At 39.5% G+C, this 86,710-nt stretch carries 71 protein-coding genes, 1 tRNA gene and 1 pseudogene; 26 read left to right on the forward strand and 47 right to left on the reverse strand.

What is annotated here, in order from left to right:
• Positions 1-486: 486 nt before the first annotated feature.
• The 17 genes from galU to LMH66_RS10560 form a co-directional block, all read right to left on the reverse strand.
• Positions 487-1,368, reverse strand: a complete 882-nt coding sequence (gene galU, locus LMH66_RS10480; protein WP_102527052.1) for a UTP--glucose-1-phosphate uridylyltransferase GalU — start codon at positions 1,366-1,368, stop codon at positions 487-489.
• Positions 1,369-1,459: 91 nt separating this feature from the next.
• Positions 1,460-2,809, reverse strand: coding sequence for an O-antigen ligase family protein (locus LMH66_RS10485; RefSeq protein ID WP_229369887.1), 1,350 nt, complete (start codon positions 2,807-2,809; stop codon positions 1,460-1,462).
• A gap of 7 nt (positions 2,810-2,816) precedes the next feature.
• Positions 2,817-3,494, reverse strand: a complete 678-nt coding sequence (locus LMH66_RS10490; protein ID WP_229369889.1) for a hypothetical protein — start codon at positions 3,492-3,494, stop codon at positions 2,817-2,819.
• A gap of 52 nt (positions 3,495-3,546) precedes the next feature.
• Positions 3,547-4,272 carry a tyrosine-protein phosphatase gene (locus tag LMH66_RS10495; protein ID WP_229369891.1) on the reverse strand — a complete coding sequence of 242 codons (726 nt, stop codon included), beginning with the start codon at positions 4,270-4,272 and terminating at the stop codon, positions 3,547-3,549.
• Complete coding sequence (locus LMH66_RS10500; RefSeq protein WP_102527056.1) at positions 4,269-6,479, reverse strand: GumC family protein; 2,211 nt, start codon at positions 6,477-6,479, stop codon at positions 4,269-4,271. The genes LMH66_RS10495 and LMH66_RS10500 overlap by 4 nt, the downstream gene beginning before the upstream one ends.
• Positions 6,479-7,003, reverse strand: a complete 525-nt coding sequence (locus tag LMH66_RS10505) for a polysaccharide biosynthesis/export family protein (protein WP_102527057.1) — start codon at positions 7,001-7,003, stop codon at positions 6,479-6,481. Before LMH66_RS10505 ends, LMH66_RS10500 begins: the two co-directional genes overlap by 1 nt.
• A 9-nt stretch (positions 7,004-7,012) precedes the next feature.
• Positions 7,013-8,227 (reverse strand): outer membrane beta-barrel protein, encoded by a 1,215-nt coding sequence (locus tag LMH66_RS10510; protein WP_157936193.1) that lies wholly within the window; start codon positions 8,225-8,227, stop codon positions 7,013-7,015.
• Positions 8,228-8,240: 13 nt separating this feature from the next.
• Positions 8,241-9,641, reverse strand: coding sequence for an undecaprenyl-phosphate glucose phosphotransferase (locus LMH66_RS10515; protein WP_229369894.1), 1,401 nt, complete (start codon positions 9,639-9,641; stop codon positions 8,241-8,243).
• A gap of 149 nt (positions 9,642-9,790) precedes the next feature.
• Positions 9,791-10,513: a WecB/TagA/CpsF family glycosyltransferase gene (locus tag LMH66_RS10520; RefSeq protein ID WP_229369896.1), complete on the reverse strand. Its 723-nt coding sequence runs from the start codon at positions 10,511-10,513 to the stop codon at positions 9,791-9,793.
• Entirely contained in the window at positions 10,503-11,696 is a 1,194-nt protein-coding gene (locus LMH66_RS10525) for a glycosyltransferase family 2 protein (protein ID WP_324295173.1), read from the reverse strand. The genes LMH66_RS10520 and LMH66_RS10525 overlap by 11 nt, the downstream gene beginning before the upstream one ends.
• 3 nt (positions 11,697-11,699) lie before the next feature.
• Complete coding sequence (locus tag LMH66_RS10530; RefSeq protein WP_229369901.1) at positions 11,700-12,905, reverse strand: glycosyltransferase family 4 protein; 1,206 nt, start codon at positions 12,903-12,905, stop codon at positions 11,700-11,702.
• Positions 12,902-13,867 carry a hypothetical protein gene (locus LMH66_RS10535; protein ID WP_229369903.1) on the reverse strand — a complete coding sequence of 322 codons (966 nt, stop codon included), beginning with the start codon at positions 13,865-13,867 and terminating at the stop codon, positions 12,902-12,904. Before LMH66_RS10535 ends, LMH66_RS10530 begins: the two co-directional genes overlap by 4 nt.
• Complete coding sequence (locus tag LMH66_RS10540) at positions 13,851-15,089, reverse strand: O-antigen ligase family protein (RefSeq protein ID WP_229369907.1); 1,239 nt, start codon at positions 15,087-15,089, stop codon at positions 13,851-13,853. Before LMH66_RS10540 ends, LMH66_RS10535 begins: the two co-directional genes overlap by 17 nt.
• Entirely contained in the window at positions 15,082-15,924 is an 843-nt protein-coding gene (locus tag LMH66_RS10545; protein WP_229369993.1) for a glycosyltransferase, read from the reverse strand. Before LMH66_RS10545 ends, LMH66_RS10540 begins: the two co-directional genes overlap by 8 nt.
• 26 nt (positions 15,925-15,950) lie before the next feature.
• A complete protein-coding gene (locus LMH66_RS10550; RefSeq protein ID WP_229369910.1) occupies positions 15,951-17,027 on the reverse strand; it encodes a polysaccharide pyruvyl transferase family protein in 1,077 nt (358 codons plus the stop codon).
• A complete protein-coding gene (locus tag LMH66_RS10555; protein WP_324295174.1) occupies positions 17,020-18,351 on the reverse strand; it encodes a flippase in 1,332 nt (443 codons plus the stop codon). Before LMH66_RS10555 ends, LMH66_RS10550 begins: the two co-directional genes overlap by 8 nt.
• Before the next feature lie 60 nt (positions 18,352-18,411).
• Positions 18,412-19,794, reverse strand: a complete 1,383-nt coding sequence (locus LMH66_RS10560; RefSeq protein WP_229369915.1) for a UDP-glucose dehydrogenase family protein — start codon at positions 19,792-19,794, stop codon at positions 18,412-18,414.
• Positions 19,795-20,552: 758 nt separating this feature from the next.
• Between LMH66_RS10560 and LMH66_RS10565 the strand changes: the two genes are divergently transcribed.
• The 3 genes from LMH66_RS10565 to LMH66_RS10575 are packed head-to-tail and all read left to right on the forward strand — an operon-like array spanning position 20,553 to position 23,762.
• Positions 20,553-21,230: a transglutaminase-like cysteine peptidase gene (locus tag LMH66_RS10565; RefSeq protein ID WP_229369917.1), complete on the forward strand. Its 678-nt coding sequence runs from the start codon at positions 20,553-20,555 to the stop codon at positions 21,228-21,230.
• A 13-nt stretch (positions 21,231-21,243) separates the two neighbouring features.
• A complete protein-coding gene (locus LMH66_RS10570; protein WP_229369919.1) occupies positions 21,244-23,319 on the forward strand; it encodes an EAL domain-containing protein in 2,076 nt (691 codons plus the stop codon).
• Between the two features lie 2 nt (positions 23,320-23,321).
• Entirely contained in the window at positions 23,322-23,762 is a 441-nt protein-coding gene (locus tag LMH66_RS10575) for a hypothetical protein (RefSeq protein WP_102527069.1), read from the forward strand.
• A gap of 98 nt (positions 23,763-23,860) precedes the next feature.
• Here LMH66_RS10575 and LMH66_RS10580 read toward each other — a convergent pair whose 3' ends face one another.
• Complete coding sequence (locus tag LMH66_RS10580) at positions 23,861-25,042, reverse strand: trans-sulfuration enzyme family protein (protein WP_229369921.1); 1,182 nt, start codon at positions 25,040-25,042, stop codon at positions 23,861-23,863.
• Positions 25,043-25,198: 156 nt separating this feature from the next.
• On the reverse strand, positions 25,199-25,684 hold the full coding sequence (locus LMH66_RS10585; protein ID WP_229369923.1) for a hypothetical protein: 486 nt from the start codon (positions 25,682-25,684) through the stop codon (positions 25,199-25,201).
• 259 nt (positions 25,685-25,943) lie between these two features.
• Here LMH66_RS10585 and LMH66_RS10590 point away from each other — a divergent pair, with 259 nt between their 5' ends.
• Positions 25,944-26,492, forward strand: a complete 549-nt coding sequence (locus tag LMH66_RS10590) for a sugar O-acetyltransferase (RefSeq protein WP_229369925.1) — start codon at positions 25,944-25,946, stop codon at positions 26,490-26,492.
• A gap of 55 nt (positions 26,493-26,547) precedes the next feature.
• On the opposite strand, the gene oleD is transcribed toward LMH66_RS10590, so the two are convergent.
• The 6 genes from oleD to LMH66_RS10620 form a co-directional block, all read right to left on the reverse strand.
• Positions 26,548-27,588: a 2-alkyl-3-oxoalkanoate reductase gene (gene oleD, locus LMH66_RS10595; RefSeq protein ID WP_229369994.1), complete on the reverse strand. Its 1,041-nt coding sequence runs from the start codon at positions 27,586-27,588 to the stop codon at positions 26,548-26,550.
• A 57-nt stretch (positions 27,589-27,645) separates the two neighbouring features.
• Positions 27,646-29,304 carry an olefin beta-lactone synthetase gene (gene oleC, locus LMH66_RS10600; protein ID WP_229369926.1) on the reverse strand — a complete coding sequence of 553 codons (1,659 nt, stop codon included), beginning with the start codon at positions 29,302-29,304 and terminating at the stop codon, positions 27,646-27,648.
• A 171-nt stretch (positions 29,305-29,475) separates the two neighbouring features.
• The gene (locus LMH66_RS10605; RefSeq protein WP_102527074.1) at positions 29,476-30,360 is read right to left on the reverse strand and encodes an alpha/beta fold hydrolase; all 885 of its coding nucleotides are present in this window, start codon (positions 30,358-30,360) and stop codon (positions 29,476-29,478) included.
• Between the two features lie 49 nt (positions 30,361-30,409).
• Positions 30,410-31,459 carry a 3-oxoacyl-ACP synthase III gene (locus LMH66_RS10610; protein WP_102527075.1) on the reverse strand — a complete coding sequence of 350 codons (1,050 nt, stop codon included), beginning with the start codon at positions 31,457-31,459 and terminating at the stop codon, positions 30,410-30,412.
• Positions 31,460-31,714: 255 nt separating this feature from the next.
• Positions 31,715-33,001 carry a methyltransferase gene (locus LMH66_RS10615; RefSeq protein ID WP_229369929.1) on the reverse strand — a complete coding sequence of 429 codons (1,287 nt, stop codon included), beginning with the start codon at positions 32,999-33,001 and terminating at the stop codon, positions 31,715-31,717.
• A gap of 12 nt (positions 33,002-33,013) precedes the next feature.
• Positions 33,014-34,189, reverse strand: a complete 1,176-nt coding sequence (locus LMH66_RS10620) for a chemotaxis protein (protein WP_229369931.1) — start codon at positions 34,187-34,189, stop codon at positions 33,014-33,016.
• Between the two features lie 232 nt (positions 34,190-34,421).
• Here LMH66_RS10620 and LMH66_RS10625 point away from each other — a divergent pair, with 232 nt between their 5' ends.
• Positions 34,422-34,649, forward strand: a complete 228-nt coding sequence (locus LMH66_RS10625) for a DUF1289 domain-containing protein (RefSeq protein WP_229369934.1) — start codon at positions 34,422-34,424, stop codon at positions 34,647-34,649.
• A gap of 112 nt (positions 34,650-34,761) precedes the next feature.
• On the opposite strand, the gene LMH66_RS10630 is transcribed toward LMH66_RS10625, so the two are convergent.
• The 7 genes from LMH66_RS10630 to LMH66_RS10660 form a co-directional block, all read right to left on the reverse strand.
• A complete protein-coding gene (locus LMH66_RS10630; RefSeq protein WP_229369937.1) occupies positions 34,762-35,118 on the reverse strand; it encodes a YajD family HNH nuclease in 357 nt (118 codons plus the stop codon).
• 398 nt (positions 35,119-35,516) lie between these two features.
• Complete coding sequence (locus tag LMH66_RS10635) at positions 35,517-36,167, reverse strand: DUF502 domain-containing protein (RefSeq protein ID WP_229369940.1); 651 nt, start codon at positions 36,165-36,167, stop codon at positions 35,517-35,519.
• 160 nt (positions 36,168-36,327) lie between these two features.
• Positions 36,328-37,476: a putative sulfate/molybdate transporter gene (locus LMH66_RS10640; RefSeq protein WP_229369944.1), complete on the reverse strand. Its 1,149-nt coding sequence runs from the start codon at positions 37,474-37,476 to the stop codon at positions 36,328-36,330.
• A gap of 407 nt (positions 37,477-37,883) precedes the next feature.
• The gene (gene phoU, locus LMH66_RS10645; protein WP_102527083.1) at positions 37,884-38,594 is read right to left on the reverse strand and encodes a phosphate signaling complex protein PhoU; all 711 of its coding nucleotides are present in this window, start codon (positions 38,592-38,594) and stop codon (positions 37,884-37,886) included.
• A 63-nt stretch (positions 38,595-38,657) separates the two neighbouring features.
• Complete coding sequence (gene pstB, locus LMH66_RS10650) at positions 38,658-39,476, reverse strand: phosphate ABC transporter ATP-binding protein PstB (protein WP_102527084.1); 819 nt, start codon at positions 39,474-39,476, stop codon at positions 38,658-38,660.
• Between the two features lie 28 nt (positions 39,477-39,504).
• Complete coding sequence (pstA, locus tag LMH66_RS10655; RefSeq protein WP_102527085.1) at positions 39,505-41,163, reverse strand: phosphate ABC transporter permease PstA; 1,659 nt, start codon at positions 41,161-41,163, stop codon at positions 39,505-39,507.
• A gap of 58 nt (positions 41,164-41,221) precedes the next feature.
• Positions 41,222-43,477: an ABC transporter permease subunit gene (locus LMH66_RS10660; RefSeq protein ID WP_229369947.1), complete on the reverse strand. Its 2,256-nt coding sequence runs from the start codon at positions 43,475-43,477 to the stop codon at positions 41,222-41,224.
• Positions 43,478-43,735: 258 nt separating this feature from the next.
• Here LMH66_RS10660 and LMH66_RS10665 point away from each other — a divergent pair, with 258 nt between their 5' ends.
• Positions 43,736-44,242, forward strand: a complete 507-nt coding sequence (locus tag LMH66_RS10665; protein WP_229369949.1) for a glycine cleavage system protein R — start codon at positions 43,736-43,738, stop codon at positions 44,240-44,242.
• A 292-nt stretch (positions 44,243-44,534) separates the two neighbouring features.
• Positions 44,535-45,353, forward strand: a complete 819-nt coding sequence (locus tag LMH66_RS10670; protein WP_229369951.1) for a DUF2797 domain-containing protein — start codon at positions 44,535-44,537, stop codon at positions 45,351-45,353.
• Positions 45,354-45,443: 90 nt separating this feature from the next.
• Here LMH66_RS10670 and LMH66_RS10675 read toward each other — a convergent pair whose 3' ends face one another.
• Positions 45,444-46,022 (reverse strand): DUF4136 domain-containing protein, encoded by a 579-nt coding sequence (locus LMH66_RS10675; protein WP_229369953.1) that lies wholly within the window; start codon positions 46,020-46,022, stop codon positions 45,444-45,446.
• A gap of 319 nt (positions 46,023-46,341) precedes the next feature.
• Here LMH66_RS10675 and LMH66_RS10680 point away from each other — a divergent pair, with 319 nt between their 5' ends.
• From LMH66_RS10680 to LMH66_RS10690, 3 genes are all read left to right on the forward strand, one after another.
• Positions 46,342-46,938: a LysE family translocator gene (locus LMH66_RS10680; RefSeq protein WP_229369954.1), complete on the forward strand. Its 597-nt coding sequence runs from the start codon at positions 46,342-46,344 to the stop codon at positions 46,936-46,938.
• Positions 46,939-46,989: 51 nt separating this feature from the next.
• Positions 46,990-47,541 (forward strand): DUF1415 domain-containing protein, encoded by a 552-nt coding sequence (locus tag LMH66_RS10685; RefSeq protein WP_229369955.1) that lies wholly within the window; start codon positions 46,990-46,992, stop codon positions 47,539-47,541.
• 93 nt (positions 47,542-47,634) lie between these two features.
• Positions 47,635-48,840 (forward strand): multidrug effflux MFS transporter, encoded by a 1,206-nt coding sequence (locus tag LMH66_RS10690; protein WP_229369956.1) that lies wholly within the window; start codon positions 47,635-47,637, stop codon positions 48,838-48,840.
• Positions 48,841-48,969: 129 nt separating this feature from the next.
• On the opposite strand, the gene LMH66_RS10695 is transcribed toward LMH66_RS10690, so the two are convergent.
• Positions 48,970-49,401 (reverse strand): MarR family winged helix-turn-helix transcriptional regulator, encoded by a 432-nt coding sequence (locus LMH66_RS10695; protein WP_102527092.1) that lies wholly within the window; start codon positions 49,399-49,401, stop codon positions 48,970-48,972.
• 98 nt (positions 49,402-49,499) lie between these two features.
• Between LMH66_RS10695 and LMH66_RS10700 the strand changes: the two genes are divergently transcribed.
• Genes LMH66_RS10700 through LMH66_RS10710 form a run of 3 tightly spaced genes read left to right on the forward strand, consistent with a single transcriptional unit; the run spans position 49,500 to position 51,251 of the window.
• Positions 49,500-49,991: a DUF2798 domain-containing protein gene (locus tag LMH66_RS10700; RefSeq protein ID WP_229369957.1), complete on the forward strand. Its 492-nt coding sequence runs from the start codon at positions 49,500-49,502 to the stop codon at positions 49,989-49,991.
• A gap of 42 nt (positions 49,992-50,033) precedes the next feature.
• Positions 50,034-50,345 (forward strand): DUF3861 domain-containing protein, encoded by a 312-nt coding sequence (locus LMH66_RS10705; RefSeq protein WP_102527094.1) that lies wholly within the window; start codon positions 50,034-50,036, stop codon positions 50,343-50,345.
• 51 nt (positions 50,346-50,396) lie between these two features.
• Positions 50,397-51,251, forward strand: a complete 855-nt coding sequence (locus tag LMH66_RS10710; protein WP_229369958.1) for an SDR family oxidoreductase — start codon at positions 50,397-50,399, stop codon at positions 51,249-51,251.
• 112 nt (positions 51,252-51,363) lie between these two features.
• Here the strand turns inward: LMH66_RS10710 and focA are convergent, their stop codons facing one another.
• Positions 51,364-52,311: a formate transporter FocA gene (gene focA / locus LMH66_RS10715; protein WP_229369959.1), complete on the reverse strand. Its 948-nt coding sequence runs from the start codon at positions 52,309-52,311 to the stop codon at positions 51,364-51,366.
• 637 nt (positions 52,312-52,948) lie between these two features.
• Between focA and pflB the strand changes: the two genes are divergently transcribed.
• On the forward strand, positions 52,949-55,231 hold the full coding sequence (gene pflB, locus LMH66_RS10720) for a formate C-acetyltransferase (protein WP_229369962.1): 2,283 nt from the start codon (positions 52,949-52,951) through the stop codon (positions 55,229-55,231).
• 87 nt (positions 55,232-55,318) lie between these two features.
• On the forward strand, positions 55,319-56,053 hold the full coding sequence (pflA, locus tag LMH66_RS10725; RefSeq protein WP_229369996.1) for a pyruvate formate lyase 1-activating protein: 735 nt from the start codon (positions 55,319-55,321) through the stop codon (positions 56,051-56,053).
• 20 nt (positions 56,054-56,073) lie between these two features.
• On the opposite strand, the gene yfbV is transcribed toward pflA, so the two are convergent.
• Positions 56,074-56,517, reverse strand: a complete 444-nt coding sequence (gene yfbV / locus LMH66_RS10730) for a terminus macrodomain insulation protein YfbV (RefSeq protein ID WP_102527098.1) — start codon at positions 56,515-56,517, stop codon at positions 56,074-56,076.
• Between the two features lie 176 nt (positions 56,518-56,693).
• Between yfbV and ackA the strand changes: the two genes are divergently transcribed.
• The 3 genes from ackA to LMH66_RS10745 all read left to right on the forward strand — a co-directional run bounded on the left by ackA (position 56,694) and on the right by LMH66_RS10745 (position 61,338).
• The gene (gene ackA, locus LMH66_RS10735) at positions 56,694-57,893 is read left to right on the forward strand and encodes an acetate kinase (RefSeq protein ID WP_229369965.1); all 1,200 of its coding nucleotides are present in this window, start codon (positions 56,694-56,696) and stop codon (positions 57,891-57,893) included.
• A gap of 65 nt (positions 57,894-57,958) precedes the next feature.
• Entirely contained in the window at positions 57,959-60,103 is a 2,145-nt protein-coding gene (pta, locus tag LMH66_RS10740) for a phosphate acetyltransferase (RefSeq protein WP_102527100.1), read from the forward strand.
• Positions 60,104-60,888: 785 nt separating this feature from the next.
• Positions 60,889-61,338, forward strand: a complete 450-nt coding sequence (locus tag LMH66_RS10745) for a hypothetical protein (RefSeq protein WP_102527101.1) — start codon at positions 60,889-60,891, stop codon at positions 61,336-61,338.
• A gap of 664 nt (positions 61,339-62,002) precedes the next feature.
• On the opposite strand, the gene hrpA is transcribed toward LMH66_RS10745, so the two are convergent.
• The 3 genes from hrpA to LMH66_RS10760 all read right to left on the reverse strand — a co-directional run bounded on the left by hrpA (position 62,003) and on the right by LMH66_RS10760 (position 67,678).
• The gene (gene hrpA / locus LMH66_RS10750) at positions 62,003-65,878 is read right to left on the reverse strand and encodes an ATP-dependent RNA helicase HrpA (protein WP_229369967.1); all 3,876 of its coding nucleotides are present in this window, start codon (positions 65,876-65,878) and stop codon (positions 62,003-62,005) included.
• Between the two features lie 97 nt (positions 65,879-65,975).
• Positions 65,976-66,392 carry a CBS domain-containing protein gene (locus LMH66_RS10755; protein ID WP_102527104.1) on the reverse strand — a complete coding sequence of 139 codons (417 nt, stop codon included), beginning with the start codon at positions 66,390-66,392 and terminating at the stop codon, positions 65,976-65,978.
• Between the two features lie 257 nt (positions 66,393-66,649).
• A complete protein-coding gene (locus LMH66_RS10760) occupies positions 66,650-67,678 on the reverse strand; it encodes an isoaspartyl peptidase/L-asparaginase family protein (protein WP_102527105.1) in 1,029 nt (342 codons plus the stop codon).
• 133 nt (positions 67,679-67,811) lie between these two features.
• Between LMH66_RS10760 and LMH66_RS10765 the strand changes: the two genes are divergently transcribed.
• Positions 67,812-69,662 (forward strand): autotransporter assembly complex protein TamA, encoded by a 1,851-nt coding sequence (locus LMH66_RS10765; RefSeq protein WP_229369969.1) that lies wholly within the window; start codon positions 67,812-67,814, stop codon positions 69,660-69,662.
• The gene (locus LMH66_RS10770; RefSeq protein WP_229369971.1) at positions 69,662-73,681 is read left to right on the forward strand and encodes a translocation/assembly module TamB domain-containing protein; all 4,020 of its coding nucleotides are present in this window, start codon (positions 69,662-69,664) and stop codon (positions 73,679-73,681) included. The genes LMH66_RS10765 and LMH66_RS10770 overlap by 1 nt, the downstream gene beginning before the upstream one ends.
• 150 nt (positions 73,682-73,831) lie before the next feature.
• On the opposite strand, the gene rplY is transcribed toward LMH66_RS10770, so the two are convergent.
• From rplY to LMH66_RS10785, 3 genes are all read right to left on the reverse strand, one after another.
• A complete protein-coding gene (gene rplY / locus LMH66_RS10775; protein WP_102527108.1) occupies positions 73,832-74,119 on the reverse strand; it encodes a 50S ribosomal protein L25 in 288 nt (95 codons plus the stop codon).
• Between the two features lie 311 nt (positions 74,120-74,430).
• Positions 74,431-74,979: a DUF882 domain-containing protein gene (locus tag LMH66_RS10780; protein ID WP_229369973.1), complete on the reverse strand. Its 549-nt coding sequence runs from the start codon at positions 74,977-74,979 to the stop codon at positions 74,431-74,433.
• A gap of 151 nt (positions 74,980-75,130) precedes the next feature.
• Positions 75,131-76,564, reverse strand: a complete 1,434-nt coding sequence (locus LMH66_RS10785) for a L,D-transpeptidase family protein (protein ID WP_229369975.1) — start codon at positions 76,562-76,564, stop codon at positions 75,131-75,133.
• Between the two features lie 235 nt (positions 76,565-76,799).
• Here LMH66_RS10785 and LMH66_RS10790 point away from each other — a divergent pair, with 235 nt between their 5' ends.
• Positions 76,800-77,075, forward strand: coding sequence for an HU family DNA-binding protein (locus LMH66_RS10790; RefSeq protein ID WP_229369977.1), 276 nt, complete (start codon positions 76,800-76,802; stop codon positions 77,073-77,075).
• 145 nt (positions 77,076-77,220) lie between these two features.
• Here the strand turns inward: LMH66_RS10790 and LMH66_RS10795 are convergent, their stop codons facing one another.
• Complete coding sequence (locus LMH66_RS10795) at positions 77,221-77,604, reverse strand: hypothetical protein (RefSeq protein WP_229369979.1); 384 nt, start codon at positions 77,602-77,604, stop codon at positions 77,221-77,223.
• 416 nt (positions 77,605-78,020) lie between these two features.
• On the opposite strand from LMH66_RS10795, the gene LMH66_RS10800 reads away from it, so the two are divergent.
• Positions 78,021-79,955 (forward strand): B12-binding domain-containing radical SAM protein, encoded by a 1,935-nt coding sequence (locus LMH66_RS10800; protein WP_229369981.1) that lies wholly within the window; start codon positions 78,021-78,023, stop codon positions 79,953-79,955.
• A 320-nt stretch (positions 79,956-80,275) separates the two neighbouring features.
• Here LMH66_RS10800 and LMH66_RS10805 read toward each other — a convergent pair.
• The 3 genes from LMH66_RS10805 to LMH66_RS10815 form a co-directional block, all read right to left on the reverse strand.
• Positions 80,276-80,361: transfer RNA gene (locus LMH66_RS10805), tRNA-Leu, on the reverse strand.
• Positions 80,362-80,565: 204 nt separating this feature from the next.
• Positions 80,566-81,153, reverse strand: coding sequence for a uracil-DNA glycosylase family protein (locus tag LMH66_RS10810; protein WP_229369983.1), 588 nt, complete (start codon positions 81,151-81,153; stop codon positions 80,566-80,568).
• Between the two features lie 155 nt (positions 81,154-81,308).
• Positions 81,309-82,679 (reverse strand): leucine-rich repeat-containing protein kinase family protein, encoded by a 1,371-nt coding sequence (locus LMH66_RS10815; RefSeq protein WP_229369985.1) that lies wholly within the window; start codon positions 82,677-82,679, stop codon positions 81,309-81,311.
• 195 nt (positions 82,680-82,874) lie between these two features.
• Here LMH66_RS10815 and yqfB point away from each other — a divergent pair, with 195 nt between their 5' ends.
• The gene (yqfB, locus tag LMH66_RS10820; protein WP_102527116.1) at positions 82,875-83,192 is read left to right on the forward strand and encodes a N(4)-acetylcytidine aminohydrolase; all 318 of its coding nucleotides are present in this window, start codon (positions 82,875-82,877) and stop codon (positions 83,190-83,192) included.
• Between the two features lie 98 nt (positions 83,193-83,290).
• Positions 83,291-84,187: an SGNH/GDSL hydrolase family protein gene (locus tag LMH66_RS10825; RefSeq protein WP_229369987.1), complete on the forward strand. Its 897-nt coding sequence runs from the start codon at positions 83,291-83,293 to the stop codon at positions 84,185-84,187.
• A gap of 108 nt (positions 84,188-84,295) precedes the next feature.
• Here LMH66_RS10825 and LMH66_RS10830 read toward each other — a convergent pair.
• Positions 84,296-84,675, reverse strand: a pseudogene (locus tag LMH66_RS10830) (zinc-binding dehydrogenase); the annotation flags it as partial.
• Positions 84,676-84,877: 202 nt separating this feature from the next.
• Here LMH66_RS10830 and LMH66_RS10835 point away from each other — a divergent pair.
• Complete coding sequence (locus LMH66_RS10835) at positions 84,878-85,753, forward strand: polysaccharide lyase family 7 protein (protein WP_229369989.1); 876 nt, start codon at positions 84,878-84,880, stop codon at positions 85,751-85,753.
• A 290-nt stretch (positions 85,754-86,043) separates the two neighbouring features.
• The gene (locus tag LMH66_RS10840; protein WP_229369991.1) at positions 86,044-86,208 is read left to right on the forward strand and encodes a hypothetical protein; all 165 of its coding nucleotides are present in this window, start codon (positions 86,044-86,046) and stop codon (positions 86,206-86,208) included.
• Positions 86,209-86,710 lie beyond the last annotated feature (502 nt).

Genomic DNA, 86,710 nt, shown 5'->3' on the forward strand with positions numbered 1-86,710 from the left:
GTCGGGCTCATAACCCGAAGGTCGTTGGTTCAAATCCAGCTCCCGCAACCAATTTAATATTCAAATAGTTTTCCTCTAGTATCTCAATGTAATGCTTCTCTTCTAAACATCTTTCGTTTAATAATTTTTCATTAATTAAACCTTTTTCATTTATCCGTGAATAACGTTTTCACACATTTGAGTCACTGCCTTCAAGCCAAAACTCATCACTCGCGCTTACCCTCGATATTTGAATAACTTGTGGTTTATGCCTTTTAGTGATTATTAAGCGAATACACAGGTCTGAATATCCCCTTCTTAGTAAACAGGTCTTAATCTTAGTAAACAGGTCTTAATAAACAATTCTGAATACAAACATCAACTCTTATACTTTTTAAATTTAAAAGCCTGCGGGTACAAAAAAAGCCCTGAAAACATGTTCCAGGGCTTTTGTTGGTGTTCATGGCTACAAATAACTGCAGCGCATTCAATTAATGCTAGGTAAGTTTATTTAACCAGCTTTTTGATAATCTCTTTAAAATCTTTTCCAAGCTTCTTATTATTCAAGCCGTACTCGACAAAGGCAGCCATATAACTTAACTTGTCGCCGCAATCGTGAGATTTGCCCGTCATGTTAAACGCTTCTACAGCGTCAGATTCTATTAACATATCAATGGCATCGGTTAATTGAATCTCATCACCTGCACCAGCAGGCGTTTTGGCTAATAAATCCCAAATTTTTTCAGAGAGTACATAACGACCAACAACAGCAAGATTTGAGGGAGCTTCCTCAATTGATGGCTTCTCAACCATTTTAACAATCTTAGTTGAATCACCCGCCAAGACTTCAACACCATCACAATCAGCAATACCGTACTTATGCACTTCTTCTGTAGCGACAGGTGCGACCATGATTTGGCTTGCAAAGGTAGATTCATAACGGCTGATCATCGCGGCTAAATTTTCTGAGCTTTGATTAGCAGTATACTCATCTAAAATCACATCGGGCAGCACAACTGCAAATGGGTTATTACCGATACAAGGTTTAGCACACAACACGGCGTGACCTAAACCTTTAGCTTCTCCCTGGCGAACGTGCATAATCGTGACATCTTTAGGGCATATGCCCTGCACTTCTTTTAATAATTGACGTTTAACACGCTTCTCGAGTGTTGATTCCAACTCATAAGATTTATCAAAATGGTTTTCAATAGCATTTTTACTCGCATGTGTGACTAAAACAATCTCTTTCACACCGGCTTTAACACATTCGTCCACAATATATTGAATCAATGGCTTATCAACAAGCGGCAACATTTCTTTTGGAATTGCTTTGGTTGCTGGCAGCATTCGGGTACCTAGTCCCGCAACAGGAATAACAACTTTCATATGAGTCCTTTTATAGTCAAAGTTAAAATTAATTGTAAAAAATTTGAAAATATTAATTCAAGAAAAACTTAAATTTCTTATTACCTTTCGCTTAATCTCCGCGATGCCTTCGTGGCCGTTTTTTCAAGTCAGAAGGAAGGTTAAAAGATAACCAGCACAAGGTTAAAATAGTTAAAAAAAGCAGAGTATTAGCGGGGGATTGCAAGTTGAAATCAACCATGTTGTGTATGCACATGTGAACAATAGCCATAGCACTACCAAAGGCCACGCCTTTATAGAATTTATTATTTCGTTTATGCATTGTTTTACACGTTAAATAGAGCCCGTATAAAACCCACCAGCCCAGCATTGCAGAAATAATCACTCCATACTCGATTGAGAATTGTATATATTCATTATGGGCATGATCATAAAAACCGCTGTATGGTCTAGGCTGGTAGCTAGGGAAAATAGTATAAAAACTCCCACCTCCAGTACCCGTTAACCAGTTATCTTTAATTATTGGCATACTATCAATGACAACCAGATCACGTGTCTCAGAAGCAAAACTGGTATCTTCAATTCTTTGTTTTACCTTCTCAACGCCAAATATAGAACCGACAATAATTAAGTCCAAAATAATAATACTGATCACTAACGGTTTTAATAAAATAGGTGGTCTTCGATAGCAAAATATTGCGAAGACAGAAACCACTATTAATGCAGTAAAAAAGCCAGCATTCCCCATTCTTGAACGACTTAAAATCAAACCAATAATCATTAAAATAATGGCTAGTCGCAAAATCAACTTTCTACTAAACATTGTTGATAAGGCATTTAAGAAAGCTTGCCTGAATTCAAACGCTTGTCGTTGAGTATTCAACTCAGAAATAAGCCAACCCACTGCAATAGCAAGACATAATGCTAAGTAGTTAGCAAAATGATTTTGATAGACAAAAGTTCCTCTTGCTTTATCACCTTCAGCAAAATGAAAAACAGGTGAGACATCTAAATCTAACAAATAAACAAAAGAACCGTAGAATGCTTGAAAACATCCCGACAAAATAATGCTAAAAACAACCCAACGTAACATTCTTTCATCTTTACAATACTCACTTAGTAACAGGACAAATATTAAATAAGTGAGCGTTTTCAATAATTGATGAGTAGTTTGATAAGCATCTATAGTGTCAATTCCTGGTATGACTCCAATAACTTGAAGTAATAAATACACCAACATAACCACAATTGGAATCAACAGAGTCTTTTGCCAATCAAAACTTAAAATTGGTTTTTCATGCTTCGCACAATAAGCAAGGTGAAAACAAGCCAAACTGAATACAGCAAATTCTAAAATCGACCAAGCCCAAATTCGATTACTCCCCAAAGGGAGCGGAGCGATGATAATTAAACTACAGAGAAAGAAAATAAAATACTTTGAAATTCGTGAAGAAGTTTCCATTTATTTATCAACCAAACCTTTTATAAAAATGGTGACATAAAGATTCTGAAACCCATTGTTGTCCGGCCTCTGAAATCTCTATAGCAGTGTATTTCATATAACTACACACAACCGATGTACGCTGATAATTTCTTGTTAATTGCTGCAATTCTAATTTCATAGACCATTGTGACTCAACTGCAACCAAACTCGTTTCAAGTACAAGCTTTTTCTGTTCCACAGATAATTGAGGCCAAAAAAAGAACCCTACTGCAAGCACTTGCCTTAAGACCTCAGGAGTATAAGGGCCATAACGTAAGCCTTTTTCTAATAGAGGCCAAGCTGTATCGAGGTCACTATTTAAAAACGCGAGACTAGCCCCATAATCTGCATAAGCATTAGGCCACAATGGCCGTAACTTTATAGCTGTCATATAGAGCTGACTATGTTTTTTGACATCAATGTCATAGAACTGATGATAAGCCCCCCACTCCAATACTTTTGCAAATGATAATATGTAATGAGGGTTTGAGTTATCTAGCGAATAAGCATTCACAGCTGCAACTTTCGCTTGTTGAAATTGAGCTTTTGATGGCTGTTGACTGCCTTCCCACAATTTTAAATAAAATAAGGTTTTAAAATGATAGGCATTCGCTACACCTTTTTGTATAAGTAAAGGTAGAAAAGCTAACAAAACAACAATCAATGCAGCATAAATTAATCTGCGTGTTGAGGGCATTTTATGCATCATATTCCATTTATGAAAAAAGTCGCTTAGAGATTAGATTAGGAAAGTCATGTACTAACTGTTGAGCATATTCTTCATCTATAAGTTCAGCGATCACGTTTCTAGCTTCTAGAAGTTTTGGTGGTCTTCGTTTAATAGAATGGCAATCTGAGCCGACAATAGTATATAGCTTTTCTTTTAACCACCGTTCACTCGTCAATTGAGGTAACTCTCCAAATTGCCCTAACAATGAAGCTGCCGTTAATTGAAATAAACAGCCCCTTTGTTGAAATACCTTTATTCTTTCTGGATATCGTTGCAGTTCTCTATTTCTTTCAGGGTGTGCAATCATCGGAATGATGTCAAAATTGAGTAACCAGTCAATCAATTTGTCAGCACCAGCAGGTATATGGCTACTTGGTAGTTCAAGCAATAGAACCTTTTTTTCTTGATAATCTCCAATAAAAGGTAATAAACCTTGCTGGGAAAATAAAATAATTTCAGGGCAGATGCGCACTTCAGCCGCAACGCTTAATTCAATATTCATGCCTTGAGCTTTAAGCTCATCTCTTACTATATTTGCAGCGTCATTGATAATTTTCAGGTTGTTATCATATATTCCAATGTGAATATGAGGCGTGGCCACTATTCTGGTAATTCCCTGTTCAACGGACAAATTAATGAGTGCAATCGATTCTTGTAAATCTTTTGCACCATCATCAATTCCAGGAAGTACGTGGCAATGAATATCTATCACGAGGCTTTATCAACAGGTAGCTGAACTTCAACCTCGTTACTTTCATAAGGTTGATAATAACCATATTGACCATGATACTGTTGAGCGTCTTTGATATTCAGTTGATTTAGCACGACACCGAAGACTTTGCCTCGAGCCTGGTATAATTTAGCCAAGGTTAATTTAACAGCTTCTGAGCGAGTGGTAGCAGCTTTAACCACGGTGACTACTGCATCACTGTGGGGCGCTATAACAAGCGCATCACTTACTGCTTGAATCGGAGGGGTATCAACAATAATTTTAGTGTATTGCTGCTTCAGTATTGTCATGACTTCAGCAAAGTAAGGAGATGACAATAATTCTTGAGGGTTGAGCGGAATGGCTCCTGCAGCTAACACATCAACATTAGGCTTAACATCTCTCACAATGCAGGAATTAATATCATCAGCACCTGATAGCACATTTGATAACCCAGGTTGATAGTTTGGTAAACCAAAACGGCTGCCAATATTGGGCTTTCTCATATCAGCATCAATTATCAGCACTTTTTCCATACCTGAAAAAGCAAATGCTAAATTCATCGCTACTGTAGTTTTCCCTTCATTGGGAAATGAAGATGAGACTTCAATAATCCGAAGTTCTTGCCCCAACGCCATTAAAGAAAGCGATGTTCTAATCGTTCGTACTGACTCAGCATGCATCTTGGCGTTACTGTCAAAAAATGCAAAATTAACTTCATCATAACTGGCTTTCTTATCCGCTTTAGGGATATAACCTAACGCTCGCTGCGATAGTACTTTTTCAACATCGTCAGTTGTTTTGATTGTATCGTTTAACGCATCAAGCACTAAAACAACCACCATAGCAAAAATAAAACTGGCTAAGAAAGCAGCCACAACAATGAGTTTCTTGTTAGGTTTAATAGGGTTGTAAGGTGTTACTGCCCGATCGGTAAAGCGTGCGACAGGCGAGTCAAAATCACCTGTCACTTCTGTTTCTTTTTGGCGAGAAAGAAAGCTTTCAAATAATTGTTGATTAGTATTAACTTCACGAACCAAACGTTTGTATGTGGTATCAATGGTACTTAAATCCTGAAAGTCACCTTTAGAACTATTAAACTGTTGCTCTAATGCTTTTAGGTTTTGAGTCGCTGTTTGCGCTTCATCTTCGATACCCTGCACCAAACGGCCAATTTGTATGCGCAAGTTTTTTTCAACTGTGGCTAATTCTGCGTTAGCTGCAATTAACTTTGGATGTTTAGGGCCATATACTTGCTTTAATTCAGACACTTTACGTTCGACAATACTGACTTCACGTTTGACATTTTGAATAGAAAGATGAGAAGTGACTTCTGGTAAACTTTCTAATCTGCCAATGTCATTTGCACCATACTTCTTAACAACGGCCATGAAACTGTCAGCTTGCGCTTTACGAGATCTCGCAACGGTAATCTCATCACTCAAACGCTGCAACTCTTTTGCATCTAGCGCTGTAACCCCTTCAACATCCACTAGGCCGTTTTTAATTCTAAACTGCTCTAAACGATGTTCTGATGCATCAAGATTGACACGTAGGTCTTCTAATCGTCCACCTAGCCAAATATTGGCTTTTTGAGTCATCCCAGCTTTAGCTTCTAATTGACTCAAAATGTACGCATCGCCTACAGCATTGGAGACTAAGGATGCGAGCTCTGGGTCGGGAGTTTCGTAACTAATATTAACTAACTGAGTTTTACGAATTGGTCTAATAAAAATGTTACTTGCAAAACCACTCACTCTTTGTTGATACACTTTATTGTGATCAACTGGGGCACTTTCTTCTTTTGGCAGAAAATCAAAGTTATTTTTAAATTGCTTGAATAACGATGGCTGTGGCTGAAATTGCGGATGATTCTCCAAATCTAATTCGTTAAAAACCCTTTCAGCAATGGAGCGGGATTTAAGGATTTCGAATTGAGTTAAATAATATTCCCGTTGCCCTGAATTAATGCCATACACTTCATCAATTTTAATCGCACTCGCTTGTTCAGACTCTATCAATAGCGTCGATGTGGCTGAATAAATAGGCTTCATACTCATCACCACAAACACTGTCAGTGCGGTAACAAGAATAGAAAAAGCTAGAATGCGCCACTTAAAATACAGTAACGGCTTAAAGAGTTTTTTAAAGTCAATTAACTGCTCAGGAAGAATAGGTGATGTTTTTTCGATAGGTGTTGTTGATATCATTAAAAAAATCTCTGTTCTATGGTTACCGTATCACCAGCATTGATTTTAGTTTTAATCTCCGCACTTTCAGACTGAGTTTTGGTTCCTTCACGAGAGATAAAGATTTTATCTGTTGAAGCTCTCTCTGTTAATCCTCCAGCCAATGCTACAGCTTGGTTTATTGTCATCCCTGGTTGATAAGGATACCCGCCAGGTTTTTTTACTTCGCCATGAATGTAAAATGGACGGTAATGCACAATACCTACATAAACACTAGGCTCGACAAAGTAGTCACCTTTCAATCCGGAATAAATTAAATTCTCAACTTCTTTCACTGTTAAGCCTTTAAGTGCTAACGTACCTAAAAATGGATAATTAACCGTACTACTGTTGGTCAATCTGGTTTCTAACGTCAGCTTTTCTTCACCATAAACTTTTATTACGATCGTATCGCCAGCCGATAACCTATGATTATCTTCATCATTTTCGGCAAAAGCATTAACGCTTGTAAACACAAGCGCTAATAACAACAGAACTAATTTCATAACCTTCCTTTACAAAGTCATTTCAGCATTGATGTAATACACATTTCTATCAAATTCGTATATATCACTCGATGAACGACTTTCATTAATATCAACGCCTGCTCTTAACATTAGCCAACGCGCGACTGAATATCCTATCGCGGCTTGGTACGTTGATGTTTTGTCTTCCCTAATAATGCCAGTAAAGTCGTCCTCTACTCTTTCATAACCTAGTTTAGTTGAAAAAAGCTCTGTCCAATTATGCTCCCATGAAGCCCCGTAACTTGTCTCACGTACATAGTCTCCTAAAAGGTTAGGATCTTTACTGCTCTGCCCTGTTTTTAGCGTCAATGCACTATAAGTTAATGGCCTCCACGTGATATCTACATCCCAGGTTAAACCGCTAAAGTCATCTCGAATACTATTATCAAAACTTTTCTGTTGATAACCTACTCTCACTTTACCTTCTGTAGAGGCCGTAGCTTCCCAGTCTGCTCCGAGTAAATAATTGGTCGTTACACTGTCTCGATTTTGTAATTCGATGTCTTGTGGACTCTTGTTATACTCAGTATCAATGCTTTGAATGCTTGCAACTAAGCTCGCTGTAGGGCTCACATCGTAATAAAACGAACCACCAAAAGTTACATCTGTGTAGTTTTTATATTGAGTTAGCTCTTCATATCGTTTGTATTCTTTTTCTAAGTATTTAGCGTTAATTCTTAATCTTGCTGGCGTACTTCTTGCTCCATACTCGTAATAACCGCCAATGGCATATACATCATAGGTATTGGGCTCTACCTGCAGGTTACCTGCGCCTTCGAAAATACCTGTACCCCTATCTTCATGACCCGCAATGTATGAACCAATGATATTAAACCGATTGGACTGGTTAAGTTCCACATCTGCTTTTAATCGAAATAAACCATCTAAATAGTTATCGTCACTGCTGCTGAAATATTCAGCATATTCAATACCAGCTTCGGCGGTATAAGAGCTATTGCCACTAAGAAGTTCAGCTTTAAGAGCAGGAGTTACCACTAAAATCATACTGTCTTCAGTATCAAGGTTTGCACTTGCGATATTGTCATCATATTTCACACTCGCATTTAACCCTGGGGTGAAATCGATCCCTGAATCAGTTTTAATCACGACGGCATTTTCAGTGTTCTGAGCCTGTGCAACAGGGACAAATAATGCACCAACTAACACTGCTATTATATTTTTATTGCCTATCAAGGTTCTCATTTTACTCTCCATGTTAGTAAGCATTATTTCCAGTAAAGCCTTTAAAAACTGTCTTAAAAATTATTTTAACGTCCCACCAAAGAGACCAATGACGTATGTATGCTAAGTCGTATTCGACACGTTTTTCCATTTTATCAATCGTGTCTGTTTCACCACGCCAACCATTAACCTGTGCCCAACCTGTAATGCCGGGACGAACTTTATGACGCAACATGTAATAAGCAACCAGTTGGCGATATTCTTCATTATGAGCAACCGCATGAGGCCTAGGCCCAACAACTGACATAGTGCCTAATAAAACATTAAAAAACTGAGGCAGTTCATCTAGTGAAGTTCGCCTTAGGAACCCCCCAATAGAAGTCAGACGGCTGTCATTTTTCGTCGCTTGGGTGACCTTGGCAGCATTTTCAGTCACCGTCATTGACCGGAATTTGAATACTTTAATCCTCTCACCACCAAGACCATACCTATCTTGTTTAAAGATCACAGCTCCCGGGGAAGTCAATTTAATCGCTATTGCTATCACCATTAAAACAGGTGAAATAGCAATAATCGCCAACGAACTAAATAAAATATCAAAAGTTCGTTTATAGAAGTTTTTCATCCCATGTACTGGTGATTCAAAAACACTAATCGTATCCAAGTCACCAACATGGCCTATACGCGCATGCATCAAATTTTTAAGTAAAAAGTCCGGTAAAATTAAAACATCGACTGTCGAATCGCCCAATTGATGAATAATATTTGAAATTCTTTTTTCTGCTAACATGGGCAAACAGATATAAAGCTTTTTCACTTCACCTTTTTTAGCCATTGCTACAACTTTATCAATAGAGCCATTTAGCAACTTTAAATATTCGCCATTAATTCTCTCTGGCTCTCTATCATCGTAAAAACCTACGCACTGAAGACCCAACTCAATATTTTCATTAAGTTCTTGGTATAAGTTGGTGCCAGATTGAGTCATACCGATAATGGCAACTTTCTGTAAACTATAACCATTACGTCGCATACTTCGCTTAACAATTCGAACTAATAATCTCCAACCAACAAGAAGTAACATTGATAAGCTAAACCAGCCAAACATCACTACTCTTGAGTAGTAGTCTCCTTGTTTAAATAAAAAAACAGCTGTGATTAGTATAAAAAACGAAACGACTAATACTGTGGACATCAATCCAAGGACGTAAAGAAAACTACTTAATCGCCAAGAACGGTATATTGATATCGATTCTGCTAAATATAAGTAGAAAAAGAGTTCTGCCATCAGTAGCAAAAAATACTCTCTATCAAATGCAACTTCGTGAAAAGAAAGCATGATAAAAAATGCTGCAATGAGAAAGCTAACATCTGCCAGACGAAACGCAAAAGCTAAGCCATTTCGTGCAACATGGAAGTTTGAGGGCTTATCCACAAATTACTCCTTTTAAAAAGTGAATACTGAATTGTAATAATAAATTTGCTTGATGATATTAAAAATACAGAATGGCTTAATTGGAACTTTAGTTGGATAGATATGACGCTGAATAGCCTTTAGTGCTAGACACAAATCACTACATATATTTATTTTCTTAACGCTACATTCGCAAAGAAAATTGGAATGCCTACAACATACCGAGAAAACATCCTTTTTGGCTCTTTACTTAATCGGTAAAGCCACTCTAAACCGTTATTTCGATAAAAATCTGGAGCTCGTGAATGGCGACCCGCTTGAAAATCAATGATTGCACCACCACAGATAATTAAGGTTCTTGCGGAGTTAGCATGCTTAAGGAGCTTCGCGACTCTTTCTTGCTTTGGCATCCCCATCGCTAACACAACAATATTGAACCTTTCATCACGACAGTTTTCTTTGAAATGGTCTAAATAAGCCTCATCGTCTTTGAAACCGTCTAAAGATTGATAGTCGTTGCCAAGAAAAAGCTTATTTGCGCCTATGCTCAACCATGGCTCTACTGTGCCATAGACTATAAAGTTGATATCAGAGTGGATAAATTGCGCTTGCTTAATAATAGAAGGAATTAAGTCAGTACCATTTAAGTTCTCACCAGCTGAAATACGATTGTATTTACACGCTATTTTGATGCCTATGCCATCACGCAACACATAATCTAATTGCCTAAAAGATTCGTCAATCTCAGTGGACTTAGCGATTAGGTTATAGCCATGTTGATTCAAAAAACCCAAGCTCGTTGGCTGATTAACATTAATTAAATAATTAATGAAATCGTCGACTTTAGATTTTTCTATATACGAAACTTTTTCGAGTATTGAACTACTGTTCATATTTGTCATCTCGCTCTGTTCTTACCCATTCTTTTTGTCTTGCCGTAAAGAATTTTTTATAGATTGAAAACTTACTAAACACATACGCCAAAATGCCAAAAATATCTTTCAACTTAATGATACTTCGACCATTAAATAACCAAGAAATAGCTATGGCTCCAACTAAAACGAGTAATAAGGTCAAACTAATGTAACTGGCAGTAGGCAACCCGAGGAGTAACAATATCAAGGTTAGAAAATTAGTTAGCACTACGATAAAAATCCACAGCACTGTTGGTGGGATAGCTGCATCTAATGCCAATAAAAATACATTCACTCTCCCTTTAACCAATGCTGTCAACATCATGTGAGGCAATATAGACATGGCGCTAATATGGCCATGCTCCCAGCGAGTTCGTTGAGATTCGGTGCCAGAAGAAGACTCAGGAAAATAACTATTAACCACAGCATGAGGATAGAATTTAGCTTGTTCATCAATACCAGCAAGCTTTAACCCTAGCTCCAGATCTTCAACAATGCTGCCGCTAGCAAAAGACACCTTTGTGAATAATCGCCATGGAAACGCCATACCCGAACCTTGCAGATGACAACCTATTTTCATTTTTGCTAAACCGGTAGGTCTAATCTTGTTTTTAACTAACCAAGCAAATTCGGCAACACGAGTTTTAATCGATGCGCCAGTAGGAGACTTCATTAAATAAAGAGATTGAATAACTGAATTTTGAATTTGGCTTTGATTAACAAGTTTATCAAGACTTCCTTGTTCAAATTCACAATCGGCATCTAAAACCACCAAGGTTTGTGGAATATCCACTGATTTATTTAAATGTTGTACCCCATAATCAAGTGCAAACCCTTTACCTGCTTGATGAAGGTCATGCCGCTCAATCACTTCAACTGAATGAATTTGACAAATACTGACTGTATTATCGGTACAATTATCTGCAATGACGATGAATCGATCTCCCTCAATTAGCTGAGGTAAAAGCGCCAGTATAGTTTGCTCAATCACGAGCTCTTCATTATGGGCTGGCATCAATATTGAGCACGGTTGTCTATTTATGCTTTCTAACTTATTTCGACTGAATCTCTGGCCTATGAGCAGCTCTAGGCTGATCATCAATGTAGGTACACCGATGATAATCAAAACCAAAAACGAAATTATGTTATCTAGAGTAAACATCTTCTATCCTTGTCTAATGTGACAAGCTAATTTTGCCGCTTCGACATTAATATTATGCCGTGTCGCAACACTTGAATAAGCATTGTGAATGAGTATAGATAAAGCAGCCTCATCTAGCTCAATGAAGTCTTTCATTGCTTTTGTCGTGGCACTTACATCGCCAGCAGGAAATAGAATCGCATTTTCATTTGTAGTCAAAAGCTCAGGTATGCCCGCTATATAAGTCGTTAATACGGGGGTACCAATTGCCATAGCTTCCATAATCGCAACGGGCAAACCTTCAGCAAAACTAGGTAGAATCATTGCATCTGAATCAGTTAATAAACGCTTAACTTCGCCCGAACTTATCCATCCAGTGATGTCGACATGTTCATGTAAACCAAATTGACTAATGTACGACTCAACTTGAGGACGCATATCACCGTCACCGGCTAAAATCAGTTTTACATTCGGATCAACCGCCACTAAATCCTTAAATGCTTCTAGTAACAACAATTGTCCTTTCTGTTCACATAAGCGACCGATGCACAAAAATTGTCTCGTGCTTGAAATACTAGGCTCTGTAACCTGGCCCTGTAAAAATGTTTCATCCAGACCACAATGAACAATTTTAATTTTTGACCAATCTTCATAATCTGCCCAGCGAAACAGCTGCGAACGACAATATGATGTAATTGCTGATACAAACTTTGAATTGGCAATTTTCTCATTTAAATGAAGACTAAGTGGTTTATCAAATTCTTCAGGTCCGTGAACAGTAAAGCTGTAAGGTGTATTGATAAGCAAATTGGCTAACATCACAACTTCTGTAGAGTTAGTGCCAAAATGAGCATGCACATGACGACTATCAAACTGCTCCATAAAGCTGGCCAACTTGCAAGCTTCAAGAAGATAAACCAAATGATAAGGTAAACTCCGTTCTGACATTTTTGATAACTTAACGGCACTTACTATTGCACGAATGATAGAGGCAGGCTGTTTCACTAATCGCTTAACAAAAAATGGAACAAGCGATTTCACCCCGTCTTTGAGTAAATATTGCGTCTTAGAACGTTCTATCTTATCTGTTTCATCAGCGATATCAGCATCCCAGCCACGAAGAGCAATGCGTTGAATCTCAAAACCTTGTTGCTCTAGCGCTATGATTTCACGTCTTATAAAAGTGTGACTGACTTGAGGGTACTGATTAATAAAATAAGTAATTTTCACTTAGAATGACCTTTTGAAAACGATTTTTTTGAAAACTGAATAAATTTAGATCTTCTTTTCCAGCACTCAGACATGATAATCCCTGTCAATAACGCAAATAGCACCACGGCAAATGCTGGTAAATTGGGGATCAATTTATCAATTAAGGACTTAGCTTGAAAATGAACTAAATAGATAAATAAGGATGACATGGCGATAATATTAATAGGCCAATGCAATACCTTTGGAATTGAAATTCTGTCGACCCAAACCGTTGTAATAGCTCCCAACATTAAAAATAATACTTTGCTATTAAAATCAAACAAAACAAACTCTAGGGCTATCAAGCATAATATAGCTGAAGTAATTACTTTCTTTTTAGTATCAGTACTAAAAGCAACTAAAGCACCTGCAAAAAATATATACATCATTAAGTGAGGAAATCTATCTAAGTAAAAGCTTGTGTCCCATATCATTCGGCACACAATGGAAAGCATGTAAAACATAACAAACCCGAACAAAAATGATTGGTAAGGCTTTTTACTAATCCAAAAATAGAAATAATTTGAAATCATAACTAAGCCAAACAAGATATATATTTGAACCAAAACCTCAATAAACCAAAATGTTAAACCATCAGCATAGTTAGGGCCAATAAAATTAGATACAAGAAAAACGCCACCAAGGTAAAACCGACCTAAAAATGCGTAGATAAAAAATGTATAGAGTAAAACAGGAATAATTATCTTGATGATGAACCCAAAGTATATTTTTACAAAGGAAACAATATCAAAGTAAGCTTTACCAGCATTTGCCCGTTTAACTTTAGGGTAATTAAATCTAACGAAATTATAACCTGACAGAAAAATTAAATAGAAAGAACCACCAGCTAAATGAATAAACCCCAAATGACCAGAAACAATTGCAAAAATTGAAAATGCTCTTAAAACAATCGTCAAATCTATTTTAGACATTAACTGCATGTAAACTCCTATGGAGTGAACTCGCTTCCAATCTTGAAAGATAATAAAAAGAACCCATAACTAGCCAAAAGTACCAATTGTAAGATAAGTAAAAAAACATGTTATCCGAATAGCAAACGAGCATATAAGATAAAATAACACCCAACAGGATAGCCGTACCGGGCTTATCAAACTTATAGTAAGACAACATCTCTTTGATGATAGAAAAGAAAATGGTTAAGAAACCTATAACACCGACAAAACCCATATCGAAAGCTATTTGAACATATGCATTATGGGCATCAAATTTGCTGGAGCCCTCTAATGGAAAAAATTCGAGGAAATAGTAAGAAAAAGTATCGTAACCATGGCCGAAAAACGGCTTAGCAATAATATAGTCCCATGAAGCAACCCATACAATTTGACGCCAAGCATAAGAGTTTAAAACCTCTCCATAAGCTAAGTCATCAGCAGTAACACCGCTAAAAATATCTACTACTCGTTCTTGTATCGAAGGGATGAACATAGCAACTGCACCAAGTACAAACAGATACAGTAAATATCGCCTTTCAGAAAGGAGACCATAAAAGATAAAAACAAATAAAAGCGCGGCCCAAGCACTTCTTGTTTTTGTTATTAACAAACAGATAATACCGAAGAATAAAATGAGTTTCGCATGCTTTATAAATGACGCTTCAAACATAATAACTTTAGACTTCATCGCATAAAAACACATTGAAATAACTAAAACTAAATAAAATGCAAAGATATTAGGATGCGAAAATGATGCAAACAATCTAAAACCATCTTTTGTATAACTTGCTGCAGGCAGCGCAAACTCTTTAAATACAAAACAAAATGGAATTACAGCTGAATAAACCACTAACTTTATTATACTTGCGAAGTCCTCTCTACTTTTTATAAAGTAAAATGATAAAGAGAAAATTGAATAATAAGTTAATACCGCAAAAAAAGATCTAGCCGAACCAAGTTTATCAGGAGATATAACCAAAGAGATCAACCCAGTAACAATAAAGAGAGACCATACCTTGAAAAAACTGCGTGGCAATTCAAACTTTTTAATAAAACATACAATTACAAAAAAACAAACGACAAGTAAATTAAGAACGGCCCCCATTCCAATACCTGCAACTTTAGTCAGCTCAAGAACAGGATCTAAAGAAGAACGTAAGAAAACGATATAAAATAGCAATGGAGAAAAAATATAAAATGAATTAACCATTCAACATTTTCCATTTTAATACTTGTGCGATTTTTCTAAACTTAAAACCTAATAGCAGAACAAAGATCTCATTAATATTAATGTCTATCTGCTTATAACGATAAAGAGCATCTGTCACACTGACCTTTTCCGAGAAGCTCATTGGATGTAATTTCTCTTGCAGCAGGGAGAAAGCGCCTCTGATACGCGCACTTTTCTTTTCAGAAATTCTCACTTCTCCATGGATTTGATCGATAATATAAGAAAACTTCTGAATATTTATCAGTTCCCCATATTTTTCAGTTAGTCTAATCCATGTATCCCAGTCTTGTAATGCTGGCATTTTTTCATCAAACCCAGCAATCGCTTTAAGATATTCTGTCTTGGTAAAAACTTGATTACCTACAGCATTACTGTGTCTTAACTGATCATATGAAACGAAACTAGCTTCATTGTATTTATGCTTGCCATCACTTCTTAACTCAATAACACTATCAAATAGGCCAGCAATATTTTTATTGTCTACCTTTTCTTTATTCCAGTAGTCTAAGAAAGCTTCAATTCGCCAGTTTTCAAAGTAGTCATCATCATCGAGACCGGTGATGAACTCACCTTTCGCTAATTCAATGGCTCGGTTCCTACCGTAACAAGCACCTTTTGATTCACCCGCGTTTATTATCGCCGTTAGTTTTCCCTCGGCTTGCATGTTGCGGAGATAATCATGAGAACCATCGGTTGAACCATCATCTGCGACAATAATCTCAACATGAGCATAGGTCTGAGAAATGACGGATTCTACAGCTCTTTTTAGTAGCTCAAGACGATCTTTGGTGGTGATATAGACACTGACTAACATCAATACTCTTCCATAAACAATGACAATTAATCAGTTTTGAAAACTGATTCTGATAAGATTTTAGTAATTTTTTGCTTCTTATCTTTAAAAATACTCTCGACACAGAGTCCACTAAAGATACTTTCAACTAACTGTAAGTGTTCATTAATGTCAGTTGGATTTGCGATATCATATATCACATCACCCAACCCAATATCTTCAAACACACCTGTCACTTTCGTATGTCGACTCCTATCGATATACGGAATGACCATCGCACCTCTAGATAAAGCGAAAATTAACACATGTAGCCTATTTGAAATGACGAATTTAACATTCTCATATGCACTGAATATTTTGTCTGCGTCATGGTCAAAAAAAGTAATACTCGCTGTGTCTAGCTCTATTTCATTCGCAAGCAAAGACATGTAATCATCATCGAGGTTAACTTGAACTATCGGTGTTAGCTGATAAGACTGCTTGATGGTGTTTAATGCATCACAAATTGCTAGCGTGTTTTCAGCATTATTAGCATTTGATGACACAACTCCTGAACGAAAAGAAAACCCAACGCCACACTTTTCTGTCTTGTCACCTGATGAATAATCTAAACATAGACCAAAATCAGGAAAGTACTCAAACTTATTAATCCCGACACTCTTTAAATATTGGTGACTATATTTTTCACGCACACCGGTATAAAAATAGGCTCTACTCTTTTGCACCTCAAGTGCTAATGCAGAGTCACCATAGGGCCCTAATGAGACACCGAGACGAACATAACGGATCCCCAATAAGCTAAATAAGCGCATTTTAATGAACCTAAACCAACCACTTCTATCCGCAATTTCATAAAAAACATGCCCAGGAACATCTAAAAAGTAAGTTTGTTTACGACTGAATATTGATTTAATCACTCTTTTATAAAAAGGTTTTTTTTCAGTTAAAACCTGTTCAATCTTGATATCTTTAATCAAGGCTTCAACGAACCATGTTGGCACACCTTTGGCTTCTATCACTACAGAAGAATTTACCGGCAATGCTTTCAATAATTCTTGGTTGATCACTAAATCACCCAAGTTCTCATATTGAGTAATCGGTCTAAAAAAAACAGTGCTATCCATGAATCCCTCTGTGAAAATTCCATCTAAATGGGTTAAGTAAATTTGATGCTATTCTAAAAAATGGTCGAGTTTTTCTCATCAGTAATACGCCAATGTATCCAGAACAAACTTGAGCAGCAAAACTTGCCCATGCAGCGCCTGTAATTCCATACTTAGGTATTAATATAAGGTTCAATAAAATATTGATACTCATTCCAATAACGACATAAACAATGGTGTACTTCTGAAGTTTTTTCATCGTGACCCAACGAGAGCGAATCATCCCTAGAACAGTAAAAATTGCACCCCAAATCAAAATATTAAGTACAGAGCTCGATGCTTGATATTGCTCACCAAATAATAATGGGATAAACCAAAATGAAGTCAAAGTAACAAATATTGCAATCGATATAGCCAATATTATGGGTATTTGGAAATAACGATTAAATGCTGTCGCAATATCAGTTTCTTTCATCGCATTAACCACTCTTGGAAAAAAGCTCACTATAATTGCTGTGGGTAAAACAATTGCTGCATCATAGAGTTTCACTGCTACTGAGTAGTGTCCCACAGCCTCTTTACCAATCATTTGCATTAGCATGAGTTGATCTATTCTGGAATAAACCATCACAGCTAACATTGAAAATATTAAAGGCCAAGACTCCAAAAAAACACGTTTTGCAAAGCTATAATCAAAGGTGTATTTAGCGGCCATTTGTGGTTTGAAGCGAAGAAACACGATTAATAATGCAATTGCGATATAAATTGAATCAAGTAATAAAGCAAAAGCAAACCAACTCAAAGGAGCATTAATTAAAATAAACGTCACTTTAGTTAAAGCAGAGAAAGTAAAAGCAAATGAATTTGCGATTGCTGAGAACTTAATTTTCTCAACAGATTGAAAGAATAAATTCACTACAATAGAACTATTGAACATCATAGAAACTGAAATAATTGCAACTAATACAGCCATGTCAGGGCTAGGGGCAATTATCCAAGCTGTCACAGTTGAAAGGCAGGCAGACAAAGCGCCACCACTCAATTTCATTATGATAGCCGAAGGTATGATTCGGTGAACATTATCTCTATCTTGGGTTAACTCTCTTACGATAACATTATCGATCCCCAAAGCTGCTATTGCAGAAAACATCATCACTAAGCTTTGGCTATAACTCAGCACCCCATAATCCTCAGGGCCAAGATAACGCGCAACATAAATAGCGACGCCTAAACCAAGAAACAACTGCAACACTTTCTCGATAAGCAACCAACCAGTATTGGCAAAATTATATTTCGATTTCTTATGTTGGTTCGACATACTTGTAGCGCTCTTCAAACTTATCATCCATGGTAAAATTCTTAGTTAATTCTACGGTCAACATTTATTTATGCAGTTTATATTCTTCTAATTCATCTGCTTTGGTGTACGGCCAATACTGTAATACTTAATGCCTTTTTGTTGCATACGCTGCACATTAAATAAGTTTCGACCATCGACAATGACAGCTTCATTTAAAAGTGACTTCATGTTATCGAAATCGGGTGCTTTGAAGCTTTGCCACTCAGTGCATATCACCAATAAATCAGCGCCATTCAATGCAGCTTCTTTTGTCCCCATAAGGCCTAAATCGTTGCGATTACCATATATCCGCTGCGCTTCTTCCATTGATTCTGGGTCAAACGCTTGAACCTTAGCCCCCGCTTGCCATAAAGAATCCATAAGCACTCGGCTGGGAGCTTCACGCATATCATCAGTATTAGGCTTAAATGCTAAACCCCATACCGCCACAGTTTTACCTGTTAAGCTTTTATTTTCTATAACAGCTTGATGATTCAATTCAGGAAAATAATGCTGACAAATATATTCAAAAAGTTTATTTTTTTGCGAGTAATTGACTGCTTCTACAGCTTTAAGTATTTGAGATTCATACCCTGTCGCATCTGAAGTTTTCACTAATGCTTGTACGTCTTTAGGAAAACATGAACCACCATAACCACAACCAGGATAAATAAATTGAAATCCAATTCTTGAGTCAGATCCAATACCTTGTCTTACTTGCTCGATATCAGCGCCAACTTTTTCAGCAATATTAGCCATCTCATTCATGAAACTAATTTTAGTCGCTAACATACAATTTGCGGCATATTTGGTTAATTCAGCGCTTTTGACATCCATCACAATTATTTTTTCGTGATTTCTATTAAAAGGCTCGTAAAGTTCACGCATTAAATCTTCGGCATATTCAGAATCGGTTCCGATGACAATGCGATCGGGCCGTTTACAATCTGATACAGCTGAGCCTTCTTTTAAAAACTCTGGATTAGATACTACTGAGAATTTAGGTTGAGACTCACGGCTTAAAAAACGTTCGTTAAGGACATTTGTTATCATCGCTTGTACTTTATCAGCCGTCCCAACTGGAACCGTTGATTTATCAATCACAATTTTACTAGAATTCATATGGGTAGCGATTGTTTCTGCTACTTTCAAAACATACTTAAGGTCAGCAGATCCGTCTTCATCTGGAGGAGTACCAACCGCAATAAACTGCAACTCTCCAAAGTTAACACCAAACTCAGCGTCCGTTGAAAACGTTAAACGCCCTTCGGCATAGTTCTTTTCTACTATAGAGCTCAAGCCAGGTTCATAGATTGGGATGATGCCCTTTTGCAAGTTATCAATTTTATTCTGGTCAACATCAATACAGCATACGTCGTGACCCGCATCCGCTAAAATTGCACCCTGCACTAATCCAACATAACCAATACCAAAAACAGTGACTTTCATCTAAAACCTCTTACATTTATTCCATTAATAGCAAGAAAAGACACGCTACCGCCCCTGAATTTCAGCTTCCAGATTGCTGTACATCTCTTCCATAATTCCTAATTTCTATATATCAATAATCTCAATAAACTTGAGCTAAACTAAACTTAACCGCCTCACCGCACCACAATAAGGCAACAAGTGCGCAACAAAGCCAAAACAGACACCAACTTTAGCTTGGTTTAGGTTAAATTTTAATGACAATGTCTATTAAATATTTCAACCTTACGTCAAAAACCAAGCGCAACCAACTGTTTCTACTTGTAAAAAATTATTGTGAAATTTTATTACATGCCAAAATAAACAGTGAACCACATCAAGACAAGCAACAATCAAACCAAGTTTAAATTATTATAAACCTAATAAGTGTCAATATTATGACACTCAAAATTAACACTTACAACCATTGATATAAAAGGTTTTTTACTAAACAAGGTGTGATGCGTCAAAATATAGTCACTTATTACATGTGCGTCATACACTTACATGTTAAAGTGATAGACACTTGATGACTGAGGAAAAAAGAACTAGATTGTTACACTTTTATTACGGAAACCATTTTTTTTGAAATTGAATTACAGTTAGAGTAAAAATGACTTCCTATGAAGCGGCTGGTAAAGTAAACGTGATATCAACTCAAAGTCTACGCCCTAAGTTAGTTCGTTTTTTAATCACAACTGCGATCATTAATGATACCTAATCAATATCTAGCATTATTTATGAGTGTTTATATTGTTTCTAATAAGCGGAGCATGATAAGCCGACTTCCAATAGCATTATTGCTGTTTAGTTTTTGCTGCTTTTCTTTTATTTCAGAAAAAACATTTAATATAGAATTTTATGAACAGCTCAAGAATCGTTACACCACTGAAAGACTGGATATTTTTTATAAATGGGAAGCGTTAATTAAGGCAGAACAACAATCAGAGATACTGTCAAAATTAAATCTTGTAAATCAGTTTTCTAATCGAAACATTAGTTTCAAATCAGATATCAAGCATTGGAAAAAACAAGATTATTGGGCAACGCCTATAGAGTCTTTAGGTACAGGAGCGGGTGATTGTGAAGATTTCGCGATTTTTAAATACATGACTTTATTAGCATTGGGTATAGATGAATCAAAGTTAAGGTTAATGTATGTCCGTGCACTCACGATTAATGAACCTCACATGGTTCTTATTTATTCAGATACCCCCAGTTCAATGCCACTGATATTAGACAACTTGAACACTAGAATTCTCCCAGCAAATAAACGTCGTGACTTGAAGCCAATTTATTCGTTTAACGGTCAAGGGTTATGGTTAGCGAAAGCTCAAGGGTTAGGCAATAAAGTAAAAAGCGGAGCAGGTTCCAAAGATTGGACTGCACTGATGGAAAGAATTGAGCAAGGCCAATAATAGGAGCAAAGTAGTGAGCATTAAGAAAGGGTTATCTTTAAAAACACAGCTTTATTTATTAATTGCTTGTTTAACTATTTTTACCTTTAGTGCATCTCTTTATAACAATATAACGAGTATGCAGACCTACCTCGAAGACCAACTTTCCTCACATGCACAAGACGCTGCACATAGTTTAGGCCTCTCTATTTCGCCTTATATGGATGAAGAGGAGTTAGTTATCGCAAAAACGATGACAAACGCACTATTTGATTCAGGTTATTATCAATCGATTGCATTTTATGATCTTAATGACAAAATAATTTTTTCAAGAACTAACCCACACGGCACGCAACATATACCCAACTGGTTTATCAAGCTATTTTTATTATCACCGCCAGTAATGACAAGCGAAGTCTCTAATGGCTGGGTTATAGCCGGAAAAATCAAGGTTCAATCTCACTCAGGTTCGGCCTACAACACCTTATGGAATCATAGTAAAAATATTTTATGGATAACCTGTATGCAATTATGTATCGCATTAATTGCAGGTTTCTTCATATTAAAAGCGGTTTTATATCCTTTAAAAGGAATTGAAAGACAAGCAAATGCTGTTGCAACAAAACAATTCGAAATTAATTCTGAAATTCCTTACACCACGGAATTAAGAGCTGTAGTCAATGCGCTTAATAAAATGGTCGAAAACATTCGCCAAACTTTTCATGAACAAACACAATTGGCAGAATCGTTATCAAAACAAGTCTACTTAGATAGTCAGACTGATTTACCTAATCGCAGAGCATTGTTAAAAAGGTTTGACTCTTACGTTGTCGAAGCGAATGAAACCGGTTCGGCTTTATACATGAACCTCATTTCAATGACATCATTGAAGCAAATCAATGATTCTGAAGGTTACAGCGCTGGAGACAATTATATTACAGAAGCGGCAAACCTATTTAAAAAACAAATAACGCCTTTCAATCAAATTACGATGTTCAGGGTGTCAGGCTCAGAATTTATTATTTTATCGCTAATGTCATCCAATGAAGCAGAACAACTAAACAGTTCATTAAATGAGTCAATCAGCCTTGCAAGTAATACACAATATCCTCAAGGGTTCGCTAAACATGTGGCTACGAAAGTAGACTTATCAGAGTCATTTACTTGTGCTGTTCAACGATGCGATACCGAGATTGCCACCCAGCAATATTATTTAAATACTCAAAACAATCAAATTACAGCATCTGATAGTCAAGGTCACTCAAGAATCAAATGGTTAGAAATTTTAAAGCAATTTATCGCTTATTCATCATCTAACAATATTCAACGAAATCTTGAGAATATGCACGAACTGGACAGTATTTTCGAACTGATGCTGCAACCGATTATTAATAACCAAAAAGATCTGATGTATGTTGAATCGTTTCTGCGATTTAAACTAGAAGATGAAGTTTTCTCCACTCCTGAAGTTTTCGCCATGGCAGAGCGATTACATTTATCTAGCGAATTAGAGCAGGCTGTTGTGAGCTTTATTTTTCATAAATTATTAAAAGTTAAACAGGCTAAAATTGCCATTAACATTGGTAATAGCGCTATTCACGATGAATCATTCACCAATTGGTTATTTCAAATATACCAACAACATAAAGCACAGCTTCCTCAGTTAATTTTTGAAATTAATGAATCAGCAGCCATGGCATCTGTTGAGTCTACCAAGCAGTTTATCAGTCGAGCTAAACAAATGGGCATTGAAATAACCCTTGAACGATTTGGTGCCAACTTAAGCTCTTTTTCTTATATCAAAAACATGGATATTGACTATATCAAACTGGATGGCGGTTATATTAGAGATCTGGAAGAAGCTGACTCTCGCTTTTTTGTCCAAACCGTAACACAAATATGTCACGGTATTGGAATAAAAATAATTGCTCCCCACGTTGAAAATATAACCATTTCAACTCACTGTTTACAAATGAATATTGATGGTTTGCAAGGGAATGGGCTGTACCCTGTGAGTCATTATAATACTATCGTCTCTTCCAAAGAGGGCGAAATAGAGACTATACTTTTACTTAATAGATTTAATACTTCGACACAAATTAAGGAATAATGATGCGTAACTTAAAGCTAAGTTTATTACTTTTATCAGCAATGGTTTCCAGTAATGGAATAGCTGCAGTAACCGAAACCGAATTCGTAGCCGGTGTCACTCAAGCAAATGAACAAGGAGTATCACTTGCGGAATATGCATTAGCACAATTTAACGCAACCCCTGAAGATGCTGGTGAAATTCTTGCTTTAGCGATACAAGCAACCGATGGCAATGAAGAAATGATAATTCAGGTTCTTGCCTCTGCGGCGGCTTCAGGTATGGATCCAGATGAAATACTGGCTATTGCCCTTGCGAATGGTGTCGACCCTTCTATCGTTGCCAAAGCGGTAGAAGAAACATTAACTGCCGGTGGTGGTTCATTTGGTTCAGCTCCAGCACCTGGTGCCATTGGTTCTGGTGGTGGTTCTGGCGGTGGTGCAGAAACCGTTTCTACCAACTAATTAACCTGAGCCTTAGTTAATATAAGCCGTGTTCAACCTAGGCCGCAGTTAACTTAAGCCAAATACACATAAGCCCGCTAATAGCGGGCTTATTTATTTCAATTACCTTTAATAAATGCTTGCTCGATATCAGCGATCAAATCTTCCACATTTTCTAGCCCCACAGAAATGCGTAATAAGTTATCAGTGATCCCAGCTTCTTCTTTGGCTTCAGGAGAGTATGCACTATGAGTCATTGATGCAGGGTGTTGCACTAATGATTCTGCATCCCCTAAGCTGACAGCTATTGTGAATAGAGATAAAGCGTTAACAAAATTAATCGCTGTCTTCATGTCACCGTTTAACTCGAATGCGACCACCCCGCCTGCACGTTTCATTTGTTTGCCAAGATACACATGTCCTTGATGTGATTTAAGCCCTGGATAAAATACTTGGCTAATTTGAGGATGATTCTCGAGAAAGTTAGCGATTATTTCAGCGCTATCACAATGTCGGGTCAATCTTACATCAAGGGTTTTTAAGCCCCTTAAAATGAGCCATGCATCGTGGGGAGACATAACACCACCAAAATCTTTCAAAATGTCGTGCTTTAGCCCATCAATATGTTCTTTACTACCACAAACAATGCCAGCAATAACATCCCCATGACCATTTAAATATTTGGTTGCGCTATGTACCACCATATCAATCCCCATGGATAATGGCTGCTGTAAAAGTGGTGTCATGAAAGTATTATCTACAATACTAACCAGTCCATTACGCGTAGCAATATCTGCGATAGCGCGTAAATCATAAACTTCTAAATGTGGGTTTACTGGTGTTTCACAAAACACCAGTTTTGTGTTTGGCTGCACTGCTGCTTCCACTGCCAATGTATCCGTAAAATCCACAAAGCTGACATCGATGCCAAATCGGGTTAATTGAGTGTTTAATAATGCAAAGGTGCAGCCATATACAACATTTGATGCAACAAGATGATCGCCAGCTTTAAGATGTGTCATTAATGCAGCAGAAACAGCTGCCATACCAGATGCGCATGCGGCCGCGCTTTCTGCGCCTTCAAGTAAAGCCATTTTGCGTTCTAACTCATCGGTTGTCGGATTACCGAGTCGTGTATAAATATATCCAGGTTCTTCACCAGCAAAACGTGCTCCACCTTGCTGTGCATTGTCAAATACGAAAGTAGCGCTTTGATACAGTGGTGTCACTAACGCGCCAAACTGTTCTTTTTTATGCCCACCATGAATTGCTAACGTGGCTAAATCCCATTTTTTTTGCATCTTGCTCTCCCTGCCCGCTATTCATTAGAATATTATTTGTGTAAATTAGCGGTTAAGAATTTAAGATACATTGGTTGATAATTTAACCAATCCTTGGAGTTGTTTTTTCATTCAACAATATCGTAAATCATGTGTTACAGTCGCTCTCAAAGCCCATCAATCCAGTTTTTTCCAAACTTCAACCTCTGACAACACTCCAGCTTCAAAGCGCTCGGTATGCCACTCATTACCGACCAATTTATAAGAAAAGGTAAATGACTCCCCTTCTTGAACATTGAAAGAGTTTAACGATGGAAATTCGATATAATGCTGCTGAGTCAGTTGGTACTTACCTGTACCTGCAGCCCAAAACGTTTTCACGCCCGAAGAGGTTTGCATTGTGGTAAAGCTAAAATAATTCTGCGAAATCACTTTTATCGCGCTGAGGTTTAAGTCCTGATAATTGATCCACTTTCCTTTATCGTTGAGATACTTTCCAGAGCTCAGGGTCCAACTTCCAACCAGTTGATTTTGGTAATTTGCGCTTTCACTTTTAATGGCATCTTCTGAATGCTCTTCAGCACGAATGTGGGGACTGGCGACAATCATTGCCAAACTGAATATCAGTTTAACTATTAGTGTAAACCCGCGTTTAGCTGCCATTAATTTTTCCTTTATAACTAATTCAAAGGCATCATGTTAACGTTTCGCCCGCTTAGGTATAGCCGACTTAAGTCTACTGGCATTATCCTAATGCTATAGAACTGATTAAGTGTATGGAATGACAAACAGAAAGGTTCTAAAGTTGATATTCTGCCACAAAAAAATATTCGCCCTGCAGCTATAGTCGATAAGTTCATAAGTCATCGCTAAGTTCATAAGCCATCACTGAGTTCATAAAACATCGAGAATGGAGTTCACAATGACAGAAAAAGAAAAGATGCTTGCAGGTCAGTCCTATGATGCTTGGGAACCTGAGTTACTTGAATTAAGAGCCAATGCAAAGAAGCTATGCCATCAATTTAATCAGCTATGTCCATCAGAAATAGAACAGCGCACAAACGTATTAAAAGCATTAATATCACCTAAGGGAAAATGCCATATAGAAGCGAACTTCTTCTGTGATTACGGCATAAACATTGAAGTAGGCGATAATTTCTATGCAAACCACAACTTAGTCATCCTAGACGTATGTCAGGTCAAAATAGGTAACAATGTGATGTTTGGCCCCAATGTAATGTTATCTACTGCAACTCATCCTCTGGGTGCCATTGCGAGGCGCACGACTGAATATGGAAAGCCGATAACGATTGGAGATGATGTATGGTTAGGCGGCAATGTATCTATATTACCGGGTATAACCATTGGCGATAATGCCGTGATCGGCGCTGGAAGCGTCGTAACAAAAGATATTGCCGGCAATGGTGTTTTTGCCGGCAATCCTTGTAAATTTATTAAAGCACTCACCTAAGCAAGTATTAATATTTTAGGTCAATGCGTCATTAAATCATTCTGCTCATTTTGATTTATAATGATTTTTTAAGTCGTTTCATCCCTTCATCAATATTAATTAAGGCTTGATAACCAAAATCTTGTTTCGCTGCACTAATATCAAAATAATGGCTAGTTGACAGCTGCCTTGCCACAAAACGCGTCATAATCGGTTCTTGTTGTTTATTGAGCAAACCATAAACGGTTTCTAACACCACGCCTGCTGTATAAGCAACGCCTGCTGGCACTCGTTTTGAAACGGGGCCGATATCGACACAAGCAAGAATTTTGTTGAGCATTGAAGCCATTGTAATTGGCTCATCATTACTTAAAAAATAGGCCTTACCTGCGGCATTTGAAGCAGCATTTAAATCATTCGCGGCCAAAATGTGGGCATAAGCGGCGTTATCAACGTAAATGGTATCAACCAATTTATCCTGTTTACCGACTAGTTTAAGCTTACCCATTTGAGCTCGCGCGATGACACGTGGCACAAGATGAGGATCTTCTGGGCCCCATATCAAATGAGGTCTTAATGCTGTGGTCTTAAACTCAGTATTATTAGCGTCTAACACCATTTTTTCAGCTATGGCTTTTGAGTGACCGTAATAATTCAAATAGGATTTGGCATAAGGGGCTGATTCATCAATACCTGACTCATCTTCACCTGCAAAGGTCACACTTGGGGTGCTGGTATAAACTAAGCGTTTAATATTTAATGCCTTACAAGCGCGAATAATATTGGCAGTACCATTTACGTTTGGCTCAAAATAGCTGTCTCTGCTGCCCCAAACCCCAGCTTTTGAAGCAACATGAAATACTAAGTCGCAATCTTGCATTGCAGACAATACACTTTCATAGTCAGCTATATCCCCCTGAAACATGGTTACGCCCATGTCAGTTAACGCGGGATAATCACCGCGGGCAAAACCCACAACTTCGATTTGTGCGGCACGTAATCTTTTACAAATGGTTTTACCTAAAAAACCACCAGCACCGGTCACAAAAACCCGTTTAGCTGATGCTTTAAGCGCTGTTAACGCTTGTTGTTCTTGTACTAATAAGTCATCAAACATTAATGGGCTCTTTTGATTTTTATCTGAAGATAAAGACGGTTGATTAACAGTCACAAGTTATTCCTTCCATTGCTTTTGTGCCCAGACACTGAGCTTTTCACGGAATATTTTTGCATTATGACGCACATCAACCGGAAAGTCAGGATGAATAAGGAAGCGATGAATTCCTGTTGTATGAGGGTATTTCTCAGCGATATCAAGCAACTCTTGATAGAGTAGTTTACTGGTTGAGCAGACAATCCCTTTATCAAGTTCAACACATAATAACGGCACAGTGGCGCCATTAACTTCAATAGCAACCAGTGCAGAGCGTTTGACTTGTTGATGAGTGTTAAACACTCGCTCACAAGGAATCGAAAAATAACGTTTATTGCTATCTACCCGATGGGCTTTACGGCCACACATCCATAAATGACCTGCATCATCAAGATAACCCACGTCACCCATTCGGTGACGAACAATATCGCCATCGGCAATTTTAGCCGAAGCTGTTGCTGCGTCTCGCTGGTAATAACTCCCGCTGACCATTGGGCCTTTTACGACAATCTCACCGATTTCACCACTGTTCAGGGGTAATGATTCATCCCACTGACTGATCACATCTTCGGTAATATCGATAATGGTAATATCAACACCATCTATTGGCTTGCCAACACAAATCCCTTTACCGTTATCAGTGGACTCAGTGGTATCAAATAACGCTGAGCTCGGCATCATACTGATAGGTAAAGACTCAGTCGCGCCATAAGAGTTTAACACTTCAACGCCTTCAGATAACATCTGACTGAATCGTTTAATGGATGAAATTGTCGCTGGTGCGCCGGCTGAAATAACTCGCTTAACACTCGGTAACTTATGCTCTGTTTGCTCCCCCGCTTGGCCTAATCGTTCTAGTAAAGCTGGGTTAACAAACATATTTGAGCATTGATACTTTTCAATCGCAGCAAAAAGATAATCAGGGTTAGCCGTTATCGGTTTACTGGCATCCATGGCAGGTACAATAGACGCCATACCAAGTGCTGGCCCAAATAACGAAAATAATGGGAAGGTTGCTAAATCTCGCTCGCCAGGTTTAATGCCATAATCATGCTTTAATGCCTGAATTTGCGCCTCAAACATTGCATGGCTGTACACCACACCTTTAGGCGTACCAGTGCTGCCACTGGTGAACAATATTGCCGCCATTTGACTGTTATCAAGAAGCTGTATTGGATATGGCGTATTAAGCTCGGCTTTAGGCAAGCTATCAATATTTTTTGCCCCCGCCAACCAACGCTCTAGTCCGCTGCCACCAACATTCAAACAATGCTTTACAGAAGACTTACCCCAACCTAATACTCTACGGGCAATATTCGCTTTCGAAATACCAATAAAAACGTCGGGCTTGGCTTCTTCAAAGCATTGCTTTAAGTTCTTAACCCCCATTCCAGGGTCCACTAAAATCGGAATAATCCCTGCTTTAAATAGCGCAAAAGTGAGCACAAAAAAATCGATACTCGGTGTCACCATCAATACCGCTTTCATCCCCGCTTGAATCCCAGCAGCATTTAGCCGATAAGCCATATCGTCAGAATCAGCATCTAAGGCTTTAAAGTTAATTTCTTGATATGAAAGTGAACCGGATTGAGCCGTTTGTACAGCAACAGCAAGTTCAGTGGGAATGTGTATCGCAGCATGAGATAAATGCTGGCAGATATTGGCTGTATTTATAGTCATAAGCTCACTGTCATGAATACGATTTAAGGTTCTCTTTTATAACATTATCATTGTTAACTGATTCATTGCTTAAGTATCACTGTATTAAGAGTAATGACTTTCTAAGTTCAGCTAACGCTATAAAGTAAAAAGGCATCATTACGATGCCCTTACTTTATTCACTCTGACAAGTTAAGCCTTTGGCTGCTCTGCCATAAAGTGCTGAATAAGCCCAATCACATCTTCAGTCGCATCTTCCAGAATATAATGACCACAATCATCAAACTCTCGCACCTGCGCATGAGGCATATGTTGACGCCACTTGTCTAAAAAGTGCTTATCAAAAACAAAATCCTGAAGTCCCCAACAAATTAAGGTCGGTACATCAGAAAACTTAGTTAAGCTGTCACTGATGTCAGACACTAACTGGTAATTACGGTCTTCAGGCTTTAATGGAATATCCTGTACAAAACGTAATGTTGAAATACGGTTTTTCCAGTTATTGAACGGCGCAACATAGGCTTCACGCACTTCTTTTGACATCGGTTTACGCTTAACACCCACATAAGAGGCAATGGATGAAAAAGCATTAAAGCCTCTTACCAAAAATGTACCTAATATCGTTTCACGGCAAACCCATAATGCCCAAGGAAAAGGCTTGGTTTCAGGTAAATGAAACGCTGCAGTATTTAAAAAGACTAAACGTTTAATTCTTTCAGGGTAACGAGCTGCGTAACCCATGCCGATCATGCCACCCCAATCGTGCACGACTAGGGTTATGTTTTCTTTCACATCAAGACTATCAAGCAAGGCTTCTAGATCATCAATACGATTTTTTAAGGTGTAATCATATTGTGGATCGTCAGGCTTATCTGATAAACCGCAACCAATGTGATCAGGTACAATACACTGATGGGTTGGGCTTAATGCCGTTACTAGGTTACGGTAGTAATAACTCCAACTCGGATTACCATGAACCATAACAACTGGCTCACCTTGACCTTCGTTGACGTAATGTAATTTATTACCATTTCGGTCTAAATAATGGCTGTCAAAAGGCAACAGATTTTCTAACATGATGCTTCCTAATAATTCTTATAATACTGTTAAATAACCAGTCAGATAACTACCACTTGATGCCAAGCATCATACAGTTCAATCCACTGCCTATTCCTAGAAAGCTCACTTGATCGCCGAGTTTCAAGAACCCTTGATCATGGGCAATCGCTGCGGTCACAGGTAAAGACACTGTGCCCATATTGCCGAGCGTTTCATAGGTAGGAAATTCTTTTTCATGAGAAATGTTGAGTGCATTTAAAACTTGCTTGCGATTAGATGCGCCAACCTGGTGACAAATCACTTTATCAACTTGTTCTACAACCCAATCACGTTGAGTCAAGAAGTGCTCCCAAGTATGCTTAGCTAAATCAACACCCTCTTTGAGCAGTGTAACGGCATCAGTGCGCATAAACTCACGATATAGCTTCTGGCTCGTTTCCTGAAGGCCCCATTGACATAACTCATGGTGCTCAGGAGCAGATAAATGACTCGCACCTAACAGTTGATGCTGACGGGTATTTTTAAGCGGTAAGCTGCCATCGGTTAAAATAACCGCAACAGCACCGGAGCCACCAGTCAGGGTCGCCAATGACTGAGCAAAGTTTTGCATCGTCGGCTCATTCAACATATTGTCGATAGTGACTTCAACGATATCGCGGGCAGATTCACACGAAACCACCATGCCAGCTTTGATTTGTCCTAACTCAATGCGGTTAGCAATATCTAAAATGCCTGATAGCACGCCAAGACATGCGTTACTGATATCGTAAATCGCAGTATCTTTTGAAACACCTAGTTCAGCCGCAACACGACAAGCCGTAGCAGGTTCATGTTGGTCGCGACAGACACCGGTGTAAACCACAGCACCTAAATCACTCACGCTGATACCTGTTTCATCTACAGCTTTACGCGCTGCACATAATGCGCCGTCAGATAATCGATAGCCTTTTGGCCACCAACGACGTTCTTTGATACCAGTTAATGCAGCTAATTGCCCCATTGGAATACGAAACTTTTGATAAAGCGGCGCAAGACGAGATTCTAGGTCTAGGCTAGACACCACTTGGGGTGCTAACTCATAAGCCATACTATTAATAAAAACGCGGGAATATTTCATGAAACCGTATCAATCGCTCACTTTAAGGTCGCTTACAGCAACCATATTTATTGGTATTTGTTATTAACCCGCCATTTGAGCAAGAAAAACCCAAATATTCAATATAAAACCACTTTTAGTCGTAGATAAATCTACCTACGCCACAGTTTATGGCAGTTAATTTTGTGATAGCATGAGTTCGTTTAAGTCTTAAGCTAGCAATTTAAAACTATATAACAGCAAGTTAGCTAACTATTCGAACAAACAAAAAATCAATTATCGTTTTTTAGCCTGAATAAGGCTATTTCTTGGAGTAATACTGTTCGAACAAAATTCAAGCACATCCACTTGGTAGTTATGTTGTTCTAAAAAACACATTCTATCTAAAATTAACCACTGTTCTAAAACGCGTCTAAACAGATGTGCGACCAGATCAATTCTCTGTGTCAGTCTTTGTCTTTGCTTACCGATTTCTAAATAGTGTTCAATATCTGCAACCGAGGTTATATTGACCTGTTTTTGTACTGCTGCCCAATGACAGAAGTCCACAAAACGACCTGAAAGCTGACTACGTTTAATGCTTGGAATAGGTAAGTAGGATTTATTACCTGATGCGGCTCGTTGCAGGCTATCAAAGCCCAAACGCCAAGCAACTTCTTGATGCCTTAACGTTAACTGCCTTTCATTGGCAATAACGCTTTGCTGCAGAGGTAACTGCAAATCATGGCGAGAAAGCGTAAAACCCGATTGTTTAGCCACATCAGAAAGCGGCTGATATTGCTGCGCTTCAATTAAATGATAACAACAAGGTGAAAATGAAATGGCTTGTGTAGATGACTGAACGGCCAAATCAATTAACCTCACATGTAAATCACCGCATGCATGCAGTGCAATGGCATGTTGCTCAGCCTTTAAAGGATTCTCAGATAACTTAAATACATCGGTGCAACGAAACTGCTGTTGTAATTGCCAATGTTGAGCAAACTCATGACCTTGATCGCACAAGTTCTGTTGCCACTCTAAACTGGTCACCGGCAAGTTACGGGTTTTGGCGAGATAACGTCCTAAATGTCCTTTACCTGCACACCACTCTACAATCGGTAGGCGATCATTTGGAACATGTGCTGCAAACTGAGTGATCTGTTGCCATTTACGGCCTTTAATATGGGCACTAAAATGACTCAGCTCTGTTTCAGTAAGTTGTAAGTCAATCGGCTGATGGCTCGATGTCTCGTTGTGATTAGTATTATCGATACAACTAGCCGTAATGCCTTCAGTCAACAACGCGGCAAGCGCTTGTTCACTCCATTTAAAACAAGAGTTTGACGATAAATCTTCTATTAGACTCGGCAGTAAATAATTAACTAAGTTTTGTTGCTCAAGATCTAGCGTCTCAATATCAGCGTCATCTATTTGCCATACCGTTTTTGCTAACTTCGGAAACGCTTGTTGCCAAGGCAAAACCTCGCATTCAAACGCTTTTACTTGCCACAGAGCCTTGAGTGACGATAAACATTCACTGATCTGCGCAAGCTTAAGCGTGTTAGCTGAACGAATAGACAATACTGAACCCTTTTATGCTTGTTTTTTAACAGCCATTCGTTTGCCTAACCAGACACCGAATCCTAATGGCGCAAAAAATACCGCGATTAAGAACAAAATGAAATACAAAATCAAACTTTTAAGAGTTTCAGTGATTTGCTTAAACACTTGCTCAACTGTTTTCTGGGTCAAGTCATCAATATCTTGCACTGCAGCAATCCGCTCTCTGGTGACCATTTCGACTAAAGCTTCACGCTCATTAGTCAGTAGCAGAGTTAAGGTTTCACGCTCTTTACTGAGTTGCTGTATTTTATCATCGGTTAACTCACTTAACTCTGCCAGTAAAGGGCTAAGTTCAGTGCGCATATCCGTCGCCAACATGGTCATCATCTCAGGCGTTTGCTCCATTAACGCTTGAAATTTAACAGTAGTCTCACTGATATTTTTAAGGGCTTGTTCTACATCTGCTGCATTCACATCAGCATGCAAAGCATACAGCTCCGCTTTCCAGCCTAGAATTTTAGGCATTTGCTGAGTCGTCATGGCCATTCTATCGGACATATCACTCATCACTTCAGGCATCGAACCAAAAGTGGTTATGGCTTCAAATTCAGAAATATTGCTATAAGTTAACCAATCTTGAAAAGCAGAAGAACGGCTAAAACTGATATCTTTAATTGGATTATCAGCAACATATTGTTTTACAAATGCTTGATGCTTTCTAAAGCTGCTTGGATCAACAAAGCCTTTTACGGTTTTAGCAAATTTAGTCGACAGCATCTGGCTAGCTTCAATGGCGATTGATTGTTGCTGTCCAAATACATCGCTACCTGCGCCGTCAGAAAAGTATTGATTCATCTGCTCGGTAAACACCCATGTATCTACCATTGCGGCAACTGGAGATGCTTGAAAAATAGCACGCTGAAGGTTTTGCTCAGAGTAAATTTTCCACATCAAAGTATTTGATTTTATAGCAACATCGTCAGTGCCATTAGCAATCAAATCGGCACTCGCCTCTACCTGAGTATAGAAACTATAACTAAACTCTCGGCTAAACATTCTCATGTTAATTTGCTCTTTAGGAAGCGGCTTTACGCCACTCTCAAGCTTAACTTCAAGTAATGAACAACCTGTCATTAACACTAAGCTTAAACTCATCAACAACATAAAAGAGCCACGTTTTACTGCTGAACATAGCGATGATTTCATGGTATTCTCCACACCAATTCTTAGCAATTTAGTTATTCCAAGCTAACAATAATTAGTCTAATGCGTTTACATCAAACACAATAATTAGACAAGCGAGCATTAAAAGTAACTAACTGATATATAATATATTTAATTTCACACGAGACTAATTTTTATGACGTTTAGTGTCTAGTGTTATTCATAAATATATCAGCGTAATTGCGCCTTTAACTGTTAATTATAGGATGTTTATATGCACTCACCATGTGTTGCCAAGTGCGGGCTGAACGATGATGATTTTTGTATGGGGTGTTTTAGACACATCAATGAAATTGTTGGCTGGGGTAAAGCCAGTGACAACAAGAAAGAGCAAATTTGGGCGTTATTGCCTGAGCGTAAACGACGCCTTAAAGGCGGCAATAATCATCAAGTGATAAGCCGAGATAAATGGTTAGCTGCTGAAGGAAAGCTCGAAGAGTAGAGCTTTTCTGATATTGCTATTCATTCTAGATAAATGTTCAAACACAAAAAAGGTTACCCACGAGGTAACCTTTTTATTTGTTAAGCAGCAATCTTAACTCATAAGAGCAGGACTATTTTTTCATCATTGCTTTTAAATCAGCAAACGGATTATATGTCGCCGCTTCTTGCTTAACTTCGGTAGTGCTGCCGTAACGGATCAACTCTTCAAAACGAGAATGTTCATTATCGTGGCAATACAAACACAATAACTCCCAATTAGAACCATCTGATGGATTGTTATCATGGTTATGATCCACATGATGCACTGTCAGCTCTGATAAATTTTTATGGGTGAACTCTCGGGTACAGCGGCCACACACCCAAGGATACAGTTTTAACGCTTGCTCGCGGTATCCCTTTTCACGGCTGGCTTTATAGTCTCTTGCTTCCGCTAATACTTTATCTAATTTACTTTGTGTGCCCGACATCGACTTTCCAACTTTGGTTGATGAAACATTGATTGATGAAACAACATTGATTAGTTCTAAAACATTACCCCAAGAATAATCTCAGTTAACACTCGGGGCAATGTTTTCTATCACAAACTGAATTTAATGATGACTGACAAACAAAATGGCCAACATTTTCTTTCAAGCTGAACGAGATTGAGTTAATGAAAATAAAATGACACTTATTAGTGCGGTTTATTTTTGAAACCGGTTATTGCATATTTGACGATATTTTTTTGTTCAAAAAACACAGCCACCCACACTGGATAAAAGCCTGTAGAGGCGCATTAACATTAATGAAAAAGGGTAATACCTTAATCATTAATGCTATAAATTATGAATATTTTCACAAGCTGATGATGACAAAAGATAAGTGGTTATTGCGGTTTATCTGCAGGGGCATCTTGTTCAGAATTAGCCGTTTTAATGGCTTTTTTGTCATTCACAGCCGTTATCGATTTAGCGGAAATCCCTGCTGTTAAATTAAAACGCATCGCATCTTCAAAAGACCAATCCACTTCAATTAAATCTTCTCGTTTTACTAAACTAGTGACACCGGCCATTTGGTAACTTAACTGGAATAAAACCGGCACCCATTCCCCTTCAGGTAGCGCATCAGTCAATGGTTTTGGCGCTGTTTGATTCATAATAAAACCAACGACATAGCCACCATTTGCTTGTTTAATTAATACTGTCTTTTGGTTTTTCGGTTTTCCGTCGCGTTTCATCAAACCTGCAATATCTCGGATACTGCCATATACAGATTTAAACAAAGGAAACTTCATTAACTGCTGTTCAAGCCAGCCGTAAAGCCAAGCGAATGGGCTAAAAGAAAACAGCAGACCTGAAATAAACACTAACACCGCAACTAAGATAAACCCCGCACCGACAAAAGTGTTATCAAGCTCAACAATATCCAGTAGCAAATGGCCTAAACCATCTAACGAAATGAATAGCGACCAAAATAGCCAAAGGCTTAACACCATAGGAAGTAAATTGGTCAAGCCACGGGACAGGGTATTTTTCATTTAGCTCACGGAAAAGAAGAATCAAGACGAAAATGTTAACACAGTTTGCTCATTAGTCACTTCGCATATACCCCATGACTAATTAAGCAAACATGACATTGTGATCACAGTCACGCACATAACCTACTAAGCGGCTGAACTGCTAAGCCAATAAGCAACGTCATTTTGTCTTTGGCGTGGATAGTGATTGCCATTGGTGACGTCCTAGCTCTAATACGACACCAACTGCTAAACCTGCTGCTGTATTAATCGCAAGGCAAGCTAATGCAGTGGTAAAAATTACGAATATACAAAATGGTTTGCCATCAATGAATCGTTTAGACCAGGCTAATTGGGTGCCAGCAATCGCAAGTAAGCTACCAAGCACAGCAAGTGGGATTAACGAAAGAACAGTGGCAATCCCCTGCCCCCAAAAAATAGCTATCAGCACACAAGTGGCGCCAAATATTGCTGGTGCTAACCAGGTACGCGCACCAAAATGATACTGCACAGCTAACCCGCCAGCGCCATGGCACATTGCTGCACCGCCAAATGGCGCCATTAATAAATTGGTCCAACCCGAGCTTTTTGCAAAAGCTTGTGGGGTAAACTTATCGCTATCTTCAGGAAATTTATCTTTTGCCATTGCAGAAATCGCAATCACCGCATTAGTTAAGGTGAGTGCTAATTGCGGCAAGACCAATAGTACAGCTGCCGAGCTCCATTCATAGCTCTCTGGCCAGCTAAACTGCCAAGGCGCGGCTTGGGAAAAATTAAAACTAGGGGCACTTTGACTCAGATACTGCCAAACTATGCCAAAAAAGATAACCAAGGGCATGACAATGTATTGCATTGGCATAAATCGACTTAAAAATAATGCCGCGAAAGCCAGTAAGCCTACGCCCCAAGTTTCACTCATCATAAAGCCACCCATCCACATTAACTGAATGCCAATAGCTAATTGGATGCCAATACTAATCGCGGGTGATAGTTGCTTTGCCATCCATTGAATGATGCCACTGTATGCCAATATCAGTAATATAACGCCCATTAACATTGCCGAAGCTTGTAGCATCCCAGGCGTCAGGCCTTCAGCAATGACCAGCGCACTGATGACTTTCATCGGCTGAGTTGGAATGGGCCTTCGATAATAGAATGCGCTAAAAAGCGCAAAAAAGCCAAAGCCAAGAAATATGCCTTGGGGTGAGAATTGATTAAGCGCAATCAGGCCTAATACAAGTGGAAGGAAGGTACCTAAGTCAGCGAATGCACCGCTTAACTCTCCTGAAAGTTTGTTGACGTTATTTAAGCTATGGGTCTTACATCTCATATATCTTGCCGCAGGGATTGGATATATAAAGATAGCAATTTAAATGCCAATTATTTCTGTGATCGAATTCAAAAAATATCGTGGTGTTAGTGACTTACAAAAAATAGTGCGACAAAGTGACTCAATTTAAATATTCAGACAAGGTCATTTTGTCCAACTCTAACTGTATTTTATTTTGCTTTGGGTATGTGCTTGTTGCTTAAGATTTCTTATTGGAGGTTTTCTGCTTGAGGTTTACTGCAGATGTTTAGAGCGGCTGTTTAGGGTTATTGATTAGGGCTTGTGTTTAGGGCTGTTGCTTAGTGCTTTTGTTTAGGTTTAGGTTTAGGTTTAGGTTTAGGTTTAGGCTTAACCGACAAAAAAGCCCCTAATTTTCATTAAGGGCTTTGAGATGCAAACCAATCAGTTTACATGTTTAAATCTTTTTCCATGTCTTCATAAGAAGTATGGCGAACATCCTTACCTTTCACGAAGAAGATAATGTACTCACAGATATTCTTACAGCGGTCACCGACACGTTCAACCGCACGAGCAGCCCAAAGTACGTCTAATACCGCTGGAATAGAGCGAGGATCTTCCATCATGTAAGTCATTAGCTGACGGATAATACCTTCATATTCTTTGTCTAGCTTAGCATCTTCTTTATGCAGCTCAAGTGCATTGTCAGCATCCATACGCGCTAGCGCATCAAGTGTTGCATGGAGTGTGCGTGTTGCATGACGCCCCATGTTTTCAATGCTCACAAGTAATGGCTGTTGATTATTTAAACGCTTATCTAAAGCAGCCTTTGCAATACGTACACAAGCATCGCCAATACGTTCTAGATCAGTAATGGTTTTGCCAATCGTAATAATTAAACGTAAATCACTGGCAGCAGGTTGGCGCTTAGCAATAATACGGGTACATTCTTCATCAATAGACACTTCCATGCCATTGACTCTGTGATCGCCGTCAATCACCTTTTGCGCAAGCTCTGCGTCAAGTGATGCAAGTGCATCAAGTGACTCTTCAAGCTGACGCTCAACTAAACCGCCCATAGCTAAAACACGGTTACGGATATCTTCTAATTCAGCATTAAACTGACCAGAAATATGCTTATTTAAACTTTTGTTTTCCATTACTGTATCAACCTTTATTCTTTAAAATATTGACCGAAGTCTCGGCTATTAATGCCTGTACTTTTAGCCGTAACGACCCGTAATGTAATCTTCTGTCTTACGTTTTTTTGGCGTCGTAAAGATAGTATTGGTATCAGCGTACTCAATTAACTCGCCCATGTACATGAAGGCAGTTTGATCAGATACACGCGCAGCTTGTTGCATGTTGTGCGTAACGATAACCACTGTGTACTTTGATTTTAGCTCAGTAATTAGCTCTTCAATCGTTAATGTTGAAATTGGATCCAATGCTGATGTTGGTTCATCAAGTAACAAAACTTCTGGTTCAATAGCAATTGCACGGGCAATCACTAGACGTTGTTGCTGACCACCAGATAAACCAAAGGCGTTATCATGTAAACGGTCTTTCACTTCATCCCAAATTGCCGCGCCGCGCAGTGAACGTTCAGCTGCTTCGTCAAGTTCACGACGATTACTTACACCTTGTAAACGTAGCCCGTAAACCACATTTTCATAAATTGACTTAGGAAACGGGTTAGGACGCTGGAACACCATACCAACATTACGACGAAGAGCAGCAACGTCGACTTGCTTGTCATAAATATTTTGACCGTGAAGTAAAATCTCACCACTTGTATGACAGGTTTCAACTAAGTCATTCATACGGTTAATACAACGTAATAATGTTGACTTACCACAACCACTTGGGCCAATAAATGCTGTCACTTGGTTTTTCGGGATTTTCATGCTCACATCGAATAGAGCTTGTTTATCACCATAACGTAAATCTAAGTTACGAATTTCTAGCGCAGTATCTTGTGCAGGTAGGTTAGCTAAATCGACAACTTCAGATTTAATAGCGCTTTGATCAATAGAAATCATTTTTCTTTTTTCCTCAGGATATCGCTAATTAATGTTCTAGCGAACGGAATTTTTCACGTAAGTGATTACGTACACTAATAGCTGTTAAATTAAGTGTCACAATCACAGATACTAATAAGAATGAAGTAGCGTAAACCAGTGGTCTAGCCGCTTCTACGTTAGGACTTTGGAAGCCAACGTCGTAAATATGGAAACCTAAATGCATAAACTTACGTTCTAAATGGATAAACGGGAAGTTCATATCTATCGGTAACGTCGGTGCAAGTTTTACCACACCCACTAACATCAATGGCGCGACTTCACCCGCTGCGCGAGCTACAGCCAAAATAAGGCCTGTCATAATCGCAGGACTTGCCATTGGAATAATAATGCGCCATAAGGTTTCAAACTTTGTCGCACCTAACGCTAAACTGCCTTGACGAACTGCACTTGGGATACGGCTTAAGCCTTCCTCAGTAGATACAATCACAACTGGCAATGTCAAAATAGCTAAGGTCAGTGCAGACCAAATCACACCTGGCGAACCAAATGTCGGTGCAGGTAATGCTTCAGGATAAAATAGCTGATCTAACGAGCCACCAAGCATATAAACAAAGAAGCCTAAACCAAACACACCGTATACGATAGATGGCACACCCGCTAAGTTAATCACCGCAATACGGATCATCTTAGTAATTGGGCCCTTTTTAGCATATTCATGTAAGTAAATCGCGGCAATCACACCAAATGGCGTCACAATCACAGCCATCAGCATCACCATGAACACGGTACCAAAGATAGCTGGGAATACCCCACCTTCAGTATTCGCTTCACGTGGGTCGTGGCTAACAAAGCGACCTATTCCCACAAACCAATGAACCACTTTATCAAAGCTGTTCATGCGGTTGACATAACTCACATCTAAGACTGAATCTAGCTTTAAGGTAACTTCTTCACCGCGCATATCACGGATAATGACAGAATCTCTCGCTGCTTCATCACGCAATGCAAACAAGTCTTTTTCCATCACTAAGTAGTCTTGGTTTAACTGCTCAGCTTGTGCGTCTAAATCTGCTTTTAGTTCAGGGGTTAACTTGCCATCTAACTCTAATCCACGCTCTTTTAAGCGAAGACGTTCTAGCGCATAGTTAACTGAACCAATTTCAGACTTTTGTAGTTTAAGCGCTTGCTCACCGATATCAACAGAACGTTCAATATGTTCTTCTAATGACGTTTCGATTTGCTCGCCATCAAGCGATAAACGTTGGCCATCTTCGATAACAGCAACAGGGTAACCATAAAAATTACCATTTTTAGTTCGCTCAAACATCGCTATATCTTCAGGCTTTTCACGACTAACAATGTCAGTTGCTAAAATCCAGCGGAAATCTAAGCCTACAAACTCACGATTACCTGTTTTCACAAGGTAGCGAGTGACAAACTCACCCGGATGTTCATTAAACTTGTGACCCGCTGAGATTAAGCGTTCAGTGGGCACTTCTTCACGGTCGTAGATCTCGCCTATTAGCGTTGATTTAACTCCATTGTTATCTTCAAGTTGCCATTGATAAATGTCAGCAGGCCAGAAGTAACTTAAGCCACGCCAAGCAATTAATAACAACAAACCCAGTACTGCAATCAAACTGATACTTACTGCACCACCAGTCATCCATATCCATGGAGATCCTGATTTAACCCACTTACCCATTGCTCGAACCTCTCAAAGCGATTGGCGAAATATTAACTATTGTTTTCATCTTCATTCCTTAAAGTGAGCTGTAACGTTCACGTAGACGTTGACGTACCACTTCTGCAATGGTGTTAAAGACAAAGGTAAATACAAACAAAACGAATGCAGCAAGGAACAATACGCGGTAATGCGAACTACCAATGGCTGATTCAGGCATTTCGACAGCAATGTTCGCGGCTAAGGTACGCATACCCTCAAACACACTCCACTCAAGGATTGCTGTATTACCCGTTGCCATTAATACAATCATGGTTTCACCTACTGCTCGCCCTAACCCCATCATCACTGCAGAGAAAATACCTGGGCTTGCTGTTAATAAAACCACCCGTGTTAATGTCTGCCAGTTCGTTGCACCTAGTGCTAATGAACCATTTGATAGATGACGTGGCACTGAGAAAATCGCATCTTCAGCAATCGAGAAAATCGTTGGAATCACCGCAAAGCCCATCGCAATACCGACAACAAACGCGTTACGTTGGTCGAAAGTAATCCCTAGCTCATTAGTAATAAATTGACGGGTGTTACCATCAAAGAAGGCGATTTCAATCACTGGGCTGATTTCAAATGAGAACCAACCTACAAACAAAATCACTGGGATCAACATGATCTCTTGATATGTTTCAGGTAAACGCTGCTTCCATTTAGCTGGTAACTTGCTCCAAGTAAATGCGCTGAGCAAGATACTGGTTGGCAGTAATGTCAGTAACACTAATATCCCAGGTAAATGGTCTTCGATTAATGGGGCTAACCATAAACCCGCTAAGAAACCTAAAATTACTGTTGGCAATGCTTCCATAATTTCAATGGTAGGCTTAACAACACTACGCACTTTCGGTGCCATAAAGTAAGCCGTGTAAATCGCACCTGCGATAGCAATTGGCACAGCAAATAACATGGCGTAAAAAGCCGCTTTCATGGTGCCGAATGCTAAAGGCATTAAGCTTAGTTTTGCTTCAAAATCATCAGAACCAGATGTTGACTGCCAAACGTACTGTGGCTCAGGGTAACCTTCATACCAAACTTTCTGCCACAATGCGCTCCATGACACTTCAGGATGGTCATTGTCGACAGCAAAAATATTCAGGCTGTTATTCGCTTCAACGATTAATGCATTTGAGCGAGGGCTGAAGGCCATTTCACCGGGTTGTGCAATATTGAATGTTTCAGTAAATAAGTTACGTTGACTGGTGGTATACAGTAGCGATAGTTCGCCCTCTGCACTGACAACAGCAAAGCTCTTACGATAAAATTCTGTGGCAATGGTTTGCACAGGCGAGTCAATTTCGAAGTCACGAATTTTCTGGTACAAACGACCGTTGCGGCTACTTACCTGAAAATACTGGCTAATTGTGCCATCTTCATAATTAACTAATACCGAGCTCGCACCCGCTAATAAACTGACGTTAGATACCTTATTGCTGCCATCTTTTACATCAATCACTTGCAGCAAACTTGGCGTATCAGTATCGCGGATGCTGTAGATAAATATTTTACCTGACGTCGGTAAGATCAATTGGCGATGGTCTGGCGTCATTAATGCAGTGAAAGCCTCTTTTGGTGCATCTTCAATCACCGCTAAATCTGAATACCATTCAATTTCTTCGGTCATCATGTTTTCTTCGCCCTCAAGGCGATTCAATTTCCATGCACCGTCATTATCTTGATACGCAAAGCCAATACGACTATCGATATAATCAAACACCAAATTGTTCAATGGTTGACCTTCGTCGACCATTATCGGTGTTTCACCAAGTGGATAACGTAAACGAGGCGTAATTGTGCGGACGTTGTCTGGATAAGTCACGCCAAAATCAACACCTACAACCAATGCTTCTCCTGAGCTTAACCCCAGTGCAAAACGTTGTTCATTCGGTTTTGCTTTAGTACTACTTACCACGGTTGCACCCGCTGGTAGAGGAGGATTAAAACTTTGGATTAGTTGTTTACTTGCAACTGAATAAAAATCAACTTGTCCATCAATTGTCACGCGATAAGCGATTTCATTCTGCTCATCACTACCGACCATTAATGTTGCTACATCCGTATTTTGATAGCTAATGGTTGAAACAGGCTCAACATCTGCACCATCAAAAATAGGTTTGATAACATACAATAAGTAAAAGAAAATCAACAATAAAGCGACAAAAACCATGGTACCACCCACAGTTACTCCGACTTCAGCTGCCTTATCCGTAAATGCTCTTCGATTCGTACGTCTGCTGACAAGCAAACTTTTCGTCTCAGAACCAGGCTGACTTACCTGACTTTCCATTCAGAACCTCTATAATTAATCGTCAGCGAAATTTCGCTATGATTGTTTAATCCGCTGTGTTACTAAATAAATAGCTGTTTTATTTACCTAAACTGACTGTTTTTCATTCCCAAGCGAATCGCTGGTTTAAAAAGTTGCAGTTTAGCGAGCTTATATGACATTTTTTGGATGCCAATTTTAATTGGCTGAATTATATGACGTAAATATGACAGTAGTGTTACAGCAGATTTATTTGTTAATAATTTGGGAGTTTCAATTATGCTGCGTTATCTCGTCACCTTGCAAGCCCCTGATAGAAAAGGACTAGTTGAGCAAATAGCAAATGTTATAAGTCGTCACAATGGTAATTGGCTTGATTCAGAAATGCGTCATATAGATGGTATCTTTGCCGCTATATTACAGTTAGAAGTTTCTGCATTAAAATGGGACGCCTTACTAGAAGCATTAGAGTGTATTGACGGACTTAATTGCACTTATTGTAAAACAGGCCATATAGCACAGCCAATCAAACGCTTAAGCTTTAATCTAGTTGCTTATGATCGCGAAGGCTTAGTACTTGAAATATCTAATAAAATAAACGCTCTTGGTATTAACATTGAGCAATTTAGTAGCCAACAGGAAACAGCAAGCCACAGCGGTATTGCCCTCTTCAGAGCAACTATGGGCCTAGGCTTATCTGATCCTAGCCAAGAAGAACAGTTAACAGAATCACTTTATGAACTGGGTGATGATGTTGTATTAGATAAACTGAGTAAAAGCGCATAAAGCTTGCATTATCTGATGCGCAAACACGACTAATATTCTGCTCAGCCATTCATCATCAAGCTATATCACCAGCGTATTGGCCAATGCATTCGCTGGTGTTATAAGCATGATTCCAACCGCTTTACCCTCTACTCACTTCTATACAACCTCGTCTATAGACAAACTTAAAGTTTCATATAAGTGTCATAAACATCAACTGCACTTAACGGCTTATTCAATCTAAAAAACCGTTTAAATATCCCTACAATCATCTGTTAGACTAAGCTCAAATGATAAAAACAATGAGTAAATGATGTTAGGAACGCTATCAAAAATGCGCACTCAGCTTGATGAGCAGAATGAAGTGCAATACAAACTGCCTGTGGGCGATGAAACCATTGACCTTAACCCTTTGATTGGTCAATCACTGACACTAACTCACACGGGCAATATCTTTTGTTGTAGTTGCGGTAAAAAGACCAAAAAAAGTTATTCTCAAGGCCATTGCTACGTTTGCATGTCTAAGCTTGCCAGCTGTGATTTATGCATCATGAAGCCTGAAACTTGCCACTTTGATAAGGGGACTTGCCGCGAACCTGAATGGGCTCAAACTCACTGTTTTGTTCCTCATTATGTTTACCTATCAAATACCTCAGGGATCAAGGTTGGTATCACCCGCTACACTCAAATTCCAACGCGTTGGATAGATCAAGGCGCAACCCAGGGCTTACCTATCTTTAAAGTTTCCACTCGCCAGCTCTCTGGTTTAGTGGAAGTTGAGTTAGCTAAACTGATCAACGATAAAACGAATTGGCAAGCCATGCTCAAAGGCAATAATGAGGATGTGGATCTCATCGAGATGGCGAATCAATTAATCCCAGTTATTGAAGAGCGCTTATTAGAAATTAAGCAGCAGAACCCAGATTTTGTCATTGAACGTTTGGATAACTCAATTCAAGGAATTAAATTCCCAATCACTGAGTTCCCTAAAAAAGTGAAATCACATAACTTTGATAAAACGCCAGAAGTCACTGGTATTTTGCAAGGAATTAAAGGCCAATACCTGATCTTTGATACTGGTGTCATTAACATTCGCAAGTTTGGTTCTTATGAAGTGGATGTTACTGTCTAGCACAAGTCAGTAGATGCTAAAAAGGCCGTTGATAACAATCAACGGCCTTTTTATTTTGTAGCATGAAACCAGATGATTTACCCGACAACATTACATAATATGATTCGGGATTGAATTAAGCATCATCGAAGTGAGTTTATCAAAACGTTGTTCTCTAACTTCAACTGGTCTATCGGTATCAGTAAAGCCTTGAGCTAGGACCTTCCACACTGGTTGAATACTATTGGGATTGAATAACGCCACCAGCACAGAGCCTTTTTCATAATCGTCATCAACGCCTTTGGTAGATAAGCCTGCCACTAATCCCGCGCGTTTCATAATTTCTTTATCACTGATTTCTGACTCTAATGCCATACCAAAGCCCAATATAAGACTTGGAGACTGATCAGCCGCCACATAATGATAACCCTTAGCATTCATTATTTTAGTAATCGATTGACGCATATGTCTGACTAACTCAGCATCATCTATCTTATTTGCACTATGGACAGTAAACATCGTTGGATGCCAACTAAAGGTTTTAGCATGTTCTGAAATCATGCCTAAATCACCTGAAGTCACCATAGTAATGCGACTTGGGACAGGATCGATTATTGTTTCATTACTTGCACAACCGCTTATTAATACGGCAACTAAGCTTATCCATAAACACCATTGTTTATTTATCATTTATCCGTTAATCCTATAATCAGAAACTGGCAAGTACCGCACAGGCAAGCACAATCGGTATAAAGCGCGAACTCTCGCATCAAAATTAATTTAACATATGAACCCTAACCTAACCTGACTCAAATTTAATAACAACAAATCCGAATATTTAAAGTATATTTTAGACACTTGAGAACAAATATTAAAAACACTTCCAACCACTTCGCCACATTTGTAACTCAGCAAAATCGATATAAATGCACTTTTTGCTTGTTCACTATGGGATAACGGCTAAAATGCAGGCCTGATAAAAAATTTCCGATGAAGAAAAACTCAATTTATGGAACTCGTCATTACCATTGCATTATTTGCCTTTTCTGCAGGTATTACTCCTGGTCCAAACAACATAATGTTGATGACTTCAGGGGTCAATTTTGGTGTAAAAAGCAGTATTCCACACTTATTGGGCATTATTGTTGGTTTCCCGAGTATGGTACTTGCTATAGGACTTGGTCTTAGTGCTGTGTTTCAAGCTTACCCTGTCGCTCACCAAGTCATTAAAGTAGCCGGTATTATCTATTTACTGTATCTGTCTTGGTTAATTGCCAATAGCTCAAGTAATTTAGAAGGCAAGAAAACAGTCAAACCGTTTAACTTTTTTCAAGCTGCCGCGTTTCAATGGGTTAACCCAAAAGGCTGGATAATGGCCGTGGGCGCTATCGCGACATTTACTAACATTCAGCAGCCGTTGGCACCACAAATTATCACCATTGCAGTGGTGTTTTTCTTTGTCGCACTCCCTTGCGCGTCCATTTGGTTAAGTTTTGGGATTGGACTGAAAAAATTACTTAAAAATGCTCGTCAGCAACGCATCTTTAATATCAGCATGGCATTATTATTAGTGCTATCCATCATACCTATGGTGCTACCTAATTAACGCGTCGCCAAATTGTCATCAATATATCAAGAGTAACCAGCAGGAAGTCAGATGTCAGAATTAACCGAATACCACATTGAAACGGCAAACTGGGTCAGTAAAGTGATCATGAAATATAATATTTGCCCGTTTGCCCGCCGCGAAGTCGAGCGCAACAGTATTCGTTATTTTTGCAGTGAGCAGACCAAAGTCAAACAAGTAATGAAAGACTTTCTCAGCGAGTGTCAGTTTTTAGACAACAATCCAGACGTTGAAACCACATTGTTTATCATGCCTCGTGGCTTTGAAGGGTTTTACAGTTATCTTGATATCGTTGACTTAGCTAATGACAAATTATTTGAACATGAATATGAAGGGGTTTATCAACTGGCAAGCTTTCACCCTGACTACTGTTTTGAAGGCGAACCACAAGATAGTGCTGCTAATTACACTAATCGCTCACCTTATCCAACAATTCATATTATTCGCGAAGCCAGTATGGAAGCAGCACTAGCAGAATATGATGAACCCGAAACCATTCCTGAGCGCAATATTACTTTTGCTGAGCGAAAAGGCAGTGATTTTTTTACTGCATTATTAAAACAATGTCAGGTCAATAAATAACAGACATAGGTAGCAGATATAGATTACAACGATAAACCTATAGAGAATGAGTCAAAGTAAGTAATCGGTGCAGTTCAACTTAAGAGTATCAAATTGAAAAATCCACAATCGATACTGGGTCGAACCGGTATGCTATTTTTTCTCGTCATTATTAGCGCATTTCCGCCATTGACTATTGACTTGTATTTACCTGCTTTGCCCACCATGGTTGAGGCGTTAAACACTAATCAATCTATGGTCAACTTAACCCTGAGTAGTTACTTTGTCACCTATGCCACGGGTCTACTTTTTTGGGGACCGCTAAGTGAAAAGTTCGGTAGAAAACCCATTTTACTCATCGGTATCTGTGGTTACATTCTTGCGAGTATTGGTTGTGCGCTTTCAGCTAATATTGAACAACTTATTGGTGTTAGAGTCTTACAGGCATTTGCAGCCAGTGCTGTCACTGTGGTTGCCACTGCCATTGTTAAAGACAGTTTTACAGGTCGTGAGCGCGAGAAAATCATGGCCACCATCATGTCTTTAGTGATCATCGCCCCCATGGTTGCGCCAGTGATAGGCGCTTTTTTGCTACAAATAGCCTCATGGCGGATGATGTTCGTAGTGCTCGCCATATATGGCACGTTTGCAGCAATATTAGCCCTGTGTTACCAGGAAACCTTAGAGAAAAAATATGTTGGCTCAGTGCTTCGCTCTTGGGGAAGACTGGCTGTGATAATTAAAAACCCGAGATTTGCTATTTTATTAGTGGTCTTTTCGATGACATCAATGGCATTAATGGGGTTTTTAGCAGCGGGTTCTTACATCTATATAAATGACTTTGGTCTCACTGAGCAGCAATTTAGCTATGCATTTGCCTTTAACGCTATGTGCGCCGCATTCGGGCCAATGATTTATATGCACTTGTCACGCTATATCACTGTAAAAAGAATCATTACCCTGTGCTTTATTTTACTTACTATCGCTGGTGTATTAACTCTCAGTATCGGTCATATGTCAGCATTAACTTTTGCGGTAATTGCGGCCCCTGCAACTGTGGCCATTATTACCATGAGAGTACCAGGTACTAACTTAATGCTAGAGCAACAAACTCAGGACACTGGCTCTGCAGTCGCCCTGATCCAATTCAGTAGCATGATGAGTGGTGCCTTGGGGATGGTTTTAGTCTCATTAAGCCAAGCATCTTTAATTAGCAACTTAGGCATAATCCAACTCAGTGTCGGTTTACTCGGTGCTACTTTATGGATAGTTATCAAGAACAAACCCTTCGTTACTGATAACTTAATAAATAAACATTAAACAAGTTTAGCCGATTTAGTGCTGAGCACTTCATCGGCTAAATTCATCGATTAATTCTTGAGTTAACTCAAGAATTAGCTCGCGTTTATATCAAGATTTATATCAAAGTTTCATTGGTAATTGTTTGGCTTAAGGATTTGATGACAAATTTTCAGCCATTTTTGCAGCTATATTTTCGAACAACGCAAGCTCCTCTTCTGTAATTCCATTTGTCATTTGCTCATGTATTTTTTTATCTATTAGAGCAATATCCTCCATTATCAACTGGCTTTTTTCAGTTAAGCGTAAACATTGGCTGCGTTTATCTTCTGGATTAGGCTCTTTGACAATTAATTCTTGCGCTATTAATCCATTCAATAGTCGAGTGACTTGAGCTTTGTCACGATTTAAAAACTGCGCAATGTCTATTGCAGTACAGGGGATTTTTTTATTAATCACCTTAAGTACCCGCACATTCATCGGCGCCATATCTAGATTAAGTTTCTCAATATTATTATGTAATTGACGCTTTAAGCCATGTACCAATTGAAACAAGCTTTCTAAGGATTTTCGATCTTGCATAAATTTGCTCCGAATAAATTAGTTGACTTTATCAACTAAACCTTTATGGTTGACATTATCAACCATAATGATGATTTTTTCAAGGTAGGAGTTACACAATGAACAATCAAACATCCATAACGTCGACCCTCGTCGATGAAAGTAAAACCCCTGTCTCTGTAAAAGTTCTGACAGTGTTAGGCATGATGACACTAATGGGTGGCACAATAACGGGGGTCATGACCTATATTAATCTCGGATATAGCAGCATTTTTTTCAATCAGTGGTTAAGTGCTTTTTTACTCGCGACGGTAACTGTCATGCCTGCTGGTTTTATATTGATGACAGCATTGACAAAATTTGCTGAAAAGTTTCTACCTAAATTGGATAAGAAGTTTCAAAACATACTGATAGGTATCGCCATGGCGCTGATTATGGAATCAGGTTTAGCGCTATCGACGACCATCAATAACATCGGGATGACTGACCTTAATCAATTATTTTCAACTTGGTTTAATACAGTCACTGCCGCCCTACCATTTGCAGTAGCAATGATGCTGCTCGTGTCACTCACCATTAAACCTAAGGTCGAAGCTTTATTGAAAAGCTAAACAACCGTTACTTCATTGTCATATCAACATAAGGAATTCCCCATGAGTTCAATTATCCGCAAAAATCATCAATACCGTATTACCATTGAAGAAATCAACCTACCAGCACAACAAACTGGTCAGCAATTGGATTTTGAATTACAAGATAGAGAAGACTTGTTTAATGTCGTTAAAAACTTGCAAAAAGGAAGCGGCCTCGAAACATCGCTGGCGACCAAAGTTGCTGTTTCACTGCGTTTACTCGGACCTATAATGATGGAAAATAGAAAGCATCCATTATTTGTCGATTTTATGCCGCATTTTAAAGCTTTTATGCATAACCTTAAAAGCACAGTAAAAAGCGCCATCAAATAATCAAGCCAGACGTTACCGAAACACTCAACTTATATCTTTAGGAGCCAATCTATGAACATCGCTATTACTGCAGCAAGCGGACAATTAGGCAGCGCAATTGTTAACGCACTTTTAGATATCAATCCTAAAGAAAACATCATTGCTTTAGCGCGAACTCCTGAAAATGCTAAAGCCTTAGGTGTTGAAGTGCGTTCTGGAGATTACAATAACTCGGCGCAATTAGCCCAATCACTACAAACTGTAGACGTATTACTATTGGTATCAGGGATGGATGCACCAGATAAGCGAATACAGCAGCACCGTAATGTCATTCATGCTGCAAAAACAGCAGGCGTAAAAAAGATTGTGTACACCAGTGTTCAAGGTGCTGAAGAAAATACTGCTTTCTCACCTGTGATACAAAGTAACCGTCAGACAGAGCAAGACATTCCTGAAAGCGGTGTAGACTGGGTCATTGGCCGCAATGGGATCTATATTGAACCCGATATTGAATATATAGACAGCTACAAAAAATCAGGTGAGATTGCCAATTGCGCTAATAACGGAAAATGCGGTTACACCACTCGCAGCGAACTTGCCTACGCCTATGCCCGAATGCTTACCGAGAGTAAACACAATGGGCAAACATATAATCTCCATGGTGAATCAATGAGCCAATACCAACTGGCTGATTATATGAATCTAGCCTTTGGCACCTCATTGATTTACACCCCAATGACGGTTGAAGAATATCAGCAAGATAGAGTGGCAGAGTTGGGTGACTTTATTGGGACTGTTATTGCGGGGATTTATCAAGGTATTCTTGAAGGTAAAGCAGATAATCCAAGTCATTTTAATCTAGCTGCAGGCAGAGCGCACATCGGCTGGGATAAATACTTTACCGACTTGAAGCAAAGTTTGGCTTAATTTAGCGTGCTATACAAAGTACTGATTGAACCAATAACAACGCCCTGCAATTGCAGGGCGTTATAATCAATGTAAGTTTTTTATTTACGAATGCTGAATAATGTCATAAAGCTTACTTCTTTCTTGCTTCTTGCTCACCCACTAAAGAAGCATTGCTAGCCCCTTCTGAGCCAATAACGAGTTTATCTTGCTGGACTAACCAAAAACCTAAGCCAACAAATACACCGCCACCGACAATATTGCCCAAAGTAACAGGAATGAGATTATTAAATACAAAGTTTGCCAAGGTTAAATCGGCATACTGCTGTGGGTTAATATTTAACCCAAGATAAAAGCTCTCAGGTGCAAAAGCGTGAATCGCGACACCTAAGGGAACCATAAACATATTAGCAATACTATGCTCAAAACCACTACTGACAAACATAGCTACCGGTAGAATCATCAAAAAAGATTTAGTTAACAGATCTTTAGTGGCAAATGTCATCCACACTGCTAAACACACGAGCATGTTGCATAAAATCCCCAAAGTGAATGCTTGCAGCCAAGTATGATGAATTTTATGTTGGGCAATATTCAAAGCGTTTACCCCCCATTGTCCACCATTGAGCTCAAACATCCGCGACATCATAATCAACAACACCATAATCAATGCGCCAACTAAGTTCCCCGCGTATACACGTGCCCAGCACTGCAACTGCGTCGACGTTTTAATTTGTTTTTGTGCCCAAGGTATAGAGGTTAATACCGTACTGGTAAATAGCTCCGCACCGCATACCACAACAAGAATAAGACCTAAACTAAACGCAATACCGCCGATGAAACGCGTCATACCCCAACCATCGGTACTGCCCGTGGTCACAGTGACATAAAATACAAATGCAATGGCAATAAAGGCACCGGCAAATATCGACAAAATAAACGACTGCCAAGGACTTTTAGCCACCTTTGCTAAACCAAACTTTTCAGCTTGTTCATAAGTTGTTGGCGCTGGCGACTTATTTGTTAACTCGGTCGTTGAATTCGCCGAACTCTGGCGCTCTTCACCGGTTAATTTCTGCATATAAACCTCAAAACTTTTAACACTAAAATAGGATTAACAAAGTAAATCGCTTGTGCTATTTACCTAAACAAACTTGCGCTACAGACTTGAACTGAATCACTGCTTTATAACGCCATTTATAAATCATACAAATAAATTGGTAATACCAAGATTTTTCATATGAACTTGGCTAAGCACTTTCTTATATCTGCTAAGTTTTCGCTAATAAATGATCAGCTTATCTAAAAGATGCTATAAAACAGTATAGCAAAGCTATATAGCGATAAGAAGGCAACACAAAGCTAGCTAACAATAAGCTGCAAGAGTAGTGACTAATGAGTGATTAAAAAACTTTTTGCGCAAAAAGTGTTAGCCAGATAACATTTTTGTCCATATCTTATTCGATTTTGATTTAATTAAGTGAAGTTGCATAAAACCTATGCTAATATTCTTTAGGTAAATTGGTCTTACCAATTTACATTTGATGAATTATTCGCTTCTACAGTAACGATTTTATTGTAAAAGCTAACAGATTAGATGCCCTATCAATTATCCATTTATAGGGGTCTCAATTTTTTGATATGCCAATTGGTTGTAACAGTTATCCACTACCATCATATGGCACATCAGCAGTCAATTAACGAGAAGGTAAATTACCATGACCGATAAAACAGAATTATTTGCAAACGCTTGGCAAGGTTTTGAAGCTGGCGATTGGAAAACTGAAGTTAATGTTCGTGACTTTATTCAGAAAAACTACACACCTTATGAAGGTGATGAGTCTTTCCTAGCAGGTGCTACTCAAGCTACTGAAACACTTTGGGAAAAAGTGATGGTCGGTATCAAGCAAGAGAACAGCACTCACGCTCCTGTTGATTTCGACACTAAAATGGTTTCAACCATTACTTCTCATGCTGCTGGTTACATCAACAAAGATTTAGAGACTATCGTTGGTTTACAAACTGACGCGCCGCTTAAACGTGCAATGCTACCTAATGGTGGTATTCGTATGGTTGAAGGGTCTTGTAAAGCATACGACCGCGTATTAGACGAAGATGTTAAGTACACTTACTCTGAATTACGTAAAACCCATAACCAAGGTGTATTCGATGTTTATACCCCTGAAATTATGGCATGTCGTAAATCAGGTATCTTAACGGGTTTACCTGATGCATACGGCCGTGGTCGTATCATTGGTGATTACCGTCGTATCGCGCTTTACGGTATCGATTACCTAATGCAAGATAAATTCGCTCAGTTCTCTTCTTTGCAAGCAGGTTTTGAAGCTGGCGAAGATTTATCAAGCACTATGCAACTTCGTGAAGAAATTGCTGAGCAACATCGTTCATTAGGTCAAATGAAGAAAATGGCAGCAAAATATGGCTGTGATATTTCTTTACCGGCAACGAATGCTAAAGAAGCAATTCAGTGGACTTACTTCGGTTACCTTGCTGCAGTTAAAAGCCAAAATGGCGCGGCAATGTCATTAGGCCGTACTTCATCATTCCTTGATATCTTCATCGAACGAGACATCGCTAACGGCGTTATCACGGAAGAACAAGCGCAAGAAATGGTTGACCATTTCGTGATGAAATTACGTATGGTTCGTTTCCTACGTACTCCTGAATACGATGAGTTATTCTCTGGCGACCCAATCTGGGCAACTGAATCAGTTGCAGGTATGGGTTTAGATGGCCGTACTTTAGTGACTAAGAACAGCTTCCGTTTCTTACACACTTTATACAACATGGGCCCAAGCCCTGAGCCAAACATTACTGTTTTATGGTCGAATGCTTTACCACAGGGTTTTAAAAACTTCTGTGCCAAAGTGTCTATCGATACAAGCTCAATCCAGTACGAAAACGATGACTTAATGCGTCCAGATTTCGAATCAGACGATTACGCAATCGCTTGTTGTGTCAGCCCTATGATTGTAGGTAAACACATGCAGTTCTTCGGTGCTCGCGCTAACTTAGCGAAAACCATGCTTTACGCTATCAATGGTGGCGTAGATGAAAAAATGAAGACACAAATTGCACCCGTTGCTGACAAAATCACTTCAGAAGTATTGGAGTTTGATGATGTGATGGGTCGTTTAGACGGCTTAATGGATTGGTTAGCGACACAATATGTGACAGCACTTAACTCTATCCATTACATGCATGACAAATATTCTTATGAAGCAGCGTTAATGGCACTTCATGATCGTGATGTTCGTCGTACTATGGCATGTGGTATCGCTGGTCTGTCAATTGCTGCCGATTCATTATCTGCAATCAAATACGGTACGGTTAAGCCAATCCGTGACGAAGACGGTATTGCAATCGACTTTGATATTTCAGGTGACTACCCGAAATTTGGTAACAATGACCCACGCGTAGATGACATTGCTTGTGACTTAGTTGAGCGTTTCATGGCTAAGATCCGTAACAAGAAAATGTACCGCAATGCGATTCCAACACAGTCAATCTTAACCATCACTTCTAACGTTGTTTATGGTAAGAAAACAGGTACAACACCTGATGGTCGTCCAGCTGGTGCACCATTTGCTCCAGGTGCAAACCCAATGCATGGCCGTGACGAAAACGGTGCTATCGCTTCACTGACTTCAGTAGCGAAACTACCATTTGCTCACGCTCAAGATGGTATTTCATACACTTTCTCTATCGTGCCAAATGCGTTAGGTAAAGATGAGACTGGACGTCGTTCTAACCTTGCATCGCTAATGGATGGTTACTTCATGAGTAACGCTAACAGCGAAGGTGGTCAGCACTTAAACGTTAACGTTATGAACCGTGAAATGCTTGAAGATGCGATTGTGAACCCTGAAAAGTACCCACAATTAACCATTCGAGTCTCAGGTTACGCTGTACGTTTCAACGCGCTAACACCTGAACAGCAACAAGATGTAATTACTCGTACTTTCACTAAAGGCTTGTAATACTTCTTAAAATTGGTTGTACTAATATACCGTTATGTTCATCCATAACATTTAGTACAACCATTTTTTTTTTGCTTGTTTGGAGACATCATGACCACAGGTCGTATCCACTCTATTGAATCTTTTGGCACCGTTGACGGTCCTGGTATCCGCTATGTCGCGTTTATGCAGGGATGTTTAATGAAATGCCAATACTGCCATAATCGCGACACTTGGGATTTAGACGGCGGTAAGGAAGTCACTGTTGATGAGCTCATGGGGCAAATCATCAGTTACAAACCTTTTCTACAATCTGGTGGCGTCACAGCAACAGGTGGAGAAGCCATTCTCCAAGCTGAATTTGTGACAGAACTTTTCAAAGCCTGCAAAGAAAATGATCTCCATACTTGCCTTGATACTAATGGTTTTGTACGTAAATACACTCCGGTGATTGACGAGTTACTCGATAATACCGATTTAGTGTTACTGGACATTAAACAAATGGATGATGCCAAGCACATCGATTTAACCAAGGTCAGCAATCAGCGCACGTTGCAATTCGCAGAATATTTAGCCAAACGTAACCAAAAGACCTGGGTAAGATATGTCGTTGTAGATGGCTTTACTGAAGATCTCGTTTCTGCGAAAGCATTGGCCGACTTTATTGAACCAATGAAGAATGTTGAAAAGGTAGAGTTACTGCCATACCACCAACTCGGCACCCACAAATGGGAAGCATTTGGTGAGACTTACTCATTAACTGATACCAAACCACCTAGTAAAGAAACCATGGAATCCATAAAGGCTGTATTCACTGAGCGCGGTATAAAAGCTGACTATTGATAAATTAACCGAAACAGAGATTAAAGCTGTTCCCAGTAACTTTTATCTAAACGTTCAAACGCCGTTTTTAAAATAAGCGCCATATCTAAATAACACGCTTTAGCCCCTAAAGGTTGGCAAGTTATGCCCATGGAACTCATTTTGGTGGTTAATTGGTTGGTCCAATCAAACAGTGTTATTGGTAAAGGGTGTTTAGCTCGTAAACCTAGCCATAACAAGCCTTGAATAGGCAAACTGATAAAGAATAACAGTATCGCAATCGCCTGAGGCAGAAACGCCCAGCCATTGACATACACTTGGCTAATTGCAGCCAAGATAGCGAAAAATGGCATCAACATAATGCCAAGATGGGTTGCCCTAACAACGCGGTATTCAGGGAAATAAAACCCAAGTTGTCGAACCATAGGCCAAGCTTTCATATAACGACGACCGTCACCTATGATTTTGAACACTTTTACGCTCAACGTTACGCCCTATAAGATTTGAAATATATATGCACCATAGCACACAGCGATAATTAGCCCCAAATTTACGGTAAATTTATCGGTTGTTTAGTCATTAATTAACTATGATTGATAGTTGAAATAACACATTTCACGTCAATTTAAACTTTGCACGACTCAGACGAAAAGGTCTCAACATGTCACAAAAACTCGTACTAGTACTCAACTGCGGTAGCTCATCTTTAAAATTCGCTGTGATTGATGCTGTTTCAGGTGATGATCACATATCAGGACTTGCTGAATGCTTCGGTTTAGAAGATTCACGCATCAAATGGAAAGTTAACGGCGCAAAAAATGAAGCCAAACTTGGCGCATTTACCGCTCACCGTGAAGCTGTTGAATACATAGTTAACAATATTCTTGCTGACCAGCCAGAATTAGCGGCTCAAATTGAAGCAATCGGTCACCGTATCGTTCACGGTGGCGAGAAGTACTCTCGTTCTGTGATCATTAACGAAGATGTCATTACAGGTATTGAAGATTGTGCTTCATTAGCACCGCTTCATAACCCTGCGCATTTAATCGGTATTCGTGCTGCAATGGCTTCGTTCCCGGCTCTGCCGCAGGTCGCCGTGTTTGATACTGCATTCCACCAAACCATGCCTGAGCACGCTTATATTTACGCACTACCTTATAAGCTATACCGTGAACATGGTATTCGTCGCTACGGTATGCACGGTACAAGCCATTTATTTGTTAGCCGTGAAGCGGCTAAAGTACTTAACCAAGACACAGCTGATACTAATGTAATTGTTGCCCATTTAGGTAATGGCGCTTCTGTTACTGCAGTTAAAGGCGGTAAGAGTGTTGATACTTCTATGGGATTAACCCCACTAGAAGGTTTGGTTATGGGCACACGTTGTGGTGACATGGACCCTTCAATTATCTATCACTTAGTTAACCAACTCGGTTATACCATTGATGAAGTAAACAACCTATTAAACAAACAAAGTGGTTTGTTAGGTATATCTGAACTGACTAATGATTGTCGCGGCATTGAAGACGGCTATAAGGATGGTCATAAAGGCGCAACCTTAGCATTAGAAATCTTCTGCTACCGTTTAGCGAAATACATTGCTTCTTACACAGTGCCTTTAGGACGTTTAGATGCAGTGGTATTTACTGGTGGTATCGGTGAAAACTCTGACATTATTCGTGCAAAAGTATTAGAAATGCTAGCTATCTTTAACTTCAACGTGAACGAAGAGAAAAACCTAGCAGCACGTTTCGGTAAAGACGGCATTATTACAGAAGAAGGCAGCACAGTCGCGATGGTTATCCCAACTAATGAAGAATGGGTTATCGCTGAAGATGCAATTAAGTTAATCAAAGCTTAATCACCATTGCCAATTCGTAACAGCCTGCCAAGCAGGCTTTACTTACGCTAAATTTAGAGGTCTTTATGTCTCGTAATATTATGTTAATCCCAATTGGTACTGGTGTAGGTTTAACCTCACTAAGTCTTGGGATGGTGCGCGCGCTTGAACGCAAAGGCGTTAAAGTTCAGTTCTTCAAACCAATTGCACAAATTCGCAATGGTGATAACGGCCCAGAACGTTCAACCACTATTTTAAGCCATTCGCCGACTGTTAATCCGCTTGAGCCATTTTCAATGGAACATGCTGAGAACTTAATTCGTTCTGAGCAAATCGACGTATTAATGGAGCAAATTATTGCTCGTGCAAGCGAATGTGCAGCCAACACTGAAACGATTGTGATTGAAGGTTTAGTACCGACTCGCACTCACCCTTTCTCTGACGATATCAATTTTGAAATAGCTAAAGCACTTGATGCCGATGTGATTTTCATTGCCACACCAGGTAACGACTCTCCTAACGGGCTAATGAACCGATTAGAGATCGCTTACAACTCATGGGGTGGTCACAAAAACAAACGTCTTATTGGTTCAATTATCAATAAAATTGGTGCACCTGTTGACGATGAAGGACGTGCTCGTCCTGATCTTTCTGAAGTATTTGATCACGCTGAAGCATCAACTAATGATACGTCTGCAATGTTCCAGCTTCCAGGTAAAAGCCCACTGCGTATTCTAGGTAGTGTGCCATATAACCTCGATTTGGTTTCACCTCGCGCATCTGATTTAGCTAAGCATTTAAATGCTAAAATCATCAATGCTGGTGAAATGAATACTCGTCGTCTGCGTAAAGTGACCTTTTGTGCTCGTAGTATTCCAAACATGGTCACGCACATTCGAACAAACTCTTTACTGGTTACCTCTGGTGATCGTTCTGATGTGATTGTGTCAGCTTGTCTTGCTGCAATGAATGGCGTGAAAATTGGCGCACTTTTATTAACCGGTGGTTACGAGCCTGAGCCTGAAATCATGGCCTTATGTGAACGCGCTTTTGAAACAGGTTTACCTGTATTCTTAATCGACAGTAACACTTGGCAAACCTCGCTTAATATTCAACGTTTTGATCATGAAGTACCTGTCGATGATGCTGTTCGCATTGATAGCGTTCAAGAATATGTCGCAAGTCATATTGACCAAAGCTGGATTGAAAGCGTGACTCAAAACTCACCACGCGAGCACCGATTATCACCACCAGCATTTAGATATAAGTTAACTGAGCTTGCTCGCGCAGCAAAGAAAACCATTGTATTGCCTGAAGGTGAAGAACCTAGAACCATTAAAGCTGCATCTATTTGTGCTGAACGTGGCATTGCCCGTTGTGTACTGTTAGGTAACGTTGAAGAAATTTTACGTATCGCTTCATCTCAAGATGTCGTGTTAGGTGAAGGCGTACAAATTATCGATCCTCTAGAGGCTCGAGGTCGTTACGTTGAAGGTATGTTGGAGTTACGTCGCCACAAAGGGCTAACTGAAGTTGTTGCTAAAGAGCAATTAGAAGACAACATGGTACTAGGTACTATGATGCTTGCTCAAGACGAAGTTGATGGCATTGTCTCTGGCGCGGTAAACACCACTGCCAACACGATTCGTCCACCACTACAACTGATTAAAACCGCACCTGGTTCAAGCTTAGTATCATCAATTTTCTTCATGCTAATGCCTGATCAAGTTTTGGTTTACGGCGACTGTGCAATTAACCCAGATCCAAACCCAGATCAACTAGCCGATATTGCGATTCAATCAGCAGAATCTGCAGCGGCATTTGGTATTGAACCACGTGTTGCTATGATCAGTTACTCAACGGGTACTTCTGGTACGGGTTCTGATGTTGATAAAGTACGTGAAGCCACTCGAATCGCGAAAGAGAAGCGCCCTGACTTAATCATCGACGGCCCTTTGCAATACGATGCAGCTGTAATGGAGAATGTCGCTCGCTCTAAAGCACCAGACAGTCCTGTAGCAGGTAAAGCCACAGTATTTGTATTCCCAGACTTAAACACGGGTAACACAACTTACAAAGCGGTTCAGCGTAGTGCAGATCTCATCAGTATTGGCCCAATGCTGCAAGGTATGCGCAAGCCAGTAAACGATTTATCACGTGGCGCTTTAGTCGATGATATCGTTTATACGATTGCATTGACGGCTATACAAGCCGCTCAAAATGAGCAGTAAAAGCTAGTTAACTACCCAGCTCCATAAAATGGAAGCCTGGGAAAACAAAAAAAGCACTCTCGTTAACATGTGAGTGCTTTTTTATTGTCTTTGATTCAGGCTGATTATAAAGAAGCTAAACCTAACAAGTTAAAGGCCAAAAACGAGAGTTAACAACTAGAGATTAGAGAATAGAGAATAGAGAGCTAACCTATTATGCAATTCACCAAATTGATTCTCATCTTAATAAACCACTTTCAATTCAAAAGAACACTTCTCATTCCTACAAACCAACAGTCATTTCAATAAGCTTTTATCAGCAAATAGGCATTCAGCCGCAGAGTTTGGGTCAAAAAAGTTTCATCATACTTGGGATAAATATCACGTTATTAAACTGAGTTAATAATGGTATTTCAGAAAGTAGTTTTAATATAATAGCAAGGGGGAAAGAGGATAAAAAAGAAGAAATATTGAGATAATCTTAAAAACTTACACAAGTAAACTGAAGGGTGTTATTTTTTAACCACCCCTTAAACTTGTTAAATATTATAATCTTACAAACACGGCTAATAGTATTCAACAAAGTTGTCCACAGATTTTGTGGATAACCCAAAGTTATCCACCAAACTTTATCAGCAAGTCAGGAATGGATAATAATACTTATTTTATAACTATTATTAAGGTATGACATGTCTGCTTTTATCAGTCAAGATATTTATACAAAATTTGCAAAATCTAGTTTGAAACTTGTTTCTAGCTTCTGAAATAGCGATACTGGCTTATCACGTAGAAACAGCAATAAAATCATGCATAAATATTTTGTCATCTTCAGCTTATTACTCATAACGGCTTGCTCTCCAGCAGAAGACAGTCAACAAGGCAGATTGGAAAAAGCCTTAAGTCCTGAACAGGTCTCCATTGGTTTTTTTACTGCAATCTATGTTGAGCGTGATATAGAGAAAGCCAAAGTCTATGTAAGCCAAGAACTCAAAGATATCATGTCTCATTACCATATCGCTTCTGCGGTACAGCGGCATGTACTCGGTTTGTCTATGACTGACGTCAATATGAGTATTGATGATATCGATATTGACTTCTTTCGAAAATTCACCGACGAGGTTGATGTAAAGGTAAAGATGGAGGGTTTACGTGGTGGTAGCCCTTGGGTAGATGACCGCACCATTAAGCTGGTAAAAAATGGCAAACGTTGGACGATAGTTGAAGTATTAACTGAGAAAGGTCGTATAGACCTATAACATGCACTAGCTTTCATATCGCGTTACTATGACAACAAGAAGCATTAATAAATGTCATTATTTAGAAATCGTCACAGATAGAACACCGAAGGTTTTAACTGTAAACAATCAAATTTTAAGCATAAAAAAAGCAGCTAGGCTGCTTTTTTTATGCTTGAGAAAGAGCTAATAGTATTAGTTCAATCTACTTATTCTTCATCAGTAGGTAGTGACTCTAGAACGTCATCTTTTACTTGATAATAAGCATTTTCGTATTCATGAACTTCCATAGTAACTCCTATCAACCTAAGGTCGTTTTGTAGGGGGTAAGGAATGTCTATTATTTAGGGGGTGACATTTTCCTTTACAGAGAAGCAGTAGCCATCATTACTTCTTGGTTCTGATTATACCAAGCATATAGTTCCAATCCCACCAATAATTACAAAAAACTTTCAGAAATGTATGTTCAATTTGTAAATAACTCGTTTTATAGTGCTTTTTAGTAGGGTAAAACTGTAAGCCTTACAAAAAGGATCACGAAAGCAGCATACTTATGTCACATTCAATCATCTCACCACACAATCTACTAACAACAGGTCTTTTTGTTTAAGATAATAAAAAGCGAATAATAGCGTACAGACTATTACTCGCTTAATTATCATTTAGGTGATAAATCTCTGAGTCGTTAAACTTGATTTATGTGCATCACAATCCGTTTTTCTGAAATAGGATAAGCTGTGCCAAGGACTTGGGCGAAACAAGATACGCGGTACTCTTCTATCATCCAACGAGCTTCTAATAAAGACTCAGGAATTGGCTGCATTTTAGGTACTTTAGCCAGCTGCGCTTTAAGCAAGTCGTCCACTTTAGCAATGCTTTGCATGTGCAATCTATCACGAGTAGGATCAACGGGTAACTTATCTAAGCGGTTTTCAATCGCCTTTAAGTAACGAGCGACATCGGCTAATCGACTCCAGCCACAGTGCTCAACAAAGCCTTTAAATACCAATTTATCCAGCTGGTTATTAATATCACTCATTGCAAAAGCAATATCTAAACTGATCTTGCCTTTTAAACGCTTTTTAATCCGCTGATAAATCGTCAATACTTGCTCAACTTGCAGTGAAATTTGCTCTGCATAGCCGTTTAGTTCTTGTCTAACCCAATCTTTAGCTTGTTCAAATTGCGCTTCATTTCGAACATCTAATTTTTTCTCATCAAGTAGCTGCTGCACCGATGCAGAAATAATGTCGTCAATCAGCAATTGCACTTGCCCGAATGGATTGAAATACATCGCAAGTTTAGCTTTATTTGGCAGCGCCTTTTGTAAATGCTTAACAGGAGACGGTATATTGATCAGTAATAAGCGGCGTAAACCAATACGATGTTGACGCTCAGCTTCAAATTCATCATCAAACAACTTAATTGATACTTGGCTTTTCTCGTCAATTAAAGCCGGATAAGCTTTAACTTCATAATTACCTTTACGTTTTTGATATTGCTTAGGTAAATCACCAAATGACCAAGTGGTTATCTCTTTCTTTTCAATACCATCTTCAGCCACGTTACGAATCGCTTTTGCCACAACGCCTTGTAATTTATCTTTAAGGCTGTCTAAATCGCGCCCTTGATCCACAAGGCGATGCTTATCATCCTCAACTTTGAAGTTAACGGCTAAATGAGCGTTTAACTGAGTTAAATCGAAATCATCACCGCTGATACGAGTACCTGTCATACGAAGTAACTGCTTACACATCGCATCAAGCAAAGGCATCGAAAACGGCTCCATTGCTTGTACACATGCGCGGGCATAATCTGGTGCGGGTACGAAATTACGGCGTAGATTTTTCGGTAGTGACTTAATCAATGCGACAACTTTTTCTTCTCTAAGCCCTGGTACTAACCAATCAAAATCATCAGTGTCGATTTGGTTGATTAACGCCACCGGAATATGCACTGACACACCGTCATCAACAGCTGCTGGCTCAAAGTGATAACTCACTTGTAGCCCTAAATTGGCTTTGTGCCACACTTCAGGGAAATCCAATGCTGAAATATGATCTGCACTGCGCTGCATTAATAAATCTTGATTGAAATCTAATAACTCAGGGTTTTGCTTACGGGCTTCTTTCCACCACTTAAAGAATAATGGCGCGTTATAAATACCCTGCGGGACTAATGGATCATAAAAGTCCACCAACACTTGCTCATCAACCAAGATATCGCGGCGACGAGACTTATGCTCTAGAGACTCGATATCATTCAGCAGTTGCTGATTCTTGATAAAGAAAGGTTCTTTAGTCTGTAATTGCCCTTCAGCTAATGCACTGCGAATAAATATTTCACGTGATTCCACAGGATCGATTGGGCCGTACTGCACTCTGCGGCGATTCACCACTGTCAGCCCATAAAGTACTTGATTTTCAAAGGCGATAACACTGGCTGGTTTGGCCTCAAAATGAGGTTCTAAATGGTTTTTCTTAATGAGATGCGCCGCTAATGGTTCTAACCATTCTGGCTGAATTTTGGCGCAGCAACGAGCGAAAAGACGAGACGTTTCGGTCATTTCTGCCGCCATAATCCACTTTGGCCCTTTTTTCGCCAAAGGAGAACCAGGGAATACAAAGAACTTACGATTACGCGCGCCTAAATATTCGTTATTCGCATCTTTAAAACCAATGTGGCTTAACAAACCTGATAATAAGGCTTTGTGCAGGTCGTCATAGCTAGCAGGAGTATCATTTAAACGCCACTTTAAATCATGAACCGCTTGTTTTATTTGAGTGTATAAATCCTGCCATTCACGTACACGCAAATAGGCTAGATACTCTTCACGGCATTGTTTTCTAAACTGACTTGCTGATAGCTCGTGTTTTTGATCTTTAATATGATCCCAAAGGTTCACCCAACTGACAAAATCTGAGTCCTTGTCGGCATAACGACGATGACACTCATCGGCGGCTTGCTTCTTTTCAATCGGTCTTTCGCGCGGATCTTGAATCGATAAACCTGAAGCAATCACCATTACCTCATGTAAACAATTCATATCTTTAGCTTCAAGCACCATACGTGCTAAGCGAGGATCTAACGGTATTTTCGCTAAATTACGCCCTAGATTAGTCAATACTAAATCTTTGCGCTTTTGCTTAACGGCTTGCAACTCTTCTAGGAGTAAAAAACCATCACGAATATGTTTTTGTTCTGGCGGCTGAATAAATGGGAAACCAGCAATATCTCCTAAGCCAATCGCGAGCATTTGCAAAATAACTGAAGCAAGATTGGTTCGCAAAATTTCAGGATCGGTAAATTCAGGACGTTGAATAAAGTCAGTTTCATCGTACAGACGAATACAAATACCTGGACCAACACGACCACAACGCCCCTGTCGCTGATTAGCACTGGCTTGTGAAATCGGCTCAATTGGTAAACGTTGTACCTTGGTGCGATAGCTATAACGGCTGATTCGGGCGGTACCTGGGTCAATCACATAGCGAATACCCGGCACGGTTAATGACGTTTCAGCGACGTTAGTAGCTAATACAATACGACGGCCTATGTGACTCTTAAAGACTTTTGATTGCTCGCCATAAGACAGACGCGCATAGAGCGGTAAAATTTCAGTATCGCGATATTTCTGCTTACGCAGCATTTCAGTGGTGTCACGAATTTCTCGCTCACCATTCATGAAAATCAAAATATCGCCAGGGCCTTCAGCAATCAACTCGTCAACCGCTGAGAAAATGCCATCACTGACATCTAAGTCAGCATCGGCATCGCGCACCAATGGACGATATCGGGTTTCTACAGGGAATGTACGCCCCGAGACTTCAATGACGGGCGCATTATTGAAGTGTTTTGAAAAACGTTCGACATCAATAGTTGCCGAAGTAATAATCACTTTTAAGTCAGGACGTTTTTTAAGAACTTGTTTTAGATACCCTAAAATAAAATCAATGTTTAAGCTACGCTCATGGGCTTCATCGATAATAATCGCATCGTACTGATTTAAGAATTTATCTGAGGTCAATTCTGCAAGCAAAATACCGTCAGTCATCAGTTTAACGTAGCTATCTTGACTGATAGAATCAGCAAAACGCACCTTAAAGCCAACAACCTCGCCTAGAGGACTATTAATTTCTTCAGCAACGCGATTAGCGACGCTGCGGGCAGCAAGACGCCTAGGTTGGGTATGACCAATTAATCCACGGGTACCTAAGCCCAGCTCTAAACATATTTTTGGTAACTGGGTCGTTTTACCTGAGCCTGTTTCACCCGCAACAATCACCACTTGGTTATTGGCTATCGCATCGGCAATATCGCCGCGTTTTTGTGAAACAGGTAGCGCATCTGGATAGGTCACTGCAGGGCTATTTTTAAGCCTTAACTGCGCCTTTTCATAAGCTTGAGTCGCTTGCTCGGTTAACTTTGCTAAGACTTGATCTTTCTTTTCAGACTGAGGCTCTTTATTTAATTGATACAAACGACGACGAATTCTTGCTGCATCGGTTTGATAACAAGAGTTTAGGTATGCTTTAGAGAGCGGGTGTTGGTCCGAATTCAAATCTAATTCCTAGCAAGTATTTCAAAAACTGCGATCCTAGCAAGGAACTAGACTGAATGGTATTAGTTTAAAAAAAACAGCGGCGTAAATACTTAGATTATGCAGGCGTTAAGTAACATTGCTGCATATAGATATTCATTGCTTTGAGTACATCGGTACGATTAATGGTACCGATAACTTTCGAGCCTTGTACTACAGGATAAATTTTCGGTTTAGCACCAAGCATTTGTTCTGCTAACTGTAAAATACTGCCATCAGGTGATGCGGTTAATACATCTGTCTTCATACAATCTTTCACTGTTTCTGTCATATCGCAGTGATAGCTACTTTTAAGCATCACAGATAAACAATCTTGCTGTGATAAAAAGCCCACCAAGGCGCCGTCATTATCAACCACTGCAGCACCTGCTTTATTCTTGCCTAATAAATGTTCCACCGCCGTAGCCAGTGACATATTGGCTTTTAATAAAACTGGCTGACGATCCATATATTCTGAGATTTTGATTGAATCCATAGTGATACCCCTTAAACCTTTACTTGCGCAAGCCACATGAGTTAACAACACGCTCTAGTATTATTTTTGGTCTTCATATTGATTGTAGTCAAAATCCTAATAAAGCGATGATTGAATTAATAGATTGTGATATTCGATTAAACCTTTCTTTAACTAAAGCATCTTTGAATGGACCATAAAAAAGCACCAGATAATCTGATGCTTTTTCATTTAGCTAAGCCCAATCCATTCTAACCTTTAACGACTGTATGAGCTCATTATTGGTCTCGCCAAATCATAATGTTAGCTTGTTCGCCACTTTTTCGAGTCGCGCGGTACATGCCTTCTGTATTGAATGGCGTAGCAATATTACCGCGATGGTCAATAGCAATAACCCCGCCTGTTCCACCAGCAGTGATTAAGCGTTGGTTAATGACTTCATCAGCGGCTTGAATAATCGATTTTTGTTGGTATTTCACTTTAGCGCAAATATCACCTGCCACTTGGTAACGGATGAAATATTCACCGTGTCCTGTGGCTGATACTGCACAAACACCATTTTCAGCATAGGTGCCAGCGCCAATAACAGGGGCATCACCAATTCGGCCATAGCGTTTGTTTGTCATTCCCCCTGTTGAGGTACCTGCGCTAATGTTGCCTTGTTTATCTAATGCCACAGCGCCCACGGTGCCCACTTTGTATTCTGTGTCTAATTGTTGGTGCGCCGCTTGGTAATCAGCACTACTCTTGGCTTCGGCCATTTTAGCTTTAGCTCGCTGTAATCCTTCATAGCGTTTTTGAGTATTAAAGGTTTCATTGGCAACCAATGGCACACCTTGGGTTAAAGCAAACTCTTCAGCACCTTGGCCGTACAACATAACGTGCACAGATTCATCCATAACTAATCTTGCCAAATCAATAGGATTTTTTATGTGCTTAACGCCCGCAACTGCGCCTGCATTCATGGTATTACCGTCCATGATAGACGCATCCATTTCATGCTCTTCATTATGGGTATAAACCGCACCTTTACCTGCATTGAAATACGGTGAATCTTCAAGCACATTAATGGCTGTTGTGACTGCTGTAAGGCTTGAACCACCCTTTTCTAGTACCGTGTAGCCAGCATCTACTGCCTCTTTTAATTTGGCACGATAGGCTTGTTCTTGTTCTGGCGTAAAACTGGATTTTTTGATCGTACCAGCCCCACCATGAATGGCTAATGCAAATGGCTTGTCATTATTAGCAAAAGATATACTGGAAAAAAGTGTCATTGAAATAGCGAAAGCGAGCGTTATTGTTTTCATTTTAAGCAAGTCCTTGATCGGTTTGTATCTTTGTAACCATTTCAGGCGGTAATTTCAATCATAACCTTGCCTGTTAGCAGTATTCTGGCGACAATAGGTTATAAGTAATTGGCCGTTGATAAGCATTCATTCATTGTTATCCAAATCGTTTAAGTATTGCCTAGTCATATGCGTTGCTCTCGTTTCGATAGCATCGAATTTCGCTTGGGCAAAAGATGATTGGCTAAATATCAAATTAACAGGTGCCTCTGACAAGCTTAACAAGAATATTCGAGCCCATCTGGGTGAAAACCCCAACTCTGCTGTACAACGCCGTGCCTTCTTATTTACCGTCGAAGACAATGTTAATGCCGCTTTAGAATCGATGGGGCATTATCACGCAAAAGTCGATATTGAAGTAACCGAAGCAGAAAAAGGCCCGTGGACATTAAATGTGTCGATTGATGAGGGCAAACCTACCATCATTGAATGGATAGACATAAAGTTCAGTGATGAAATGCTCGATGACAGCAGTTTTAATCGATGGATGAACCTGCTGACAATCAAACCTGGCGATGTATTAAATCATGGTGTTTACTCTGAGCTTAAATCTCAACTGGTTACCTTAGCGCTAGCTCGCGGCTATTTTGATGGTTCATTCACACGCTCAGACATTGAAGTCAATCGAGATTTGAATACCGCACGGATCCACCTCTATTTTGAATCTGGTAAACGCTATTCAATTGGTAATGTCGAATTTTCAGGTCAAACCGTTAACGACGATATTTTAGAAAATCTTATCCCGTTTGATCCCCATGCCAAATATTCAACTCAGCGGCTAAATCGTTTAAATCGAAACCTGATTGATACAGGGTATTTCGCTGGCATTAAAGTTTTACCGCAACTTGATGGAATGTCGAATACTGAAATACCCATTAAAGTAGAATTAAGCCCGCGCCCGACACATTCATTTGAAGTGGGTTTAGGTGCTGACATTGGTAATAACGCCGAGAAATCTTCGATTGATCCAAGAGTACGACTCACTTGGCGTATGCCGCAGATTAACAGCTATGGACATACTCAAGAAACCACCATGGAGTGGTCACCGGATAAACCTAAATTCTTAACCACCTACACTATTCCATTGACTCATCCTTTAGATGACCAACTGAAATTTCGAGTGGGTTTATTACGAGATAAATACGGGGTAACACAGGACTATAATCCTGATGACCGTAGTTACGATTACACGGGCCAGCTTGAGTCAGAAAAACGTTTAATAGGGGTGATCAGACAACAGAGGTTAGATAATGATTGGTTGTTTGGCTACTCGGTAGAATTTAACCAAGAGTTTTATAACCAGTCCGACACCGATTATGATCCAAAGTTTTTATTATTTGGCATCGGGATTGGTAAAACCACTCGAGGCGATAATACACTCGACCCTAAATCTGGTTTCAGGCAGGTCTACAGTATTGAATACGGTAACTCAAGTTTAGGCTCAGAAATTAATTTGACTAAAATTGAAGCTAAATTTAAGTGGATTGACACTTTTTTTGACCGTCACCGCATTGTCACTCGACTCGATATGGGGGCAAATATCGCTGATTCTGATGAGATTGCTCAAATTTCACCTTCTTTGCGATATTTTGCAGGTGGCGACCAAACCATTCGTGGTTATGGTTACCAAGAACTTGGTCCTTACATCGAATATATCAACTCTGAAGGCGGTGTATCACGTCAGGTTGTAGGTGGACGTTATCTCGTGGTGGGTAGTTTAGAATACCAGTACTATTTAACAGATACATGGCGAGTCGGCACTTTTGTTGATGCGGGTAATGCATTTGATACAGAGCAGTTTGAACCTGTTGTGTCAGTCGGCGGCGGGATCCATTGGATTTCACCTATTGGTCCGATCAAATTGGACGTCGGCGTCGGCCTAAAAGAAACCACCACGATTGATCGTTCTTGGCGAATTCACTTAACAATGGGGACAGATCTATAATGACTGAAAAATCTTCCCCAACGGCAGACAATACACGTTCAACGAATGGGACAATTCCTGCGGCGACACCGCCAAAGTCAGCTTTAAAAAGATGCTGGAGTGCTTTTAAACTGTCCACGCGTCTTTTTATCTACATTCCTTTACTGATACTTATCATTGTAGCCGTCTTACTTGGCACCCCTATCGGCGCTCGGATTAGTGTTTTGCTTGCCAATCAATTTGTTCCTAATCTTGAATTGGATATTCGTTCGGGCACCATTAACAAACACCTCGAGTTTGATTATGCCAGTTGGTCAATGAATGGGGTATCCGTTGAAGTTGAAGATTTATCTTTATCCTGGGTACCTACTTGTTTGTTCAATAAACAAATTTGTGTCGACAGCTTAACAGCGAGCAAGGTCAATGTACGTGTTGCAACCGATGAATTTGATGAAACACCTGAAGCACCTGAAGCACCTGAAGCACCTGAAGCACCTGAAGCACCTGAAGCACAATCAATTGATGCTGAACGTCTTAATGCTGTCAACATTACACAAGACGATAATCAGCAAAGCGTAAATGTACAAAACTTGGATGCAAGTGTAATTGATGCAGCACTTAATACTGATGAGCCCTCACCTCTTATTTTGCCAGTGGTCATCGGACTTAACCATTTGGACTTGAATAACGTCAAAGTCAGTGTCAATGATATGCGTTACAACGCTGGACGTCTGCAGGGCAAAGCACTGTGGAATAAAAGCGGCCTTCGTGTTAGTTACCTTCACAGCCAAGATTTATTGGTAGATATTCCACTTGGCTCTGATGAGACTGATATTGAAGCCAAATCTGAGCAAAATAATGCGACAGACAAGCAGGATATAGAAGAATGGGCAATGGCAAAATTGCCGGCTGTTTACATGACCTTCCCTATCTATGTTGATGAATTAACGACCACAGATAGTGTGATGCTTTTAGGCGAACGTGAAGATACTTTTGCTCATATTGCCTTAAAAGGTAGCTACGTAGAATACTTAATCGATATTCAAGAGTTAGCAGTTACTCACCAATATGGCGATGCAAAACTGATTGGCGATATCAGTTTAAATGATGATTACCCGATGACAATTGATGCTCAGTTCTCACTCAACAATGTCACAGAGCTTCCTGAGTTATCCAATCAAACCTTAAGCATTCAAGCTGAAAATGGCTTCGATGATTTAGCCGTAAAAGTCTCAGCATCTGGTGATATCAATATTGACTTTGAGGGTACTATTGCCTTAAGTCGTCCTGAAATGAATTATCAATTAGAAATAGCAAAGGCAGATCTGCAGTGGCCATTGGATAAGCCTGACTATTTTGCCAAGATTGATAAGTTAACCAGTAAAGGAGATATCAACAGTCAATCAGCCATATTTGACGCCGAATTATTAAGCCCTTTTCATCCACTACTGGATGTGAACGCCAACATTAGTTTTGAAAGTGAACAACTCATTATCTCAAGCATTAATATCCTATCTAATGCAGGTAACATCAAAGGTAATGGTTTACTTAACTTCAAAGATGAATTTAGCTGGCAAGCAGAACTTGAAACTGAAACCTTACAATTAGAGAAAATCAGTTATTTATACGAACTCACCGAGTTGACCAGTAACATCAATGGTCAATTATCATCTGCCGGCACCATTGGCGATGAAACATGGCACATTGAAATCGCTGATGCCGCGCTCGATGGCTCGTTAAATGCGTTTCCATTAACTGTCAGTGGCAATATTGAGTTAAATGAGCAACTGGCTGTCAATGCCGATAACTTACATGCAACCGCACTAGGTGCTGAGCTTATTATTAATGGTCAAGCCAATAAAATTTGGGATGTCGACGCAGAGCTTACTGTGCCCGACCTTAGCCAGTGGTTGCCCAAATCTACTGGCGGCATTTACGCAAAAATTGATGTGACTGGTGATGATCAACAACCGATTGTCGATATCACAGGTAAGGTGTTTGATTTTGAATACCTAGATATGGAAGTTGAACTGTTAAATCTTAATGCTCACTACTTACCGTTAAGCCAGCATCAATTTAAACTTAATATCACTAATGACCAGTTTACTTGGCAAGAAATCGATTTATCACAGCTGTTAATCAACGCATCAGGAAACCTAAATCAACAACACCTTGAGTTTTCTACCGCTGGTGAATTCGCTATCAATACCATTATCGATAATAAATTCGATGAGAATAGCCAAGTATTTGATGCACAGATAAAGTCTTTATCAGTCTCTCACTTTTTAGGTACATGGGCCACTGATAGAATTGTGGAGGTTATGTGGGATCAAAAAAATGGCCAAGGTAGCGTCAATCCTTTTTGTATTAACCACCCCAACAATCACTTATGCATAGAAACTCCTGCGACGTTTGGCAAAATGGGGGATATTCAATTAACTGCTCAAGGTACGCCAGGGTTACTATTAAAGCCTATTTTGCCCACTAAATTCTCTTGGACTGGGGATTCAGATATTTCAGTCTCAGCAACTTGGTCTGAGACAGAAAAGCTTCAAGCAAATGCTGATATCCATTTTTCAGAAGGTCAACTTGAGCTTAGGCGCACCAGCAAAGATTTTATCAATTTACACTACGATATTATACAACTCACCGCATCGCTAAACGAACAAGTACTGCAAGCAAAACTTATTGTAGAGGCTGAAGAAATTGCCACTATCAACAGCCAAGTTACCGTCAATACAGATCCAAGTCGGGCATTAAAAGGTAATATTAATGTTGATGCATTAAACCTATCTCACTTACAAGGTTTTTTCCCAAAACTTGAAACACTCGAAGGGATATTTGCCGCTGACTTAGCACTTGAAGGCAACCTTGAAAAGCCAATGGCTAAAGGCAGTATTTCATTATCTAAAGGTGCTATTGCAACCACCAGTAATCCAACGCTTATTAATGATATAAATCTCGCCATGGCGTTAAAGGGGCAAAAAGGCTTGCTTGATGGCAGTGTAGCGATGGGAGACGGCCAGGCACAAATCAATGGCACTTTATCTTGGCCTCAAGGCAGTTTCAGCGGTGACATTGATATTAACGGCGACAAACTGGCTGTTATCGAGCCGCCTATTGCTATTTTACAAGTATCCCCAGATATCAATCTCAAATTCAATAAAGAACAACTTGCTGTAACCGGTAAAGTTGACATTCCAACGGGTGAAATCGCCGTTATGCAGCTTGCTGAAGGTGGTGTGGCGGTGTCATCTGACGTCGTATTTAAAGACTCTATCTCAGAACAAGAGCAAAGGGTTAGCCCTTATGCCATCGTCTCAGATTTAAACATTAACCTTGGCCCAGAAGTATCCATTGACGGTATGGGGCTTAGCGGAAAACTAAACGGAACCATACTGTTGCAACAACAAGCTTTTAAACCACCTTTACTGTTTGGGGACATTAGAGTTAGCCGAGGTACTTATAAGTTTATGGGGCAAACCTTAACCATAAGCACAGGTGATGTGCAGTTCTCAGGCCCTACTGAAGTGCCTAACTTAAATATTGAAGCGGTTCGTGAAATAAAAGAGGAAGATCTCACTGCAGGTGTCAGAGTCACAGGTACTGCAATGCGCCCTATCGTGACGTTATTTTCGAGCCCAGCTAAAGAACAAGCGGAAATTTTATCTTACATCGTGACTGGCGCAGGGTTTGGCAGTTCCACTAATGAACAAAACAGTGCTTTGATGATGGGAGCAGCACTGACATTAGGTTCGCAGTTTGGTGGTGGAGCAATCAATAACATTGGCTCTACTGCGACAGGCTTAATTGAAAAGTTTGGTTTTTCTAATGTTCAGCTCGATGCAAACGATGAGGGCCGCGTTGCAATTAGTGGTTATATTGGCGAAGACTTAATGGTGAAGTATGGTATCGGGGTATTTAACCCAGGTTACGAAATGACCGTACGATATTACATATTGTCGCAATTGTACTTAGAAACGGTATCGGGCACATTGAACCAATCACTCGATATTTATTATAGCTTCAACGTCGATTAGCGTCAGTTCGCTATTCTCTATTCTCTATTCTCTATTCTCTATTCTCTTAATTAGAACTTTAATACTTTAATCCCTTTACCTTTAATTTTCTCAGTAAAATTCAGACATAAAAAAAGCGCCGTTAGGCGCTTTTTTCATTCAAATTAACGATTAAGCAAATTTGAAGTCAATATGTTCAACTAAAGTTTTGAACGCGTGGCGTTGCATAGCTTGAACACGTACTTTAACTTCTTTACCATCGATAACTAGAGTTAAATCTGTGTTGTAGAAATCGTCATTCAATTGAATGTTGACGATATCTTTTTGAGCCATTTTGATTGAGATAGGCTCTTTACCTGGACCGTAGATTACAGCAGGAACTAAATTCGCATGACGTAGGCGGCGGCTCGAACCTTTCCCGATTTCAGTACGGATTTCAGCTTGAATAGTGTAAGACATGTGTTTCTCACTTAATAAAAAAAATAAATTGATGTTGTTATTTTCGACCAATAACAACTCGTGCTTGTTTAATACATATGCTGGTTACACAAAAGTTGGTATTTGAACCAAATCGATTGATTAAACTAAAGCTAATTAAACCAAAGCGCGCGGATTCTAACACAGCTCATTAAGCTCAACAAGTTATTAGCATTGATTTCATACCATTCGCTCTGTTCACTAAGCCTAAAAAACGCATAGTTGCATGACTAATAGGTACTTTACTTAATACTTGAACCAATACTTTGATTATTAATGACAGAAATGAAATTTTACCAACTTCTGACCGGGCCACAATCCACATGGATAAAACCAGAACGTGGATAATAACCTACACCGCCGAGTTCTAAAGAGCGTGCAGCATCACGTAATGTTTTAAGCTCTACTCCGGGGATGGCAAGATCCATCGCCATGCCTTTCATATGATAGCTTTTTTTAGCCACTCCGTTACTTTTCGAAGCTAACATATTGTTAGTCACCGGAGAACGATAGCCTGAGATGACATGCACTTCATCAGTGTTGCCAATGGTTTGTTGTAAATTATAAACAAACTCATAAAGACGTTTATCCATAGGAGCTGATTGGTTTTGTCGATGATCACGAAGTACTTTACTAAATAAAGATAAAGTCTCCTGGTTGTATTCGCCTTCAGCCCAGAACTGTCCTTGTTCGCGCTCGCCAGTGTGACGATTATAAAAACTCAACTCCCTAAAACCTTGGGTTGAACGACTTGCTTGAGCAGGGGTTGAAAACATTGATGCGACTGCAACACCACTTAAACCTAACAATACTTGCCTACGGGCAGGACAAACTAAAGACATTAACTCACCACTTTCTGATAATATAAACCTGTGTGTTTTTTACACAACTGAAAGGGAAGTTAAACGGAAAGGAAGGCAATAGCAAGCGATCAAGCCGACAAAATCAGCTTAATTTTTGTACATGTTAGTAAGTTATAATCAGGTCAATCACTTATCGAGAGGCACTTTGAAGTCTAGATGTTGAATTATTCGCCACTATTGTTTGTTTGGTGTTGTTCAAATGATAAATATCATTACGGTACTGAACGAGGTTAGCGTCATCTACCCAAGCATTCCAATAAACAAAATGAATCGGAACTGTTTGAGATAAAGAAAACCACTGGGTTTTGCTGGCATCTGTTTGCATGCGCTGCCAAGTTCGTTTATCGATAACGACGTTGCTTGCAAACCACTCCGCAAGCTCTTGGATTTTTTCAATCCTGACACAACCAGATGAAAGCGCTCTATCATCTTCTGCGAATAAATTTTTATCGGGCGTATCATGCAAATAGATATTCAAATCATTCTTGAAATGAAACTTATAGCGACCTAAAGCATTAATCTCCCCTGGTCGCTGCACTAAACGATAAGGAAATGGTTCAGTCCTTACAACTTCTTGCCATTCTTGTGGGGTTTTATTCACCTTAGTACCAGTGACATCAAATACATCAAACTGCCTATCGCTGATATAACTGCCGTCTTCGGCGACCTTAGGCAAGATGTCACGGCGCATGAGTTTTTTGGGTACTGTCCAAGTCGGGTTAATGACAATGTTCGATATCTGCCCTTTCATTACTGGGGTTCTTCGATACGAACGCCCCACTATGACTTTTGAAGTTAAGGCAACTTGACTGTCACTAACAAGTATCATTTCAAATGCAGGAATGTTGACTAATAGGTATTGCTCGCCTAAGTCACTTTTATAACTGGTTTTATCGACAAAATTAGCGGCAAGTAATTCAGCTCGTTGCATTGGTGTTTGATTCAACCAGTGCAAGGTTTGTGGGCCAATAACAGAATCAGGCTTTAGACCGTGACGCGACTGAAACTTTGCGACAGCTAGGGCAATAGTATTATCGAAAATATATTGCGTTTCTGAGCGAGAAGACAAATCGCCTAAAAGCCAAAGTCGCTGGGAAATAGCGCTAATCGTTTTATGGCTGTCACCCGGGCGCAATAACCCTCCGGGTTGGATGCTGGCCCATTCGTGCCTAGTATTAAGCCACATCAATCGTCGGATATGATTAAGCACACTTAAATAGTCTTCAGCATTGGGTTCCAAAGCAAAGGTTTTACGTTTTAACGAGGCATTACTCGCTAATTGATCATAAGAAAGAGCAACCCCACGCTGATGCCAGAATTCAGCAATGTCAGCTTGAATAGCATCAATATACTCAAACTTCTCGGCCTCACTATGACCTTTTAAAATAGCCAAATACTGCTGTCTGTCAGCGGTAGGTTCAACTAACGAAATTAACATCACATGTTGGGCGAGTGTTTTATAGGTAGCTTGATTTTCAGAAGAGGCTTTAGCAGGCAAACTCAACAGAAGTGACATCATAAACAACATGGCGAAACCTAAACGCCAACAACGCAATACTTTCATTCAGCCCCTCCTCTTTCAAACGAATATATTCAGTATGGCAAAAAATTATCAACCTTGTGTTACAGACAGTGTTAAGTCGTTACAAGTTACTACGAAAGGTGGATGAATTTAGCGCAACTACATAAACAAGGAGCCACTAAACATATAATTGCCCTTAAGAAACTAGGAATGCTTTAGCAGAACTGATATAAACATGCCCCGCAAAAATATTTTATCTATTTATCGCAGTAGTTTTATGAATAAGAAACAACTTGTACAAACCATGGCATCTGACATGGGTATTTCACAATCTCTAACTAAACCACAATTAGAGCAGATCCTATTACAGCTTCATAAAGCCTTAACAGAAGGTGAGAAAGTGTATTTACCACAATTTGGCACCTTTGAACTTCGTTACCATTTAGCAAAAAATGGACGTAATCCAAAAACAGGTGAGAGCATAGAAATTCCAGGCTTCAATCAACCTAGCTTTAAAGCAGCTCCTGCATTTAAAAAACACATCAACAGCTAATTTAATATTTCTAGCGCTGCACGACTTGTTTAAACAAAAAGCCTTTGACTGAGAAAATCAACCAAAGGCTTTTTTGTATTCTAAAAACGGCTTTAATACCCAAAACAAAAACTTGTGACATGCACTTGTAAAATGAATGGCTATATTAGGCTGTGCGTTTAACCTTGGCTAAATAGCCCAAGAATACAATCACAAAAATAGAGTCCAACGTGATAGTTAATAAAGATTTTTCAATATATTGAGCGCCAAACATAACGATTAGAGAAATAAATGCGACTTTACTTGTGCTAGCAAGCACCAACGCTAAATTTCGATATATGGGTCGAAATGCGCCATAAATGAGTAAGACTCCGATCATAAAAATAAGAAAGCCCCAACTTCTAACAACAACCTGAGCTAAAGGCTCTGTAAGCGATTCTCCAAACATACTGATAAGCGCTTCTTGGGGAGCAAATACTGCAAAGATCATTGAACAAGTCAGCCCACCAGCAACAATCATTATCCATTTCATATAATCAATCGAGGTCAAATTAACTCCTTACAATCCATGTTAGTTAACGTTAACGCTTACTAAGAATATCTGCTTAAAGTCGATGCACGGTTATACCGTATCAACAATGCATAACCTGAGTCGCTGATAATACTCATGTAAATTATTTTTGATGTACATCAAAATGATGAGTTACTAGATTTCCTCAATGCGTATTTATCTCTACGCGTAACGTTATTATCAGTATTTATCTGCCTATGTTAATAAAAATGATAAAACCACTGAGTAACTTCTAAATCAGCCTTAAATTCATATCTGGGTAATTTACGGGTTTTTCTTTAGCTCATTTGTTAGAATCCCCCATTATTTTGGCAACCGCATTGTTGCTACACTTTGAGTGACTACGCTAAACGCCCCCTCAAAGCATGAAAGTTTGACTAAATTAAAGGCAGGATATGACCGTTCTTCTAATGACTCCACCGATGACTCAGCTAAATACGCCCTACCCGGCAACCGCGTATTTAACTGGTTTTTTACGCTCACGTGGCTATGAGGCGGTGCAGAGAGATCCTGCGATTGAACTTTTTTTAGAGATGATGACAGCTCCAGCCCTTGATATCATCCGCCAGCATGTAGAAGAAAACTACCAGCACTTTGAAGACGATGAACTGCCTGAAGTTATTTTTAATTTCCTCGCTGAATTTGACCGCTACCACTTAGCTGTTGAACCTGCGATTCGCTTTTTACAGGGTAAAGATCCAAGCCTTGCTATGCGGATTAATTCACGTCGATTTTTACCTGAAGGACCAGCTTTTGATACGATTGCACAGATGGAAGCCGTGTCTGGTGATGTATTACAAGCCGCTTTTGGTAACCTAGGGGTACAAGATAAAGCAAAGTATTTAGCCACGCTATTTATCAATGACTTATCAAACGTCATTACTCAAGGGGTAGATCCTTATTTTGAAGTCAGCCGTTATGGTGAGCAATTAGCCGCAGCTAACCCAAGTTTCGATAACCTCTACGATACTTTGATGGGTGAATCGAGCTTCAGCTCAGATATATTAGAACAATTAGTCGAGCAGTACTTAGAAGAAACTCAGCCTAGCGTTGTCGCGCTGACAGTGCCTTTCCCCGGCAATATGCTCGGCGCATTACGTATTGCGCAAACCTGTAAAAGTATTAACCCAAGTATTCCTATCGTCATTGGCGGCGGCTTTATCAACACAGAACTTCGCGCGCTAAAAGATCCTCGAGTATTTGAATTCATCGACTTTATCTGTCTTGATGATGGCGAGCGACCGTTAATCACCTTATTGGAATACTTCCAAGGGGAACGAGAGATTGACGACTTAGTGCGTACTTATTTCCTTGCTGAAGATGAAAATGGTACTCCCTACGTTCACTTTAATGAAAACAAAGAGCTGCACGATATACCGCAAACTGATGTTGGCGCGCCAATATACGATGGTCTGCCATTAGGCGAGTATTTATCTTTGTGTGAAATGCTTAACCCTATGCATCGCATTTGGAGTGATGGCCGCTGGAATAAACTCACTATCGCTCACGGTTGTTACTGGCGTAAATGCAGCTTCTGCGATGTCAGCTTAGATTATATCGACCGTTACGACGCCGCAGGCGCTGACGTTCTCGTTGACAGAATTGAGCAACTCATCGAAGAAACGGGGGAAACTGGTTTTCACTTTGTTGATGAAGCCCTGCCACCAAAAGTGTTGTTCTCATTGGCCAAGCGATTGATTGAACGTAATGTAGTGATTAGTTGGTGGGGTAATATTCGTTTTGAAAGGACCTTCAGCCAAGCGCGCTGTCAATTACTTGCAGACTCTGGTTGTATCGCTGTCAGCGGTGGCCTTGAGGTTGCATCCGATCGCTTATTAAAACTGATGAAAAAAGGCGTGAGCGTTGAGCGTGTTGCTCATGTGACTAAAGCCTTTAGTGATGCCGGTATTTTGGTACATGCTTACTTGATGTATGGTTTCCCGACTCAAACCGAGCAAGAAACCATTGATTCCCTTGAAATGGTACGCCAGATGATGGAACAAGGTTGTTTCCAATCAGCTTACTGGCATCGCTTTGTTGCCACAGTACATAGTCCTATAGGCATGAACCCTGAACAGTTTGGTATTACTCTTGCTGAACGTCCTGACATTCTTTTCGCTGAAAACGATGTCGACTTTACCGATCCAACGGGTACCGACCACCCAATGCTTGGTGAAGGCCTTCGCAAAGCCATTTATAACTATATGCACGGCATTGGTTTTGAACAGCCGATGAGCTTTTGGTTTGATCAGCCAGTTAAACCGACACAAATGAATAAAGACCTAATACTAACTGCTATCAATAATTTCATTGCCAGTAATGAAGAATAGCCACTTTTTAAGCCATCATTGACAGCTGCAGCACGCAAAGTGCTGCAATCTTCTTAGTTAATTTCTATACCTAAAAATCTACTTGTAATTTTATTCTTAAGATTCTCAAATTCCAAACATAAAAAGCCCCGACTAATGTTGAGGCTTATTACTCTCTTAATAAAAGCATGATAGTACCCGAAGCCAGACTTGAACTGGCTCGGCCGGTTTTAAAACGACGAGGGATTTTATAATCTTTTGAACTTTTGAACTTTTGAACTTTTGAACTTTTAAATTTCAGATATAAAAAAGCCCCGACTAATGTCGAGGCTGTTTTATGATGGTACCCGAGGCCAGACTTGAACTGGCACGCCTATTAAGCGAGGGATTTTAAATCCCTTGTGTCTACCGATTCCACCACTCGGGCAAACTCTGGTAACTCGTCGTAACGCGTTACAAAATTTGATATTCAACGAAGCAATCGGTTGCCGCCGCTGATGTGGTGCATACTTTACTGATTTTTCAGATAGGATCAATAAAAAAATGAAACTTATTGTTTGAATGCCCATTTTACAATCAAATAGCACGAAAACACGGCATTAAAGCACCATTTAACGCCAAGTCTTTATAACTAATCCTTTAAGGCGTCGTTAACTCGGCATTTAAGTTCAGGGAGTAATTGCTCTGAAAACCATGGATTTTTTGCTAACCAAATATTATTTCTCGGACTCGGATGCGGTAATGGTATCAATGACCGAGGATAATCAGCCCAGTTTCTAACCGTTTGCGTTAATGATTGTGTAGCTGTACCTAAATGATAGTCTTGCGCATACTTTCCAATCACTATCGTAAGCTGTACTTGCTTAAGTTCGGCAAGCAGGCGTTCACGCCAAGTTGCGGCACAAATTTTTAATGGCGGCAAATCTCCACTTTTACCTTTTCCTGGGTAGCAAAACCCCATGGGAAGAATGGCCACTTGTTCAGGATCGTAAAAAACCGTTTTATCTATCCCAAGCCACAGTCTTAGGCGCTCACCACTGGCGTCATCAAATGGCACACCTGACTGATGGACCGCAAGACCAGGAGCTTGACCAGCTATCAGCAACTTAGCATTAGCGTGCAACTGTACAACAGGATTAACACCATGGGTAAGCGAAGACTGGCATAACTGGCATTGTTTAACCTTGGCAATTAAGACGTTCAATTCCGCTTGGCTCATTCGCTCTCCTTGTCCCAGTATATTGCTCAGTGCTATTGGTTCAGTGCTATTAGCTCAGTACTATTTCCACATTGCTTCTTTACAGGGTTCTATGTGCGCAGTACTTTCAGACAGTATTTTTACAGAGAACTATTTGCTAAGTACTATGCTTAAGCTTACTGACTCAGACTCTCTTCTAGTGCCTTTAACTGCTGATATATTTGGTCAAATCTTGGTCTTAATACGCTGTTGTGTTCCAAGCATTGCTGAGACAATACAGAGAGTGCTTTAAAGCAATCTGACGCCGATGATTTACCAAGCTCAATTTGTTGGCCTAACAAGTCATCTAGCATATTACCAAAGGCTCTGACTTCAATACTTTGCATCATATTTGCTTGCCTAGAACTGAGCAACGACAAGTCAGTTGCTGCGCCAAAGTCACCAAATAGCATATTTCCTTCTATATCAATCATAGTGTTATGGGCATATATATCCCCATGACTGACTTTATTTTGATGTAAATGAGACAATGCTGCAGCCATGCTCCGCATCACTTTTACAATGTGTTCGAGCGATATGTCCATACCATCTGAAAAAGTATCTCTAGTACAAGTCACTAAAGAAGGTGGTAAGCCTAGATTATAGAAATATGCCGGTATAAGCTCCATGACGAGACCCAAATGAACTGGCTCTGAGATTTGCGCTAGCACTTTAATCAAATTCGGGTGATGCCCCGCACTCAAACAGCAATGTAACTCGTCTTTTGGGTAACCGTCTGACGTCACATCCCCTCTGAACATTTTAACTGCGACGCTTGAATACTCTTTATCAATACTCTTTTTGTTTTCTATAACCTGCTGTTGTGTCGTTTGTTGCCAATTAGCTTGATAGATAACACCTGACGCCCCTTGCCCAAGCTGTTCACCTAGTTGCAGTTCAGTCATTTGGGCATATGGGAACGTATCATGCGACACATGACTATCGGTAACTGGGTTGCCACTAAAAGCCAGCCACGCTAAATTAGGTAGCGATAACAGCCAATCAGGAATTACGCTTAAATTGTTGGCTGAAATTCGTAATAATTCTAGCTCTTTACAATTAGCCATTGTGGCAGGTAAAGCGTTAATTTTATTCCCAGCTAAGGCACATTTCTTTAAGCGATGTAAATCACCAATTGAGCTAGGTAACTGAGAAATCTTATTATCAGTTAAAATTAGCCAACGTGTATCAATCGGCAAACAGTTTTCGGCAACTGTATTGATCTGGTTAGCTTTAAAACCAATCATCTCAAGTTTTGGACACTGGGCAATGATTGCAGGCACTTCAGTAAAACAGTTAAACGAAAGAAATAAAATCTTCAACTCAGACAATTGTGCAAACTCATCTGGTAAACAACTTAAGCGGTTGTTAGAAAGGTCGAGCACTTCAAGGGTATCTGCAAAAGCCAACACTTCTAAAGGAAACTCGGTTAATTGTTCAGCTATTTGTATTCTTTTGAGTTGTGTACCGTTTAATTCGCCTGATGTTAGCTGTGCCAGTGTGTGCAAATGACCTTCCTGAATAGTTATTTGATGTAAATTTCGCACATGATAAGTCATCGCCAAGCACAAGTTAAGACAACATATTAACGCAAACCAAAAACTGACCTGTCGGCGTAAACAAAATCAACGTCATACTGTCATTTAAGCCAATCTTAGCGCAAAATATTATTATGAAGATCAAACGAACACCAAAGGCCATCAATGAGTGAATTAACCCCTATAAGCTTTTTCAGCCGCTTTGAAGACGATATTTTATCTGGCGCTAAAACAATTACTTTACGAGATGAATCAGAATCACATTTCAAAGTGGGTGAAACCTTGTCAGTTTCAACCTTTGAAGATGAGCGTTGGTTCTGCAATATCAAGGTCTTATCAGTCACTAAAGTCGCGTTCCATCACTTAACTGAAGACCATGCTGAACAAGAAAACATGTCATTGGAGTTTCTGAAATCATTGATTCAAGAAGTTTATCCTGGCGTCGAAGAGTTATTTGAAATCAAGTTCCAGTTGCTAAACTGATCTTAACATTGAGTTTCGTTTTTATTTGCTGATGAAACTACGGTTCAATTAGGATATAACTATCAGTAATTAAAAGAAAAGTAATTTAACGGAAAGGATTGCCGACATTGCATTATTTAAGCTTAATTTTTTTATGGCCAATTTACTTACTCCAAGCCATTTGGGTAAAAAAAACCACACTAAAACTGCCTGAACCTAAAGGGTTACGTGAAGGTATTGTCCGGCTAAATAATGCTAATGATTCACAATTAAGCTTAGATACTGAAGTCGTTTCCAGTTCAGAGCCCAATACATTATCGATATTGGTTATTGGTGATTCTGCGGCCGCCGGGGTTGGGGTTGAAACTCAGCAACAAGCCCTAACAGGCCAAACGGTTCAATCCCTTACCGCGTTAACGAGTCAACAAACCACAATGACTAGTCTACAAACAGAGCCTGCAACGCCAGCTAGCTATCACAAACTCAAATGGCGATTAATTGCTAAAAGCGGATACAGCACTAAGAATTGCTTAAACAAGCTCAACCACATATTAAGTCAAGCTCATCAAATTAGCGCCGATACTGTGATTATTTCTTTAGGTGTGAACGACGTATTAAGCCCGATTTCAGCCAAAACTTGGATTAGCCAACAGCAGCAATTATGTGAGCTGCTTTATACATCATTAGGCTGCAGCCAAATTATTATCACCAGTGTTCCACCTATGTCAGCCTTCCCCGCTTTACCCCAGCCTTTTAGGTGGTTTCTTGGTAGTAGAGCCAATGAGTTTAATCATGCTTTAACCCAGTGGATTGACCATAGCTCACTCCCATGTGAGCAATTAGATATGCGGGAATCATTGTCTAACGCAACTATGGCTGAAGATGGATTTCACCCCAGTGCAGAAATCTATCAACACTGGGGGAAAATGGCTGCTAGGTTAATTCAGTTGAATACACAAGCTAAAGCTAATCACACCTCAGCGAATACCGTTCAGAATAAAACTAGCGACCGATAAAGCGGCCTGTTTTATCTAACCAATTACTCTATACAAGAGTTACTCTAAACAAGAGTTATTCTAGGCGACTGTTATTCTAGGCGGCTGTTATTCTAGAGAGCAGTTATTCTAAACAACAGTGAGTACAATCTTGCCTACATGATGCTTTTCCTGAAACACTTTCTGGGCAGTGGCAATGTCAGCTAAGGAAAATGTGTCAGCCACAATTGGTTTTATTTTTCCAGACTCAATCGTTGCAACTAAGTTCGAAAATACTTCAGGCTCCAATACCGTACAGCCAAAGAAGCTCAAATCCTTTAAATAAAGGATTCTTACATCAAGTTCAACTAGTGCGCCGCCAATGGCACCTGAAACTGCGTAGCGGCCACCAGGCTTTAACACATCGATTAACTGCGGCCATTGTTTACCAGCAACTAAATCAATCACCACATTAACGCTATTTCCCCCAAGGTTTCAACTAAGTCCGCATCTCTTGGCAATACTTTGTTGGGTGGGTAAATAAGTTGTGATTTGAGTCAAACTTCATTTGTATTATTATACGTCAAATGTAATATTTAGCGTTATATTGTCCATAAGCAATAACGATAATCACAGGTATTATTCATATAAGTGCACAGGTGCTCATAAGTGAAATGCCGACACCATTTACTAAAACTCTCACAGATTATAAGAAGTAGGAATGTAGTTACCATGAAAAAATTATCAGTAATTCCTTTAACGATCCTTGTGTCAGGCTTTTTGACGGCATGTGCATCAACAACTGAACCATCGATTAATCCATATCCTGACGCTACAGGCGAACAAACCCCACCAGCAGATTACGCACAATTCTCAAACATTCTGTCAGCATCAAAATTGCAAATTTCAACGCCTAACTCAAAACCTGGCAGCAAGTATGAACTTGCTAGAGACAGTAATTTTAGCGGTATCGTTAACGAACACTTCTATGTTGATAAAGGTTCTAGTGCACTCGTGATGAACATGGAAGGTTATAAATTACGTAATGAACTTCGCGTTATTGAAAACTTCAAATCTGATAGTCCAAACACTTTCTATCATCTTTCAGCTGAATTGATGCCAATTAACCCACGTGATTCTGTAAAAGACAGCCCATCTAAAAATGATGCTATGACCTTTTTACAAGTACACAATAAAGGCACATTTGATGACGGTAAGCATGGCGTTGGGTACATCCCTCACCCACTATTACGTTTAGTATATGAAGCTGATCGCAAAGGTGTTAAAGATCATTATTGGGCCATCATTAAAAACAATAATGTAAACTGCAGTAAAGATAGCGGTAACCGTGAATCTTCAGCCTGTAAAAATGCTTACGTTCGCTTTGATTTAGGCGCTTACGATCCTAACGCCCCAACCAAGTTCGATATTATTGTCGGTGATTCAAAATTAGTGATTAACAGAGACGGTGAAAATCAAGTCACACATGACATCACTTACTGGAAAGAAATGCTTAATTACTTCAAAGCGGGCGTTTATAACCAATTTGAGAATGGTAAGAGTGAGGCTCATTTCTATCAGCTAGATTATAAGATCGAGCAAAAATAATTGTAGAGTCTTGTAAAACTGAACGTTAATCAATCTGAGTTAGCTGGCAAAAACACCCACCAGCTAATTCTCATTTTATATAAATGAACTCATCGTCCTCCCATTGATACTTACAGCATAACCCTCACCATAAATCACAAATGCTTCAGCCCTTTTGGGTAGAAATTTTCAAACCCCTTTTACAAATGCCTAAATTAATATTGATTAACAAAACCTTTACTCGACTGCCCGCTCATCATTATTGTATTTGTATAAATGGAATTTTAAGCTGTTGAAAGGGAGTTAACTCAATGGATTTAATCGCAGACCTATTATTTTATCTAAACCTAACATCTTCAAAAGAACTGCCTAAATCGATGCAGCAATCGAAAACCCTAACCGTTATGGTCATCATCGGATTGTGTCTGTTTTTGGGGTTCACAGCATTCTTATTTTACATGGCAGGAAAGCAGTAAATAAATTAGCGCGCCCGATTTTAAAACGACGAGGGATTTTTTCTTTCTTCAATTACTCAAATTTTGGACACAAAAAAGCCCCAACTTTCGTTGAGGCTTTTATGCACCATACTTACGTATGCAAGCTCTTTAAAAGAGAATATGGTACCCGAGGCCAGACTTGAACTGGCACGCCTGATTTTAAAATGACGAGGGATTTTATCTTTCTTCAATTACTCAAATTTCAGATACAAAAAAGCCCCAACTTTCGTTGAGGCTTTTATGCACCATACTTACGTATGCAAGCTCTTTAAAAGAGAATATGGTACCCGAGGCCAGACTTGAACTGGCACGCCTGATTTTAAAATGACGAGGGATTTTATCTTTCTTCAATTACTCAAATTTCAGATACAAAAAAGCCCCAACTTTCGTTGAGGCTTTTTTGCACCATACTTACGTATGTAAATGATGGTACCCGAGGCCAGACTTGAACTGGCACGCCTATTAAGCGAGGGATTTTAAA

This window comes from Shewanella sp. 10N.7 (assembly GCF_020806285.1).
In the GTDB taxonomy this organism is placed as follows: Bacteria; Pseudomonadota; Gammaproteobacteria; order Enterobacterales; family Shewanellaceae; genus Shewanella; species Shewanella electrodiphila.

Coding starts and splice junctions, on each gene's coding strand:
- galU (WP_102527052.1), bottom strand. CDS start 1,368: ATGAAAGTTGTTATTCCTGTTGCGGGACTAGGTACCCGAATGCTGCCA.
- LMH66_RS10485 (WP_229369887.1), bottom strand. CDS start 2,809: ATGGAAACTTCTTCACGAATTTCAAAGTATTTTATTTTCTTTCTCTGT.
- LMH66_RS10500 (WP_102527056.1), bottom strand. CDS start 6,479: ATGATATCAACAACACCTATCGAAAAAACATCACCTATTCTTCCTGAG.
- LMH66_RS10505 (WP_102527057.1), bottom strand. CDS start 7,003: ATGAAATTAGTTCTGTTGTTATTAGCGCTTGTGTTTACAAGCGTTAAT.
- LMH66_RS10510 (WP_157936193.1), bottom strand. CDS start 8,227: ATGAGAACCTTGATAGGCAATAAAAATATAATAGCAGTGTTAGTTGGT.
- LMH66_RS10520 (WP_229369896.1), bottom strand. CDS start 10,513: ATGAACAGTAGTTCAATACTCGAAAAAGTTTCGTATATAGAAAAATCT.
- LMH66_RS10525 (WP_324295173.1), bottom strand. CDS start 11,696: ATGTTTACTCTAGATAACATAATTTCGTTTTTGGTTTTGATTATCATC.
- LMH66_RS10535 (WP_229369903.1), bottom strand. CDS start 13,867: ATGCAGTTAATGTCTAAAATAGATTTGACGATTGTTTTAAGAGCATTT.
- LMH66_RS10540 (WP_229369907.1), bottom strand. CDS start 15,089: ATGGTTAATTCATTTTATATTTTTTCTCCATTGCTATTTTATATCGTT.
- LMH66_RS10545 (WP_229369993.1), bottom strand. CDS start 15,924: ATGTTAGTCAGTGTCTATATCACCACCAAAGATCGTCTTGAGCTACTA.
- LMH66_RS10550 (WP_229369910.1), bottom strand. CDS start 17,027: ATGGATAGCACTGTTTTTTTTAGACCGATTACTCAATATGAGAACTTG.
- LMH66_RS10555 (WP_324295174.1), bottom strand. CDS start 18,351: ATGATAAGTTTGAAGAGCGCTACAAGTATGTCGAACCAACATAAGAAA.
- LMH66_RS10560 (WP_229369915.1), bottom strand. CDS start 19,794: ATGAAAGTCACTGTTTTTGGTATTGGTTATGTTGGATTAGTGCAGGGT.
- LMH66_RS10565 (WP_229369917.1), top strand. CDS start 20,553: ATGAGTGTTTATATTGTTTCTAATAAGCGGAGCATGATAAGCCGACTT.
- LMH66_RS10575 (WP_102527069.1), top strand. CDS start 23,322: ATGCGTAACTTAAAGCTAAGTTTATTACTTTTATCAGCAATGGTTTCC.
- LMH66_RS10580 (WP_229369921.1), bottom strand. CDS start 25,042: ATGCAAAAAAAATGGGATTTAGCCACGTTAGCAATTCATGGTGGGCAT.
- LMH66_RS10585 (WP_229369923.1), bottom strand. CDS start 25,684: ATGGCAGCTAAACGCGGGTTTACACTAATAGTTAAACTGATATTCAGT.
- LMH66_RS10590 (WP_229369925.1), top strand. CDS start 25,944: ATGACAGAAAAAGAAAAGATGCTTGCAGGTCAGTCCTATGATGCTTGG.
- oleD (WP_229369994.1), bottom strand. CDS start 27,588: ATGTTTGATGACTTATTAGTACAAGAACAACAAGCGTTAACAGCGCTT.
- oleC (WP_229369926.1), bottom strand. CDS start 29,304: ATGACTATAAATACAGCCAATATCTGCCAGCATTTATCTCATGCTGCG.
- LMH66_RS10605 (WP_102527074.1), bottom strand. CDS start 30,360: ATGTTAGAAAATCTGTTGCCTTTTGACAGCCATTATTTAGACCGAAAT.
- LMH66_RS10610 (WP_102527075.1), bottom strand. CDS start 31,459: ATGAAATATTCCCGCGTTTTTATTAATAGTATGGCTTATGAGTTAGCA.
- LMH66_RS10620 (WP_229369931.1), bottom strand. CDS start 34,189: ATGAAATCATCGCTATGTTCAGCAGTAAAACGTGGCTCTTTTATGTTG.
- LMH66_RS10625 (WP_229369934.1), top strand. CDS start 34,422: ATGCACTCACCATGTGTTGCCAAGTGCGGGCTGAACGATGATGATTTT.
- LMH66_RS10630 (WP_229369937.1), bottom strand. CDS start 35,118: ATGTCGGGCACACAAAGTAAATTAGATAAAGTATTAGCGGAAGCAAGA.
- LMH66_RS10635 (WP_229369940.1), bottom strand. CDS start 36,167: ATGAAAAATACCCTGTCCCGTGGCTTGACCAATTTACTTCCTATGGTG.
- LMH66_RS10640 (WP_229369944.1), bottom strand. CDS start 37,476: ATGAGATGTAAGACCCATAGCTTAAATAACGTCAACAAACTTTCAGGA.
- phoU (WP_102527083.1), bottom strand. CDS start 38,594: ATGGAAAACAAAAGTTTAAATAAGCATATTTCTGGTCAGTTTAATGCT.
- pstB (WP_102527084.1), bottom strand. CDS start 39,476: ATGATTTCTATTGATCAAAGCGCTATTAAATCTGAAGTTGTCGATTTA.
- pstA (WP_102527085.1), bottom strand. CDS start 41,163: ATGGGTAAGTGGGTTAAATCAGGATCTCCATGGATATGGATGACTGGT.
- LMH66_RS10660 (WP_229369947.1), bottom strand. CDS start 43,477: ATGGAAAGTCAGGTAAGTCAGCCTGGTTCTGAGACGAAAAGTTTGCTT.
- LMH66_RS10665 (WP_229369949.1), top strand. CDS start 43,736: ATGCTGCGTTATCTCGTCACCTTGCAAGCCCCTGATAGAAAAGGACTA.
- LMH66_RS10670 (WP_229369951.1), top strand. CDS start 44,535: ATGTTAGGAACGCTATCAAAAATGCGCACTCAGCTTGATGAGCAGAAT.
- LMH66_RS10675 (WP_229369953.1), bottom strand. CDS start 46,022: ATGATAAATAAACAATGGTGTTTATGGATAAGCTTAGTTGCCGTATTA.
- LMH66_RS10680 (WP_229369954.1), top strand. CDS start 46,342: ATGGAACTCGTCATTACCATTGCATTATTTGCCTTTTCTGCAGGTATT.
- LMH66_RS10685 (WP_229369955.1), top strand. CDS start 46,990: ATGTCAGAATTAACCGAATACCACATTGAAACGGCAAACTGGGTCAGT.
- LMH66_RS10695 (WP_102527092.1), bottom strand. CDS start 49,401: ATGCAAGATCGAAAATCCTTAGAAAGCTTGTTTCAATTGGTACATGGC.
- LMH66_RS10700 (WP_229369957.1), top strand. CDS start 49,500: ATGAACAATCAAACATCCATAACGTCGACCCTCGTCGATGAAAGTAAA.
- LMH66_RS10705 (WP_102527094.1), top strand. CDS start 50,034: ATGAGTTCAATTATCCGCAAAAATCATCAATACCGTATTACCATTGAA.
- LMH66_RS10710 (WP_229369958.1), top strand. CDS start 50,397: ATGAACATCGCTATTACTGCAGCAAGCGGACAATTAGGCAGCGCAATT.
- focA (WP_229369959.1), bottom strand. CDS start 52,311: ATGCAGAAATTAACCGGTGAAGAGCGCCAGAGTTCGGCGAATTCAACG.
- pflB (WP_229369962.1), top strand. CDS start 52,949: ATGACCGATAAAACAGAATTATTTGCAAACGCTTGGCAAGGTTTTGAA.
- ackA (WP_229369965.1), top strand. CDS start 56,694: ATGTCACAAAAACTCGTACTAGTACTCAACTGCGGTAGCTCATCTTTA.
- pta (WP_102527100.1), top strand. CDS start 57,959: ATGTCTCGTAATATTATGTTAATCCCAATTGGTACTGGTGTAGGTTTA.
- LMH66_RS10745 (WP_102527101.1), top strand. CDS start 60,889: ATGCATAAATATTTTGTCATCTTCAGCTTATTACTCATAACGGCTTGC.
- LMH66_RS10755 (WP_102527104.1), bottom strand. CDS start 66,392: ATGGATTCAATCAAAATCTCAGAATATATGGATCGTCAGCCAGTTTTA.
- LMH66_RS10760 (WP_102527105.1), bottom strand. CDS start 67,678: ATGAAAACAATAACGCTCGCTTTCGCTATTTCAATGACACTTTTTTCC.
- LMH66_RS10770 (WP_229369971.1), top strand. CDS start 69,662: ATGACTGAAAAATCTTCCCCAACGGCAGACAATACACGTTCAACGAAT.
- rplY (WP_102527108.1), bottom strand. CDS start 74,119: ATGTCTTACACTATTCAAGCTGAAATCCGTACTGAAATCGGGAAAGGT.
- LMH66_RS10780 (WP_229369973.1), bottom strand. CDS start 74,979: ATGTCTTTAGTTTGTCCTGCCCGTAGGCAAGTATTGTTAGGTTTAAGT.
- LMH66_RS10785 (WP_229369975.1), bottom strand. CDS start 76,564: ATGAAAGTATTGCGTTGTTGGCGTTTAGGTTTCGCCATGTTGTTTATG.
- LMH66_RS10790 (WP_229369977.1), top strand. CDS start 76,800: ATGAATAAGAAACAACTTGTACAAACCATGGCATCTGACATGGGTATT.
- LMH66_RS10800 (WP_229369981.1), top strand. CDS start 78,021: ATGACCGTTCTTCTAATGACTCCACCGATGACTCAGCTAAATACGCCC.
- LMH66_RS10810 (WP_229369983.1), bottom strand. CDS start 81,153: ATGAGCCAAGCGGAATTGAACGTCTTAATTGCCAAGGTTAAACAATGC.
- yqfB (WP_102527116.1), top strand. CDS start 82,875: ATGAGTGAATTAACCCCTATAAGCTTTTTCAGCCGCTTTGAAGACGAT.
- LMH66_RS10835 (WP_229369989.1), top strand. CDS start 84,878: ATGAAAAAATTATCAGTAATTCCTTTAACGATCCTTGTGTCAGGCTTT.
- LMH66_RS10840 (WP_229369991.1), top strand. CDS start 86,044: ATGGATTTAATCGCAGACCTATTATTTTATCTAAACCTAACATCTTCA.